The organism is Thalassotalea sp. LPB0316 (assembly GCF_014898095.1).
GTDB lineage: Bacteria > Pseudomonadota > Gammaproteobacteria > Enterobacterales > Alteromonadaceae > Thalassotalea_G.
Genome location: NZ_CP062946.1, coordinates 2,537,541 through 2,652,883 on the forward strand (window position 1 = coordinate 2,537,541; position 115,343 = coordinate 2,652,883).

Annotated in this window: 106 protein-coding genes, 4 tRNA genes and 1 pseudogene (2 of these 111 cut by a window edge); 58 read left to right on the forward strand and 53 right to left on the reverse strand. The window is 40.7% G+C overall.

Annotated elements, in window-relative coordinates; genetic code table 11:
• A protein-coding gene (locus LP316_RS11310) for an NADP-dependent isocitrate dehydrogenase (protein WP_193021270.1) crosses the window boundary here: on the reverse strand, nucleotides 1-434 show its 5' portion. The gene continues 1,801 nt to the left of window position 1, outside the view; only the first 434 of its 2,235 coding nucleotides appear in the window; its start codon is at nucleotides 432-434; the stop codon falls past the left edge of the window.
• A 175-nt stretch (nucleotides 435-609) separates the two neighbouring features.
• Between LP316_RS11310 and LP316_RS11315 the strand changes: the two genes are divergently transcribed.
• From LP316_RS11315 to LP316_RS11350, 8 genes are all read left to right on the forward strand, one after another.
• Nucleotides 610-1,251, forward strand: a complete 642-nt coding sequence (locus LP316_RS11315; RefSeq protein ID WP_193021271.1) for a pseudouridine synthase — start codon at nucleotides 610-612, stop codon at nucleotides 1,249-1,251.
• A gap of 8 nt (nucleotides 1,252-1,259) precedes the next feature.
• On the forward strand, nucleotides 1,260-1,736 hold the full coding sequence (locus LP316_RS11320) for an NUDIX hydrolase (protein WP_193021272.1): 477 nt from the start codon (nucleotides 1,260-1,262) through the stop codon (nucleotides 1,734-1,736).
• Nucleotides 1,737-1,800: 64 nt separating this feature from the next.
• The gene (gene mnmA / locus LP316_RS11325; protein WP_193021273.1) at nucleotides 1,801-2,940 is read left to right on the forward strand and encodes a tRNA 2-thiouridine(34) synthase MnmA; all 1,140 of its coding nucleotides are present in this window, start codon (nucleotides 1,801-1,803) and stop codon (nucleotides 2,938-2,940) included.
• 9 nt (nucleotides 2,941-2,949) lie between these two features.
• Nucleotides 2,950-3,573 carry a high frequency lysogenization protein HflD gene (hflD, locus tag LP316_RS11330; protein WP_193021274.1) on the forward strand — a complete coding sequence of 208 codons (624 nt, stop codon included), beginning with the start codon at nucleotides 2,950-2,952 and terminating at the stop codon, nucleotides 3,571-3,573.
• Nucleotides 3,574-3,596: 23 nt separating this feature from the next.
• Complete coding sequence (gene purB / locus LP316_RS11335; protein ID WP_193021275.1) at nucleotides 3,597-4,967, forward strand: adenylosuccinate lyase; 1,371 nt, start codon at nucleotides 3,597-3,599, stop codon at nucleotides 4,965-4,967.
• A 114-nt stretch (nucleotides 4,968-5,081) separates the two neighbouring features.
• Complete coding sequence (locus tag LP316_RS11340; protein WP_193021276.1) at nucleotides 5,082-6,242, forward strand: cupin domain-containing protein; 1,161 nt, start codon at nucleotides 5,082-5,084, stop codon at nucleotides 6,240-6,242.
• Complete coding sequence (locus LP316_RS11345) at nucleotides 6,232-6,693, forward strand: GNAT family N-acetyltransferase (RefSeq protein ID WP_193021277.1); 462 nt, start codon at nucleotides 6,232-6,234, stop codon at nucleotides 6,691-6,693. Before LP316_RS11340 ends, LP316_RS11345 begins: the two co-directional genes overlap by 11 nt.
• A gap of 199 nt (nucleotides 6,694-6,892) precedes the next feature.
• On the forward strand, nucleotides 6,893-7,927 hold the full coding sequence (locus LP316_RS11350; RefSeq protein WP_193021278.1) for a Leu/Phe/Val dehydrogenase: 1,035 nt from the start codon (nucleotides 6,893-6,895) through the stop codon (nucleotides 7,925-7,927).
• Between the two features lie 133 nt (nucleotides 7,928-8,060).
• On the opposite strand, the gene ppsA is transcribed toward LP316_RS11350, so the two are convergent.
• Nucleotides 8,061-10,436, reverse strand: a complete 2,376-nt coding sequence (gene ppsA, locus LP316_RS11355; RefSeq protein WP_193021279.1) for a phosphoenolpyruvate synthase — start codon at nucleotides 10,434-10,436, stop codon at nucleotides 8,061-8,063.
• A 197-nt stretch (nucleotides 10,437-10,633) separates the two neighbouring features.
• Here ppsA and LP316_RS11360 point away from each other — a divergent pair, with 197 nt between their 5' ends.
• Both LP316_RS11360 and LP316_RS11365 read left to right on the forward strand, forming a co-directional pair.
• Nucleotides 10,634-11,443 (forward strand): pyruvate, water dikinase regulatory protein, encoded by an 810-nt coding sequence (locus LP316_RS11360; protein WP_193021280.1) that lies wholly within the window; start codon nucleotides 10,634-10,636, stop codon nucleotides 11,441-11,443.
• A 150-nt stretch (nucleotides 11,444-11,593) separates the two neighbouring features.
• On the forward strand, nucleotides 11,594-12,634 hold the full coding sequence (locus LP316_RS11365) for a 3-deoxy-7-phosphoheptulonate synthase (RefSeq protein ID WP_193021281.1): 1,041 nt from the start codon (nucleotides 11,594-11,596) through the stop codon (nucleotides 12,632-12,634).
• Between the two features lie 64 nt (nucleotides 12,635-12,698).
• Here LP316_RS11365 and LP316_RS11370 read toward each other — a convergent pair whose 3' ends face one another.
• Complete coding sequence (locus tag LP316_RS11370) at nucleotides 12,699-13,133, reverse strand: YeeE/YedE family protein (protein WP_226960734.1); 435 nt, start codon at nucleotides 13,131-13,133, stop codon at nucleotides 12,699-12,701.
• A 19-nt stretch (nucleotides 13,134-13,152) separates the two neighbouring features.
• A complete protein-coding gene (locus LP316_RS11375) occupies nucleotides 13,153-13,566 on the reverse strand; it encodes a YeeE/YedE family protein (protein ID WP_193021282.1) in 414 nt (137 codons plus the stop codon).
• 158 nt (nucleotides 13,567-13,724) lie between these two features.
• On the opposite strand from LP316_RS11375, the gene LP316_RS11380 reads away from it, so the two are divergent.
• Both LP316_RS11380 and LP316_RS11385 read left to right on the forward strand, forming a co-directional pair.
• Complete coding sequence (locus LP316_RS11380) at nucleotides 13,725-15,374, forward strand: FAD-dependent oxidoreductase (RefSeq protein ID WP_193021283.1); 1,650 nt, start codon at nucleotides 13,725-13,727, stop codon at nucleotides 15,372-15,374.
• Between the two features lie 200 nt (nucleotides 15,375-15,574).
• On the forward strand, nucleotides 15,575-18,109 hold the full coding sequence (locus LP316_RS11385; RefSeq protein ID WP_193021284.1) for an EAL domain-containing protein: 2,535 nt from the start codon (nucleotides 15,575-15,577) through the stop codon (nucleotides 18,107-18,109).
• 427 nt (nucleotides 18,110-18,536) lie between these two features.
• Here LP316_RS11385 and aroG read toward each other — a convergent pair whose 3' ends face one another.
• Nucleotides 18,537-19,592, reverse strand: a complete 1,056-nt coding sequence (gene aroG, locus LP316_RS11390; RefSeq protein WP_193021285.1) for a 3-deoxy-7-phosphoheptulonate synthase AroG — start codon at nucleotides 19,590-19,592, stop codon at nucleotides 18,537-18,539.
• A gap of 162 nt (nucleotides 19,593-19,754) precedes the next feature.
• On the opposite strand from aroG, the gene add reads away from it, so the two are divergent.
• The 3 genes from add (at nucleotide 19,755) to deoD (ending at nucleotide 21,767) form a co-directional block, all read left to right on the forward strand.
• A complete protein-coding gene (add, locus tag LP316_RS11395; RefSeq protein WP_193021286.1) occupies nucleotides 19,755-20,759 on the forward strand; it encodes an adenosine deaminase in 1,005 nt (334 codons plus the stop codon).
• A 21-nt stretch (nucleotides 20,760-20,780) separates the two neighbouring features.
• On the forward strand, nucleotides 20,781-20,951 hold the full coding sequence (locus LP316_RS11400) for a XapX domain-containing protein (RefSeq protein WP_193021287.1): 171 nt from the start codon (nucleotides 20,781-20,783) through the stop codon (nucleotides 20,949-20,951).
• 111 nt (nucleotides 20,952-21,062) lie between these two features.
• On the forward strand, nucleotides 21,063-21,767 hold the full coding sequence (gene deoD / locus LP316_RS11405) for a purine-nucleoside phosphorylase (protein WP_193021288.1): 705 nt from the start codon (nucleotides 21,063-21,065) through the stop codon (nucleotides 21,765-21,767).
• A 78-nt stretch (nucleotides 21,768-21,845) separates the two neighbouring features.
• Here deoD and LP316_RS11410 read toward each other — a convergent pair whose 3' ends face one another.
• The 3 genes from LP316_RS11410 to LP316_RS11420 form a co-directional block, all read right to left on the reverse strand.
• Complete coding sequence (locus tag LP316_RS11410; RefSeq protein WP_193021289.1) at nucleotides 21,846-22,433, reverse strand: outer membrane beta-barrel protein; 588 nt, start codon at nucleotides 22,431-22,433, stop codon at nucleotides 21,846-21,848.
• A 171-nt stretch (nucleotides 22,434-22,604) separates the two neighbouring features.
• Nucleotides 22,605-24,887, reverse strand: coding sequence for a TonB-dependent receptor (locus tag LP316_RS11415; RefSeq protein WP_193021290.1), 2,283 nt, complete (start codon nucleotides 24,885-24,887; stop codon nucleotides 22,605-22,607).
• 154 nt (nucleotides 24,888-25,041) lie between these two features.
• Complete coding sequence (locus LP316_RS11420) at nucleotides 25,042-26,247, reverse strand: phosphopentomutase (protein WP_193021291.1); 1,206 nt, start codon at nucleotides 26,245-26,247, stop codon at nucleotides 25,042-25,044.
• Between the two features lie 207 nt (nucleotides 26,248-26,454).
• Between LP316_RS11420 and udk the strand changes: the two genes are divergently transcribed.
• From udk to LP316_RS11440, 4 genes are read left to right on the forward strand one after another with little or no spacing between them, the layout of a single operon-like run.
• On the forward strand, nucleotides 26,455-27,096 hold the full coding sequence (udk, locus tag LP316_RS11425; protein WP_193021292.1) for a uridine kinase: 642 nt from the start codon (nucleotides 26,455-26,457) through the stop codon (nucleotides 27,094-27,096).
• Between the two features lie 18 nt (nucleotides 27,097-27,114).
• Complete coding sequence (locus LP316_RS11430) at nucleotides 27,115-28,416, forward strand: NupC/NupG family nucleoside CNT transporter (RefSeq protein WP_193021293.1); 1,302 nt, start codon at nucleotides 27,115-27,117, stop codon at nucleotides 28,414-28,416.
• A 9-nt stretch (nucleotides 28,417-28,425) separates the two neighbouring features.
• Nucleotides 28,426-29,199, forward strand: a complete 774-nt coding sequence (deoC, locus tag LP316_RS11435; RefSeq protein WP_193021294.1) for a deoxyribose-phosphate aldolase — start codon at nucleotides 28,426-28,428, stop codon at nucleotides 29,197-29,199.
• Nucleotides 29,200-29,256: 57 nt separating this feature from the next.
• Complete coding sequence (locus tag LP316_RS11440) at nucleotides 29,257-29,844, forward strand: thymidine kinase (RefSeq protein WP_193021295.1); 588 nt, start codon at nucleotides 29,257-29,259, stop codon at nucleotides 29,842-29,844.
• Between the two features lie 508 nt (nucleotides 29,845-30,352).
• Here the strand turns inward: LP316_RS11440 and LP316_RS11445 are convergent.
• On the reverse strand, nucleotides 30,353-30,940 hold the full coding sequence (locus LP316_RS11445) for a hypothetical protein (RefSeq protein WP_193021296.1): 588 nt from the start codon (nucleotides 30,938-30,940) through the stop codon (nucleotides 30,353-30,355).
• Here LP316_RS11445 and LP316_RS11450 point away from each other — a divergent pair.
• Nucleotides 30,867-31,049: pseudogene (locus LP316_RS11450) on the forward strand (IS256 family transposase); the annotation flags it as partial. The gene LP316_RS11445 and the pseudogene LP316_RS11450 sit on opposite strands and share 74 nt — an antisense overlap.
• A gap of 85 nt (nucleotides 31,050-31,134) precedes the next feature.
• Here LP316_RS11450 and LP316_RS11455 read toward each other — a convergent pair.
• The 3 genes from LP316_RS11455 to LP316_RS11465 all read right to left on the reverse strand — a co-directional run bounded on the left by LP316_RS11455 (nucleotide 31,135) and on the right by LP316_RS11465 (nucleotide 33,608).
• The gene (locus tag LP316_RS11455; protein ID WP_193021297.1) at nucleotides 31,135-31,827 is read right to left on the reverse strand and encodes a hypothetical protein; all 693 of its coding nucleotides are present in this window, start codon (nucleotides 31,825-31,827) and stop codon (nucleotides 31,135-31,137) included.
• A gap of 19 nt (nucleotides 31,828-31,846) precedes the next feature.
• On the reverse strand, nucleotides 31,847-32,536 hold the full coding sequence (locus LP316_RS11460; RefSeq protein WP_193021298.1) for a hypothetical protein: 690 nt from the start codon (nucleotides 32,534-32,536) through the stop codon (nucleotides 31,847-31,849).
• A 460-nt stretch (nucleotides 32,537-32,996) separates the two neighbouring features.
• Entirely contained in the window at nucleotides 32,997-33,608 is a 612-nt protein-coding gene (locus tag LP316_RS11465; RefSeq protein WP_193021299.1) for a tyrosine-type recombinase/integrase, read from the reverse strand.
• 89 nt (nucleotides 33,609-33,697) lie between these two features.
• Here LP316_RS11465 and LP316_RS11470 point away from each other — a divergent pair, with 89 nt between their 5' ends.
• From LP316_RS11470 to LP316_RS11485, 4 genes are all read left to right on the forward strand, one after another.
• Nucleotides 33,698-34,030, forward strand: coding sequence for a type II toxin-antitoxin system RelE/ParE family toxin (locus tag LP316_RS11470; protein WP_193021300.1), 333 nt, complete (start codon nucleotides 33,698-33,700; stop codon nucleotides 34,028-34,030).
• Nucleotides 34,017-34,331, forward strand: coding sequence for a helix-turn-helix domain-containing protein (locus LP316_RS11475; RefSeq protein WP_193021301.1), 315 nt, complete (start codon nucleotides 34,017-34,019; stop codon nucleotides 34,329-34,331). Before LP316_RS11470 ends, LP316_RS11475 begins: the two co-directional genes overlap by 14 nt.
• Before the next feature lie 281 nt (nucleotides 34,332-34,612).
• Nucleotides 34,613-34,867, forward strand: coding sequence for a type II toxin-antitoxin system Phd/YefM family antitoxin (locus LP316_RS11480; protein ID WP_193021302.1), 255 nt, complete (start codon nucleotides 34,613-34,615; stop codon nucleotides 34,865-34,867).
• Nucleotides 34,860-35,123, forward strand: coding sequence for a Txe/YoeB family addiction module toxin (locus LP316_RS11485; protein ID WP_193021303.1), 264 nt, complete (start codon nucleotides 34,860-34,862; stop codon nucleotides 35,121-35,123). Before LP316_RS11480 ends, LP316_RS11485 begins: the two co-directional genes overlap by 8 nt.
• Before the next feature lie 205 nt (nucleotides 35,124-35,328).
• Here the strand turns inward: LP316_RS11485 and deoA are convergent, their stop codons facing one another.
• The 6 genes from deoA to rlmKL all read right to left on the reverse strand — a co-directional run bounded on the left by deoA (nucleotide 35,329) and on the right by rlmKL (nucleotide 43,340).
• Complete coding sequence (deoA, locus tag LP316_RS11490) at nucleotides 35,329-36,645, reverse strand: thymidine phosphorylase (RefSeq protein ID WP_193021304.1); 1,317 nt, start codon at nucleotides 36,643-36,645, stop codon at nucleotides 35,329-35,331.
• A gap of 9 nt (nucleotides 36,646-36,654) precedes the next feature.
• On the reverse strand, nucleotides 36,655-37,050 hold the full coding sequence (locus LP316_RS11495; RefSeq protein WP_193021305.1) for a cytidine deaminase: 396 nt from the start codon (nucleotides 37,048-37,050) through the stop codon (nucleotides 36,655-36,657).
• Between the two features lie 233 nt (nucleotides 37,051-37,283).
• Complete coding sequence (locus LP316_RS11500) at nucleotides 37,284-39,029, reverse strand: DUF3466 family protein (RefSeq protein ID WP_193021306.1); 1,746 nt, start codon at nucleotides 39,027-39,029, stop codon at nucleotides 37,284-37,286.
• Nucleotides 39,030-39,047: 18 nt separating this feature from the next.
• Complete coding sequence (locus tag LP316_RS11505) at nucleotides 39,048-40,949, reverse strand: ABC transporter ATP-binding protein (RefSeq protein ID WP_193021307.1); 1,902 nt, start codon at nucleotides 40,947-40,949, stop codon at nucleotides 39,048-39,050.
• Nucleotides 40,949-41,209, reverse strand: coding sequence for a glutaredoxin family protein (locus tag LP316_RS11510; protein WP_193021308.1), 261 nt, complete (start codon nucleotides 41,207-41,209; stop codon nucleotides 40,949-40,951). The genes LP316_RS11505 and LP316_RS11510 overlap by 1 nt, the downstream gene beginning before the upstream one ends.
• A 1-nt stretch (nucleotide 41,210) precedes the next feature.
• The gene (gene rlmKL, locus LP316_RS11515) at nucleotides 41,211-43,340 is read right to left on the reverse strand and encodes a bifunctional 23S rRNA (guanine(2069)-N(7))-methyltransferase RlmK/23S rRNA (guanine(2445)-N(2))-methyltransferase RlmL (RefSeq protein WP_193021309.1); all 2,130 of its coding nucleotides are present in this window, start codon (nucleotides 43,338-43,340) and stop codon (nucleotides 41,211-41,213) included.
• Between the two features lie 156 nt (nucleotides 43,341-43,496).
• Between rlmKL and LP316_RS11520 the strand changes: the two genes are divergently transcribed.
• The 4 genes from LP316_RS11520 to LP316_RS11535 all read left to right on the forward strand — a co-directional run bounded on the left by LP316_RS11520 (nucleotide 43,497) and on the right by LP316_RS11535 (nucleotide 44,300).
• A tRNA-Met gene (locus LP316_RS11520) sits at nucleotides 43,497-43,573 on the forward strand.
• Between the two features lie 167 nt (nucleotides 43,574-43,740).
• Nucleotides 43,741-43,817, forward strand: a tRNA-Met gene (locus LP316_RS11525).
• A gap of 165 nt (nucleotides 43,818-43,982) precedes the next feature.
• Nucleotides 43,983-44,059 (forward strand) — tRNA-Met (locus tag LP316_RS11530).
• A gap of 164 nt (nucleotides 44,060-44,223) precedes the next feature.
• A tRNA-Met gene (locus tag LP316_RS11535) sits at nucleotides 44,224-44,300 on the forward strand.
• 189 nt (nucleotides 44,301-44,489) lie between these two features.
• Here the strand turns inward: LP316_RS11535 and LP316_RS11540 are convergent.
• Complete coding sequence (locus LP316_RS11540; RefSeq protein WP_193021310.1) at nucleotides 44,490-47,639, reverse strand: HD domain-containing phosphohydrolase; 3,150 nt, start codon at nucleotides 47,637-47,639, stop codon at nucleotides 44,490-44,492.
• A 373-nt stretch (nucleotides 47,640-48,012) separates the two neighbouring features.
• On the opposite strand from LP316_RS11540, the gene LP316_RS11545 reads away from it, so the two are divergent.
• The gene (locus LP316_RS11545; protein WP_193021311.1) at nucleotides 48,013-48,231 is read left to right on the forward strand and encodes a DUF1653 domain-containing protein; all 219 of its coding nucleotides are present in this window, start codon (nucleotides 48,013-48,015) and stop codon (nucleotides 48,229-48,231) included.
• Here LP316_RS11545 and LP316_RS11550 read toward each other — a convergent pair.
• Both LP316_RS11550 and LP316_RS11555 read right to left on the reverse strand, forming a co-directional pair.
• On the reverse strand, nucleotides 48,228-49,211 hold the full coding sequence (locus LP316_RS11550) for an NAD(P)H-quinone oxidoreductase (RefSeq protein WP_193021312.1): 984 nt from the start codon (nucleotides 49,209-49,211) through the stop codon (nucleotides 48,228-48,230). The two genes, LP316_RS11545 and LP316_RS11550, sit on opposite strands and share 4 nt — an antisense overlap.
• 1 nt (nucleotide 49,212) lies before the next feature.
• The gene (locus LP316_RS11555; protein ID WP_193021313.1) at nucleotides 49,213-49,482 is read right to left on the reverse strand and encodes an acylphosphatase; all 270 of its coding nucleotides are present in this window, start codon (nucleotides 49,480-49,482) and stop codon (nucleotides 49,213-49,215) included.
• Between the two features lie 91 nt (nucleotides 49,483-49,573).
• Here LP316_RS11555 and LP316_RS11560 point away from each other — a divergent pair, with 91 nt between their 5' ends.
• Complete coding sequence (locus LP316_RS11560) at nucleotides 49,574-50,764, forward strand: class I SAM-dependent rRNA methyltransferase (RefSeq protein WP_193021314.1); 1,191 nt, start codon at nucleotides 49,574-49,576, stop codon at nucleotides 50,762-50,764.
• 81 nt (nucleotides 50,765-50,845) lie between these two features.
• Here the strand turns inward: LP316_RS11560 and LP316_RS11565 are convergent, their stop codons facing one another.
• The 10 genes from LP316_RS11565 to LP316_RS11610 form a co-directional block, all read right to left on the reverse strand.
• Entirely contained in the window at nucleotides 50,846-51,736 is an 891-nt protein-coding gene (locus tag LP316_RS11565; RefSeq protein ID WP_193021315.1) for a dienelactone hydrolase family protein, read from the reverse strand.
• Nucleotides 51,737-51,959: 223 nt separating this feature from the next.
• Complete coding sequence (locus LP316_RS11570; protein WP_193021316.1) at nucleotides 51,960-52,259, reverse strand: PilZ domain-containing protein; 300 nt, start codon at nucleotides 52,257-52,259, stop codon at nucleotides 51,960-51,962.
• A gap of 95 nt (nucleotides 52,260-52,354) precedes the next feature.
• A complete protein-coding gene (gene hrpA / locus LP316_RS11575; protein WP_193021317.1) occupies nucleotides 52,355-56,245 on the reverse strand; it encodes an ATP-dependent RNA helicase HrpA in 3,891 nt (1,296 codons plus the stop codon).
• 119 nt (nucleotides 56,246-56,364) lie between these two features.
• Nucleotides 56,365-56,784: a CBS domain-containing protein gene (locus tag LP316_RS11580; RefSeq protein ID WP_193021318.1), complete on the reverse strand. Its 420-nt coding sequence runs from the start codon at nucleotides 56,782-56,784 to the stop codon at nucleotides 56,365-56,367.
• Between the two features lie 415 nt (nucleotides 56,785-57,199).
• Nucleotides 57,200-58,234: an isoaspartyl peptidase/L-asparaginase family protein gene (locus LP316_RS11585; RefSeq protein WP_193021319.1), complete on the reverse strand. Its 1,035-nt coding sequence runs from the start codon at nucleotides 58,232-58,234 to the stop codon at nucleotides 57,200-57,202.
• 103 nt (nucleotides 58,235-58,337) lie between these two features.
• Nucleotides 58,338-58,850 (reverse strand): DUF3087 family protein, encoded by a 513-nt coding sequence (locus tag LP316_RS11590; protein WP_193021320.1) that lies wholly within the window; start codon nucleotides 58,848-58,850, stop codon nucleotides 58,338-58,340.
• 29 nt (nucleotides 58,851-58,879) lie between these two features.
• Nucleotides 58,880-60,754, reverse strand: coding sequence for an exodeoxyribonuclease V subunit alpha (gene recD, locus LP316_RS11595; RefSeq protein ID WP_193021321.1), 1,875 nt, complete (start codon nucleotides 60,752-60,754; stop codon nucleotides 58,880-58,882).
• Nucleotides 60,747-64,256, reverse strand: coding sequence for an exodeoxyribonuclease V subunit beta (recB, locus tag LP316_RS11600; protein WP_193021322.1), 3,510 nt, complete (start codon nucleotides 64,254-64,256; stop codon nucleotides 60,747-60,749). Before recB ends, recD begins: the two co-directional genes overlap by 8 nt.
• Nucleotides 64,256-67,597 (reverse strand): exodeoxyribonuclease V subunit gamma, encoded by a 3,342-nt coding sequence (recC, locus tag LP316_RS11605; protein ID WP_193021323.1) that lies wholly within the window; start codon nucleotides 67,595-67,597, stop codon nucleotides 64,256-64,258. The genes recB and recC overlap by 1 nt, the downstream gene beginning before the upstream one ends.
• 153 nt (nucleotides 67,598-67,750) lie before the next feature.
• Nucleotides 67,751-68,083 (reverse strand): DUF4870 domain-containing protein, encoded by a 333-nt coding sequence (locus LP316_RS11610; protein ID WP_193021324.1) that lies wholly within the window; start codon nucleotides 68,081-68,083, stop codon nucleotides 67,751-67,753.
• Nucleotides 68,084-68,203: 120 nt separating this feature from the next.
• Here LP316_RS11610 and LP316_RS11615 point away from each other — a divergent pair, with 120 nt between their 5' ends.
• Nucleotides 68,204-68,869, forward strand: coding sequence for a DUF2982 domain-containing protein (locus tag LP316_RS11615; RefSeq protein ID WP_193021325.1), 666 nt, complete (start codon nucleotides 68,204-68,206; stop codon nucleotides 68,867-68,869).
• Here LP316_RS11615 and LP316_RS11620 read toward each other — a convergent pair.
• The 5 genes from LP316_RS11620 to LP316_RS11640 form a co-directional block, all read right to left on the reverse strand.
• Nucleotides 68,866-70,167 (reverse strand): hypothetical protein, encoded by a 1,302-nt coding sequence (locus LP316_RS11620; RefSeq protein ID WP_193021326.1) that lies wholly within the window; start codon nucleotides 70,165-70,167, stop codon nucleotides 68,866-68,868. The two genes, LP316_RS11615 and LP316_RS11620, sit on opposite strands and share 4 nt — an antisense overlap.
• Before the next feature lie 30 nt (nucleotides 70,168-70,197).
• Nucleotides 70,198-70,770: a tRNA-(ms[2]io[6]A)-hydroxylase gene (locus tag LP316_RS11625; RefSeq protein WP_193021327.1), complete on the reverse strand. Its 573-nt coding sequence runs from the start codon at nucleotides 70,768-70,770 to the stop codon at nucleotides 70,198-70,200.
• Nucleotides 70,771-70,851: 81 nt separating this feature from the next.
• Nucleotides 70,852-71,916 (reverse strand): efflux RND transporter periplasmic adaptor subunit, encoded by a 1,065-nt coding sequence (locus LP316_RS11630; protein ID WP_193021328.1) that lies wholly within the window; start codon nucleotides 71,914-71,916, stop codon nucleotides 70,852-70,854.
• A gap of 9 nt (nucleotides 71,917-71,925) precedes the next feature.
• Nucleotides 71,926-75,297, reverse strand: a complete 3,372-nt coding sequence (locus tag LP316_RS11635; RefSeq protein WP_193021329.1) for an efflux RND transporter permease subunit — start codon at nucleotides 75,295-75,297, stop codon at nucleotides 71,926-71,928.
• Nucleotides 75,298-75,299: 2 nt separating this feature from the next.
• Nucleotides 75,300-75,614 carry an ArsR/SmtB family transcription factor gene (locus tag LP316_RS11640; RefSeq protein WP_193021330.1) on the reverse strand — a complete coding sequence of 105 codons (315 nt, stop codon included), beginning with the start codon at nucleotides 75,612-75,614 and terminating at the stop codon, nucleotides 75,300-75,302.
• A 133-nt stretch (nucleotides 75,615-75,747) separates the two neighbouring features.
• Between LP316_RS11640 and LP316_RS11645 the strand changes: the two genes are divergently transcribed.
• Together LP316_RS11645 and LP316_RS11650 are read left to right on the forward strand one after the other, a co-directional pair.
• A complete protein-coding gene (locus tag LP316_RS11645) occupies nucleotides 75,748-75,939 on the forward strand; it encodes a DUF2892 domain-containing protein (RefSeq protein WP_193021331.1) in 192 nt (63 codons plus the stop codon).
• A 5-nt stretch (nucleotides 75,940-75,944) separates the two neighbouring features.
• Nucleotides 75,945-76,295, forward strand: a complete 351-nt coding sequence (locus tag LP316_RS11650; protein WP_193021332.1) for a rhodanese-like domain-containing protein — start codon at nucleotides 75,945-75,947, stop codon at nucleotides 76,293-76,295.
• A gap of 44 nt (nucleotides 76,296-76,339) precedes the next feature.
• Here LP316_RS11650 and LP316_RS11655 read toward each other — a convergent pair whose 3' ends face one another.
• The 3 genes from LP316_RS11655 to LP316_RS11665 all read right to left on the reverse strand — a co-directional run bounded on the left by LP316_RS11655 (nucleotide 76,340) and on the right by LP316_RS11665 (nucleotide 78,618).
• Nucleotides 76,340-76,648, reverse strand: coding sequence for a DUF4282 domain-containing protein (locus tag LP316_RS11655; protein WP_193021333.1), 309 nt, complete (start codon nucleotides 76,646-76,648; stop codon nucleotides 76,340-76,342).
• Between the two features lie 97 nt (nucleotides 76,649-76,745).
• The gene (locus LP316_RS11660) at nucleotides 76,746-77,408 is read right to left on the reverse strand and encodes an outer membrane beta-barrel protein (RefSeq protein ID WP_193021334.1); all 663 of its coding nucleotides are present in this window, start codon (nucleotides 77,406-77,408) and stop codon (nucleotides 76,746-76,748) included.
• Between the two features lie 100 nt (nucleotides 77,409-77,508).
• Nucleotides 77,509-78,618, reverse strand: coding sequence for an OmpA family protein (locus tag LP316_RS11665; protein WP_193021335.1), 1,110 nt, complete (start codon nucleotides 78,616-78,618; stop codon nucleotides 77,509-77,511).
• Nucleotides 78,619-78,771: 153 nt separating this feature from the next.
• Between LP316_RS11665 and LP316_RS11670 the strand changes: the two genes are divergently transcribed.
• Entirely contained in the window at nucleotides 78,772-81,552 is a 2,781-nt protein-coding gene (locus tag LP316_RS11670) for a M16 family metallopeptidase (protein ID WP_193021336.1), read from the forward strand.
• A 46-nt stretch (nucleotides 81,553-81,598) separates the two neighbouring features.
• Here LP316_RS11670 and LP316_RS11675 read toward each other — a convergent pair whose 3' ends face one another.
• Nucleotides 81,599-82,615: an integron integrase gene (locus LP316_RS11675; protein ID WP_193021337.1), complete on the reverse strand. Its 1,017-nt coding sequence runs from the start codon at nucleotides 82,613-82,615 to the stop codon at nucleotides 81,599-81,601.
• Nucleotides 82,616-82,955: 340 nt separating this feature from the next.
• On the opposite strand from LP316_RS11675, the gene LP316_RS11680 reads away from it, so the two are divergent.
• From LP316_RS11680 to LP316_RS11750, 15 genes are all read left to right on the forward strand, one after another.
• Nucleotides 82,956-83,267: a hypothetical protein gene (locus LP316_RS11680; RefSeq protein ID WP_193021338.1), complete on the forward strand. Its 312-nt coding sequence runs from the start codon at nucleotides 82,956-82,958 to the stop codon at nucleotides 83,265-83,267.
• 105 nt (nucleotides 83,268-83,372) lie between these two features.
• Entirely contained in the window at nucleotides 83,373-83,687 is a 315-nt protein-coding gene (locus LP316_RS11685) for a hypothetical protein (protein WP_193021339.1), read from the forward strand.
• Nucleotides 83,688-83,817: 130 nt separating this feature from the next.
• On the forward strand, nucleotides 83,818-84,258 hold the full coding sequence (locus tag LP316_RS11690) for an energy transducer TonB (RefSeq protein WP_193021340.1): 441 nt from the start codon (nucleotides 83,818-83,820) through the stop codon (nucleotides 84,256-84,258).
• Between the two features lie 107 nt (nucleotides 84,259-84,365).
• Nucleotides 84,366-84,749 carry a hypothetical protein gene (locus LP316_RS11695; protein ID WP_193021341.1) on the forward strand — a complete coding sequence of 128 codons (384 nt, stop codon included), beginning with the start codon at nucleotides 84,366-84,368 and terminating at the stop codon, nucleotides 84,747-84,749.
• 133 nt (nucleotides 84,750-84,882) lie between these two features.
• Nucleotides 84,883-85,185: a hypothetical protein gene (locus LP316_RS11700; RefSeq protein ID WP_193021342.1), complete on the forward strand. Its 303-nt coding sequence runs from the start codon at nucleotides 84,883-84,885 to the stop codon at nucleotides 85,183-85,185.
• A 142-nt stretch (nucleotides 85,186-85,327) separates the two neighbouring features.
• Nucleotides 85,328-85,567 (forward strand): zinc ribbon domain-containing protein, encoded by a 240-nt coding sequence (locus tag LP316_RS16185; RefSeq protein ID WP_193021343.1) that lies wholly within the window; start codon nucleotides 85,328-85,330, stop codon nucleotides 85,565-85,567.
• 146 nt (nucleotides 85,568-85,713) lie between these two features.
• Nucleotides 85,714-86,016 carry a hypothetical protein gene (locus LP316_RS11710; RefSeq protein WP_193021342.1) on the forward strand — a complete coding sequence of 101 codons (303 nt, stop codon included), beginning with the start codon at nucleotides 85,714-85,716 and terminating at the stop codon, nucleotides 86,014-86,016.
• A 105-nt stretch (nucleotides 86,017-86,121) separates the two neighbouring features.
• Nucleotides 86,122-86,505, forward strand: coding sequence for a hypothetical protein (locus tag LP316_RS11715; RefSeq protein WP_193021341.1), 384 nt, complete (start codon nucleotides 86,122-86,124; stop codon nucleotides 86,503-86,505).
• A gap of 113 nt (nucleotides 86,506-86,618) precedes the next feature.
• Nucleotides 86,619-87,131 carry an Imm26 family immunity protein gene (locus LP316_RS11720; RefSeq protein ID WP_193021344.1) on the forward strand — a complete coding sequence of 171 codons (513 nt, stop codon included), beginning with the start codon at nucleotides 86,619-86,621 and terminating at the stop codon, nucleotides 87,129-87,131.
• Between the two features lie 119 nt (nucleotides 87,132-87,250).
• The gene (locus LP316_RS11725; protein WP_193021345.1) at nucleotides 87,251-87,460 is read left to right on the forward strand and encodes a hypothetical protein; all 210 of its coding nucleotides are present in this window, start codon (nucleotides 87,251-87,253) and stop codon (nucleotides 87,458-87,460) included.
• A gap of 116 nt (nucleotides 87,461-87,576) precedes the next feature.
• Complete coding sequence (locus LP316_RS11730) at nucleotides 87,577-87,939, forward strand: hypothetical protein (protein ID WP_193021346.1); 363 nt, start codon at nucleotides 87,577-87,579, stop codon at nucleotides 87,937-87,939.
• A 116-nt stretch (nucleotides 87,940-88,055) separates the two neighbouring features.
• Complete coding sequence (locus tag LP316_RS11735; RefSeq protein WP_193021347.1) at nucleotides 88,056-88,274, forward strand: hypothetical protein; 219 nt, start codon at nucleotides 88,056-88,058, stop codon at nucleotides 88,272-88,274.
• A gap of 147 nt (nucleotides 88,275-88,421) precedes the next feature.
• Entirely contained in the window at nucleotides 88,422-88,724 is a 303-nt protein-coding gene (locus LP316_RS11740; protein ID WP_193021348.1) for a hypothetical protein, read from the forward strand.
• A gap of 118 nt (nucleotides 88,725-88,842) precedes the next feature.
• On the forward strand, nucleotides 88,843-89,172 hold the full coding sequence (locus LP316_RS11745; RefSeq protein WP_193021349.1) for a hypothetical protein: 330 nt from the start codon (nucleotides 88,843-88,845) through the stop codon (nucleotides 89,170-89,172).
• 193 nt (nucleotides 89,173-89,365) lie between these two features.
• On the forward strand, nucleotides 89,366-89,554 hold the full coding sequence (locus tag LP316_RS11750) for a hypothetical protein (RefSeq protein WP_193021350.1): 189 nt from the start codon (nucleotides 89,366-89,368) through the stop codon (nucleotides 89,552-89,554).
• 1,094 nt (nucleotides 89,555-90,648) lie between these two features.
• Here LP316_RS11750 and LP316_RS11755 read toward each other — a convergent pair.
• Both LP316_RS11755 and LP316_RS11760 read right to left on the reverse strand, forming a co-directional pair.
• The gene (locus tag LP316_RS11755; RefSeq protein ID WP_193021351.1) at nucleotides 90,649-90,936 is read right to left on the reverse strand and encodes a type II toxin-antitoxin system RelE family toxin; all 288 of its coding nucleotides are present in this window, start codon (nucleotides 90,934-90,936) and stop codon (nucleotides 90,649-90,651) included.
• Complete coding sequence (locus LP316_RS11760; RefSeq protein ID WP_193021352.1) at nucleotides 90,926-91,174, reverse strand: type II toxin-antitoxin system Phd/YefM family antitoxin; 249 nt, start codon at nucleotides 91,172-91,174, stop codon at nucleotides 90,926-90,928. Before LP316_RS11760 ends, LP316_RS11755 begins: the two co-directional genes overlap by 11 nt.
• 168 nt (nucleotides 91,175-91,342) lie before the next feature.
• Here LP316_RS11760 and LP316_RS11765 point away from each other — a divergent pair, with 168 nt between their 5' ends.
• From LP316_RS11765 to LP316_RS11805, 9 genes are all read left to right on the forward strand, one after another.
• Nucleotides 91,343-91,579, forward strand: a complete 237-nt coding sequence (locus LP316_RS11765) for a hypothetical protein (protein WP_193021353.1) — start codon at nucleotides 91,343-91,345, stop codon at nucleotides 91,577-91,579.
• Nucleotides 91,580-91,626: 47 nt separating this feature from the next.
• Nucleotides 91,627-92,124 carry a UPF0158 family protein gene (locus LP316_RS11770; protein ID WP_226960735.1) on the forward strand — a complete coding sequence of 166 codons (498 nt, stop codon included), beginning with the start codon at nucleotides 91,627-91,629 and terminating at the stop codon, nucleotides 92,122-92,124.
• Between the two features lie 113 nt (nucleotides 92,125-92,237).
• Nucleotides 92,238-92,954: a subclass B1 metallo-beta-lactamase gene (gene bla / locus LP316_RS11775; protein ID WP_193021354.1), complete on the forward strand. Its 717-nt coding sequence runs from the start codon at nucleotides 92,238-92,240 to the stop codon at nucleotides 92,952-92,954.
• 181 nt (nucleotides 92,955-93,135) lie between these two features.
• Nucleotides 93,136-93,387, forward strand: a complete 252-nt coding sequence (locus LP316_RS11780; RefSeq protein WP_193021355.1) for a TIGR03643 family protein — start codon at nucleotides 93,136-93,138, stop codon at nucleotides 93,385-93,387.
• A 137-nt stretch (nucleotides 93,388-93,524) separates the two neighbouring features.
• Nucleotides 93,525-93,932 carry a PH domain-containing protein gene (locus LP316_RS11785; protein ID WP_193021356.1) on the forward strand — a complete coding sequence of 136 codons (408 nt, stop codon included), beginning with the start codon at nucleotides 93,525-93,527 and terminating at the stop codon, nucleotides 93,930-93,932.
• Between the two features lie 109 nt (nucleotides 93,933-94,041).
• Nucleotides 94,042-94,758, forward strand: a complete 717-nt coding sequence (locus tag LP316_RS11790; RefSeq protein ID WP_193021357.1) for a CPBP family intramembrane glutamic endopeptidase — start codon at nucleotides 94,042-94,044, stop codon at nucleotides 94,756-94,758.
• A 253-nt stretch (nucleotides 94,759-95,011) separates the two neighbouring features.
• Nucleotides 95,012-95,626 (forward strand): hypothetical protein, encoded by a 615-nt coding sequence (locus tag LP316_RS11795; RefSeq protein WP_193021358.1) that lies wholly within the window; start codon nucleotides 95,012-95,014, stop codon nucleotides 95,624-95,626.
• Between the two features lie 173 nt (nucleotides 95,627-95,799).
• Nucleotides 95,800-96,171, forward strand: a complete 372-nt coding sequence (locus LP316_RS11800) for a hypothetical protein (RefSeq protein ID WP_193021359.1) — start codon at nucleotides 95,800-95,802, stop codon at nucleotides 96,169-96,171.
• Nucleotides 96,172-96,433: 262 nt separating this feature from the next.
• Nucleotides 96,434-96,721: a hypothetical protein gene (locus LP316_RS11805; protein ID WP_193021360.1), complete on the forward strand. Its 288-nt coding sequence runs from the start codon at nucleotides 96,434-96,436 to the stop codon at nucleotides 96,719-96,721.
• A gap of 130 nt (nucleotides 96,722-96,851) precedes the next feature.
• Here LP316_RS11805 and fghA read toward each other — a convergent pair whose 3' ends face one another.
• The 11 genes from fghA to nhaC all read right to left on the reverse strand — a co-directional run.
• Nucleotides 96,852-97,688: an S-formylglutathione hydrolase gene (gene fghA / locus LP316_RS11810; RefSeq protein ID WP_193021361.1), complete on the reverse strand. Its 837-nt coding sequence runs from the start codon at nucleotides 97,686-97,688 to the stop codon at nucleotides 96,852-96,854.
• Between the two features lie 6 nt (nucleotides 97,689-97,694).
• On the reverse strand, nucleotides 97,695-98,843 hold the full coding sequence (locus tag LP316_RS11815) for an S-(hydroxymethyl)glutathione dehydrogenase/class III alcohol dehydrogenase (protein WP_193021362.1): 1,149 nt from the start codon (nucleotides 98,841-98,843) through the stop codon (nucleotides 97,695-97,697).
• A gap of 213 nt (nucleotides 98,844-99,056) precedes the next feature.
• Complete coding sequence (gene pyrD / locus LP316_RS11820; RefSeq protein ID WP_193021363.1) at nucleotides 99,057-100,064, reverse strand: quinone-dependent dihydroorotate dehydrogenase; 1,008 nt, start codon at nucleotides 100,062-100,064, stop codon at nucleotides 99,057-99,059.
• An 89-nt stretch (nucleotides 100,065-100,153) separates the two neighbouring features.
• A complete protein-coding gene (locus LP316_RS11825; protein WP_193021364.1) occupies nucleotides 100,154-104,998 on the reverse strand; it encodes an NAD-glutamate dehydrogenase in 4,845 nt (1,614 codons plus the stop codon).
• A 262-nt stretch (nucleotides 104,999-105,260) separates the two neighbouring features.
• Nucleotides 105,261-107,582, reverse strand: coding sequence for an efflux RND transporter permease subunit (locus LP316_RS11830; protein WP_193021365.1), 2,322 nt, complete (start codon nucleotides 107,580-107,582; stop codon nucleotides 105,261-105,263).
• 4 nt (nucleotides 107,583-107,586) lie between these two features.
• Nucleotides 107,587-108,594 (reverse strand): WD40/YVTN/BNR-like repeat-containing protein, encoded by a 1,008-nt coding sequence (locus tag LP316_RS11835; protein WP_193021366.1) that lies wholly within the window; start codon nucleotides 108,592-108,594, stop codon nucleotides 107,587-107,589.
• Between the two features lie 73 nt (nucleotides 108,595-108,667).
• Nucleotides 108,668-110,032: a DUF1329 domain-containing protein gene (locus LP316_RS11840; protein ID WP_193021367.1), complete on the reverse strand. Its 1,365-nt coding sequence runs from the start codon at nucleotides 110,030-110,032 to the stop codon at nucleotides 108,668-108,670.
• Between the two features lie 10 nt (nucleotides 110,033-110,042).
• Complete coding sequence (locus tag LP316_RS11845) at nucleotides 110,043-112,091, reverse strand: DUF1302 domain-containing protein (RefSeq protein WP_193021368.1); 2,049 nt, start codon at nucleotides 112,089-112,091, stop codon at nucleotides 110,043-110,045.
• Between the two features lie 323 nt (nucleotides 112,092-112,414).
• Nucleotides 112,415-112,636 (reverse strand): DUF2835 domain-containing protein, encoded by a 222-nt coding sequence (locus tag LP316_RS11850; RefSeq protein ID WP_193021369.1) that lies wholly within the window; start codon nucleotides 112,634-112,636, stop codon nucleotides 112,415-112,417.
• Between the two features lie 19 nt (nucleotides 112,637-112,655).
• Nucleotides 112,656-115,214 (reverse strand): aminopeptidase N, encoded by a 2,559-nt coding sequence (pepN, locus tag LP316_RS11855; protein ID WP_193021370.1) that lies wholly within the window; start codon nucleotides 115,212-115,214, stop codon nucleotides 112,656-112,658.
• Nucleotides 115,215-115,318: 104 nt separating this feature from the next.
• On the reverse strand, nucleotides 115,319-115,343 hold the 3' portion of the coding sequence (gene nhaC / locus LP316_RS11860) for a Na+/H+ antiporter NhaC (protein ID WP_193021371.1). 1,427 nt of this gene lie beyond the right edge of the window; only the last 25 of its 1,452 coding nucleotides appear in the window; its start codon lies off the right edge, out of view — the gene reads right to left on this strand; its stop codon occupies nucleotides 115,319-115,321.

Genomic DNA, 115,343 nt, shown 5'->3' on the forward strand with positions numbered 1-115,343 from the left:
GAGTTACCTTCACGTAATACAGGGTTTACTGCTGAACCTAATACTTTTGCATAAGTAAGTTTAATCGATTGCTCAGCTTCGTTTTGTGGCTCTGCTGGGTAATCAGGTAAGTTGTAGCCGCGAGCTTGCAATTCTTTAATTGTTGCCTGTAATTGCGGAATTGATGCACTGATATTTGGTAACTTAATGATGTTTGCTTCAGGAGTTTTAGCAAGCTCACCTAAAAGTGTTAAATCATCATTGATGCGTTGCTCTTCGGTTAAGTACTTAGGGAAGTTAGCAATAATACGACCTGCTAAAGAAATATCTTTGGTTTCTACATTGATATTTGCTGAAGAAGTAAACGCTTGGACAATTGGTAATAATGATTGCGTTGCGAGTGCCGGCGCTTCATCCGTAATCGTATAAATAATGTTTGATTTATTCGTTGTCATTGATAATCCCGTTGAAAGTTACAGCTCTGTATTTGTACACTAGAGCCACTTTAATAATTCATCTAGTTTATCCGCTAGATGCTCTAAATTTATTTTTGTGCGCGCATAGTATAGGAATTCATTGCACATTAAAATAGCTCGACAAAAGTCGTATAAGAAAATTAGGCAACAATTAATGACAAATTCTTATAACAACCGCAGACAAGATAAGCAAAGGCGCGGTTTGGGCAATCACAAAGCCAATAAACATCGTACCAGTGAAAAAAAGCACTATAAGGGCGAGCGAAAAATTGTCCTGTTCAATAAACCGTTTGATGTGCTGAGCCAATTTACCGATGACGACAAACGCAAAACATTGAAAGATTTTATCGATGTGCCGCATGTATATGCCGCAGGCAGGTTAGATAAAGACAGCGAAGGCCTGTTACTATTGACCAACGACGGTAAACTTCAACACCAACTAGCAAACCCCAAACAAAAAACGCAAAAAACTTATTGGGTGCAAGTAGAAGGTCAGCCAAGTGAAAATGATTTGCAAAAACTGCGTGATGGTGTCGAGTTAAAAGATGGGCCAACACTGCCAGCACAGGTAAGTATTATTAACGAACCCAATATTTGGCCACGCAACCCACCGATCCGTGAACGGGCAAATATTCCAACGACTTGGCTTGAAATTAAAATAATTGAAGGTCGAAACCGCCAAGTTAGACGTATGACAGCTAATATCGGCTTTCCAACCTTGCGGTTAATTCGATATGCCATAGGCGCGTACAACATAAACGACATTAACAACGGCGATTATAAAATCGTTAAATAAATCAAGATATGACAAACCATACGACAGAGCAGTTTAAACCCAACACCACAGTAGCAGCGGTTATTTGCTATCAGGACAAATTTCTTTTAGTAGAAGAAGTTGATAACGGGGTTACCGTATTCAACCAGCCAGCCGGGCACGTAGAAGCTAATGAGAACCTTATCGGCGCTGTTAAAAGAGAAGTATACGAAGAAACAGGTTTAATCATAGAGCCAAGCTATGTTTCAGGCATCTATTACTTTCATCGCCCATTTAACCACAACAATATCGATTTATATTTTCTGCGGTTTTGTTTTGTTGTTGAATTAGACCACTTACCGCTAACCAAGCCCATTGATGATGATATTGTTGACTGTCATTGGCTGACACTTGACCAAATCAAAGCACGTGAGAGCCAGCTTAGAAGCCCCATGGTACTTGAGTGTATTGAAGATTATTTATCGGGTAACAAAATAGCATTAAACACCCTAAAAAGTAATATTTAGCCTATTACATCAATAATTTCACTATGCTATAATGCGCGCCTTTTAAAATGCTGTGTGATTATTAATGACCGAATCTTCTTTATATCGTGCACCTCAAACACTTGATCATGTACCGAGCGAAACTAAGGTTATCGTGGGTATGTCAGGTGGTGTTGACTCATCTGTATCGGCTTACCTGTTAAAAGAGCAAGGCTATCAAGTCGAAGGTCTTTTCATGAAAAACTGGGAAGAAGACGACACCGATGAATACTGTGCGGCAGCTGAAGATTTAAAAGATGCACAAAAAGTTTGTGACAAACTTGGCATTAAATTACACACCATCAACTTTGCTACCGAATACTGGGATAACGTGTTTGAATACTTCCTTGAAGAATACAAGGCTGGCCGCACGCCAAATCCAGATATTATGTGTAACAAAGAAATCAAATTTAAAGCCTTTCTCGAGTTTGCTTGTGAAGATTTAGGCGCTGACTACATCGCTACCGGTCATTATGTCCAGCGTGAGATGAGAGATGGTCAATGGGCGATGATACGTGGCTTAGACAGCAACAAAGATCAGAGCTACTTCTTATATACATTAAGCGACAAGCAAGTCGGTCAAACGTTATTTCCTGTTGGCCACATCGAAAAGCCAGAAGTGCGTGCAATCGCTGAAAAAGCGGATTTGATCACCCATAACAAAAAAGACTCTACCGGTATTTGTTTTATTGGCGAGCGCAAGTTTAAAGACTTCTTAGCTAAATACCTACCAGCCCAGCCTGGGGTTATTGAATCAGCCGAAGGAGATGTTATTGGTGAGCACGACGGTTTGATGTATCACACGCTTGGTCAGCGCAAAGGTTTGCGTATTGGTGGCCTTGCTAATGCCGGTGACGAGCCTTGGTATGTGGTAGAAAAAGATTTAAAACGCAATGTCTTAATTGTTGGCCAAGGACACAATCACCCTCGCCTGTTTTCTAAAGGGTTAATTGCCAATCAATTACACTGGGTTGATCGCAAAGACGTGCTAGCACCATTTAAATGCACGGTCAAAACACGTTATCGCCAACAAGACGTTGCATGCACCGTAACACCGCTAGATAACGGCGAGTATGAAATTCTCTTTGATCAACAACAAAGTTCAGTGACGCCAGGCCAGTCAGTGGTTTTCTACCAAGATGAAGTGTGTCTTGGTGGCGGTATTATCAATAGCTTAATTCGATAGCGAGGATCTATGGCGTCACTTGAAGAACAAACGTTTACCTTTGCTGCTATTTGTCAAATCTCAAATGCAGTGCAGCGGATTGCTCGCTTTGGTGTGATTGATGATCATCAGTTACACCTATTACTAAATACCGTAATGGAAACCTCACCGGAAAACACCTTAGCCGTGTTCGGTGGTGATTTAGCAAATTTACGTCCGGGCTTTAATGTCATGCTCGATCAACTGGGCAATCAAAACAAACAAAAAGATGCGGAAATAACGCGCTACCTTGTTAGCTTGTTAGCACTGGAGCGAAAATTAGCAAAATCAAAATTAGCGCTCAATCAGCTTGGCCAACACATCGAAGACACTCGCCGTCAACTACAGCACTTTGAATTAACCAGCGAAACGATTGTCAGCTCATTAGCGGCAACTTATGCCGATGTGATCAGTCCTCTTGGCACTAAAATTCAAATTGCCGGTGAGCCAGAAATCCTTAAAAACCCGGTTAACCAAGCAAAAATTCGCGCCTTGTTATTAGCGGGAATACGCTGTGCAGTATTATGGCGCCAAGTTGGTGGCAAAAGAAGACACATATTATTTGCCCGTTCTAAATACTTAGAATGTGCACAAGCATTAATTAACAAAATTTAATCTTATATATTGGGACCTCAATTATGGAACTTTCAGCATTAAGTGCTATTTCACCAGTCGATGGCCGTTACGGTAGTAAAACTAAAGCCTTACGCCCTATTTTCAGTGAGTTTGGTTTAATTAAATACCGCGTAACAGTAGAAGTACGTTGGTTACAAAAATTAGCCGCTCAAGCCGATATCGCTGAAGTTCCAGCGTTTTCAGATGAGGCAAATGCTGTCTTAGACGCTATTGTGGCAAACTTCAGCGAACAAGACGCACTGCGCGTTAAAGAGATTGAAGCAACAACAAACCACGACGTAAAAGCGGTTGAGTACTTCTTAAAAGAAAAAATTGCTGACAATACTGAATTAAATGCAGTCACTGAATTCATCCACTTTGCCTGTACTTCAGAAGACATCAATAACTTATCTCATGGTTTAATGCTAACCGAAGCACGTGATCAAGTGGTATTACCGATCATTGATGAAATTCTTGCTGAAATTAAAAACTTAGCGGTTGAATACCAAACCATTCCAATGATGGCGCGTACCCACGGCCAACCAGCTTCACCTACCACCATGGGTAAAGAAATGGCTAACGTTTACATGCGTCTCAAGCGTCAACGTGATCAAATTGCTGCCGTTGAAATGTTAGGTAAAATAAATGGTGCAGTTGGTAACTACAACGCGCATTTATCGGCATACCCAAATGTTGACTGGCATACGTTTTCAAACGAATTTGTCACTAGCCTTGGTTTAACATGGAATGCGTTTACTACCCAGATTGAACCACACGATTACATTGCTGAATTATTTGATGCTGTTGCGCGTTTCAACACGATCTTAATCGATTTTGACCGCGACGTATGGGGTTACATTGCTTTGGGTCACTTCAAGCAAAAAACAATTGCTGGTGAAATTGGCTCATCAACTATGCCTCACAAAGTTAACCCAATTGATTTTGAAAACTCAGAAGGTAACTTAGGCATCGCCAATGCTTTATTTGCCCACTTAGCACAAAAATTACCTGTATCTCGTTGGCAGCGTGACTTAACTGACTCTACCGTTTTACGTAACTTAGGTGTGGGTTTTGGTCATTCACTTATTGCCTACGCAGCAACTTTGAAAGGCATTAGCAAGTTACAAGTTAACGAACAATCGTTACTAGATGAATTAGACAGCAACTGGGAACTACTTGCTGAACCAATTCAAACAGTAATGCGTCGTTACGGTATCGAAAAGCCATACGAAAAATTAAAAGAGTTAACCCGTGGTAAGCGTGTTAATGCACAGATTATGGCTGAGTTTATCGATAACCTAGCATTACCCGCAGAAGCTAAAACGGAATTGAAAGCGATGACGCCAGCATCATATATTGGCCGTGCAATCGCGTTTATTGCGGAATTAGACTAAATAGTAGGTTAGGATTTATTTAAAACCTAATAGCACATACTTTGTTTAAAAAGGGATCTTAATTGACAAGATCCCTTTTTTATTGGAATTGACATGCATCCAAAGGAACAACAAATGAATCAGTTAGACTGGGGTGACTTAACGCCCGAGCGCTTTTTAAAAGAATACTGGCAAAAAAAACCACTATTAATCAAAGGTGGCTTTAAAAACTTCATCGATCCGGTTTCGCCCGAAGAACTGGCCGGTTTTGCCATGGAAGATGAAATTGAATCGCGTATCGTAGCTAAAGGTGATGATCATATGTGGTCAGTGGAACACGGCCCATTTGAGCGTTTTGAAGATTATGGTGAAAAAGATTGGACGCTCCTAGTTCAAGCGACTAACAATTGGTCAGCAGCTACACACGCACTACTCGAGCCTTTCCGCTTCATGCCTAATTGGCGATTAGACGATGTAATGGTTTCTTTTTCGACACCAAATGGTGGTGTTGGCCCTCACCTTGATCAATATGACGTTTTTATCATTCAAGGGATGGGGAAACGCCATTGGAAAGTCGGTTTACCTGATGATTCACTAGAAACATTGGTACCGCATGAAGACTTAAAACAAGTTAGCGCATTTACACCGATTATTGACGTGATAACAGAGCCTGGTGATATTTTGTATATTCCGCCAAATCACCCACATGACGGCATTGCCACTGAAAATGCGTTGAACTATTCAGTTGGCTTTCAAGCGCCAAGCTCACAAGAATTGATTTCAACGTTTGCTGATTTGATGATTGATCGCGAGTTAGGTACAACCCGTTTTGCAGATCCGAAGCGCAAGCCAACAAATAGCCCTGAAGAACTAAGCCACAGTGATATAGCTAGTTTGCAAAGTTTTATGGTTGAGGCAATCAAAGATAGAAAATTGTTTAACAATTTTATTGGTGGTTACTTAACGCATAACCATCATACGTTGGAAATCATTGAACCAGAGGAAGAAATTTCTCATGAAGAATTTGAAGCGTTGATTGCCAATGGCGATATTATATTAAGACCAGTGCTTGGCATCAAAGCGCTGTACAACTGTGATAATGCGAGCCTTTTTGTCAATGGTAACAAGTTTGTTTTAGGAGACGACGGCGTGCCTTTAGCAAAACTAATAGCTCGCGGTGCTCCTTTGACTACACAGGAGTTAGAAAGTTCCCTATCATCTTTGAATAATGTTAATTTGTTAACTACGCTTATCAATATGGGTTATTGGTATATTGATCAAAGTGATGAGTTATAGTGTTTGTCGAGTTGATTGGCAGCAAGCAGAACCGCTATTAAAAGATGTCAGAGAAAAGGTATTCGTCTGTGAATGGCGAATACCCAAGCGCATAGAGTTTGACAGGCACGACAAAAGCTCTTATCACATCCTCGTTTGCGATGATAAATCACAAGAACCTATTGCCACAGGCAGAATTAAACCCAGTGGTGAAATCAGCCGAATCGCCGTATTAATTAATTATCGTCACTTAGATATAGATACCGTGGTTATTCAAGGTTTACTTCAAGTCGCCCAAGAGCTAGAACTTAAAGAAATTTTTATTAATGCACCACTTCACGATGTCACTCGGTTTCAGCAACGGTACTTTACACCGCAAGGTGGCGTATACATGGAAGCAGGGATCCCCTTTCAAAAAATGGCCTGTAAAGTCAAAAACCTCAGTGCTAAGGCTCACTTTTTGAGCCATTAGCCCATTTCATCTGCATTTTTGTTAAGATGTACTTTTTACTTAACACTTTCACCAAAACTTTATCATAGCAGTTACTAGCTCCTCTCAATGTTCAGTGATATTGTGCGCAACAATTATTACACCAGCTGTTTAGCCTATAAGAAAATAGCCTCAAGGGCGTGATACAACACTAAATGGCACAATAATCGGAGAGAATGCGGTGGCATTATTTGATTTAAAAGACTTTGATAACCATGAACAAGTGGTATTTTGTAGCGATGATGCATCAGGCTTAAAAGCGATCATTGCCGTTCACTCAACTAAATTAGGCCCTGCGGTTGGCGGCTGCCGCATGTGGGATTACGCCAACGATGAAGAAGCTATTACCGATGTGCTTCGCCTATCTAAAGGTATGACGTATAAAAATGCTATGGCTGGTTTAACCATGGGTGGCGGTAAGTCTGTGATCATCGGTGATGCTAAAAGTATTAAATCTGAAGCATTATTCAAAGCATTTGGCCGCGCATTAAACGGTTTAGGTGGCCGATATGTCAGTGCTGAAGATGTAAATATCACGACTGGCGACATTGCTATCGTTAATACTGAAACTGACTTTGTTACAGGTACTGAAGGTAAAAGTGGCAACCCTGCACCATTTACTGCATTAGGTACTTTCCTAGGTATTAAAGCCGCAGTAAAGCACAAGCTAAACACAGATGATTTAACTGGCTTACGTGTCGCTATTCAAGGTTTAGGTAGCGTTGGTTTATACCTTTGTGAGCATCTACACAATGCCGGTGCGAAACTTGTGGTTACCGACTTAAACCAAGAAGCACTCGATAAAGTAGCAACAAAATATGGTGCTGAAATTGTTGGATTGAACGATATTTACGATCAAGAAGTAGATATCTACGCGCCATGTGCTTTAGGCGCAACGATTAACGACAGTACAATTGACCGCATAAAAGCTAAAATTGTTGCCGGTTGTGCCAATAACCAGTTAGCTGAACCACGTCATGACCAAGCATTAGTTGACCGTGGTATTTTATACGCACCAGACTATGTGATTAATGCTGGTGGTATTATTAACGTATCGTTCGAAGAAGATTATTGTGTTGATAAAGCAACGCGTAAAGTGGAAGAAATTTACGATACCCTACTCGACGTTTTCCAAAAAGCGGATAGCTTAAACAAGCCAACGGGTGAAGTAGCTGACGAAATCGCTCGTCAAATTATTGCTAATGGCGGTAAATAATACTAACAACTAACCAAGACGACAAAAGCCAATACAATGTATTGGCTTTTTTAATGCCTTTTAACAAAGATTTTTATAGTCATTAATAAAAAAAACCAGCCAAAGTGGCTGGTTTTTTTATCGCACAAAGTAGTTACTTGTTGTACTGATCAGCTAAGTATAACCAGGTTGGTAATACGGTATCAGGGTTAAGTGAAACACTCTCAATGCCCTGCTCTACTAACCAATGAGCAAAATCAGGATGATCTGATGGACCTTGACCACAAATACCTACGTACTTACCGCGCTCTTTACACGCTTTAATCGCCATAGATAGTAATACTTTAATCGCAGGGTTGCGCTCATCAAATAAGTGAGCGATTAAACCTGAGTCGCGATCTAAACCTAACGTAAGCTGCGTTAGGTCATTTGAACCGATTGAGAAACCATCGAAGTGATCCAAGAATTGGTCAGCTAACAAAGCATTTGATGGTAATTCACACATCATTATAATGCGTAAGCCATTTTCACCGCGTTTTAAACCGTTTTCCGCTAAAATCTCAATCACTTGCTCAGCTTCTTCAAGTGTGCGAACAAATGGGATCATGATTTCTACGTTAGTTAGCCCCATATCATTGCGAACGCGCTTAATTGCTTCGCACTCTAGTGCAAAACACTCGCGGAAATCTTCAGAGATGTAACGCGATGCACCGCGGTAACCAATCATTGGGTTTTCTTCGTCTGGCTCATAAACATCACCACCAACAAGGTTAGCGTATTCATTTGATTTAAAATCAGACATACGAACAATCACTTTTTCAGGTGCATAAGCACAAGCAAGTGTCGAAATACCTTCAGTTAATTTAGCAATATAAAACTCTACAGGGCTTTCGTAACCCGCGATAATGTCGCTAATCTCGTCTTTTAAGCTATCTTCCTGCGCGTCAAAGTTAAGTAAAGCTTTTGGGTGAATGCCGATCATCTTGTTAATGATGAACTCTAAACGCGCTAAACCCACACCTGCATGAGGCAATTTAGCAAAAGCAAAGGCTCTGTCAGGGTTACCAACATTCATCATAATTTTAAGCGGTAAATCTGGCATGTGATCAACTTCAGATGTTGTCACGCTAAATTCCAACTTACCTTTGTAGATAAAGCCAGTGTCGCCTTCAGCACAAGATACGGTAACTTCGTCACCATTGGCAATTTTCGACGTTGCATCACCACAACCAACTACCGCAGGAATACCCATTTCACGCGCAATAATCGCGGCGTGACAAGTACGGCCACCACGGTTGGTAACAATTGCCGAAGCGCGCTTCATGATAGGTTCCCAATCAGGATCTGTCATATCTGTGACTAATACATCACCTGGTTGGATTTTGTCCATCTCATCTAACGACGATAAAACTTTGGCTTTACCCGCACCTATTTTGTGACCAATTGAGCGGCCTTCACAAATAACATCGGCACTACCTTGTAATTGGAATTGTTCCATTACATTGGCATTTTCACGGCTTCGAACCGTTTCAGGGCGTGCTTGAACAATATATAACTTACCATCTAAGCCATCTTTAGCCCATTCGATATCCATTGGACGTTGGTAGTGCTTTTCAATGATGACAGCTTGTTTAGCAAGCTCCTGAACTTCAGCATCAGTTAATGAAAACTGGTTTGATTGCGCTTCGTCAATATCAACAATTTCTACTTGCTTACCGTGCTCTTGGGTGTCAGCGTAAACCATTTTTATCGCTTTAGAGCCAAGGTTACGACGAACTACCGCTGGGTTACCATTTGCTAATGTTGGCTTGTGAACGTAAAACTCATCTGGGTTAACTGCACCTTGCACAACCATTTCACCTAAACCATAGCTTGACGTAACGAAAACAACGTCTTCAAAGCCTGATTCAGTATCTATTGAGAACATGACACCTGATGATGCGATGTCTGAGCGAACCATACGCTGAATACCTGCCGATAACGCTACGCCGCGATGGTCGTAACCTTGGTGAACACGGTATGAAATGGCACGATCGTTAAATAATGACGCAAATACGTGTTTAATTGCCGTCATTACCGCATCTAAACCACGAACATTAAGGAAAGTTTCTTGTTGGCCAGCAAATGATGCGTCAGGCATATCTTCCGCAGTTGCAGAAGAACGAACAGCAAAAGAAGCGTCGTCAGAAAAATTACCGGCAAGTTTTGCGTAAGCTGCTTCAATATCAGCCTGCATTTGCGGTAGGAAAGGCGTATCGATAATCCACTGCCGAATCGTGCTGCCGCACTGAGCAAGTGCGTTAACGTCACTTACATCCAAGGTATCGAGTAATTGATAAATTTTATCGTTTAAACCACTTTGCTCTAAGAACTCATTAAAAGCAAAAGCCGTTGTAGCAAAGCCACCTGGTACTTGAACACCAACATTGGCAAGGTTTGAAATCATCTCACCTAACGATGCATTCTTACCACCTACGCGGTCAACATCCTGCATCCCCAAATCTTCATACCAAAGTACGTTTTCTTGCACAGCAATCTCTCCATAAGGAATTGAATTTAAATTTATTCGAATAATTTTATAGCTGACCTATTTATGCCAGATCAAAGTTATTCGAATAAATTCAAAAACTGCGCTTTATTTCAAATCGGCAACATTCTACACTGCAAACAACACAAACTAAAAGAATATTTGTAAGTTTTCACACTAGATTACAAAAAGGAACATTAATGCGTACAGCTTTCTATATTTCCGATGGTACCGCGATCACCTCTGAAGTCTTTGGTCACGCACTGCTTTCATTATTTCCCATGGAGTTTGAACACCATACAATATCATTTATTGAAAATCTTGAAAAAGCAGAACAAGCAAAGCAAAAAATTAACAACGCATACAAAAAAACAGGTGAAAAACCACTCGTCTTTCATACCTTTGTCAATCCTGAAATTAGAGCCATGATTGATAGTTGTGATGGGATTATCTATAACTTTTTAGAACATTTTGTAAAGCCATTAGAACAACAGTTGGGGATAGAAGCAAAACCAAAAGCCCATCGAACACATAGCATTCATCAACACAGCTACGAACACAGGATAGACGCCGTTAACTATGCGTTGGCCAATGACGACGGCTCGAACGTTAGCAATTATGCCCATGCTGATATCATCTTAGTTGGTGTCTCTCGTTCAGGCAAAACACCAACCTCACTTTATCTTGCACTGCAATACGGAATAAAGGCAGCAAACTACCCATTTACCGATGACGATATGGACGAGTTGCGCATTCCTGACTTTTTAAAGCCTCATAAGAAAAAGATGTTTGGGCTAACAATAGACGCAGAACGTTTAATGGATATTCGCGATAACCGTCGAGCAAATTCTAAATATGCTTCTGCGCGCCAATGTCGCATGGAACTCAGGGAAGTAGAGAAGCTCTATAAAAAGGAGAAAATTCCCTATATTAATAGTACTAAATTTAGTGTTGAAGAAATCTCAGCAAAGATTTTGTCTATTACCGGATTACAGCGTCACAAATACTAAAGCGAATAGCGAGCGAAGCAGGTTTTCTCGCCTGCTTTTACTCAATAACCAAGCAAAGCCAGATAAATACTAGCTTTATAGCAGTAAATTCGCTATGTTATCGGCCATATTTTCTGATAATTATTAGCCCATTATGTGGCTTTTTTCTCCATGACCATCAAAACCGACGAATTAAGAACCAGTTTAATTGAAAATTTGGTTTCACCAGCACAATTAGCACAAGACATTCCACTCGATCAAACAACCGCTGACTTTATCCTCGAAAGCCGCGAAGTTGTTGAAAACATCATTACCGGCAAAGATAGTCGATTACTTGTGGTGGTTGGCCCTTGCTCTATTCATGACACAAAAGCTGCTATAGATTACGCCCACCAAATCAAAGCCTTGAGTGAAAAATATAAAGATCACTTGTACATTGTGATGCGAGTTTATTTTGAAAAACCTCGTACAACCGTTGGCTGGAAAGGTTTAATTAGCGATCCAGACCTTGATAAATCCTTCAATGTTGCCAAAGGCTTGCGCTTAGCACGTAACTTACTCATGGATATTAATAAGATGGGTTTACCTGCAGGCACTGAATTTTTAGATATGGTCACTGGTCAGTATATTTCTGACTTGATCAGTTGGGGAGCGATTGGCGCAAGAACAACGGAAAGCCAAGTTCACAGAGAGCTAGCATCAGCATTGAGTTGCCCTGTTGGGTTTAAAAATGGCACCGACGGCAATGTTAAAATTGCAATGGATGCAATCAAAGCATCTAGTGTACCTCACGTTTTATACTCGCCTAACAAAACTGGCCAAATGTGTATTTACCGCACTCATGGTAACCCTTACGCGCATATTATTTTACGCGGTGGTAAATCACCAAACTATCACCAACACGACATTGATGATGCCCACAAAAAGCTTAAAGAAGCTAAATTAAATCATAAGCTTATGGTTGACTGCAGCCATGGCAATAGCAACAAAGATCACACGCAACAGATAGTGGTTGCAAAAGATCTAGCTACGCAGCTATCGCAAGGGGCTGATAATATTTTTGGGGTGATGATCGAGAGCTTTATCGAAGCAGGCAATCAAGCGGTGGTTCCTGGCAAGCCGCTAACATACGGGCAAAGTATTACTGATGCTTGTGTCGATTTAGCGCAAACGGATGAAATATTATCAATTCTGGCAAACGCCAAAAAGTAGATGTTTCAATGATAAAATGGCGAGTTCGCAAGATAGACTCGCCACTTTTAAAATTTTTTGTCAGTTATTGAACTTCGCATACTTCGTAAGCGGGTGATTTTGATTCTAGTAAAGAAACTAGACTAAATCCGATGATCATTGCGAAGATAAACCAGAATACATCGCTATTACCTAAAAACATTGACGAAAACACAGGTCCAGGACAGACACCGAGGATTCCCCAACCAATACCAAAGATAATTGAGCCAAAAATCAGTTTTTCATCGACTTGGGTTTTAGAAGTGACGCAAAACGATTCAGCTAAAATCGGACGCTCTAGCGACTTAATACCCAAATTGTAAATTGGTAAAAAGACTAATAATGCGCCGCCAATAACGAACATCAGACTTGGGTTCCAGTCGTTAAAAATACTCAGAAAACCATGGACATTGCTCGGCACTGTCATGCCCGACACCATCATACCAACACCAAACTGAATACCAGCTATTAAAATTAACAAGTAATACACCACAGCTCTCCTAGATTACATAAAGTAAGTTGTAAGTAATGATCGCACTGAGCATAAATATCCCAGTAGCAACCATTGAACGCTTAGACAGTCGCCCAATACCAACAATGCCGTGGCCACTGGTACAGCCATTTGCCAACTTAGTACCTATACCTACGAGTAATCCAGCTAAAAGTACAACGTAGGTATTCTCACTGTACATTTCAGGGGTATCGATATGGTGGAATGTAGCGCCAATAACACCACCAATTGCCATACCTAGCACGAATAACACACGCCAAAGAATATCGCCTACTCTTGGTGGTATAAGTCCTGAAACAATACCACTGATACCTGCCGTCTTCCCGTTGAACAACATCAATACCGTCGCAGATATTCCCAACATAATTCCACCGACAAGCGCATCAACAAAGTCAAATGCCATTGTTTTTCTCCTAAATTTATATGCTGACATTGTTAATCATCTAATCCGAATATTCTGTAAAGCAATTGTAAAAACCCCGATTAAAATGTAGCTAGCTATTTAATGAGAAAACATCAAGCGCTAGACTTAGCACTATCTAATAACGATTGGAGTTTACAATGAAGATACTAATTATTGGCGGTGTTGCAGGTGGTGCATCGGCAGCAGCACGCGCTAGAAGACTCAGTGAAGACGCGCAAATTATTATGTTTGAGCGCGGACCCTATGTATCTTTTGCCAATTGTGGTTTGCCCTATCACATTGGTGGCGAGATAATCGAGCGCGACAATTTAATTTTACAATCGCCAGAAAGCTTCCTTGCTCGTTTTAACGTTGATGTCAGAGTGCACAATGAAGTGATTGGGATCAATGGCGTTGAACAAACGGTTGCTGTTAAAAACCTCAACACGGGGCAAACTTACCTTGAAAGCTACGATAAATTAATTCTCAGTCCTGGCGCCTCTCCGGTTGTACCACCAATACCAGGGATTGATAATCCGCTAACCTACTCATTGAGAAACATCCCCGATATGGACAAAATTATTGAGGTGATCGGGGATAATAATATCAAACACGCGACTGTTATTGGTGGTGGGTTTATTGGTTTAGAAATGATGGAAGCCTTCCACCACTTAAACATAGCAACGTCACTGATCGAAATGGCAGATCAGGTAATGACGCCGGTAGATCGCGAAATGGCAGGTTTTGTCCATCAGGAAATCAGAAGTCAAGGTGTCGACTTAAAACTTGGCGTTGCACTGCAAAAAATAGACTATCAAGCAAATAATCAGTCTTTGTTGCTATCGCTTTCTGACGGCAGTCACATAGAGACTGAGCTATTGATTATGGCAATTGGTGTTCGCCCAGAGACAAGTTTAGCGAAAGAGGCTGGGCTCGAAATTGGCGAATTAGGCGGTATTAAAACCAACACCGCAATGCAAACCTCAGATCCTAACATTTATGCGGTTGGTGATGCTGTTGAGGTTGAAGATTTTATGACAAAAAGCCCAACCATTATTCCGTTAGCTGGCCCGGCTAACCGTCAAGGTCGCATGGCCGCTGACAACATTATGGGTCGCAATGAACACTATCAAGGTACTCAAGGTACTGCGATATGCAAAGTCTTTGATTTAGCAGTTGCCTCAACCGGTCGAAATGAAAAGCAATTACAAAAAGACAACATTAACTATGAGAAGGTTTATGTCCACGGTGCTAGCCATGCTAGTTATTACCCCGGCGCTGAAACCGTCTCGCTTAAACTACTATTTAACCGAGACAACGGTCTTATTTTAGGAGCTCAAGCAATCGGTAAAGAAGGTGTAGATAAACGCATTGATGTCATGGCTGTCGCTATCAGAGCAAACATGACCATTGAACAACTACAGCACCTAGAATTAACTTATGCGCCGCCATATGGCTCAGCAAAAGACGTGATCAACCAAGCTGCTTTTGTTGCCCATAATGTGCTAATAGGTGATGTTAAGCCGATACATTTTACCCAGATCGACGCGTTAACGAGTGATCAGCTCCTAGTTGATGTGCGTAACCCTACTGAACTCGAAAAACTTGGAAAAATAGGCAACGCCATTAACATCCCTGTAGATCAACTACGTAGCCGAATTAATGAGTTACCAAAAGACAAAGAAATTGTCGTTTATTGTCAAGTAGGCTTGCGTGGCAATGTCGCTTATCGCCAATTAGCTAATCATGGTTATCGAGCGAGAAACCTTCTAGGCGGTTTTAAAACGTACATAAGCGCGACAAAATAAAGTGCGCGGTGAAGGTAAAGCCAATTTTTCCCTAGCTTTACCTTCGTTAGTATAAAGGTTTACCGTTCTCATTTGGTGCGCCTGCGTGGTTTTATTAATTGATCATGCAAGATAACGATAAATGTGTTATTTTAAAACAAGGAGATCAATAAGTTACTCCTTCTTAGAGTAAACATTTCGCCGACAGGAAAACGGGCAACATGATAAACAACTCTCGCCTTACTAGATATAGTAAGCCAGCCTTTATTGCGATATTCCTACTATTGACAATCTTTGTCTTACAAAGCGCAATCTCGTTTTTACATCAATACACCCAAAAAACCGTTGTCGTTCAAGATAACATTGATACTAGCTATCGATACTTTATCGATCGAAAACAGACAGCGTCGCCACAAACTATCATGTCGATGTCGTCACAGTTTATTCTTGAAGATGCCGATAAAATTCCCTATGACTTAGCTGACCAAACCTATTGGATTATCGGAAATTATACAAACAATAGTAACCAAAATAACAACATGGTTTTACACATTGATAATGCCATGCTCGACACGCTCGAAATTTATCAAGTCGATCAGTTTATGAATGTTAACTTGGTCTATTCGCTGGCAAACTACCAAGCCGATAACCTGATGCAAACATTCCCGCATTTTCAATTCCAACTTGGTGGTTATCAAGACATAACATTACTAATTAAATTGAAAACTTACGGGCCACCAGAAATTCCGTTGAAGCTATACAAAGGTAACGGCTTTAGCCTCAATGTTACCGCAAGTATAGGATTATATGGCGCTTTTGTCGGTTGTATCATATTGATGGCACTTTATAACATCGTATTATATTTTGCGATCAAAGATAAGGTGTATCTGGCATACCTCGCATACCTTGCGAGCACCTTTTTAACGGTTACCAGTTTAAACGGCTTTGGCTATTTGTTATTCAGCTACGATCTCCAGCAATGGTTTCAGTCACATATCATCCAAATAAACATTATTATCATTACCAGTTTATTGTTGTTTACTTGTTACTTTCTTCAATACGACCAAGAAAAATCTTCGATTTATCGCATTAGTGTGTTTTTATCTATCATGCTAATCATCTTGGGTATTTTTTTACAGTTTACTGATTTAATTACCCAAGCAAAGGCGTTTTTTGCTATTCAGCCATTTTTCTATTTGTACGCCATTGCAATTATCGTCAATAAGCTCACCACGACGTTTACTTGGGCGCGTTTCTATTTTATTTCTTGGCTACCCTTGTTAACGGGCGCAGCAATTCAACCCTTAGCGCTTCTCAATATCATCGACTCATCATTTTGGACTAATCACGCATTTTTAATTGGTGTCATGTTCGAAACGATATTTATGGCTTTTGCGCTTGGTGAACGCATGCGAATGAGTGAGCAACAAAAAGTTGCAACACTGACCTATCATCAAGAAACCAAAATATTAAAAAGCTTAAATTTAGCCAACCGTATAAAACAATTAAAAGCACAAGGTGAAAAGCGGTTTACCGTGCTAGCAATAGAACCAGAAAAAATATCAACTGTATCACTTTATATTGAAAATCATGAAGTTAACAATCTTTATAAATCTATTGAGCGCGGGCTGAACTCATTGTTTTTATACAATGATAAGGTTGAAACCTTATTTAACGATCAACAAAAAGTATGCATTGATGAAACCGGTATTATTTTCGTTTTATTTAAAGAACAGCAAGATGAGGAACTCTCGGTTTTTATCGAATCTATCTTGCGAAAGTTTAAAGAAATCTATTGCGTTAAACAGGTAAATTTTCCGCTCGGTGCAACGGTTGGTGTAGCTATTAACCATAGCAATGACATTAAAACTGAAGCACTGATGCAACAGGCAAAATTAGCCATAGAACAAGCAAAAAGCGCTCATTTACCCTGGCAGGTATATCAAGAAGATAGCCACAAAAAAGATGCTTACCTACTCGATTTAGCTGCCGAAATGATCACAGCTTTTAATAACGGTGAATTTGAGTTACTTCATCAACCGCAAGTTGACTTAAAAACACTCAAGGTATGTGGTAGTGAAGTCTTGATTCGCTGGACGAAAAGTGACGGGACAATTGTGCCAAACAGCGTGCTTATTCCCCTAGCTACAGATATTGGCCTGATCAAATCAATCAGCCGTTGGGTTTTTAAACAAGCCTTGAAGCAACAAAAAGAAATCATCGACACAGGTTACCAAAGCCACTTGATTAGCATCAATATGACTAATCACGATTTGGCCGATCAAGACTTTTATCCATTTGTTGCCCAAACGATCAAGGAAAACAACATTCCAACGGAAAATATTGCCATCGAACTGACTGAGCCAGGCACGCTAATTAACAACTCGCGAATTGTAGAAAACATGAAGCGGTTAAATACCTTAGGCTTCATCTTGAGTGTTGACGATTTTGGTGAAGGTGACTCAAATATTTCACACATCAGTAAGCTACCATGCCAGGAAGTAAAATTAGACAATCAATTTATTGAAAGCCTACTTAGCCTGCCAAAACAGCGTCAAATTATTGCTGGCACCATTGAAATTGCAAAATCACTGAACATTGAGGTAGTTGCAGAAGGTATAAATAACCAAGAACAAGAACTCCAACTACGAGAACTAGGATGTGACATAGGCCAAGGTTACTTTTACTCAGAACCACTCGTGCTCTCGGAATACTTAAAGTGGTTAGAAAAGAATCGCTTAGGGTTAAATAGATAATACCAATTGAAATAAATATTTGACCGACTCAGAGCTACGTCAGGGAAGTTAGAATAAAAGAAATTTATGCAGATGTAGTGATTCTACATCAAGTAAATTTGTGAAATTATCACTTTTCTGACGAGCTCCCAAGGGCGAGTTTAAAAGACTTTTATACTTCGTTACTGATTTTGATTAGGTTCCTACATGGACGTAGGGTATTAGAACAACGCAGGACGCAGTTGTCGAGAATGACCATTATCGGCAATCAAAGCGTTGCCTACATGGATGTAGGTACTTAGGTTGTGTCTGGAACTTACAACCTGTGTCTAAAAGCCTTTTAAATCTCGCTGAGTGATCAAATATTTGATTCACTTGGTATAAAACACAAAAAGAGCCTAAACTTAACAAGTTAGGCTCTTTTTCTAATGCTATCTAAAGTAATGGCTTATCGTGCTTTACGCTTGGCAACCGCATCGTTTAACTGAGCCAGAAGTGTTTCTGTATCACCCCAGCCGATACATGCATCAGTAATACTTTGGCCATAGGTTAATGGTTCACCTTCTACCAGATCCTGACGTCCTTCAACCAAATGACTCTCAACCATCACACCAAAGATGTCTTGGTTACCCGCGGCAATTTGATTAGCAACATCCTCAGATACCAACATTTGATTTTGGAACTTTTTCTGGCTGTTGGCATGTGAAAAATCGATCATCACTTTAGTGTTCAACTGAGCATTGCTCAGCTGGCTAGTCACCTGCTCTACGCTATCTTTATCAAAGTTGGGCAGTTTGCCACCGCGCAAAATAATGTGACAATCGGGATTACCAGTAGTTTCAACAATTGCTGAATGACCAAATTTGGTCACCGATAAAAAGTGATGTGAAGCACTTGCCGCACCAATGGCATCAATGGCGATTTTAATCGTGCCATCGGTACCATTTTTAAAACCAACGGGACAAGATAAGCCAGAGGCTAGCTCGCGATGTACTTGAGATTCCGTTGTTCGAGCACCAATTGCCCCCCAACACATAAAATCTGCCATGTACTGTGGTGTTATCATATCAAGGAACTCACCTGCTGTAGGCATACCTGAATCATTCAAATCTGCGAGTAATTTACGCCCAAGTTTCAAACCATCATTGAGTTTAAAGCTATTGTCGAGATAAGGGTCATTAATTAGCCCTTTCCAACCAACAGTTGTACGGGGCTTTTCAAAGTATACCCGCATAACAATTTCAAGGTTATCAGCATATTGCTTGCGTAATACGTTGAGTTTTTCACCGTATTCAAGTGCCGCTTGCGGATCGTGAATCGAACAAGGCCCTATGACAACAAGTAAACGGTCATCATTACCATTTAGAATACTTTGGATTGCTTTACGGCCCTGAAACACAACTTCGCTTGCCTTTTCTGAAGCGGGAAATTTTTCTAATAGTGCTACTGGGGGTAATAGTTCTTTGATTTTACTGATATGGACATCATCAGTTTGATAATACATTGCGAGCTCTCTTTCAATTTTTTACTTTTATATACGTCTAGACACCTAAAATATCTGTCCCAACGACAATCTATCAATCAATCAGTAATAAAGCCATTAAAATTACGTTATAATTTGTAGATCACCTAAATTTCATCCGTTTTCTTCTTGTTTAGGAGTTTCATGTATAACAAAACTTTACCTTTAATCGATTTACACCGCCATTTAGATGGCAACATCCGGCCACAAACTATTTGGGAGCTCAGCCAACAAAATGGTACTGAACTGCCAGGCGCCACCTTGGATGACTTTACTACCTTTGCTACGATCCAAGATAAAGCGAATAATCTCGTCGAATTCCTTACCAAGTTAGATTATGGCGTACAAGTTTTAAAAAGTTTAGACGATGTTAAACGGATAGCGTTTGAAAATGTCGAAGATCTTGTCAAGGCAAATATCGATTATGCGGAATTGCGTTTTTCACCGTTTTATATGGCGATGTTTAACCAGTTACCGGTAGAAGGCGTTGTTGAAGCAGTAATTGATGGTATTAACCAAGGCAGAAAAGCATTTAGCGAAAAAACCAAAGTAAACCTGATTGGTATTTTAAGCCGAAGTTATGGTCAAGCAAATTGCACAACAGAGTTAAATGCCCTACTTCAATATAGATCAGCGCTTGTAGGTATGGATTTAGCAGGTGACGAAAAAGGCTTTGCTGGTGAATTATTTGAGCAACACTTTAGTCGCATTCACCAAGCCGGACTACCTGTTACGATTCACGCCGGTGAAGCATGCGGTGCAGAAAGCGTTTGGCACGCGGTCAAGCACCTTGGCGCAATTCGTATTGGTCACGGTGTTAATAGCATCCAAGATAATAAATTAATTGACTATTTAGCCAAACACAATATCGTGATTGAATCATGCCTAACATCTAACTATCAAACGGGAACGGTTAACGATCTCGCTCAACATCCTATTAAACAATTTTTAGCTAATGATGTGAAGGTTTGCCTAAATACTGATGATCCAGCGGTTGAAAGTACAGAGCTTATCGATGAATTTAACATAGCTGCCGACATTGTGAAGCTTTCATCTGAACAGATTAGCCAACTGCAACTTAATGCGATTGACGCTTGCTTTCTTTCCGATCAGGAAAAACAACAGTTGCGAACATTGAAAACACGTTGATTTAATTAATAGGAAGGTTTTATGACAGAAGTTTTATTAGCACTTTTAACGGGGATTATCGTTGGCATTATTTTTACTGCATTAAAACTCCCTATACCAGCACCGCCCGTATTATCAGGAATCGTTGGTATTTTTGGTGTATACTTGGGCAGCGTTGGTTATAACTGGATTGTTGAACGCTTTTTCAGTTAAAATTGCCATCCATTTCAGTAAAACATCCTTGATAGCAGTTCCATCTGGCTTGAAACTTACTGGCTTTTATTTTCTACAACATTTGTTTTAATTAACTTATAGGTATATTTAATGGCTACTCCTCATATCTCAGCACAACCCAATGACTTTGCGAAAACCGTATTAATGCCGGGTGATCCGCTACGCGCAAAATTCATCGCTGAAAACTTCTTAGAAAATGTCAAAGAAGTAACTTCTGTTCGCAATATGTTTGGTTACACGGGTACATACAAGGGTAAAGAAGTTTCTGTTATGGGCTCGGGCATGGGCGTGCCATCAATTTCTATTTACGCTACTGAACTCTATACTCAATATGGCGTAGAGAGCATTATTCGAATTGGCTCTTGTGGTGCAATTCGCGATGACATCAAGGTTCGCGACATTATCGTTGGAATGTCAGCTAGTACGGATTCAAACGTAAATCGTCAGCGATTAAACGGTTGTGATTTTGCACCATGTGCAGACTTTGGCTTACTGCGCAAAGTAGCAGACACTGCCGATAAAATGGGTATCAAAATCAACGTTGGTAATATCTTTACCGCTGATCTTTTCTATACACCACAACCAGAAATGTTTGCCCAAATGGAAAAGAACAGTATTTTAGCTGTCGAAATGGAAGCTGCAGGCTTATATGGCGTTGCTGCTGAATGTGGCAAAAAAGCGTTGACGGTATTAACAGTAAGTGATCATATTAAAACCGGTGAGCAAACCACTGCTGAAGAACGTCAAAACACGTTTAAAGAAATGATGGAGCTAACGCTAGAAAGCGTGCTTTAATTTACTAGTTATAAGACTTATAACTCGATCAAAAATGGCCGCAATTGCGGCCATTTTACGCTAAAGTGTTTATCCAGCTTAGAAGCTGTAACGAGCACTTAATGCGTACTGCTTAACGTCAGCCATATACTCAAAACCTAAAGTCGCTGAGAAGTTCTCAGTGAATTGGTAATTAGCGCTAACACCAGCAACATAATCTGTACCTTCAAGGTGTAATAAACCGAAAGTACCCGCTAATTCTAAATTTTCACCGAACATTGAGCGAAGACCAAAGTCAACCGCAAAACCGTCGTCATCCATACCTTCATCAGCAGCACTAACGTCAGCAATTTCGTATGAAATCGCAGTAAAGAAGTCAGTAGTATCGTTTACTTGTGAGCGGTAACCAACACCTAAGTTGTATTGATCTAACTCTACGTTGATGTCTGATGCTAAACCAACATCAATGTCGTCTTGTGTTCTAGCAAATGAACCAAAAACATATACTTGCTCGGTTACAAGCTTAGAAATGTTAACTGCGTAACCATCTAAGGTTAAACCGTCAAATTTTACTTTTTTGTAGCCTAACTCAGCAAAATCCCAAGAAACAGGCGTGTTATTTTCAGCTAAAACGTTTGCTGAAAAAGCTAACGCCATAGCACTTGCAATAACAGATAATTTTTTCATAATTCCAAAATTCCTTTAAAAAACAGATGAATGATTTCCATTCGCGCGCAACTATACAATGTTAATAAATAGTTAACAACCAATAAATGATGAAAATAAGATAAAAAAATGGGGTCAGCGTAAACTTACCCTGACCCCACCTTGTTTAGTGGTTAAATAGCTTAACTATTTTTAGTAGAAAGATACTTTAAACTCAACGCCCCAGAAGGCTTCTTCGTTGATGATTGCCGTATTGTTTGAGAAATCTACAGCACCAATGGCTTGTTGTTGATCGGTAATGTTGCGGCCAAACACAGAAACGTCGTAAGAGTTTTCACCCTCATCCCACGTGTAACCAGCACTTACGCCGCCCTCAAGTAGCGCTTTACCAGTGAACTCTTCTGATTCATATAAGAAGAAGTTAATTTCACTGCGGTATGACCAATCCGTGTAGAAGTACATTTCACCTGCACCAACATCCATTGCGTAACGCGCTGTTACCACACCAATCCACTCTGGCGCGTGTGGTAAAGAATTACCATTGATAAGCGCACGACCATCTTCAACTGGGTCTGTTACTGTACATAATGCACAAACTGGAACCGAAATGTTTGCATCCTTTAATTCAGTATTGTTATAGCTGACACTTGCAGTAACGGCTAAGTTTTCAGTAACCATAAATTCTGAATCAACTTCAAAACCGTAGCCCGTTGTCTTATCAGCATTTAATAAGCGCGCTGTGTTGCTATCACCACCAACAGACGTTAACTGCTGATCGTTCATATTAAAGTAGAATACAGAAGCGTTAATACGACCTGCACCGTCTAGTACGTCTGACTTAACACCCGTTTCAAAAGACAAGATTGTTTCAGAGTCGGCGACTGAAATACCGTCATCCCACGCAAATAGTGAGCGACCTTGAATTGAAGGGGCGCGGAAAGAATCAGCAACACGTGCGTAAACGTTTACATCAGCATTTACTTTATGAGTAACACTTACATCCCAAGAAACATGGCTATCACTTGGGTTAACTTCACCGTATGCTTCGTTCGGCTGACCACAACAACCGTTTAATGGGCCTTGGAAACGCTCTGTAGAGTAATCTTTGTCATCGTCAGAATAACGCAAACCTAACGTTACTTGCGTTGCATCTGAGATGTTGTAATCAAATGAGCCGAAAATCGCCCAAGCAGTTGTATCTTGCTTTTGCACAACATAACCCGTTTGCGGGCCACCTGCGCCGAATAACGCATCGTAAGCAAAACTTTCAATCGTTAAGTCTTCGCTAAAGTAAAACACACCCGCTTGATAGTTGAAATCGCCAGTAAAGTTAGAGGTTAAGCGAAACTCCTGAGTGATTTGATCGTGATCGGGAATACCGTCTGCTGTTTCAGAGCTGATCGTAATTACACCTGGCCCCATAATTGGTGCAAATGGCGCACCGTAACCACCATCTACATCGGCACGAGAATAAATTTCAGCACTTTCCCAACCTGTAATTGACGTAAATGTGTAATCACCTAAGTCAAAATCAAGTGTTAAGCTTGCGCCTTGAGTTTCTACTTGCTGTGTGGCACGGTCTGCAGAATCGTGCTCGACAACGTCACGTTTAAAACCTTCACGTAAACTATTTGAACCTGGCTTGAATGCGTTTGCATAGAAAGTTACAGGCTTGCCGTCTAGATCACGCGCGTGGTAATTAAACAAAGCGTTAAAATCATCACCTTCGTATAAGAATTGGACGCGTAACGCTTGATCGGTATAACCACCTAAAACGTTTTTACGTTGAAAGTCTTCACCAAAAATGTCTGGCGCTTCGTTATCGATGTAGTTATCGCGATCTTGACGTAAATATGAAACGCGAGTCGATAGGTTATCAGTTAAACCACCACCCATTGCGGTACGAAAATCAGTTGTGTTTTTGGTACCGTACGATAATGAAGCAAAACCTTCAAATTCTTGCGACGGCTTTACTGAGTCAAACTTTACCAGACCAGCCGGTGTATTACGACCGAACAACGTACCTTGTGGGCCGCGTAACACTTCAATACGCTCAACATCAAATACAGGGAAACCTTTTAAAATTGGGTTTTCTTGTACAACGTTATCAACAACTAACGAAACAGGTTGTGAGGCGTTTAAATCAAAGTCAGAGTTACCTAAACCACGCATATAAAAACGCGGGAAAGTACGACCAAAAGAAGACTCTACAGATAAGCTTGGTACGCGAGCATTCATGAATCGAATGTCCATCGCAGCTGAGCTGTATGCATCAAGGTTATCGCCCTGTAAGGCTGATACAGCAACTGGAACCTCTTGAACATTCTCAACACGCTTACGCGCTGTTACTTCAATAACTTCCAATTTGCCCGCTTGTGCTTCTTCAGCTAAAGCCGGCATCGCCATACCAACAGTTGTCGATAAAATGGCAGCATTAATACTCAAAGCAAGAGACGATTGCTTTAGTAAACCCATGTTATATTCTCCCAGGATAGTGCTTATAAGTACATTGTGTACTCAATACTAAGTGTTTAAATTTTAAACAAAATTGAGGTTTGATTTATTTATTATAGCGCCTCAATAATCCTGACCAATTATACTAGTTTATTTACACTTTGTACTAACTTTTTTACAAATTGCTATAAAACGACGTCCCGTAGCGCATTTTTTCGAGCTTAAACATTTCCGCAAGGGTTTGCCCTAAATCAGCAAAAGTTGACCGTTCGCCCAAGCTTACTGAATTTATCTGGTTGTGGAAGGCCAGTAGAGGAACATATTCACGGGTATGATTTGAGCCCTGCCATGTTGGATCACAACCGTGATCTGCGATCAGAAATAATGTGTCGTCATCGTTTAGTTGGCAAAGTAATTTGGCTAGTTGGCTATCAAAGGCTTCTAATGCTAAGCCGAAACCTACCGGATCGCGGCGATGACCAAAATCTTGATCGAAGTTAACCAAGTTGGTAAAGATAATACTGTTCGATGGTGCGGTTGCCATGTGTGCCATTGTTGCATCAACAAGCGCTTCAATACCCGTCGCTTTAGTTTTTTGTGTGATACCCTGTTGGGCAAAAATGTCGGCTATTTTACCAACACTAATTACCTCCCCTCCTGCAGCTTTTAATTTATCTAGTATGGTTGGCTCAGGTGGTAAAATTGAAAAATCACGGCGATTGCCAGTTCGCTCAAAATCACTGGCATCATTGCCAATAAATGGCCTTGCAATAACACGACCTATATTCATCGGGCCGACGATTGCCTGCACAGTTTCACAGTATTTATAGAGATTTTCTAACCCAAAGTGTTCCTCATGAGCGGCCACTTGAAATACGCTATCTGCTGAGGTGTAGCAGATCGGCAAGCCCGATTTAATATGCTCCTCACCCAGCTGTGCGATAATCGTTGTCCCCGATGCGTGGCAGTTACCTAGCATGCCTTGAATACCAGTTGCCTGGAATATCTGTTGCTGTAAGTCATTTGGGAAACTATGTTGCTTATCAGTGAAGTAACCCCAATCAAACAATACTGGGACACCAGCCATTTCCCAATGACCACTTGGCGTATCCTTGCCAGTGCTAATTTCTGCACAGTAGCCAAAGGCGCCTTTAGTTGCAGGTATAGGTTCAACATGAATTTCAGCACCGCTAGCTGCTTTACAAGCTTCCACTAACCCCATTTGACTTAACGTAGGTAAAACTAAGTTACGCGACTGTGATTGGTGAAAGTGTTTAGATAAGTTAGCAAAAGTGTTGGCACCGATATCGCCAAATTTATCTGCATCCGGTGCATGGCCGATACCAAAACCGTCTATCACCATCACTATTGCACGAGTCATAACAATCACCTTAAAATAAAAAAACAACAAAAAACATGACCATCAGGTCAAGATGTGTTAGCTTAGCACTATTACAATTTTGAAAAAAGTAATTAACGAAAGCTTAGTACTAAATATCAATTCAAGAGGTATTTTTAGTCGTGCTAGTACCCTTTTTATCGCAATCAGCTAAAATATCAGATTTTCAAGGCCTTCAATTTAGCGCTTATGACTCACGAAATTAACAACAAGCCAACAATTATCGCAGTCGTTGGCGCTTCTGCTTCAGGTAAAACTTTATTTGCTCGCACTATTCACGATGAGCTTTTGGATGAATTAGGGCCTGAAAATATCACGATTATCAAAGAAGACTCCTACTACCGTTGTCAAAATCACTTGCCAATGGAAGAGCGAATAAAAACCAATTACGATCACCCTCAAGCATTTGAACACGACTTACTATTAGCCCATTTAAATAGCTTATTACTTGGTGACACGATTGAGACACCCGTATATTGTTACAATACGCACACAAGAACATCTAACACCGTCAAGGTCGCTTCATCAAAAATCATCTTAGTTGAAGGTATACTGCTATTATCGGAGCCTAGTTTACGAGAAATTTTTGATATTAAAGTGTATATGGACACCCCACTAGACATTTGTTTAATTCGCCGAATTAAGCGAGATATGGTCGAGCGTGAGCGCAGTTTAACTTCGATCACAGATCAGTATGTTGAAACGGTTCGGCCGATGTATCATCAGTTTGTTGAACCATCGAAGGCATTTGCTGATATCGTGGTAACTCGAGGTGGTAAAAACAGAATGGCTATCGAAGTGCTTAAAGCACAACTTCGACAGCTTACATAAAAAAATAACGAGGTTTAAATGGAACTAGGTTTTATCAGGGGCCTTATAGGTATTGCTGCGCTATTTGCATTTGCAGTACTTATCAGTAGTAACAAAAAGGCGATCAACTGGCGTACCGTTGGTTTTGCCTTTGGCTTGCAGATTTTACTCGGCGCTTTCGTCTTGTACGTTCCTCAAGGCAAGGATATGCTCGCTGGTTTTTCAAGTGGCGTTCAACAAGTCATTGATAGTGCAAAAGCGGGTATCGACTTCTTATTCGGTGGATTAGGCACCGATACGATGTTTGCCAATGGCGTAGGCTTTGTCTTCGCCGTTCGCGTGTTACCGGTTATTATTTTCTTTTCTTCATTAATCGCTGTGCTCTACTACACTGGCATTATGCAGTGGGTAATCAATATTATTGGTGGCGGTTTACATAAACTGCTTGGCACGAGTAAACCTGAGTCACTCTCGGCAACAGCAAATATTTTTGTCGGTCAAACTGAAGCACCTTTAGTCGTAAAGCCTTATATCGCAGGCATGACCCGTTCAGAATTGTTTGCCGTTATGGTTGGCGGTTTAGCCTCTGTTGCCGGTTCAGTGTTAGCTGGCTACGCAGGTTTAGGTGTTGAATTAAAATACCTAGTTGCGGCCTCCTTTATGGCTGCTCCTGGTGGCTTGTTAATGGCAAAACTACTGATGCCTGAGTTAGACGATGATAAGGTCAGCGCTCAAGATGAAAAAGAGGTTATTTTTGGTGAAGAAGATGCTAAACCAACTAATGTCATCGACGCTGCTGCACAAGGGGCATCATCAGGATTAATGTTGGCCGCCAACGTTGGTGCGATGCTACTAGCCTTCATCGCGCTAGTGACACTGCTCAATACGATAATTGTCGGTATCACGACAACAGAATTAGGTGGTGTGAGTTTAACCTCAATAGCCAATAGTATTTTTAGCTCAAACCTAACAGAAATTTCACTAAAAGAAATTTTCGGCCTGATCTTTGCGCCAGTGGCCTATATTATCGGTGTACCTTATGAAGAAATGATGACTGCCGGTAATTTTATTGGGCAAAAAATCGTGGTTAATGAATTTTTCGCCTATGCAAATTTCGTTGAAATTAAAGATTCACTAACGCCAAATACTCAAGCGATCATTACGTTTGCCCTGTGTGGTTTTGCTAACTTGTCCTCGATAGGTATCTTACTTGGTGGTATTGGTGCTATGGCGCCGAGCCGTCGTAAAGACATCGCTCAGTTAGGTATGAAAGCGGTATTAGCAGCGACACTTGCTAATTTAATGAGTGCAGCAATTGCTGGTACGTTCTTATCTCTTTAAGGAAACTCAATGACTGATTTAACTGTCTATGCACAACAAGCGCTATCAATGATGGATTTAACAACCTTAACCGATAGCGAAACATCACAAGACATTATTACCCTGTGTCAGCAGGCGAAGTCGGCTAAAGGTAATACTGCAGCTATTTGTATCTACCCGCGTTTTATTCCTGTTGCGAAAAAGCAACTTGCTAGCCAAGGTACACCAGAGATCAAGATCGCGACAGTGACTAACTTTCCTCACGGCGGTGATGATATTGACATTGCGGTTACAGAAACTAAGGCCGCGGTAGCATACGGCGCTGATGAGGTTGATGTTGTTTTCCCGTATCGCGCGCTAATCAGTGGTGACGAGCAAATAGGTTTTGATTTAGTAAAAGCCTGTAAAGCAGCGTGCGGTAGCGGTGTACAACTAAAAGTGATCATTGAAACCGGTGAATTAAAAACTGACGCCTTAATTCAACTTGCAAGTGAAATTTCAATTGCTGCGGGTGCCGACTTCATTAAAACTTCTACTGGTAAAGTTGCCGTTAATGCAACGCCTGAAGCAGCAAAGATTATGATGCAGGTTATCAAGGATAAGAACCCCAAAGTTGGCTTTAAGCCCGCCGGCGGCGTGCGAACAGCGCAAGACGCTAAAATCTATTTAGATATGGCGAAAGATATTCTTGGTGAGGCTTGGTTAACGCCAGAGCGCTTTAGATTTGGTGCAAGTAGCTTGCTCAATAATTTGCTCGTTACCCTTGGTGCCGAAGCAGATAACACCAACAAAAGTAGCTATTAGTGAGCTACTTTTTTTATTCTATTAAGATATTGTCAACGTTAAAACACCCCAAAAAAGATGTCTAAACTCTATTTTTACTACTCGTCGATGAATGCTGGTAAATCAACTCACTTGCTGCAATCATCATACAATTACCAAGAGCGTGGTATGAACACCATAGTTTACACTGCCAAAATTGATGATCGGTTTTCAGAAGGTCAAGTTTCATCGCGTTTAGGTATTCATGCTGATGCTAAGCTGTTTGATAGTCAAACCAATATTTACCAAGAAGTAAGCCAGAGTGCCACAGAGCAGCAATGTCATTGTATTTTGATTGATGAAGCTCAATTCTTAACCAAAGCGCAAGTCAGACAATTAACCGATATTGTTGACTCACTAGGCATCCCAGTGCTCGCCTACGGCATCAGAACTGACTTTTTAGGTGAAACTTTTACTGGTAGTGCTGCCCTATTAGCTTGGGCAGACAAGCTCGTTGAGTTGAAAACAATTTGTCACTGTGGAAAAAAAGCGGGATTTGTTACCAGACTCGACGCCCAAGGTAACGCCGCTATTGATGGCGAGCAAATTGAAATTGGAGGCAATGAAAGGTACGAAGCCTTATGTCGAAAACACTTTAAAGCGTTAGTTTGGCAGCAACAACAGTAAACTCACAGGTATTAGCTCATAGATACACTAACATTTCAGATTTAAACTCAAAGACAGCTAAGAGCGATTAACCGACATTCACGCTTTCAAATTTGACAAAATTAGCTTAGCTAAAGTAGAAAGTCATAACCTGCTATCGAGAGTTATATTCTGCTTGATTTTGGCTTAGTTAGCTGGTTGATGACCGATAGAAATAGCAAATCAGACTTCCATTTATTACTGTGTAGTTCATTTCAGCAGGAATAAAGAAAAGTCAGGTACATCAATTAGTGTACCTGACTCCATTCATTAAATTTTTTCCTTGCGAATATAATTATTTACTTTTAAAAAGCACGCGCCCTGAAAGCGAATAATATATAAACATAACACCTATAGGGAACATGCTAACGAAGAAAATCCAGCTAAATAAATAAGAGGCAGTAAAGTATTTATAAACCTCTCCAAAAGTCATTAAAACCCCTAAAATACCAGCAAGCACTCTGAAAATAATATTTCGCATAAAAGCCCCTTATTCATATATGTATGTACATGCTAAATCAGCACCAAAAACATAGCCAGCTGCTCCCATACCAGCAACGAGCATAAAATTTGATAAACCACCTAAAGTTTTACTCATTTTGATAATACGTTTACCTTTATAATATTCAGAATATGAATAGTTGAGATTTGATGTACCGATAGTTTTCGCTGTTCTTCTAATATCTTCATATAGAGCAGAAAGGGCTAAACTCGCAAGACTAAAAGGAGATATAGATTTAGCATCTTCATAAGATTTACCATAATATTTAGCAATACAGAGGTATATTGCTAGTTCGGTATCAAACTCCTCCACCTTTTCTATATACGCAATCCTGTAATCATCAGAAACTCGCACCCTCAAGAAATCCGCGTTAACTCCTATTCCCAGCCCACATGCACCCACAGAGCAGACAACATTCTCATACCATCGACATTCGTCTTGGGTCATATCTATAGAACAATAAGGGCTTGGACTCTCACCACCAAAGGCTCCTTTCCTTCCATTTCGGAAGCTCACCCAAACCAAAGGAGCACTCCCGAATGAAAATAGCTTGATGAAATTGTTGTATGCGGGCATATTGAACGCCTCAAAGAAATGGACAATGCCAATCCACAGCTGGAATCTGACATTGTCGCAATTAGCCATCCACTTCGAAGGTAGGTTAGATGGCGTGCTAGATATTTAGCAATTTAGGCTGACACAGAATTCTGAACGCCCTCAAACGTACCGAGATCCGACTTGATCTCGGTACGTGAACATATATGTTCTTTTTACCTTTCTATTAAAGTGTTAAGTATATTTAACTCTTCTGTTCGATTTGTTTCTTCAAAAAATTCTCGTAATGAATTCAAACGTTCTTTATATTTTCGAGTAAAGTGCTCAACAGCAGATTGTCTTCTCTTCAAATCCTCTATCTTTTGAAGCTCCGTTATCATTTTTTCATGATATGAAGTTAGTTTATAATATCTTGAAATAGGGTGTTTTATATATTTATCGATAGTCAGATACTTTTTGTATGTAAATAATTCACTTTCTACGTAAGGATATAGTTCTTCAGCAAGCTTTTCATTATTGGCATTAAGCTCCTGAAATAATAAAACTGAATCTTCGCCTTCTTGGCTCAAGCTATTTATCGTGAAGATAGCTAATAAAAGATTTTTAGCGCAACTATCAGATGTTGCACTTCTAACTTCTGTAGTAAGCTTATGCTTAAAATTTAGTAATTCATTTTGTGCTGGTTGGTAAGATTTACTTAAATTCACCCAAAGCCACAATCCTCTATTTATTTCAGAAATATCTTCTCTATCGTAGAACCTATTCCCCTCATAATAAGTACTTAGTTCATCTAGAGCTTTTGAATATTCTTTTCTTTCGACAAAATCTTCCGCTTTAGTAATCTCTGCATCAGCAGAAAAAGAAAGAATCAAACAAAATAAAAAAACTTTGGTTGTATACTGATTCATAGATATACCTTTTCAATTATTAATGACATTGTTCCGCAGGGCTATGCTTTATCCAACATGCCTTACTCTCTTCAATTTTAAATATCTTGTCATTAAGAAAACACATTGCCGCCTTAGAAGCCTCTTTAGCCTCTCCACTTGGCTTTAAATCAGATCTAGGTGGAGCTTGTAATACTATATCGTTACTCGGAAATCCTCCCATGCAATCAATGTATACTCCATTAGCTCTAGACGGTACTTCTGAATTTAAACAGTGTAGAAGTTCGGTTTCTTTTCTTTCAAGGCACTCGCTAATTAATTCAAAATTAGGATCTACAGCATTTGATGCTGCAATAAAAATTTCTAAATAAGTAAGGTCATCTATATATTTATCACACATTGGTGACTTTTCTTCTGAAAAACATATATATTTAGCAGTAGTATTGCCTTTACCAAATCTATCATCACACCATTTCTGAGCGCGGTCTCTATCTGAGAAATTTGGCTGACAATACCAAAATCCCGCATCTTTCAACGTATTGAAGCCAAAGGGGTCATTCCAACTATTAAAACCACCATAACCATAAGGGTTGTTCCAGTTGTTGAAACTACCAAAGCCACCATACCCGATAACGTTAGCGGAGAGGTTTTGTCCTAAGAGAGGGTCACTTACTCGCCCAAAGCAGACATTAACGTTGGCATCAGTGACTAAGTTACTGCTATTTCGCATACATCCTTCCTTTGCTTTAATGATTATGTTTGTCGTTGCCTTGTTACAGCTTTTGTGAGCAACGATTTAGGCGAGGTGGTTCAATGCCCTAACCCGTTAAGGTTAATCTATCCTGTTATTTCCAACTAAAAATAAGCTTGCAAAACAGTGGATTAACCTTGATATATTTTTATAGCAGGTTATTGACGCAAACAATGTAAAGACATGTTAAGAAATGGGTTTAGCGTAATGATAGGCTAGGAGCATCAAGGTTTTGATTGATTATGAGGTGTTGATAAACTGTTTTGGTAACGCTATTTGCAGGCAATTAAAGAATGAAACATGCATGACACCTTGCTATTGAAGTAAGGCAATAAGCGAGGCAAACATGTTGTACACTGTTGTCTTTACTATGTGCTTTGCTTGGCAAACGGTGCTTGATCGCTTTTAACACAGGGGCAGAAAAACTGCCCCTGTTAATTCAAACTTCGATAGATTCGGAGATATCCAAAGCATCATCCACTTCGATACCTAAATATCTAACAGTGCTTTCAAGCTTTTTATGTCCAAGTAAAAGCTGCACAACGCGAAGGTTTTTCGTTTTTTGGTAAATCATATAAGCCTTCGTTCGCCTCATTGAGTGGGTACTGTAAAGTGACTGATCAAGGCCTAATGTTTCAATCCACTGCTTGAAGATCCGGTTATATTGCCGCGTGGTAATATGTTCGGATTTATGAATACGAGATTTAAAAAGAAAATCTGTCGACTTAAGATTTGCCTTGTTTATCCATTGCTGAACCGACTCTCTTGTGCCTTTTGTAATTTCAAACTGTACGGGCGTATTGGTTTTCTGCTGTATGACATGTGCTCTGGGCATAACACGTTGACCATAAGCGATATCAGAGACGCGAAGTTTTACTAAATCACAACCTCTCAATTTACTGTCTAAAGCTAAGTTGAATAACGCTAAATCTCGCGTATTATTCTCTAATTCCAGCCTAATTCTAATCCCCCAGACATGTGATACTTTAAGCGGTTTTCGCTGCCCAATGATTTTGCCTTTATTCCAAGGCGTGATGGTAGATTTATGCATAATAACTCCTCCTGTTGAAGGACTATTGATTATGACCTATATTCATACACAAATTGAAAAGTGTACGCTATTAACGTATAGTTTTGGTCATGGAAGCCATATTTATAGAATCAAGTATTTTTGAAAAACATAGACAAAGTTATATGTCTGATGATGAGTATCGTGCTTTTCAGCAGGAATTGCTTATCAACCCGTTACAGGGAGATGTTATTCAAGGTACTGGTGGGTTAAGGAAAATTCGAGTAGCCGCAAAAGGTAAAGGCAAACGAGGAGGGGCAAGAATTATTTATTATTACTTCGTTCAATACCGCCGATTTTATTTACTTACCGTATACGCCAAAAATGAAATGGCGGATTTAACAGCAAGCCAAAAGGCGCAGTTAAAAGACTTTATGGAGGTCTGGAAAAATGAGCAATCGTGATTTATTTTCTGAGTTAACAACTGCCTTGAATGAAGCAAAAGCTCATAGTGAAGGCAAGTTAACGTTAAAAACACATGAGGTAAAAGAAGCGAGTAATTTGGAGATTAGCCCCCAAGAGATAGTGTCGATAAGAGAGCAATACAATATGTCTAGAGGGGTCTTCGCTCGATATCTTCATACGTCTGCACGCACCTTAGAAAACTGGGAACAAGGTCGAAGTGCCCCCAATGGTCAAGCAGTCACGTTACTCAAACTTGTGCAGACTCACCCTGAAACCCTTTCTCATATTGCATCGCTTTAGGTGCTGAGGCTTTATCTAGTTCAAACAAAAACGGGAAGCAAACTTTAAGGCTTCCCGTTTTTATATTTAAGGCAATAAAAGCGTCCGCTTTTTCTGACGTATATTACATTCAAAATAGGTGCTGAAAGCCCGAAAACGTACAAACTCTGACGATGATTCGATTGAGAGTGAATGTCAGCAATTGGCGCATTCTTCCCGCTATAGCGACATGTTCAACTTAGCGCACATATTATAGCGTGCAAGTTATACTTGTCCTATAAAATGTACAACTAGAGGTTGTTATGAGAATAGTATCGTTCACAGAAGCAAGAAATAGTTTAAAAGCAGTGCTAGATGGTATCGTTAATGACGCTGACACAACAGCGATCACGCGTAGAGACTCTGAAGATGCAATTGTTATGTCATTAGACTATTACAACAGTCTGATGGAAACCGTGCACCTGCTCCGTTCACCAGCAAATACTGAACACTTGAATCGTTCGATATCACAATATAAGTCAGGTAAGGTAAATCACAGAGACTTAATTGATGACTAATCGTTTACTTTCTTGGACGGACGAGGCTTGGGATCCTTATCTATATTGGCAAACACAAGATAATAAAACGCTGAAGCGTATCAATAAACTGGTTACTGATGTTAAGCGTTCACCTTTTGAAGGCATTGGTAAACTAGAGCCTTTAAAAGAAAATTTAACTAGCTTTTGGTCTAGCCGAATAGATGATACCAATCGTTTAGTTAATGCCGTTGATGATCATGCGATAACAATAATTTCGTGTCATTATCATTACTAAATAACTCAGTAACTTAGTAACTCAGTAACTCAGTAACTCAGTAACTCAAAGCTATCCGCTGCTAGCTACCAAATCAACGAGGGTAAAAATTAAAACCACGTTTTTCGTGAATTTATGGCTTATCGTTTTCAGCCCGCGTTGAGGTGTAAGTTAAAGTCTGTAATTTAACCAACTAACTTACAAAAGTTTTGGTTGTTTTATCATGCTATTCGTTGATCACCTGATAAATCACCGGGTTTTCATCCGCTTTGTGCTCACCAATGGATAATGCTGATAAATATTGCGCCATTGCTTTATTGGCCGAAGCTTCATCGGTCGCATGAATTTGAGCAACCACATCACCTTTGCTCACTTTAGTACCGACCGGCATAACATGATCAAAGCCAACACTGTGATCAACGTTATCGGTATTAGATATACGACCACCACCAAGCTCTACGACTGACAAACCAATATCCCGAGTTTGCATGTGATTAATATAACCTGACTGCCCTACTTTAATGTCTTTAACAATCTTTGCTTTGGGCATATATGCCCAAGGTTGGCTAAGGTAGTCATTCGGCCCGCCAAGTGCGGCTATCATTTTCTCAAACTGTTCAGCCGCCTGACCATTAGCTAACACAGCATTGATGCGCTGATTAGCATCAATTTCACTTGTTGCTATTTGACTATTTATCAACATCAACTCAGCAAGTTTAATGACCACAGCATGGAGTCTTGGGTCGCGATATTCACCCGTTAAGTATTGAACTGTTTCAAACATTTCAATCGCATTGCCCGCACTGCGACCTAGCACCTGATTCATATCAGTGATCACGGTTTGCGTAACAACACCAGCTTGATTACTTACCCGATTAATACTTTTGGCGAGCGCTATTGCGTCATCAAGGTTATTCATCATAGCGCCATTGCCCACTTTTACATCCATCACTAAGCCATCAAGACCAGCAGCGAGCTTTTTAGACAAAATGGAAGCGGTGATCAGGGGAATTGACTCAACACAAGCCGTGACATCACGAATACCGTACAAGCGCTTATCTGCTGGTGCCAAATCAGTTGTTTGCGAAATAATCGCAAGGCGGTCGCGCTTAACGATTTTTTTGAATGCTTCAATTGACGGCGTAACATTAAAACCCTTGATACTTTCTAACTTATCAGCCGTGCCACCGGTATGACCAAGACCTCGCCCAGAAATCATCGGCACGTAAGCGCCGCATGCAGCAACAATAGCGGCTAACATAAAGCTAACCTTATCACCGACGCCACCAGTTGAATGTTTATCTACCACAGCGCCATCAATATCAGGCCAACGCAGTACTTGCCCTGAATTCATCATAGCTAACGTCAGGGCTGTGATCTCATCAGTATTCATGCCTTGTTGAAAAATCGCCATCGCCATCGCGCCAGCTTGGGCGTCATTGAAGCTATTATTGACTAAACCATCAACAAACTGCGCGATTTGCGCCTGTGTCAACACTTTGCCATCGCGTTTTAGCCGAATAATTTCTTGTGGTAAAAGCATAAAATATCCCTATTTATTGAGGTAATCAGGGGTAAAGGCGTCTGGCAACAAATCTGACACCGACCACTGCTTAACATTGCCTAAGTGATTAACGGCATATACGTTGGCATCTTGCGCCATAAACTCAACAATCACTTGACGACATGCTCCACATGGTGGTGTGAGGTTTTCTTCTTCTGTATAAACAACCAACTCACTAAAACGCTGCTGCCCATTAATAACCCCTTGTGCAATACAGTTACGCTCCGCACAAACGGTTAAGCCATAGGAGGCATTTTCAACGTTACAGCCTTTGATGATACTATTATCGAGTGTTAGTGCTGCTGCACCTACACGAAATTTACTATAGGGCGCGTAAGCCTTTGCATAGGCTGATTTAGCTGCAATTACAAGTTGCTCAAACACGACTGACTCCTTACATCCTGACCAAACGGTTAAGATTGGTTACATTAAGATAATAAAATGCCGAATGCAACAAGTTTATAACCAATGGATTAAGAATAGATAAAATACACGAGCGATAAACGCTCAGATGTATATAGTAAATCAATTAAGCGTTGGGAACTTAACAAGCGTGTTAAGATTTGGTGAAACACCAGCGCGAATGCACTGGTGTTTATTAGGCAGGAATGCGTATTTTATTTGCGACGGCGGAATAACACTAGGCCGATTAACAGTGAAAGTAGACTGGTTGAACCAAAGGCCGCGCCTTGGCGCACTACTTTACCTTCTTCTTCTGCAGTACATTCGTCGATTTCACCGTTCACTGGGTCTAAGCGAATATGACGAACAACATCTTCATACAAAGTATTGCCGTTTTCATCGACAACCAACTCGCCTTTAGCATCTTTGCGCGGCACTTTGAGTACAGCGGTTGCCATAATTTGATTAGCGTCGTTAATGTGGCGAGCTTCAAGAATATCATATGGGCTATCACATGCCGTTAAGACATTCACGTCAGTAAATGTTTCAGCTGCAATATCATAAATAAACCCGTGATTTCGGCGCGGCTGTGATGAGTTATCGTTGCGATTTTCATATTCGGCATAGCCAACAATTAAACCGTTTTCATTAATCGAACGTGCCGAACTTGCTGAGCCGGTGAAGAAACCTTTTGGTTTTACCATCGTTGGGTTTTCTTCGTTGGTATCTACATAATAAAACGAAGTTCGTTGAACACCTTCAATGTACTCATTAACATGACCAACGGCGATACCTGCATCGTTAATATCAAACGCGCGCGAGTCAAACTCAAGGCCGTGATCTTCAGTAAAGTCGTACACTTCGCCATCTTTATAAATCACAGCGTAAAATGAACGTCTTTCACCCGAGCTTGGGTTAGTTTGATTTTCATTGATCCAACCGTGTGAGTAACCAACCGCAACGCCTGAAGCGTTAACTGCCTGAACGAAACCTGCAAATACACGGCCATCTTCTTCATTTGGTGTCACTAGCCAATCTAACTGTGTGCTTTCAACCACATCACCATTGCTATCTAACGTCCAGATAAATGGATGAATGTCGTATAGATTAGCGCGTAAGTTTTGAATACAAGCTTCTTTAGGTTGATTATCAAGAATATCTGGATCGCTACAACCTCCGTCGGTATCTCGCTCAATAATGTCGATTAAATCTTGATCAACACCTGTACTTGCAAAACCAACCGCTGTATTACCCTCGATATCAAGAATACCAGACTCACCGCCATAACGCGCTTCTGGTGCGGTAATCGTTTTTATTGTTGTGCCGTAATCAGTTGTTAAAAACGCCTGGCGATTCGAGTCGTTTAAGTAAAACGTAAGTTCATCACCATCAGATTGAGTGAATTCGAGCGGTAAAAATGGCTTGGTCGCAACCCCGTATATCCAGCCATTATCGGTAATACCGGTAACAATGTCGTTGGTTGAGCGTGATAAGGTGTCAGTACCTTCAAATACCTGATCGAAAACCACCAATTCTTCTGGGCCATTACCTCGATCAAAATAGCTCACTGAATCAACAACTTTTTGATAGTTGTTATTATTAATACTGGCTAAGTAGCGAACGGCCCATGCTAAGTCATTCGCGGTAGGTGTACCAGCTCGCAATGCATCAGGATCTTCTATGTCGTTTAAACCAAAGGCTAATTCGTGTTCACGCTCAGCCTTAGTTTCAATGGCAATAAAATCATTTTCATCTAAATACTGAAATAAAACAGGAAAGTTATATGATCCATTACCAGCTGAAACTTGCTCATTTAGGGCGTTTTGACCGATACCATAACTAAATTCTTGTGCGGGTAATTCCCCTAAATCGACAACAACATACTTGGCTGCCTGTGCGCTAGTTACTGCTAATACGCTACCTACAGAGGCGGCTAAAAGTGTTTTCACAAATTTGTTCATTTAACTACTGTGCTCTTTTTATAATTCATCGAGTTCTTGCCACCGTTCAAAGGCAGCTTCCAGCTCAGACTCTAATTCTTGCAGCTGGTTCAAAATTTTCTGTGTGATCTCTACCTCTTGGGCAAAAAAATCACTGTCATTAACCTGTTCTTGTAAAGCAGAAATTTGTTGCTCAAGATTATCTATACGTTCCGGCAAAGCTTCAAGCTCTCTGGCATCTTTATACGATAATTTTTTCTTCTGATTGGCAGGTTTTTCTTTTGCTGCTTGTTTTTGCTTTACTTCTTTATCAATAGCTTTCGCTTGTGCGGTTTTGTTAGCCTTATAGCTCAAATACTCTTGTAAATCGTCATAGCCACCGACAACTTGCTCAATATGACCAGAGCCGTCGAAATATAAACAACTATCTACGCAATTATTTACAAAGTCGCGATCATGGCTTACTAAGATAACCGTCCCGGCGTAATTTGCAACGACTACTTCCAATAATTCTAAAGTTTCTATATCTAGATCATTAGTTGGTTCATCAAGTATCAATAAATTTGATGGTTTTAAGAACAAACGCGCTAGTAGTAATCGGTTCTTTTCACCACCAGAAAGCGCCCGCACGGGTGTACGAGCACGCTTAGGGCTAAATAAAAACTCTTGCAAGTAACCTAACACGTGGCGAGTGCGACCATTGACTGTAATCTCTTGTTTACCATCGGCTACTGAGTCTTGTACCGTTTGATTCACATCGAGTTGTTCGCGGTGTTGATCAAAATAGGCCGTGTCCAAGTTGACGCCAAGTTGAACTTTGCCACTATTAGCTTGTAATTTTCCCATTATCACTTTGATCAAAGTCGACTTACCGGTACCGTTGGCACCAATAAACGCGATACGGTCTTTTCGTGAAATCAATAAATCGAGTTGATTAATAATGGTTTTGTCGTCAAAACTGACGGTTAAATCTTGGCACTCAAAGACTCTTTTACCCGAACGTTCACCATGGCTAATGTTAATATCACCTTGGTGTTTTAATTCGCGCCTTGCTTTTCGCTCTAATCTCAATTTTTCAAGGTTTCGAACGCGGCCTTCGTTGCGCGTGCGGCGCGCTTTAATACCTTGTCTTATCCATGCCTCTTCTTCGGCAAGCTTCTTATCAAACAAAGCATTTTGGGTTTCTTCGACTTCTAAGTCGTGTGCTTTTTTCTCTAGGTAGAGATCATAGTCACCAGGATAAGAAGTCAATTTACCGCGATCTAAATCGACTATGCGAGTTGCCATACTGCGAATAAACGCTCTATCGTGCGAAATAAATACGATAGTACCCGTAAAAGATTTTAAAAAGTTTTCTAACCAAAGTACGCTTTCAATATCAAGGTGGTTTGTCGGTTCATCGAGCAACAAGACATCAGGGTTAGTCACTAACGCTTTGGCTAATGCTAATTTACGTAACCAACCACCTGATAAATTTGCAATATTCTCGTCGGCATTTAACGCAAGTTTAGACAATACTTGCTCTATGCGTTGTTCGTCTTGCCACGCATCAGCTTGATCTAGGCTAGCTTGAATATCGGCAAGCTTTGCCATATTTGCCTCACTAGGATCACTTTCTATCGCGTGAAGCTGCTGATGGTAAACTTTGAGCAATTTAGCATTGGCAGCAATACCTTGGGCGACATAATCAAAGACTGATAAGTCACAGCTTTGCGGTGGATCCTGCTCTAACATCGCAATACGCGCGTTATTGGCAATCACCACTTGGCCATCATCAAGTAGCTGTTTGCCTGCTAAGATCTTTAATAGCGATGATTTACCTGCACCATTGCGACCAACTAAACAAACCCGCTCGCCTTTATTTACTCGAAAGTCGGTTTGATACAAAATATGTGCTTCGCCATAAGCAAGCTCAGCATCAGTAATTCTAATTAATTCCATTAAGCTAAAAACTCTTGTAACGCTAGTTCGTCAAATGGCCAAAATAATTCACGATCATTAGCAAGGCACTTAAGAACGGGAATACTGACACCGTATTTATCGTATAACGAGCCTTTTTGCTCTGGCTCTTTGTCGTCATCATCTAAAATATCGACCACGCGAATTTGTCCACTCGATAACTGAGTTAAACACAATTGAAGTGCTTGTTCGCACAAATGACAGCCTACGCTGCTGTATAAATAATATTGTTCTTGCTGCATATTACTTTCGTTTGATTGACCAACTATTGTGAATATGAATATTGCGCTTAAAGTCCATATCGCGTGTTTGCTCTGAGGTGTTTTTTGCTATTAATCCCAAACTCTCAATTTGCTGCGCATCAATTTTAAAATTGCGCTTATTATTGGTGAAGATAATCTCACCATCCTCGCTCAAGCAAGCCAGCGCATCTTTAATAATATCAATATGATCGCGTTGAACATCAAAGGTGCTGTCCATGCGTTTAGAGTTTGAAAACGTAGGTGGGTCGATAAAAATCACATCAAACATTTGTCTGTTGTGTTTTAACCACTGTAAACAATCAGCTTGAATAAATTGATATTGCTCGCCAACAAGATTATTAATCGCAAAGTTTTCTTGTGCCCAATTTAAATAAGTATTCGACATATCAACAGTGGTTATCGCTTTAGCGCCATGCAGTGCGGCTTGGACAGATACAGACCCAGTATACGAGAATAAATTAAGGAGCTTTTTACCCGTAGACTTTTCGGCGACTATTTGGCGAGTCTTGCGATGATCTAAAAACAAGCCAGTATCGAGATAATCCCAGATATTAACGATTAATTTTGCGCCGTGTTCATTGACTACCATAGTTCGCTTTTCTTGAGCAACGCGTTGGTACTGATTAGCACCTTTTTGCTTGCGACGCATCTTAAGCGAAACTTTGTTTGGTTCAACTTCTAATACTTTAGGTGCCCAATAAATGACTTCTTGAATGCGTTTAGCAACCTTATCTTCAGGGATGTTTGCTGGTGCTGCATATTCTTGTATGACAATGTGATCGCCGTAAACGTCGATGGCCGCATTGTATTCAGGAATATCAGCATCGTAAACGCGGTAACAATCAATGTCTTGTTTCTTGAGCCACTTTTTCAATTGTTTAATGTTTTTGCTAAGGCGATTAGCAAAAGCAGATTCTTGTTGAGCAAAGCTTTCGTCTTGGCTACTAGCACCTTTTGCTAACTGCTTTTCATCAAGGTTATACAAAGCTAGTTGGCAATCTAATGGGCCATTTTTGAGCTTATAGCGTTTAAACGATGCGAGTTTTAACATGCTAAGTAATTCGATATTGGCGGTAAAAATCCCTACTCGCCAATCGGCAAATTGTTGTTTAAATAGCTGTCCTAAACTAGCAAACGCGTCAACCAATTCAGGTAAATCACCAATTCGTTCACCGTATGGAGGGTTGAATAAAATCGTACCTGGTTGTTGATAGCGGTTTGTCATTTTTGCCGCATCGGTACATTGAAAATCGATGTAATGAGCAAAGTTTGCCAGACGCGCATTTTGCTGCGCTGTTTTAAGTACGCGAGAATCAAGATCAAGCCCGTAAACTTTAATCTCATGTTCTGGCTTAAAGGTCGCTGATGCTTGTTTTGCTGCCTGCAAAACCGCTTGATATTCATCCTCTTCATGACCTAACCAACAACTAAAGCCCCATTTGTTCTTATTTAGCGAAGGTGCTTGTTTTAACGCCATTGAAACTGCTTCAATAAGCAAGGTGCCAGAACCGCACATAGGGTCAACCAATGGTTTTGAGGTATCTTCAAGCCAACCTGAACGCGTGATCAATGCTGCGGCTAAATTTTCTTTTAATGGCGCAGCACCAGAGTCTTTGCGATAACCGCGCCTAAATAGTGAACGACCAGAGAAATCTAAATAAAAGCTCACTCGCCCTTTTAATAGCCGAGCTTGAAAGGTAATGTCAGTATCAACTTTATCAACGGTCGGTCTCACTAAACCGTTATCTCTAAAATGATCAACAATCGCATCTTTAACTGTTAAGCCACCAAATTGACTGTTGCGAATCTCTCTACTTTTACCAACAAAATCAATTGTAAAACTATTGCGGCTTGCAAAATGCTCAGACCAAGCGATAGCCATAGCGCTGTTATACAGCTCATCTTTATTACCACAAGGCCCTTCACCTAGCTTCAATAAAATACGACTTGCTAAACGGCTCCAAAGACAAATTTGATAACCTAACGAAAGATCACCTTGAAAGTAAACGCCTTCAGGCTTTTGGATAATACTGGTTGCACCTAAATTTGAGAGTTCATCGGCAAGTAAAGGTTCGATGCCCACAGAAGTCAGGGCTAAAAATTGATACATAGCTATATTCCAAGCAAAAACTTGGCGCTGATTATAAACAAACTGGGTTAATTTGTCCCAATGTAAAATTTTTTTATAAAACGGCTTGCATTCTATCAAATGTATCACTAAGATACGCATCCGTTTTCAGGGACAAGTGCTTTGAAAATATGTGATTGCGGGATGGAGCAGTCTGGTAGCTCGTCGGGCTCATAACCCGAAGGTCGTTGGTTCAAATCCGGCTCCCGCATCCAATTCTCTTATTAGTTTGAGAAGCAAATAAATAACTAAGTTGGGGTAAACGACCTTAGGTCGTTGGTTCGCTCTTCATAAAACAAGGGCTCCCGCATCCAATTTCTTTTAGAATGAAATAAAACTTCTAAGACTTTGTTTTATATTTCTTTATAAAACACATCTCGAATGCGGGATGGAGCAGTCTGGTAGCTCGTCGGGCTCATAACCCGAAGGTCGTTGGTTCAAATCCGGCTCCCGCATCCAATTTCTTGTTAAGTTAGAGAATTAAAATAAATAGCTTTCGGATAGTCGACCTTAGGTCGTTGGTTCGCTCTTCATAAAACAGGGGCTCCCGCATCCAATTTCTTTTAGAATGAAATAAAACTTCTAAGACTTTGTTTTATATTTCTTTATAAAACACATCTCGAATGCGGGATGGAGCAGTCTGGTAGCTCGTCGGGCTCATAACCCGAAGGTCGTTGGTTCAAATCCGGCTCCCGCATCCAATTCTTAATAACAGAATTAAAATGTTATTGGCTTATTTAGGATTCACCTAAATTATCTCAAATGCGGGATGGAGCAGTCTGGTAGAATTGTCGCTGGGCTCGCTAATACCGTAAAGGCCGAAGGTCGTTCCAACGACCACATATTCAGCCTTAAAAAATGTGATTGCGGGATGGAGCAGTCTGGTAGCTCGTCGGGCTCATAACCCGAAGGTCGTTGGTTCAAATCCGGCTCCCGCATCCAATTCTTTATCAATTAGATTTTAATATAAGTCGTTGGTTCGCTCTTCATAAAATAATGGCTCCAGCATCCAATTCTTTCTCAATTAGATTTTTCGTATAAGCCGCTAGTTCGCTCTTCATAAACCACGTATAGATGCTTAAATATCTTTGATTTTTTGACATAGCTTGGTCTAGCTTTGGTTTTATAGCTTTAAGCAACATCTTTACTGAAGTATTTATCGATATCCACATGGTCAACTTGCCACTCTGGCAGATAACGTTTCGCATATTCTAGGTGCGTGCCTGAGACTAAAAATAGTTTAAAAACCTCGATATCAACATGATCGTCTAAACACATTTTATGCAGTATATCGATGGCGACACTCAACGGTTTTGCTTTCTTATAGGGGCGATCAGATGCCGTGAGTGCTTCAAAAATATCGGCCAGCACCAGTATTCTCTCCGGGATGCTTAAATCATCGCCTGTGAGTTTTCTAGGGTAGCCTGTTCCTTTTAGTGTTTCGTGATGAGTTGAAGCGTATCTTGGTACCATAGATAACTCTTCAGGAAATGGCATCGAATCTAGCATTTTTATCGTACCTATCATGTGCTCATTTATAATAAACCTATCTTCTGGTGTTAATGTTCCACGGCCAATTTTTAGGTTGTAAAGCTCACCTAAGTTTGCTTTTAACTCAGGTACTTCAATATTTATCCCTAGGTGCGGCGGATATTCTACTAGCGCATCTCTTTCAACAATATGCGTGGGTTTGTCTGCCAGTAGGGTTTCTTGCACAGGTAATGACTCATCTAGGTTACCTATTTTAAGTTCTTCGAGGGGGGATAAGCCAACCTTGTCGCTAAAGTGCCGCGTCCACTGCCTAGCACCTATTGTCTCAAGCCGTTTAATACGACTTTCCTCCATAAACTCGCCACCTTGGTTGCACTTGGCAATAAAATCAAACTCTTCGATAAGTTCATGTTGTTGGCGCTCTTTAACGGCCAATAGTGTTTCTTTATCATCAGGTGATATCGCTAATGCTTTTAGATAAGCTATCTCAGTGTCGCGCCATAAGACTTCAAACCTCATCCGCACTTCATGTATGCGATTGTAGATACACTCTAACTTAGAACCTTTATCAACGATGTGTTCCGGTGTGATAATTTTACCGCAGTCATGCAGCCACGCCGCTAATCGAAATTCGCGTTGCTTATCTTCGGTATCTAGTTCAAAACTGCTAAAATAGTCAGTCTTATCCTTGCTTGCGACATTGGCAAGCATCAAACCCAGCTCAGGAACGCGGTTACAATGCCCTGCTGTATACGGTGATTTATCGTCGATCGCTTGAGCTATGAGTTTAACAAATGAATCTAGTAACTCTTTATGCCTTTTCTCATATGCTTGAATGGAGTCAGACATATCAATAAGTGACTTAAATACATCATCAATTTCGACGATGAAGCTAGTCTGTGGCTGTAACTCACTGTATTTGCGTTCTTTAATTTTCTCATTTTCGACCGTTAGGTCTTTGATTGCTCTAACTATAGGACTAGCCACTAACCAAGTAATCGGAATTAGGAAACTTAATATCGCTAAGGTAATCAGAATTGATTTTGTTACGTACTGCAAGCCTTCTGCGTATATATCCTTTGTTGGCAGCATTAATGCCAGAAAATTTGTATCGTAGGCACCCAGTTCAGTCTCGGTGACATAAACAAGATAGTCAGTGCCATTAATGTTTTCAATTTGTAAGTTGCCAAGTAAATCGGCGCTCTTTGAAATCGTTAACAATCGCTCGTAAGGCACTTGACTAGATTCATTCACCTGAAACCTACCTGTAGTATTTAGCCACTTGTTAGCGATGGTTTTTATCTCAGCTGCCGTTAAACTATCAATCGCAAGATTAAACAAATCGATTACGTCTTTATTTTTACTGACTAGCCTTAGTCTGCTATCGAAGTTGTCAGATATATTTTCAAAATCTGAATGGTAAATTAGCCCATCAATAAAAAACATTCGGCTTGTATAATCGTGAATGGCTAAGCTATCCAATGCACCATAGACCTTTCCCTCCTTAACTGCTCTTAGTGCATCTACAGAATTATCTACGGGATAAATTTCTATATTGGGATACTCTGCTTTAACGATCTCATAAAAAGACCACCCGCTTGGTATAGCAAGTTTTTTATTAGCTAGATCACTCAGCGATTTTACCTCTGGTTTATCAGGTGTAGTGGCTATCGCCAGTGGTAAATCTAATATTGGCTTTGAATAGTATCCCCAATCAGCGTTTTCTTCAGTACGCCTTACGGGCTGTAAAACATCAATCTCATTATTTTGGTATGACGCAACGAGTTCAAGCCAGGAATACCCGTTAACAAAATCTATTTGCATCCCTAACTTTTTAACAAGTACATTAATTATTTCAGGGGAGTAACCTTTAGGCTCACCTGCAACAGCAAAATCTATCGGTGCCCAGTCAGTTTCATTAGAAATTGTAATATTACCTATGGCGTTAACCATTGATTTTTGTCGCTCGTTAAGATCAAGGGGGGCAATTGATATTTTTTCATTATTAGCGCGCTGATTAGAAATAAGTAATTCGCCATTCTCGCCAAACACATAGGCTTTATTCGTGTTGTTTTGATTATTAATTTGAAGCAGTTGGCTCAGTTGTTCAGCAATGGTTTCTAGGGTCATATCAACCGCAAATACATGGTTTGTGCCGTCGACTAATCGAGAGTATGTGGTACCCGTCGCGTTTAGGTGCTGAAACAGATAAGGTTTGCTCTTGTGTACTGCACTCGATCCAGCATCTTTAAACCAATGCCTTGTTGTCGCGTAATAATCAGAACTCTCAACACGGGTTAATCGAGCTTTGAGGTTAGCGTCCAAGTAATCTGTGCGCTTGATTCGACCTTGGTCACTATCAAAAATCCAAATTCTAACGTATCTATCTTGATACGACGCGCCTAACTGATCTCTAACACTTTCATTGGTCTCAAGATTGATAATCTCGTAGAAATCACCGTTCTCAAAGCCATAATACATCGCGTAAAAGTTGTTATTGTTATTGAGAATATCGACTAATACCGAATCAGCCTTATCCTTAACAGCGTTACCTTCAACTAAAAGCGTTGAATACTTAGCTACGACTGACACAACGTTAGATGCATTATCATCCATCGTTTTGACAGATGTTTCAATTTGTTGCGTGATCTGTTTGGTTAGCACTTGGCTAGCATCAATGGCAAGTTGTTTTGAAAAGTAATACTGCAACCCCAACGCCGCTATTGTGGTCACACTTGCTATCATTGTACATAAACCAACAAGCGTAATTCTAAAGGTGATCTTTTTCATATCTGAGTCCCATTGTATTTCGGGGTTATAATCCTTTACTCATGAATACATCCGATTTGGAACACGAGATATTAACGTCAATCTATAAGTTACTTTAATGTAATAATTAACGATCATAAAAATTTTTGTTTTAATTTTTAAACAAAGTGAGTTAATCCATGTAATTATATTGCATTGGTCCATGTCTCGCTTGTTAAAGAAAAATGGGAATACATAAGCCGCAAGAAGACGCTGTAACACGATTATTTAAACCTGTTTAGGTTAATATTCCATACAAACTCCCCATTCCTCTCCACTTAATAATCAATTAACATATCACCAAACTTATTAGCAAAACAGCTATCTAACTACATATTAACGAAGGGTTTCAACCGTGATTAAATTAGGGCGTTACCAACATTTTAAAGGTAATTATTATCAAGTTTTGCATATTGCTAAACACAGTGAAACGCAAGAGAGTCATGTCGTGTATCAGCCTTTATATGGTGAGCGAGATATTTGGATAAGGCCGTTATCGATGTTTGATGAAACCATTGAACGCGATGGCAAAACAATAAAGCGCTTTGCCTACATAGATCAGGGAGAAACCTAAGCTTCTCCGGCTATTTTTAGGATGACTTTACCCGTTGTTAAATTATCAGCTAACAATTGATGTGCCTGCTCCGCGTTATGCCAAGGGAATACTTTGCTAATAAACGGTGTTAACTCTGAATTTTGGTCCGCCAGTTTACTGCCAAATTGCTGATAAAATCGCGAAACTAATTCGGCTTTATAATCATCTGAGCGATTGCGTAAAGTCGAAGCGTGAATTGACACCCGTTTTTGCAGTAGCTTGGCAATATCAATAGACTCAGCATAACGGCCACCTAACATCGATAAAATGACAATTTTGCCATCAAGGTTCATGAGCTGTATGTTTCGATTAAGATAATCACCGGCAACCACATCAACAACTACATCAAAAAAGAGCTTTTTGTTTTTACAAACCTCAACAAAATCTTCTTTTTTATAATTGATCGCAAGGTCAGCGCCGATTATTTTGCAGTTGTTGCATTTTTTGGCCGTTGAAGCGGTGGCCACAACGCTACAGTTTAACGCTTTAGCTAATGCTATTACCGCCGTGCCAACGCCGCTTGCCCCTGCATGTACTAATACGGTTTGGCCTGAGGTTAATTGCCCAATGTCAACTAGCGCTTGATAGGCGGTTACGAACGTTTCCATAAAACCAGCGCCCTGCTCAATGCTAAAAACCTTAGGCAGCGGTAAAACGTGCCTCGCATCAACGTTAACATACTCGGCATAGCCACCACCTGACAGCAACGCCATCACTTTATCACCTACTTTCAGGTTATCGACTTTACCGCCAATACTAACGACCTCGCCACATGCCTCTAAACCAAGAATATTACTAGCACCTTTAGGTGGTGGATACTTACCTTGTTTTTGCAGTAAATCAGCGCGATTTACGCCAAATGCGCTAACTTTTATTAAGCATTCATGCGCTGCATATGCCGGTGTTGAACACTCAGCAAAACTAAGTGACTGATCTGGGTTTACTTGTAAATAACGCACACTAACCTATTGAAAAGTGATTAAAGTCTTGCCATTCTACCTCTTTCACTTCAACATTTTCTACCTCAGCGTGTTCAGAGCCTTGTGCTAGCCATTGTGTTAGTTTGTCGACATTTTCTCTCTCACCACATGCGAGCACCTCAACTGAGCCATCTGAAAGGTTTTTTGCATAGCCACTTATCGATAAATCAATCGCTTGTTCTTGGGTTGACGCTCTAAAATATACCCCTTGTACTTTTCCAGTGACCTTAGCCAAACAGCATACTCTCATTCATCTATCTCCTTTTATCCTTTCAAAGATTGCGCCATCACCTCGCAATACATTAAAATTACTTCATTGTCATTTCACTAAGTATAGGCTGATGTCAGCAAAAATTTATTTAAATATTGGGCGTGAAAAATCGCTTAAGCGCAAACACCCATGGGTTTTCTCGAAAGCGATTAACAAAGTCAAAGGTAAGCCCTTATCAGGGGAAACCGTTGATGTGCTTGACGCAAAAGGCAATTGGCTGGCTTGCGGTGCTTACTCTGAGCAATCACAAATTCGCGTTAGAATTTGGAGTTTCGATCAAAATCAAACCATCGATCGTAATTTTTTCTTACAAAAACTCAAAGATGCTCAACTACGACGCGACTATTTTATCGCGCAAGGGCAATTAACCGGCTATCGCTTAATTGCTGGTGAATCTGACTTCCTACCCGGTGTTACTATCGATATTTACGACAATATTATTGTCTGCCAATTACTAAGCGCGGGTGCCGACTATCAACGCTATGTGCTAGTTGATTGCTTAAAGGAGTTATATCCAGATCATTACATTTATGAGCGCAGCGATGTAGACGTGCGCAAAAAAGAAGGTTTAGCACTAGTCACTGGTTGGTTAACTGAGCCTGCACCATCACCTGAAGTGGTGATTAACGAACACGGCATTAAAATTTTGGTCAATGTTGAAACTGGCCATAAAACCGGCTTTTATCTCGACCAACGCATCGCCAGATTAACGGCTGGTAGCTACGCAAAAAACAAAGACGTGCTTAACTGTTTCTCTTACACCGGTACATTCTCACTACACTGCGCAGCAAACGGAGCCAAGTCAGTGACTAACGTTGATGTATCGCAAACGGCGCTGACCCTATCAGAGCAAAATTTAGCCCTTAACGGTTTGCAAGATGCTAACGTAAGTCATGTAAAAGAAGATGTCTTCAAACTATTGCGCCAATACAAAGAACAAGGCAAGCGCTTCGATATGATCATTTTAGATCCGCCGAAATTTGTTGATTCAAAAGCAGCGTTAACGCGCGCTTGTCGCGGCTACAAAGATATTAATATGATTGCAATGGAGCTGCTCAACCCTGGCGGTTTACTGTTGACTTTTTCTTGTTCAGGTTTGCTTGATGCAGGACTATTTCAAAAAGTGGTTGCCGATGCCGCGCTCGATGCCAATAAAACCTGTCATATTGTTGAGCGTACTCAACAAGCGCACGACCACCCTATTTCTTCTAATTATCCTGAGGGCTTTTACTTGAAGGGGTTAGTCTGTCAAATTTCGTAGTTGCCAAATAGCTAGAAAGAAACGCCTGTTGTTAGGTGTTATAAACGACTAACAACAGGGTTTTAATATCCAAAACTAGTTTTAACCGAGTAACTTATCATTGAAAAACGAAATCGTACGCTGCCACGCTAATTCCGCATTAGCTTTGTCGTATCGCGCGGTTGAATCATTGTGAAAACCATGTTTGGCCATGCTGTACATATGCATCACATAGTCCACCTGATTCGCTTTAAGATCGGCCTCATAGTCAGGCCATGATTTATTTACCCGCTCATCTAGCTCACCTAACTGGATCATCAAAGGTGCTTTGATGTTCGCTCTAAGCTCTTTAGCCGCCGGCGTTCCGTAAAATGGCACACCGGCTGACAATAAATCGCTTTCAACTGCCGCTAAATAATTAACGATATAACCGCCGAAACAAAAACCGACAGCGCCAAGTTTGCCATTACTTAGCTGATGTTTTTTTAGATAATGCGCAGCGGCTAAAAAATCGTGTTGGATCTTTTGTCTATCTAACGCACGTTGCATAGCACGACCTTCGTCATCGTTACCTGGGTAACCGCCAACGGGAAACAATGCATCAGGCGCAAAAGCGACAAAACCAGCCTTGGCGAGCCGCCTTGCAACATCTTTAACATAAGGATTCAGCCCTCGGTTTTCATGAATAACTAAAACCACGGGAAAATTCGCTTTCTCGATCGTCGGTTTGACCAAGTAACCTCGCCCTTTGCCATGCCCTAACGGCGAGTCGAATTCCTCAAAACTCGCTACTATATCAGGATCATTAAACGATACTTGCTCAGCCAAGGCGTAATTAGGCAACAAGGCTGAGGTTAATACCGCCATTGAGTAGCCAACAGCAACTAAAGTACCGAGTTTTTTCATAAAGGTACGCCTGTCCATACCACCATGGGCATATTCATCGTACCAATCGAAAGCTTCTTGCGGAATTTGGGATGATTTATCTGTCATCTTTAAACCTTGTTATTGTTGTATGTTTCAACACAGTTTAGGAATAAATTGAGATAAATTCTACGGATTAGAAAACTAAGTTACCCAAAACTCAAAGTATTGACCGCAATATAATATTGCGATTTTAAATGACAGAAAAATACAAATATCAGCTGACACGCATTAACATTGTGTAACTGCGTAAAAAATTTAACCGATATAACTAAGAAATCAAAAGCGCGTGTTAATCCATTTCGGTAATTTCAATACCAATGAGGTAGCAATCAGGGCTTTCTTCCGTTACACGCACCACTTTGCCTTTTGCATCAAAGGCATGAACGCCATCAGAAGACGAATCAACACCAACTTTTACAAGTGTGCCAATTTCCATTGGGCTAGATAATTCAATTGCCATTCCCGTAGCGCTTAAATCACGACAGGCAGCTAATACGACTTGGTTTACTTCATCGTCAACCACAGTGACGTTCACCATACTATTTACCATCATGCGATAAAAGCCACGCTTATCATCAAAGTTGATCATTGCTACTCCATAAAAGATGATTCAAATTTGTCCATTCTTTTATAGCGATTTGCTTATTAACTGTCAATTAAACTAATTTTTACACTAAGTAATCGTTAGCTGAGCGACTTCAAATGATTGATAATTCGCTTTACGGAAATCGGATAAGCGGTGCGCAAATTCTGGGCAAACAAGCTCACTCTTAACTCTTCTATCATCCAACGCGTTTCCAGTAAATCTTTTGGTTTGGGCAAGTCTTTCCTCTGCTTAGCGAGTAACTGCTGATAGGCGTTTTCAGCTTTTTCAACGTCGAGCATTTTTAAGCGATCTTGATTCGGATCGATTGGCAGTTTTTCTAGTCGACGGCCTATTGCATTCAAATAGCGAATCATATCGTCTAGTCGGTTAATACCTGATGCGGTAACAAAACCTTTAAACACCATACGCTCAAGCTGATCTTTAATATCGCCATGCGCTTGGATCATATTCAAGCCAACATTGCCTTTGAGCTTTTTGCGTATTTCATGGCTAAGGGCTAACACTTGCTCAACTTTAATTGCCGCGCTCAGTACTGTATCAGCAATTTCTGCTCGCACGTGATCTTTAGCTTGCTCAAAGCTTTTCTTGTCATTTGGTAAAGCAGGTAAATCGAGCAATAATGCCTGGCAAGCGGCGAGAATACAGTCATCAAGTAACTGGCCAATTGAGCCAAAGGGGTTAAAGTACATGCCTAATTTTGTTTTATTTGGCAGTTTTTCTTGCAGGTATTTAATCGGCGACGGCGTGTTGAGTAAAATTAATCGACTCATACCTTTGATCATTTCTTGCTCGGCAAGCGATTCTTGCTCCATCAGCTCGATGGCGACCGAAGTTTTATGATCAACCAAGACAGGAAACGCTTTTATCGACATATTGGCGATTTTCTTCTCGTAAGATTTTGGCAGTGACGCAAAATCCCACTCAGTAATATCTTTGCGCTCAATCCCCTTATCGGCCACTTTTTTAATAGAGGCTTTTACCTTGCCTTGAAGCTTTGCTTGTAACTTAGCCAAGTTACGTCCTTGATCTAGTACTTTGCCCTGCTCGTTTAGCACTTTATAGTTCATCTTTAAATGAATAGGCAGCTCGACGTGATCAAAACAATCTTCTGGTAAGCGAATGCCACTCATTCTCAATAAGTGTTTAGCGACCGCAGCATTCATTGATAACTCGCCCGGCGCAATGGCATCAAAGCAAGCTTGGGCGTAATTTGGCGCAGGCACAAAGTTCTTTCTCAGTGTTTTTGGCAAGCCTTTGATCATTGCGGTGATCAATTCAAGGCGCAATGCTGGGATCAGCCAATCAAAGCCGTGATCTTCAACCTGATTTAAAATGCCAACCGGAATATTAACACTGATACCATCATCGACATCACCGGGGCTAAAGTGATAGGTAAGCGGTAAGCTCAAGTTATTTTGTTGCCAAATATTTGGATATTGCTCCTTGGTGACTACACTTTCGTCTTCATTTAACAAAAATGCTTTAGTGAAATGTAAGAGCTTAGGTTGCTTTTTACTCTCTTTTTTCCACCACGACAAAAAGCTGCGCTGGCAAATCACCTGCTTGGGCAGTCGCTGTTCAAAAAACTGTGCTAATTGATATTCTTCAATTAAAAAGTTTTTACGCCGTGCTTTTTGCTCGAGCGCTTCAATATCAGCAACGAGTTTTTTATTGTGCTTAACAAAATCAGCTTGAATTGTTGAGTCACCATTGACCAATGCTTCATTGATAAAAATTTCACGACAGGTTGCTGGTTCTATTTGATTAAACACCACTTTACGTTTCGGCACGATAATCAAGCCATATAAGCTGACTTGCTCATAAGCCATCACACAACCGCGCTTTTTCTCCCAATGGGGCTCGCTATAACTTTTCTTAAGTAGGTGTTTTGCCAGCGGCTCTAGCCATAATGGGTCAATTTTACTGACCATACGAGCGAATAATCGACTGGTTTCAACTAGCTCTGCCGCCATTAGCCATTTCGGCGGTTTTTTCGCTAACGCCGAGCCGGGGAAAACATAGAATTTTGATCCTCGGGCACCTTTAAATTCTTTATTTTCATCGAGCTGACCAATGTGGCTCAATAAGCCCGATAATATCGATTGATGAATTAACGCCAGTTTACTTTCGTCTTCAATATCAGCAAAGCTGTAGGGTTGATGGATTTCTTTTAAGCTGAGCTTTAACTGGGCGACAATATCTTGCCATTCTCGAATCCGAATGTAAGACAAATATTCTTTTTGGCAAAGCTTGCGAAATTGATTGTTCGATAAGGCCTTTTGCTGCTCGCCAATATAACGCCATAAATTGAGCAAGCTAACAAAATCTGATTGCTTGTCTTTAAAACGCGCGTGCTTTTCATCAGCCGCTTGCTGCTTTTCATGTGGGCGCTCACGCGGATCTTGAATGCTCAAGGCACTAACAATGGTTACCACATCGCCACTACAACCAAGCTCGGTTGCGGTTAACACCATTTTGGCTAATCGTGGATCAATGGGAAACTTCGATAATAACCGGCCTGTTTGAGTAAGTTGAGTAACGCCTTTATCGCTTGAGATCGCCGCCAGCTCTTCAAGCAGACGTATACCATCATTAATGTTTCGGTTATCTGGCGCTTGAACAAATGGGAAATCACTAATGTTACCTAAATCTAACGCTAGCATTTGTAGAATAACCGTTGCTAGGTTAGTACGTAGAATTTCAGGATCGGTAAACTCTGGTCGACCTAAATAGTCCTCTTCACTGTAAAGGCGAATACAAACACCTTCTGAAACACGACCACAACGCCCTGCTCGCTGATTAGCACTTGCTTGTGAAATTGGCTCAATGGGTAAACGCTGAACTTTGGTGCGATAGCTATAACGTGAAATCCGCGCAGTGCCAGGATCTATGACATATTTGATGCCAGGCACGGTTAAACTGGTTTCGGCAACATTGGTTGCTAGTACGATATTTCGCCCCGTATGAGGCGCAAATATTCGGTTTTGCTCTTGCACGGTTAGCCGCGAATACAATGGCAAAATATAAGTGTCACGCAGGTTCTCTTTCGTTAACGCGGCGGCGGTATCGCGAATTTCTCGCTCGCCATTTAAAAACACTAAGATATCGCCCTGGCCTAGCGACGAAAGTTCATCTACCGCGTTAATAATGCCAGAAATCACATCACTATCGTCACTCTCGCTAAGTGGCCGATAGTGAATGTCTACGGGATATGTACGACCTGAAACTTCAATGATCGGCGCGTTGTTAAAATGTTTAGAAAAACGCTCGGGATCTATCGTTGCCGAAGTAATAATGATCTTGAGATCTGGACGTTTTGGCAGAATTTGGCGCAAATAACCCAAGATAAAATCGATATTTAAGCTTCTTTCATGGGCTTCATCGATAATGATGGTGTCGTATTGGCGCAGCAAACGATCTTTTTGCATCTCAGCGAGTAAAATACCGTCGGTCATTAGCTTAATGTACGAATTGTCACTAACCTGATCGTTAAACCGCACTTTATAGCCAACTTTATCGCCAAGTGTACTGCCTAGCTCTTCGGCAATGCGATTAGCAACGGTGCGTGCGGCAATTCGCCGTGGCTGGGTGTGACCGATAAGCCCTTCTACGCCGCGCCCCAAGTCTAAACAAATTTTGGGGATTTGAGTCGTCTTACCCGAGCCAGTTTCACCAGCAATGATCACCACTTGGTTTTGTTCAATGGCTTGGCTAATTTGTTCAACCGATTGAGAAACCGGCAAGCCATCGGGGTATTTAACCTTTGGCTTATTGGCTAGCTTAAATGCTTTATTTTGAATCGAGCGAGAAATGTCGTCAGCAATTTTGGCTAGAGTTTTTACTTGTTTATCGTTATTTTTTATTTTTTTGACGCCATTAAGCCTGCTTCTTAACAAGCCATAATCGGATGCTTTAACGTCTTTTAAAGTTTGGAAAAGTTGTTTGGTAATATCTGCAGGCGAAGACATGAAAAATGCAAAAGAAGGTTAACATAAGTGGTTGAATACTAGCATTTCATTACATAAATTGCAGTAAAAAAGGGGCTTAAACGCCCCTCTTTTCAGTTAAATATGCAAGTTGTGATTAATTAAGCACCCACTTTAAAGCTCTCACGCATGTGTAAATCAATCGCCCTTAACACGTCATTGCGTGAAATCGTGCCTTTGAGGTTACCGTCGTCATCAACGACCGGATACACTTTAGGTTTATTCGCTACCATGCCTTGGCCTAATTCGACAATCGAATCATAGGTTTTTACTGCAAGTACATCGGTGCGCATGATATCACCCACGTTAGCAATGTGCGCATTGTGATAAATAGATTTAAGCATTTTTTCGAGTACGTCGCTTTCCGATAAAAAGCCAACTAAACGGTAGTTGCGATCAATTACCGGACCACCTATTTGCTTAGTTTTTAAAAACCTCAATGACGCCTCCTCAACACTCATTTCCGGTGTAAAGGTTACTGGGTATTGATTCATGTATTCTTTAACTTGAACAGATTCCATACTCTATCTCTTTTTATGCTTATACCAATTGAAATAAATATTTGACCGACTCAGAGCTACGTCAGGGAAGTTAGAATAAAGAAAATTTATGCAGGTGTAGTCATTCTACATCAAGTAAATTTGCGAAATTATCACTTTTCTGACGAGCTCCCAAGGGCGAGTTTAAAATGCTTTTATACTTCGTTACTGATTTTGATAAGGGAATAACCATTATCGGCAATCAAAGCCTTGTCTAAAAGCCTTTTAAATCTCGCTGAGTGATCAAATATTTGATTCACTTGGTATTTAATTTTACTCACCTCACTTTTACTGTAGACACAAACCATTCATATTTCACGACATTTTTTACATATTTTGAAAAAAAATTTTTGCTCTATCGCCAGGGTGTAAACTTTATTACACCCTAGCACAGGCATTATTTATTTTTGTCTTTAAAAATCGCAACATACGGCGCTTGCCCTGCACTGCGACTGGCGCGATACATACCGGCCGAATTAAACGGCATACTAATATTGCCTTGTGAGTCGATCGCTATAACGCCACCATTACCGCCGGCTTCAACTAACACATCGTTAACCACTTTATTCGCGGCAGCGTTGAGTGAAATACCTTGATATTGCATACGCGCACAAATATCGGCCGCTACGTGATAACGGATAAAGTACTCGCCGTGACCTGTTGCAGAAACGGCACAACTTGCATTATTGGCATAAGTACCTGCACCAATAATTGGTGCATCGCCAACGCGGCCCCAGCGTTTGGCAGTCATACCGCCGGTTGATGTGCCTGCGGTTAGGTTACCTGATTTATCAAGGGCGACTGCGCCAACCGTGCCGTATTTGTAATTGTTGGGTAATGTTTCATGAGCCGCCTGAAAATCTTTTAATTCACGCTCTTTTTCTGCAAGTTTTTTCTTAGCGCGTTGCAGGGCTTTATAACGCGCTTCGGTATTAAAATAGCTGTTATCAACGAGGGCTAAACCTTTTTCTTTAGCAAACTGTTCAGCGCCTTCACCACTTAACATAACGTGTACCGATTCTTCCATCACTTTTTCAGCAAGCGCAATCGGGCTTTTTACGGTTTTTACCCCTGAAACAGCACCGGCATTTAAGGTCCGACCATCCATGATGGAGGCATCGAGTTCATGATGACCATCAAAGGTATAAACAGCGCCTTTGCCTGCGTTAAATAATGGTGACTCTTCTAGGATTTGGATTGCCGCGATAACAGCTTCTTGGCTAGTTTTACCCTGCTCTAGTAACGCGTAACCTGTATTAACCGCTTTGAGTAGTGTTTGTTCGTATTTTTTTTGCTTTGCTGGCGTCATGTTCTTTTTCAAGATAGTGCCAGCACCACCGTGGATGGCAATGGCAAATTCTTCTTTCGCCATTAGCGGTGTACTTAAGGTCAAACTGCCAAGTATGGCAGACAATACAAGTGTTTTTTTCATCGTTATTATTAAACCTGTTGTCAAAATGTACCGGTGTTAATTCATTCATCGTGTCGACATTAAACTCATAACAGAGGTCTGCACGATACCGTTACTGCATATGCTAAAACTTTGATAAAACGGCCTTATCAAAACGCGTTTGTTCAAGGTTAATGTGGTATTCCTGAGCTTTATCTTTAATAATTTGATGATTTTTAACAAGTTCATTCATCGTCAAAGTATTGTTATCTAGCTCATAAACTTGCGCTAAACTGCGATAGTAAAAATCCATCACCTGTAGCGCATCAATATCACCTGCTAGCGCTTTAGGTTTAATTTTAGCCACTTTGCGATAAATCGCGTTTTGTAATTGTTTCAACTGCCACACGTAATAGATCTCTTTGAAATACTCATGTTTACGCATATGGCTAAGCACAAAGCTAGAGATGGCTAAGCCAATTACCACACCAATCAGGTTAAAGCGAAAATGACTTTCCCCTTCGATACCCGATGAAAACTGACTAATTAGCAATTGGCCAAAAAGGAGCGACAAAAGAGCAAAACCGAGCACAAAACTGACAATGACGACATTTAAGTGTTTGCGATACGTTGCTTTGTCTATATCAATAAGAATCATTATTTACCTGTTTAATTATTTACTTGGAGTTAAAGTGTTAATTGAGAATATCTGACGACTTTAGCTTGCACACCTTGTTGCCAAACGTCAAAGTCGCCAACTATCGACAGCTGTTTTTTCGCACGGGTAATACCGGTATATAACAGCTCACGTGTGAGCAGTTTATTGTTAGTGTTCTCTGGTAGTGCCATTAATACATGCGTAAACTCACTACCTTGCGTTTTATGTATGGTCATTGCGTAAACCAATTCATAGCTTGGTAAGCGCGATGGAATGACCGTTTTAAAACCATCGACTTGCTCAAAAATGGCAACTAACTGCTCACCTTGTTGCCAAATTAAACCAATATCACCATTGTACAACCCCAATTTGTGATGGTTTTCGGTGATCATGATCGGCATACCATGATACAACGGCGATTTTTTATAGGCTTGACCGGCATCAATGAGTTGCTGTTCTACTAAATGTTTAACCACGAGTTCATTGATATTTTCAACACCAAGTTGGCCCTTTCGCATCGCCACTAAAATCCTAAATTGGCTCAATTGGGCAAAAGCTTGTGAAATATCCGTCATGGTTAACAAGGGCTGATAATATTGCTGAATGTGTTGATCTAGCCAGCTCATATTGGCTTGGGTAATCAAACCTACTTGGCCAGATTGATCATCAACTAATCGTTGCCAACTGGCTTTGGCCTCGCCGTTAATCACATGTTTTGCCACCACACCAATACCACCTTGACCATCAAAGCGCCGGCTGTGCTGTAATATGGTTAGATGATCACTTGTCCTACTAGGATCTTTTGCTGTAAGTGACGTAACATCTTGCGCTAATACAGTACTCAGAAATGCACTATTTTGCGGGCTAAAGCCGCGATGTGGCCTTGGCGCGATATCAGCTAAAACGCTGCCACTAGCAACTGACGGCAGTTGATCGGCATCACCTAATAAAATAACTTTTGTGTGATTTGGTAAGGCGCGAAAGATCCGAGTCATCAATGCTAAATCAATCATCGACGCTTCATCGACTAAGAGCACATCAATCGGTAATAAGTTATCTTGATGATATTTGAAATTGACACTATTTGGCCGAACGCCTAATAAACGATGAATGGTTTGAGCTTGGCTTGGGATTTCGTCTAATACCGCTTGGTCAATTTGCCCTGTAAAGCCTTTGATTGCGGCCAAAATAGATTCAGATAAGCGCTGAGCCGCCTTACCCGTTGGCGCGGTTAACGCGATATTGAGCCGAGCATTTGCCTCGGTTTGCTGATGCAGCATAATCAAAGCGGCCAGTAGTTTAGTTACCGTATAGGTTTTACCCGTGCCAGGCCCACCGGCAATAACAACAAAATCTTTATTTAACGCATTAGCAACCGCGACTTTTTGCCAATCTATTGCTTGTTCAGCTGATTCAGTAAACAACTGATTAACTACCGATTTAATTTGTTCAGTACTAATATTGTTGTGATTGTTGAGTTTTGCCGTTAAATACTGGCGAAGTTGCTGTTCAAACAAATAGTATCGGCGCAAATACAAATGTTGATTATCGAGCACTAGCATCGCCGTATGTTCAAGTAATTCGGGAAATTGCCCTAATACAGAGGTCAATTCTGCTAGTGAGCCAAAGCTAAATCCGGCTTTTTCATTTTCTAGCGCCTCACTATCTTTTATCTGCCACATAGTACGCTCAGCAACCACGGATAATGGCAGGCAACTGTGCCCCTGTTGTAGCGATTGATGAGTGGCAATTGCCAGGTGGAAAACCAAGGCATTCGTTGTAGCCAGTGTTTGGCAAACGTGCTCGGCAAAAAAATAGTCGATTGGCTGTAAATCAGCAAGCATGTTACTTGCTTGTTGGAAACTGCTATACGGCATTGCTACCGCATCGATTGCACTAATCATCCGTTGCACCTACTACAGTGTTTGTTGCGCTAGCGAAGATCTTATCTAACTGCGTCAACTCATTCTCCGAAATATCGCGATAGTATACACCGGTATTTTCCTCGCTAGTTGGGCTCATGCCACGCAAGTATAAATAATAAATACCACCAAAGTGCTCGGCCACCTTGTAATCAGGCAGCTGGGTCGATAAATAGCGATGCAATGCCAAGCAGTATATTAAGTACTGCAGATCGTAATGGTGCTCTTCAACGTGATGAGCAATTACTTGGCTACGGTAATCTTTGAGCTGTTCACCTAAATGGCTCGACTTATAATCACAAACATAATATTTGCCATTATGCTCGAACACTAAATCGATAAAACCGTGCATCATGCCCTTTAATTGTTTGATAAACGGTAAATAGACACGCTTATTATAAGCTGATGTCCGATATGGGTTCGTTTGTCGATGCTTAGTTAGCAGCTCGATCAAAGCCGATAACTTGGCTTGTTCCATTGGGAAATAGAACTCACATTCGCGAATGGTTTTATTATCATCGATATCTGCCAAACAAAACGCGTTCGTTTCTTGTAATTGCTGGGCAAGTGGCGTGGTTACAATTTCATCTAGCCAACTTGCCATCGCAGGGATTTGCGCTTGCGATAAGATATCTTGGTATCTGTGTTGATTTTTTACCAAGCCATCGTGCCAATTTGGCGCATCAAAGCGATTATACTCAAGCATTTCATGGAGTAAGTTACCGGCTTGGGCACCTTTAGTTAAGGTAAAGCGCAAGGATAAGTCAGTATTTTGGCCTACTTGCTCAACATCGACTTCGTCGCGATCGGGTGCGGATATTCCTTGATGACGCATATTGCGACTTAACGCCGTAAATGAGCTGAGCCACCAATCGCGTTCTATTTTGCCGATAAACTCAGCCACCTTAACAGCGCTAACTTGTTGTTCTTGAGTTTCAATTGGCTTAATGGGTGCTGATTCAACATCGATAAAATCAATCGCTTGATAGCCAATATCGCTTTGACTATTCGCCAAGTCAATCAGTGTTTGTGATAAATTATCACTGGCCTTTACCCCTAACGTTAACCCCAGTGGAGAATAGGCAGCCTGTTCAAAATTACTAGCTAATAAATAACAACGCTGCTCTGCTCGGGTAATAGCGACATAGAGTAAACGTACCGCTTCAGCATGAGCTTCGTTGAGCATCGCTTGTTTTTGCTCGTCGTTGCCACCTAAACTAGTAGCCTTATCACCATTGGCTTCGTGATATTCAATTAAACTGACGTTGCGCGAGCCAATGCGTAGCGGATTTTTATAACGCGTGGCAAATGGCACAAAAACCACGGGATATTCCAAACCTTTTGAGCCGTGCTGCGTAACGATTTTGATTAAATTCGCATCTGACTCTAACCGAAGTTCAGCCTCATTAGCGCTAGTGTTGGCATTGAGCTGTTGTTCAAACCAAAACAACAATTCTTGTGGTAACCTGTGGGTGCTGCTCGCCTCCTGCAAAATTTCGAACAAATGCAACACATTGGTCAACAGCCGATCTTTTTGCTCGCTCGATAACCTAAAGTAGTCGTGTAAAAAGGTTAACGCCATTGGCATAAACCCTTGACTGAGCCAAACATCACGTAAGGTTTCAAAGGTTTGGCGTTGCGCTTGCCAGGCCATTTCATCTTGTTGCAGGGCTAAATAAGCATCGGCGTGATAACCAAGAAATTGGGTAGTTAATGCCGCGCTGTAATATTGCTCATTTTCAAGCTCGATGACGCCGCGCAGTAAGGTATAGAGTTGCCTAGCTTCATTTGAGTCAAACAGGTTTTCACGATTACTCAAAAACACTGAGGCTAAACCAAGATCATCGAGCGCCTTTTTAATTTGCCTCGCCTCACCGCCATCACGCACTAAGATGGCAAAATCTTTAGCGCTAAGACTATTCTCTTCGTTAAGTAAGCGATTAATTTCATTGGCGCACCACATTGCCATATCTACGCGTTTCGTTTGTTTAACCACCGCATCACTAACAAAATCAATAATTTGCAATGGCTTATATTGCTGCTGACATACCAATTCTGGTTTAGCTTTAGGCGAGGCATTGACCGGCTGATAGGCAATATTGTATTTAAAAACATCATTTGGCGCTTGATCGATAACATTACCGTAAAACAGCCGGTTATAGGCGTTGATCATGCCTTGACTCGAGCGCCAGTTAGTATCCATTACCCAGTGAAATTGACACTGCTGCCGCGCCTGCAAATAGGCAAAGACATCACCGCCCCTAAACCCGTAAATCGCCTGTTTAGGATCGCCAATCATAAAGACACAAGCGTCATCTTGTTGGCCGTAAATCTCGTTGATAATGGTGTATTGTGCGCTATCGGTATCTTGAAATTCATCGACCAAAGCAACGGGATAATCGTTAAATAGTTGCTCGGCTAACGCGTTATCTGATTTTACGCACTGGGCAAGTTTTTCAACCAAATCATCAAAGCCTAACACGTTTTGCTGTGACTTTTCTGCACAGATCAATTGCTTGATCTGCGAAATACCCGTGCTTGCAATCACATAGGCCTGTGCTTTGGCTAAATCTTGCGCCAAACTACCCTGCATTTTTTTAACGTCAGTTAGCTTACTAAACACCTCAACCAACTCGGCTTTATGAGGGGAGCGAGAAAATCGCCTGCCATCGGCAAAAGCAATCGGTATATCGGTTTGGCTGTGATCAAAGTTGTCTAAACAGCTTGTAAGCCACAGTTTTAGTTGCTCGAGCTCACTAATGCGGGTGTCGCGATCTTTGCCCTTTTTGCTGTCAATGAGGACTTGATAGAGCAAATCGTTGGCGCTTTCAATATCGTCCAATGCTTGTTTAACCACGGTTAAAAAGCCTTGTTTGATCGCGTGGCTATCAATTAATTTGATTGGGATATTTTGCAAAATCGCTTTCGCAAAACTTTCAATAAACTTTTCTGGTGTTTGCCAAAAGCTGGTCAGCTCGATAAAAGCCTGTTCATCTTGACTTGCTAACTGGCGATACCAATCTTGCACCGCTTGCAGCATTGGCGTTTGCATATCGGGGCTAAGTGTGGCATCAAGCGATATTTGAGCATTAAACGCATATTGGTTTAATACCCGTTGGCAAAAACCGTGTATGGTAAAAATAGCCGCTTCATCAATAAACAGTAATGCACGCTTTAACAATAGCTTTGCTTCTTGCTCTGATATTTGTTGACCAAGCACTTGATAGAATGGATCGTCAATGATCAAGCTTGACCAATTTTGCAATGCATCTCGGATGGTATCGTCAATCCGCCCTTTTAACTCTTGCGTGGCATCTTTGGTAAACGTCATCACCAAAATTTGCTCAACCGTTAACTTTTGCTCGATTAATAAACGCAAATACAATCTGGTGATATTATACGTTTTGCCAGTGCCAGCACTGGCTTCAATTAAATGTAAACCTTTAAGCGGGATGGATTCGGCTTGTAGTAACTGCTCTGCCATTACTTTTTACCTCGCGCTTTTCGCTGTTTAGCCGCCAGAGATAAGCAGTCACAGACCAACTGGATCTGCTCTGGAATCGCTTCAATTAACGGCGTTTCTGGCCAAACGTATTGCATATACTCATCTTCACTAAACGGTTTAAACAAGTTGCTATCACACCAAAACTCTTCAAAGACTTGTTGGGTGAACTCTTTCGCTTTATTGATCCTCTCAGCCAATGCTAAATTGACTAACAACGCTTGTTGTTGACCTAATAAAAAGATCTCAATAAGGCCATCTAGCAATGCGTTTGGCTCAGGAATATGCTGGCAATCAAAACTATCAATACGTTGAGATTTAGTATTAAAGTAAATCCCTTTAGTCGTCACCTCACCAATATTACAGAGTTCACCATGGTGACTTGTTTGCCCTGCTTGGAGTAATAATTGGCTGAGCACCATCAATAGCATATCTTTAGCTTTTGGCTCACTTTGGCGATAAACCACACATAACTTGTCAATAACTTGTGCTGTACCCGTTAATTGTACCGAGATAGTCTGGCCATCTTGGAGGGTGATTTGCGTTTGATATTCAAGCGCAAGATCACTTGCCTGATCAATGCCTAACGATTGCAGCATTTGATAGAAATCATCGACATCTTGTTGCCATTGATTCACTTCTAAGCGCGTTGTCGGTAGATCTGGCAAACGACCACTGAGTTTTTGCTGTTGATATAACTGTTGTGCAACCGCATCGGTATCTACCGCTTCGCCACTTAAGTAGGCATCGAGCAACAACTCGCGATATTGGTACGCGTCTAATCGGCTTACGGCAAACGGTTCAACATCATCAAGTACCGTATTATTATCAGTTAAATATAAATTCAGGTGATGACGAGCAAAGTATTTTGCAGGATGATCAAAAAACCTGACCAGCTCGGTAATATCTAGGCTCAGGGTATCAGTAGATATTGGCAAGTTTTGAGCTTTTGAATCTTGTGCTTTTGGCTGTTCCATGCCTAATGCCAACCAATTTTTATCAAAGCTAGCAAACTCCCCCTGATAGTTCTCGACAGAAAATGGCTGCATAGGCAGTTTGCGAATATCATCGGCGCTGTCGAATACATCCCAACCATAACCATGGGCGAGATAATCCATCAGTTCTTTCAACACAATCGAAGGCTGCTGCACTGCATTGTTTTTCAAACTATTGCCTTGATAACTTAAATACAGCGCTTGCCGGGCAGAAACGAGGGCTTCTAGAAACATGTATCTATCATCTCCTCGCCTTGATCTATCGCCTAACATAAACGGGGTTTGCGCCATTAAATCATAACTTAACGGCTGACGCTGACGTGGAAACTGACCATCATTTAAGCCAAGCACAGCAATGATTTTAAAAGGTATTGAACGCATCGGCACCATAGAGCAAAACGTCACTTGACCAATCATAAATTGGCGGCCGGGATCAGGCACACTAAAGTGATTATTTAAAAAGTGCTGAACAACACCAAGGCTGATCAAAGCATCATAACCCGCCGCGTCGGTGTAATCGGCAAATAGATTAATTGCATCTTTTAAGATCAGCAGTTTCTGACTATCTTGCTCAAGGAAAAAATCATCAACAAATTGATGCAGATAACTGACCCATAGTTGTGCAGGTTTTGCTTGTGATAATTGCTTGGTATGCTGCTCGAGCAAAGAGACAATCAACATCAGTTTGCCCAATAACAGTGCTTCACTGCCTTCAACATTGCTCAGTAATAATTGTTCATGCCAAATAACATCTTCATCTTGATAGGCGAAACCGCGAACAAGTCTTGCTAATCCTTGTTGCCATGTAAAACTTTCGCTTGCTTGAGTAAGGTTTAATACATCAGCTTTGTGTTGGCTGTCTCGCCCCCAATGAACACAAGCTATTTCTAACCACTGGGCGATTTTTTCTAGGTCGTCGTCGTCAAGTTCAAATTTTGTTTTAACCTGCTCGACTCGCAAAAATCCAAGAATTTGGCTGACCTGGAAACGGCTGTCGGGCAGCCTTAATAAATCGATAAACGCGGCAACAACTGGCTCGGCATTTTTTGAAACCCGATCCGCTATTGAACACGGTAGCGGTGGCACATCGTCTGAGAGTTCTTGCCAACCTCGGGCAAACACCGCATTAACGTATGGCGCGTAATGCTCAACTTCTGGGCACATGACCAAGACATCTTTTGGCGTTAAGCTGGGATCTTGATTAAATTGGTGTAGTAACCAGTCATGCAAGCCTTGAATTTCACGCATTGCACTATGAGCTCGGGTAATGGTTATCGAATGATCTTTAACGGTTTGTTGTTGCTGACGGGCATCTGTTAACGTCAAAATATCGCGTTGAATAAGCGATAGCACACTTTGCTCAGCAATATCTTTCGTTTCTTCAACGTCATCAAACGCGTCGATATTGATGGTCGAATAATTTTGCAACAAACTCAAAAACTCTTTGCCCTGCTGACCTAAGTTAGCGAGCAGCGGATTAGTGGATAACGCCGATAGCTCATCTTGCGATAGCCATTGGTCAATATGTTTAAACGCGTGCTTTTCGGTTTGAATGTCGCCCCAATAATCGGCACAGGGATTGAGGTGGAAAAAGTGAACTTGGCAATGTTCACTAATCGCATTAATAAAATCTAACCACATTGGCGCCATGGCATTAATGCCAAAAAAGGCGATGCGCTTGGGTAATTTATCGCTATTTTGGCCAAGATTAGCGATAGCGTGTTTAATAATAACTTGCGGATCGTAGGTAACTTCACGCGTTAATAACCGCCAGAGTTTTGCTTGCCAACGCATTAACTGTTGGTTGGCATCAGTCAAGCTGATTTGCTCATCTTGCTGACAACTTAAATCGCCTTTATTCCAAGCAGCAATCCACTTTGGTCGATAGATTAAATATTGCTCGAATAAATCGGCTAATTGACAAGCCAACTGGTAGCATCGTTGTTGCTGTAATCGTTCAACATTTTCACCGCGCCAAAACTGAGTGACTTGGTCAAAATCTTCATCATTAATCACCTCATCACTCATTAAAAGCGCTAAGATACGCCAGCTTAACACCTCTCGAGAGAATAAGGTTTCATCTGGCACATTCTCTTCGCCAGCTACCGTTCTAGCTAGCTTCCATAAAAACTGAGCTGGTAACGCGTAACTAAAATTAAAGCTTATTTTACGTGAGTTGGCCAGTGACATACTCAGCCAATGCTGCATGCCAGCATTTTGAACAACGAGGGTTTCTTTTTCAAAAATAGGTAATGGTTCGAGCTGTTGGATTTTAAGATAAAGCTGCAACAAATGCTCCATTTTGTTGGCAGGATAGAGATAAATCACACAGTCCCCTTGTCTTATTTTTCTTGTATTATTTTTCGGTAATGGCGATCAAGTTAGCTGTAAAAATATCAACTAAAGACAAGGAGAATTTAATCACACAGCCATGACAATGACTAGCGCTTTTTATCGTCTACACAACTAAACGAATTAATGTTAATCAATAAAATCAAAATAGCGCTGAAAGCGATCGCCAACATAAGGCAATGGTGTTTTATTTTGGTTGTATGCATGACAAACCGCGATACACCAAAAGACAAATAAGACGACAGTCGCCAACCAACCAACAAGCGGCACAACACTAAAAACAGCGAACAGTAAAATCAACCCTAGCGATTGCCTCAGGTGAAAGCGCAGCAATGGACAACGGTTCTTACCGTAACAAAACAAGCTGATTAACCAACCAATAATCGTAAAGTAACTGAGAACAGCGAGTAACCTTGCCGTATCTGCAGCAATTTCATCAGTTGAAGACGAATAATGTGCCATATTACACTCCTTAGAGATGACAAGTTGAGGCTTATTTGCGATAAATAAGACCTAATGTTAAGTATAGTGATAGGACTCAAAATCACTAAATTCAGTTTAGTGATAACCAATGAACTATTTATGACAACTGAGATTAAAATTTTTCCCACATCAACGCGTCACAGCTTATTTCTCAGTGCTTTAGGTGCTGTTTTGTTGTTAATCTGCCTATTGCTGATTAATGCCTATTGGCAACAAGCAAAGCTAGTACTTATGTTTTTAACCTTAGCATCTGCTGTTGTACTTATTACTGGGTTAAGTAAACACATAGAGCCTAAATGTAGCTTTAATATCACGCCAGATGGTTTAACATATTTACATCGCTGTGGCCGTTGGCAACTGTCTTGGCACGCGATCAAATATATCGCGCCACTTCGTTCGACTAGGGGCGTCGAGCAACAATCGCTCCCCTATGTTGGCATTGTTTTAACGCAGCTCATCGATATCAGCACGGCTATCACGCCGCGTTTAGCCAACAAGCTATTACATGAACAAAAACCATTACTGATCCTTGCCGTTCAGCATGACTTATTAAAAGTCGAAGATATTACCTTGCGGTTTAGCCCGTATAAATCAGCAGCAGGCACTATTACGGGGCCGGTTGGTGAGTTTTTGCATCAATGCGAGAGTTTACACAAGGCATTCGGGTTTCACCTGTATATTCCGTCAACGGCACTTGATCGCAGTGTAGAAGACTTTAGCGCGCTGCTAAATCAGTGTAAAACCGCATCAAAAAATTATGGCTAGAATGGCGCTTGCTCGATAGCTTGGCGCAATGGCAAGTCATCAAAGCCCTGTCGCTTGATACTGTGAATAAATTTAAGGGTTTTGAAGGCATCAAACCAATCATTGATTTGCTTGACGAGCTGGGCTTGATTGCCTGAATAACGATTGACTTGACCAATAATAAAGTCAGTAAAGCCGATTTCGTGTAAGGCATGCTTTGAATATTTCGAAAGCGTTGAAGTGATTTGATTAAGTACTGCATTTAGGGTTTGTTCATCACCTTTACTCACTAACAGTTCGTTCATTACATCGCTTTGACTAAACCGGCCAAGTAGTAGCTGCGCCTGCCTCAGCTCAACAAAACACTGAAAATGATAATAACAATACGGTTGATTTTTTTCTTGTAGGTCAATAATTGATTTAACTGCCGGCCCCGTGCCAAAAGGAACACGCTCAGATAGCCGAGGCGTTAAGGTGATCGGTTGACCATTTAGCAACTGAACACTACCGAGTTTTGCGAGTTTGTTTAGTGTGTAAAAATCTTCACCCGCTGACTTTTTAACAAAACCGCGCACGTCTACATAGGCCAATGGCGATAAGGCCAAAATACTGCCAATCGTATAAAAAGCATAATGTGAGCCCGCATAACGCAAACCGTTAACATAATAGCGCATTGCTTGTTGATAAGCTTGAGTTGCATTTTCGATCTGCTGCTCGCTTACGGTGAGTTTGTCTTTAATAAAGCGATGTTCAAATGGATAACACAAGGCGGCATCTTCAGCGATATTAGCCTGCGCCATTTCGCTAAAGTAATCGTCAGGTAAATAAGCATCGGCATCACTTGAACCAATAAAACACGGTTTAATAATACCGGCATGTTGCAATGCGATGACCAGATCACAGCCTACTTTACGAGCTAAGCCGACGCCCTGATGATCGGGCATGGGCTGCGTAAAACAATCCACTAAAATTAACAAAGAATGGCTATTTGCGAGCGATATCACGGTGATATTTTGTTGCTCAGTGATTAACTCTCCGAGTTGACAAGCCTGATGATAGAGCGCTTGCTGACCACTTAAATCTTGTTGTGATTGCGGTTGATTAATGACCAGAACAAAGCAAGCAGACTGCTGAGCTAATGGCGCTTCTGTAAGACGCTGAATAAAGTCAGACGTTTCTTGATAGGCTGGAATAACTAGCGCGTTGGCTAAGTGGTAATCACTTAGCCGTGTTGCAAGTAACCCGACATCTTGAACAATAGGCTCGGCGTACTGTTTAAGATACTTGTCGCGTTTTTTTACTTGCTGTGCTGTGAGCATATATTGGCTTAGCAATAAATCGCGAACAAGCTAGTGAAGCGCAGCGCGATGTGGCAAGCTAGCACAAAGCTCGGCTTCAAATTCGAGAATTTCCTCTAAGCGCTGGTCTACTTCAGCTTTATCAAAATATTCGTAAGCGAGCTCAACAAATAAATTTTTGTGTTTTTCTTCGGATTTAGCGATAGCAACATAGAAGTCTTTCTCTTTGCCTGCTGGTAGCGCCTCGGCTACTAAAGCAAAACGCTCATGGCCACGCGCTTCGATAACCCCAGCGACGAGTAACCTATCTAAAAAGAAAACGTCTTTACCGTTGCGAAATAAACTGCGGATCTTTTTGATGTAGATGTCCTTTTCATCATTGGCCATGATGATATCTCTCGCCTGCATCAGCTTGAGCACTTGTTTAAAGTGGATCAACTCTTCAATCGCTAAATCGGTCATAGCGCGAACGAGTTTTTTGCGATCAGGGTAATGAGAAAGCATTGAAACCGCCATGCCTGAGGCTTTTTTTTCTGCCGCGGCATGGTCTTGAAGGAAACTTGGGAAATCGGCAAGCACCGCCTCAGTCCATGAAAACGGTGTTTGGTACTTCAATTCAAACATAGTGATTAATACTTTATGGCTAAAAATTGCTGGCTATTCTACCTAGCTTAAAAATTAGGATAAAGCGTTAATCACCGATATTTAGCTTTTTAAGGGCTTAACAATAACCTCTTGATCGTTGATACCTGAAATTACTTCTACCTGATCTTGCTCATCAACATGGCCCAATTTTACAAAGCGACGTGAAACGACACCGTCTTTTTTAACCAAGACAATATCTAATTGGCCGAGTTTACTGACATAACTCATCGGCACTTTGATCACGTTCTCTTCTTCTGTGTTTAGCAACACTGTAGCGTACATGCCAGGCTTTAACTCTATCGCCGTATTGATATTGGCTTTGATCAGAAAACTGCGAGCACCAATATTAGCCGAAGGAACAATTTCAGCAATGGTAGCAGTGGTCGTCAACTCAAGGCTTGGGATCACTATTTGTAGCGCTTCATCAATCGTTAAGCCAATGGCTAATTGCTCGCGAACATAAGCTTCAACTTGCAAGGTACTTGGGTTGTAAATCGTTAGCAATGGCGTGCCGGGTTGAGCCGTATTACCGGGCTCTGCCAAGCGCTCAATCACTACGCCATCAATTGGCGCCGTTAATTTAGCAAAAGACAAGTTAGTTTTGGCTTGATTCAAGCCCTCTTGCGCCGCCATTTCTTCAGCTTTTAACGCATCAAAGTTTGCTTGAGATTTATCTAACTCTTGGGTTGATAGCAAGTTTTGCTGATGTAACTGCTGTGCTCGTGCCAATAACTTATTCGCTTCCGACAACCGCGCAGACACAGCATTCTTTTGCTGCTCTAACTGTTTGACCCGTGCAATCAGCTCAGACTGCTCAAGGGTTACCAATAATTGGCCTCGTTCAACACGTTGCCCGGCTCTGACGTGAATTGTTGAAATCCGCGCCATTATACGCGCTGAAATAACGGTGTCTTCCATTGGGCTTATCGTCGCTGAAATGGTTTCTTGGCGAACAATTGGCATCGAGCTAACTGTCCATTTTTCGCCGCCCGATAACGAGTGTGGTGCTTTGCTCGAAGGTGCCATTTTGTCATTAAAAAAGCCAGCTAACCAAGCGATACTCACCGCTAAAAAGACAAAGGCAATAATGGGTTTAATAAAAGGAACATTTGCTAAGTTTTTCACGTTCAGCTCCTATGCTTGTGTTAACGGTTGAGGTGAGTTTGTGTTGTCTAGATTACTTTGCTCTTCTTCTGGTGTGACAAACACCAAGTAGTAAACAATAGGCACCACAATTAAGGTGAATAATGTTGAGGCAATAATGCCAAAAATGATCGCTATCGCTAGCCCACTAAACACTGGATCTAACGTGATGACAATATTGCCGAGCAATGTGGTGCCCGCGGTGAGTAATACAGGACGCATTCTCACTGCGCCAGCTTGTAGTACACTTTCTTTGATGGTTAAGCCTTCACTGCGCGCCTGAGTAATAAACTCAACTAAAATCAGAGAATTACGTACGACAATACCAGCTAAGGCAATCATGCCGATCATCGCGGTTGCGGTAAATAATACGGGCTCAGGCGCACCAGCTATTTCTCTCACACCAAATTGATTTAGTAACCAAAAGCCCGGCATAATACCGATGATAGTCAAAGGTATTGACGACATAATGATCAATGACAGCGCCATTGATTGGGTTTGAATCCGCAGAACGAAATAAATACCAACCAAAGCAAACATAAACGCTAGCCCCATATCGCGAAATACGCTGATGGTAATATCCCACTCGCCTTCACCAGAAAATACGACATTAATATGCTCAGGTACCGACCAATAATCACCACCACCTGAGGTGAAGAAGGTTCTAGCTTGCCAATCTAGGTTTGGCTCACCTTGCTTTGGCTCAAGCGCTTTATCAGCTGAAACATCGGCGATGATCTCCGGTGGTGTTCTACCAGAAATTTCAGCATTAACATAGACCACCGGCTTGAGGTTCTTGTGGAAAATAGTGCCTTGTTGAGGCAACTGGTTAAATTCACCAATTTCAGCTATTGAAACCACAGCTTGCGGGCTATCGCTAAAACCGAGTTCACTTTGCGCGGCAACAATACCTGGCCGCCCTTTAACTAAAAAGCGCTCGATATCAGATAATTGTGCTCGCTCACTTTGCGCCATTTTTAACACCAGAGGGATTTCAGCAGCTTCATCTTCCTGCTGAAAAACGCCAACAGCCATTCCTTGCGTAGCGACATTGATGGTTTGGTTGACATCTGCCGTGGCAACGCCCGATAGCGCGGCTTTAGCTTTATCGACAACAAAGCGATATTTTTCGACCGGTGCAATTTCATTGGTATCCACTTCAACCACATGGGGCTCACGACTTAAGCGCGTAGCTACTGTGCGAGCGGCAGATTGAAGCTCGTGATACTGGGTGTATTGATCGCCATAAACTTCCGCGACTAAAGTACTCAGCACAGGAGGCCCTGGCGGAACTTCAACCACTTTAATATGCGTGTCTTTTGCTTGCAGTGGCGCTAACAACTCGCGTAAACGCAGTAATATGTCATGCGAATAATGGACACGTTCAGTTTTATCGATCAAAAGTAGTCGTAAGTCGGCCTGATACGGCTGGTTGCGCATATAATACTGGCGAACCATGCCATTAAAATCGATTGGTGAGCTAATGCCAACATAGCTAGCAACACCTTTAATTTCCGGCACAGTTTTTACAATATTCATGACATCGCGCGCCATTGCTCGGGTTTGCTCGAGTGATGCACTCTCTGGCATCTCGATTAAAATTTGCAATTCGTTCTTGTTGTCAAACGGCAGCAGTTTGAGTGGCACTAGGCGCAAGGTTGGTAGCATAGCGGCAATAATAAACAAACCAAAAACCAACCACAGTGCTCGCTTGCCGTTTGCTTTATTATCGATAAAGCGGCTCATAAAGCGATAATAAGCTTGTTCAAATCGACTGGGTTGATTTGCGCTAGTATCAGCATCAGCCGCTGGTTCCGGGTTATGCTTTAACAAGGCTTGGGCAAGCCATGGCGTTATCAAAAAGGCAACGAGTGTTGATAAAATTACGCTTACCGGGACGTTAAACGCCATCGGCGCCATATAAGGTCCCATCATGCCAGTAATAAACGCCAACGGGATAAACGCTAAAATAATGGTTAACGTTGACAGTAGTAATGGGGTTTTGATCTCTTCGATTGCACCAATAATGTTGTCAAAAAGTGAACGCTGCGGATATTTCTTCATATAGCGTGAAATATTATCGACCCCAGTAATAGGATCATCGACTAATAAACCGAGTGATAAAATTAACGCGAATAAGGTGACACGATTAATGGTATAACCAAATGCGAAGTCGAAAGCTAAGGTAAAGCCGTAACAAACAGGGACAGCTAAACCGACAACCAAGGCGGCACGCCAGCCCAAAAATACGCCAATAAAAATCACCACTGTAATCACGGCAAACACTAAAGAGCTCGTTAAATTATTGACCTTTTCATTAGCCGTTTGACCATAATCGCGCAGCGTTTCGACATGTACATGATCGGGTAAAATATTATCTTTGATCTGATCGACAAGCTCATGTACCTGATTAGCGACAGTCACCGCATTTGTGCCAGGCTGTTTAGCGACTGAAATAGTGACTAACGGGTGATCTGACACGCCATCACCAAATTGTTCATGGCTCGGCGTAAAATCGATAGTGCTGTAATGGTCAGCTTCTTGCGGGCCATCAGTGATTATGGCGACATCTTGTAATTGGACGATAGCACCGTTAATCACCTTGATTGGCGTTTGTTTAATGTCCGCCAAAGAGCGAAATACATCGCCACTTTCAATAACAATCGATTGATTATTCAACCGCACGATACCGTGATCTTGCAGTTGATTAGAAACGCGCAAGCCATCGATAATTTCTTGTACTGAAATTTGGCGTGCTGCTAATTGCTCAGGATCTAAGAATATTTCGACTTGTCGACTACGGCCACCAATGACATTAACTTCACTGGTATTTTCCAATGACTTAAGAGCAATGGAAACTTCTTGCGCTAAGCGTTTGAGTTGATAGTCGTCGGTTAACTCGGGATTTTCACTCCACAAGCCAAGCATGACAATGGCAATATCATCAACTTCATTTGGACTGACCATCCAATTGCTGACCACTGACGGTATTTTGTCTTGGTTAGAGTAAAGCTTGTTATAGGTGTTAAACAGCGAAGTTTGCCGTGATTCGCCAACAAAAAAACGCAGTGTCACTATCGCCTGGTTATTACTCGTTGCGCTATAAACATGCTCAACCCCTTGAATTTGCGACAATAGCTTTTCGAGCGGCGTGGTCACTAAGCGCTCTACTTGACGAGCATCTAACCCTTGCGCCTGCACCATAACATCAATCATGGGGACAACAATTTGCGGCTCTTCTTCGCGCGGTGTGACGTTTAACGCCGCCAACCCTAATAACAAGGAAGTGATCAATAAATACAAAGGGATTTTACTATTGAGCATGGTACTCAATAGCTTTCTGACAAAGCTCGCTTTAGCCATGGCTACTCTCCCTGCCCTAGCTGACAGTAATTATCGTACAGCACGTTCATGACCTTGATCAGTTTAGGATCGGATAATCGGTAGTAAATCGTTTGCGAATCACGACGGGTGCTAACTAATTTTGCTTCGCGCAATTTAGCTAAATGTTGAGACAGCGCAGATTGAGACAAGTTAACACGCTCGTTGATCTCGCTCACAGACAATTCTTCTGATGATATCGCACACAAGATCATTAAACGATTGACGTTCGCCATTTGTTTTAAGATGCCAGCAACATGTGCTGCATTGTCAACTAAAAGGGTGGAATCAAATTTCATGTCTTACTCACTTGATTAATTTTAAATTAAGTATATTATATTTAACTAAATTAGCAAATGCTAATATTTTATTTTTAGTTAACCTGAGTACAGGTTAAGTTAATCTGTGTTTAAAAATATGAGGATTAAGCATATGACAGTCGACGAAGGTTTGCGATTAATTGCTGGGACATTTATTCTGATTTCAGTGGCATTGGCGTTTTATGTATCACCACAGTGGTTGTGGTTTATTGGGTTTATTGGCTTAAACCTGTTGCAAAGTGCGTTTACTAAATGGTGCCCAATGATGGTTATCTTAAAAAAATTAGGTTTTAAACAGGGGTAAGTCAGATGCTAAAAACAGTTGCAGATTTAGTGAAAATTGCGCGTGAAAACCTGCGTGTTATTGACGCCAAAACAGCCAAACAAGAGCTTGAAAGTAATCAAGGCTTACTTATCGATGTCAGAGAAACACCCGAATATCAAAATGCCCCCGTAAATGGCGCAATACATATTCCTCGAGGGATTTTAGAGCCAACGATGTTAGCTAAGTACGCCAACCCACAATTGCCTATTTATTTGCATTGCGCATCGGGCGCGCGCGCAACATTTGCTGGCGAACAATTACAAAAACTAGGCTATGAACACGTTAATGTTATCAGTTGTAAAAGCGATGATATTAAGGCCGCTTTTGCGAGTTAAGCTGAGCTCGGTTTAGTTATTTGATTGAACAAGAGATTAACGAATTACTCGCTAACCTCTTGTTTTTGATTCTCGTTGTTTGACTGAACGGGTGATTGCGTTGAAGATGTTTTTGCGCTTTCTGCAAGTTGATGTAAATTCTCGTGTATTTTAAATAGCACAATCATTAACTCACACCAAATTCTTCCGCCAATAGCCCCTGCTAATGCAATGCCCAAACCAGAAAAAACATTACCGTGCATGCGAGTCATCTCGCTAATCCCTGATACAAGTGACACGAGCAATATCAACCAATAAACCGCAGTAATAATTTTGGGTGTTAGCATAGTGTCAAAAAAGAAAATCGATTTCATTGTTTATACCTTGTTGTCTGTCATTAATATTAAGTTTTCACTATATTCAACGCCTTCGGAATTCAACGCCTTCGGAGTGTTACTTAACTTGCCATAATTAAAAACTACGGCCAATCTCGAACTTGTAGACTGACATATCACTCGTTTTCGCGTGGTCTAAATCCACCCAAATTTGACTGTAACTCGCACGTATAAAGGTTGTATTGTCGAGATTATAACGAGCACCAACACTTGCACTATAGCTAAACTCACTTTTGCTATAGGTAGCACTAAATCCTTCACAAATATAACCAAACCATGGATCCCACCAACAAATATTAATTGGCGGCCCAGAAATAATATTTGAATCAATGTAGCTAAATCCTGCGCCACCTTGCAGATAAAATGAAAAGTTTTCCGGGCTAAAATAGTAAGTACCATGAAGCTGGGCATGCGTAATACTCGCCGTGTGATCGACGGTATCGACAACCTCGCCTTCGTCATCGACTAAGTTTGACAGATAGTCTTGCCGACCCGTTAACCAATCAAACTCAACAGCAAATTGGCTACTGTAGTTATAAATAATATTAAAGCCAATACTGTAATCGCTATCGAAATCAACTGACGAGCCTTGCTGACCATCTATCGTAAAGCTGTCGTTAAAGCCGATGATGAAACTTGCTTCCGTTGTTTGCTCTCGCTGTTTAGCCTGACCTTGCGTGGCAACGAGTATTAATGAGACAGAACTCATTACAGTGATAAGTTTTAAGATAGCTTTCATGCTCCCCCCTTAATTCACTTGGTATTAGTTTAAGTACAAGGCGAAAAAAAAGCTAACGCGATAGGTTAGCTTTTCTCTTTAACAACCAAATGATATTGGTTTAGCGTTTAACCGCTTCTTTTACTTGCGTTTCAACAACCGCTTGAATACGACGATTGGTTTGATGTGCTTGTGATGTATCACTTGTATCAAGTAAACGCTCTTCACCATAACCGACAGCAGTTAAGCGCGCTGGATCAATGCCAAACTCGTTAACTAACTTAGCAACTACTGCGTCAGCGCGCTTTTGCGATAACTTTTTGTTGTATGCAGCAGCACCTTGCGAAGACGTATGACCTTCGATCACTAGGTTTACATGTGGGTATGTTTTTAAGAACTGTGCTGCGCGTTCAATCTCTGGCAAATACTCATCTTTAACAACCGCTTTGTTGTTATCAAAATTCACCATTAATTCCATTTTCGCTGTTTTCTCGGTGAAAATAGTACAACCTTCAGCGTCAACTTTATCTGTCATTGGGGTATTTGCACATAAATCTAGTGAGTCAACAACACCGTCGTTATCACTGTCTTTTACTTCAGGTTTTGGTGCAACCGCTGCTGCCGCTACTGGCGCAGCTTCTTGCACAGGCGCTGCTGATTTAGCAGGCTTTTTACTCTCGACACCAAAGAAGTAAATTAAACCTAGCTTGGCACTTACATCCTTCATGTTGGCGTCAAACTGGTAATGACCTGAGCCCTCAACGTAACCGGCAAAGCGCTCGCTAAAGTAATGACGGTAACCAGCACCTAAATTTACTGATAAATCTTCGCTTTCTAAATCGATAATATCGAAACCACCTTTACCGTAAAAGCTTTGTGCATTTGGAAAGTAAAGCATGTCAAACGACGTTAATGAGCCGTTGTCGGCATCAAATGCATCTGACTTAGTGCCAACATCACTAAAATTTGTATAAGCAATACGACCTTCCCATTTAGGCGTAAAGCGATAACCTAATTCCAAACCCAAGCCAACCGCTTCATCTAAGGTTGAGTTGATATCTGGAGTTGCTTTTCGATCGTCGTCAGCTTTTAAATAACCACCGTGTAAACCACCGTAATAATGACCCACTAGATCATCGGCATTTGGTGTGTTTTCAGCATATACATTGGCAGTAAAAGCTGCTGCTACAATAAGCGCAGCACTACTTTTAACAAACTTTTGATTTTTCATTTTTCATTTCCCTGTGTATAGTTTTGCTCATATTGTACAAGATATTGTTACAAATACACATTTTATTAACACGAATATTACACTTTTATATTTGTTAACTTTTTATTAACATTACAACTAAATTCATACATGCAGGTACCTCAAAGGATGAAAATGGACAAGATAAAAATAAGCGGGATTTCACTAGCCGTTGCGCTAGCACTGGGTTTAACAGGCTGTAACAGCACCAATAACCAAACAGCAGCAACGCCAACTGCCGTTGAGCAACAAGTTCAGCATGAACTGACCTTTGTTCGAAACGTTGAAGGCATCAATGAATACACCATGAGCAACGGCCTAAAAGTGTTGCTTTTTAAAGACGATGCGCAACCCAAAACCTTAGTTAACATTACTTACCGCGTAGGCTCGGTACATGAAAACTATGGCGAAACAGGTATGGCCCATTTGCTTGAACACATGCTATTTAAAGGCTCAACTAACTATCAAGAAATTGACAAAGAGTTTACCAAGCGCGGTATGGCGACAAATGCGACAACTTGGCTAGATCGCACTAACTATTTTGAAGTGTTTGAGTCAAACGAAGAAAACTTAGCTTGGTCTATTGGCATGGAAGCGGATCGCATGATCAATGCAACCTTCACGGAAGATGAGCTAAAAAGTGAAATGACGGTTGTTCGCAACGAAATGGAGCGCGGTGAAAACAACCCTATTCGCATTCTTATTTCTCGTATGTCATCAATGGCTCACTTATGGCACAACTATGGTAACTCAACCATTGGCGCACGCTCAGACGTAGAAAATTTCCCATTTTCAAAACTTCGCGCATTTTATAATAAACACTATCGCCCAGATAATGCGGTTTTAACCATTGCCGGTCGCTTCGACGAAGAAAAAACCATTGCGTTAATCAATCAGCACTTTGGTAAAATTAAACAGCCAGAAACACCGGTAGAAGCGCTATACACGCAAGAGCCGACTCAAGATGGTGAACGTGTAGTCAACCTTCGCCGTACAGGTGATTTACCGTATATTGGCTTAATGTATCACGCCCCTTCTGGCTTGCATCAAGATGCAGCCGCACTTGAAGTGTTGATGGAAATTTTGTCTGACGACAAACGTGGCCGCTTACAAAAACAACTCGTTGAAACAGGTATTTCAAGCAGTGCCTTTGCTTTCTCTTTTATGCTCAAAGACAGCTCACAAATGATCTTTTTAGCCCAAGGGGAAAAAGGCGAAGACACCACCGAACTGGAGCAATCACTATTAAAGATTGCTGAAAATATTGAAGAGCAACCGATCACTGAAGCAGAATTAAAAGCGGCAAAAGCTAAATTTGCTAAGCAAGCAGAGCAAGCCATGCGCAATGTTACGGGTATTGGCATGAATTTATCTGAATACATCGCTAAAGGTGATTACCGCCACGCCTTCTACTTTAGAGACCAAGTCGCCGAAGTGAAATTAGAAGATGTGCAACGCGTTGCTGAAACTTACTTGATTTCAAGTAACCGTACACTTGGTCGCTTTATTCCAACCGACAACCCTGAGCGCGCTGAAATCCCAGAAGCACCAGATATGGATGAATTATTAAAGGATTATAAAGGCAAAGCGCAAATTGTTGCCGGTGAAAACTACGACAACACGGTGGCAAACATTAAAGCACGTTTAGTAGAGAAAACATGGCCGCAAGGTACAGAGTTTATGTTCTATCCTAAGCAATTGCGCGGCGATGAAGTATTAATAAAAATGGAATTCCCTACGGGTACACCAGAAACTTTGCACGGAAAAGCAGCAGAAATTGAAGTGCTTGCTCAAATGTTGCAACTTGGCACAACAACCATGGACAAGGCCGAGATTGCCGGCAAATTAGATGAGCTCAAATCATCAGTGCGTTTTTCAGCGTCGAGTTCAGGTTTAGGTGTAAATATCAAAACCGATAAAAACAATATGAATGCGACACTCGACTTGGTTAAAGAAATGCTTACCAATTCAACATTTTCGCAAACTGAGCTTGATATATTAAAGCCAACCTTGATCGCCGGTTATGAGTCTGAGCGCAAAGATCCGTCGTCAATTGCGAATAACAGCTTTAGAGCAACACTCAATAGCTACCCTAAAGGTCACCCACGTGCTCATCGCTCTATTGACGAAAGTATTGAGCAATTGCAAGCCTTGACTAGTGACAGCATTAAATCAGTATTTACTCAACACATGAATATTTCGAACGGTTATATTGCTGCTGTCGGTAATGTTGATGGCAAAGCACTTGAGGCAAAACTGCAAGACACGGTTGGCCACTTAGTGACTGACACCCCATATGAATACATGCCAGCTGCATACAAAGATGTGCATGGTTTAACGGTTAGTCACAACACACCAGACAAAGCTAATGCCCAACTTTACGTGATCAATCCAACCCAATTAACAACCCAAGACGAAGATTACCTAGCTACACAAATTGCCGCGGAAATCTTTGGCGGCAGTACCTTTACCTCTCGCTTAGGTAAACGTATTCGCGTAACTGAAGGCTATAGTTATTCAGTTGGTGGTAACATCAGCGTAAGTGATCGCAATGAGCCAGGTATTGTTTGGGGTTACGCAATATCAGCACCTGAAAACATGGACAATGTGATTGCCGCATACAAAGAAGAAATTGCCAAAGTTGTTAAAGATGGCTTTACCGAAGAAGAGTTTGAAACCGCAAAATCAAACTTTATTAATTCGCGTAAACGCCGTTGGGCAAGTGATAGTGCGATTTTAAGTATGTTGATCGATAACAAAGAAATTGATCGCGATATCGCCTACTACCCGATGCTTGATGAGAAGCTTAACACGCTTACCCTAGAAGATGTTAAAGCAGCCTTTATTAAGTACATGGCAACTAATGAAATTAACGTATTTAAAGCCGGTGATTTCGAAAAAGTAGCTGAACAATAATCGCGCTAAACGCAGGACGAAAATACCGGCTTTTGCCGGTATTTTTTTATTCCGATTTTGATGGCGCCTGGTAAATACTCCACGACTTGGTTATCGCAGCTTTATCCCGATCAATTGGGCTCATGGTGCCCGAAGAATGACTGCCAATAACATGGGTATATATTTGCGTGGTTTTTAAATCTTTATGACCAAGTAACTCTTGCACGGTTCTTATATCCGCACCATTTTTGAGTAGCTGGGTAGCAAAAGTATGGCGAAATGTATGTGCCGTGACATGTTTAGTAATACCGCTTGTTTTAACTGCCTCTCTCAACGCTTTTGTTAGCGCGGTCCAATGCAGATGGTGCCGACAAAAGTAGCCATCGCTTGGATGCTTAGAACGATTTCTTGAAGGAAAAACATACTGCCATTTAAAATCAGTTATTGCATATGGGTACTTTCTTGCAAGCCCACTAGGTAAGCTTGTTTTGCCCTCTCCTTCTGCAAGATCCTTTTGGTGAATTTGACTGACACGGACAATTTGATCTTTTAATTCAGGGACAAGTGATTGCGGTAACATCGTCACCCTATCCTTTTTCCCCTTGCCTCGAAAAACAAAAATTGATTGGTTTTCAAAATCAATATCTTTCACTCTTAGGCGAAGTAATTCAGCTTTGCGAAGGCCTGCACCATATAACATCGAAAACATGAGTTTATATGGCGGGTTAAGTAGCTCGATTAAACACAACGCTTCTTGGTTTGACAGCACAACAGGCACTCGTGTTGGCGCTTTTGCCCGAACCGTACCTTCGAGTAACGTGAGTTTGCGATCAAACATATGCTTATACATAAAAACAATCGCACAAAGCGCTAAATTTTGTGTTGACGAAGTAACGCCCCGATTCACCGCTAAATAAGACAAAAAATTACTGACTTCCTGCTCAGCCATATCAGCAGGATGACGCTTATTGTTATAAAGAATAAAGCGTTTGATCCAAGTTAAATAAGCTTTCTCTGTTTGAATACTGTAATGCTTTGTTCGCAACACCTGGCGAACACTTTCTAAGAACGGCGACTGGCCCATAACATCAAATCCATATGACTGTATATACAAACAGTATTATTACTAATTTAACTTTTAGCAAATTTTATTTGTTAAATAATTACGCTGAATTCTCAGTAATATCCTTAAGCAACCAACCTCCAAACATTAACGTATTAATTTAATTGATTTTTATCAGAAGATTACAGACCAGAATTACTGAGAATTCTCAGTAATATCCCACCTCCGAGTAAAATCGACTGCAAACACAATGATAAGTTGTTGAATTAACGGTAGGTTCTGGTAGTTTAGAAAGGAAAGAAGTAGACGGACATTACTAAGACGTCTACATAATATACTGTTAGGTGTTTATCAGGGGCAGATGAAAAAATTAATATTGGTTTTCTTACTCTTAAGCTTTAATGCTTTTTCTATCGTTCCAAATGCAAAGTATTTCGAGGGTGAAGAGGCACGCATTTTAACTTTGAAAGCTCAATTAAATAATTTATCCCAATCTGAAGAAACTCCAGAGTTATTGAAATTAAAATCAAATATAAAAAGTGAAATTGAATTAATCGAAGAACGATTGGCGTTATATAAAAAACTAGAAGCAGAACATTTGATTATGTACGCTAATCCAAATGGTGTAGATGTAAAAACACCTAACAAGAGAATAAATAGTGATTCACAGTAGTTTGTCATTTTTAGTTGCAAACAGCGCAATAAAATTGCCAAACTAAGCTCACACATTATTCAGGCGTTATATGCACTTGAGATTTATTCTGCCAAAAGGAATTAAATGAAACTTTATCCATATTCGAAAATTGAAACATCTAACTTAAAGTCTTTATTACTTGCCGCAAGACTGTTAGGAATGTTCAGCTATATCTTAATTGTAATTGCAATAGTCATTACAATCGCGGGATTCTCAACCGCTTTTTTTCAACCCTTTGACTTGGGTAGAGGTATGACAGCGACAATGTCTAACTTAGCAGGAGGCTCTATTGTTATCGGCTTGTGGCTTATAGTCCCTTCATTGTTTTTATTAGCGTTTAGTGGAATATGCGCGGCAATTGTATCGTGTGAAAATAAATTTACTTCAAAAGTTAGTTAACTATGCATATAACAAGAGAATAAATAGTGATTCACAGTAGTTTGTCATTTTTAGTTGCAAACAACGCAATAAAATTGCCAAACTAGGCTCACACATTATTCAGGCGTTAGGTGAACTAAGGAAGGTTTAGATGAAATCTCAAGTATTAAAGTTAATATCAATTTTGCCAATCGTAATTGTAACTAGTGCGAATGCAAATCACGCTGATGTAAAGCTCACTCATATCACCCCTGAAAAGTCAGACGCTCGTTGGATTAGAACTAAACAATTCACACCTCGATACCCTGTCGAGCTAGCAATGAAAGGTATTACAGGCTGCGGTGTATTTAAAGTTACTGTAGATGAAAACGGTAAAACAGATAATGTTGAATTAGTTAGTTCAATACCAAAGAAAGTCATTTATAAACCAGCAAAAAAGGTTATAAAAAGTTGGGCGTGGAAAAATATTTCTGGTGAGCCTAACCTAGTTGAAGAAAAACTTATTCGCTTAGACTTTTGTATGGGCGGTAAAACAGAAGCTGAAGCAAAAGCTAGGTGTGCTGAGCAAGCTAAATTAGAGTGTAGTGCGTAAGTTCACCTAACAAAGTACTCAAAAGGACGCAAAATGCTTGGCTTGCGCTCCTTCGTAGCGATTTTAGCCAAGTATTTTCCGCCTCTTAGTAAGGCGTTAGCTGTTTCATGAACAAAGCGAAATATTTAGGCCTAGTTTTTTTATTACCAGTAATCCTGTATCCGCTGAAAATAGATCACTTTCAAGATATTTGGATTTGGTATTACCTTCCTTTTGCGTTTTGTTATTCCGTTTATGTTTGGTTTAAACCCACTGAAAATATTTCGAAATACATAATTTTTACACCGATAGCATTTTTAATTTTCTTTATTTCTGGCTTTACAATTCAAATAGCAATTTCAGAAGGTGTAAATTCAGCGTTGGAGTTTTTACCAATAATGCTTATTTTCGCAATACCGTTCAGCTTTGTTACTGGGCTTATTTATGTTTTACTAGCCTTATTAATTCTTAAAGCATTTGAGTCTTTAGGTTACGGTTTAAAAAACAGCTAACAAGAGAATAAATAGTGATTCACAGTAGTTTGTCACTTTTAGTTGCAAACAACGCAATAAAATTGCCAAACTAGGCTCACACATTATTCAGGCGTTATATACCAATAGTTGCATTTAACCAAGGAAGAAGAAAATGAAGAAATTGACTATGTTAACAGGCATAATTACTCTATCAATTACAGCGGCCAGTGCTATGGCTGATTCATCAACAAAGTCGGTTTATGAGTGCAAACCCAACGGCTGTGTACTAGAGATACTATCTCTGGATAGAAAAGTTATAGTGCATCAAAATGACATTTCTTCAATCACCATTAATCACATTACAGATTCAGCCGTAGAAGTTACGTACATTCAAAACAAGCAGGTTAAGTATGTAACAACAAGCCTTTTAAGCTCTAATATTCATGTTAGTAATGGTCAGAAACTTGGTATATAACAAGAGAATAAATAGTGATTCACAGTAGTTTGTCACTTTTAGTTGCAAACAACGCAATAAAATTGCCAAACTAAGCTCACACATTATTCAGGCGTTAGTTTGCAATGGATAAGCTGTAACTTATAAATTTAAGGAAATTCAAATGTTTGTTCTTTTATGGGTATTATTTACTTTATTGATTATCGTTTGGGCTAAAAGGTGGAATCACTCAGTTATTTTATGGGGGATAACCTCTCTAATTATTAGCCCTTTAATAACGGGGGTTATTCTTTTAATCGTAGGTTCAGCCCACCCAAAGTGCCCTTCATGCAAAGAGGTTGTTAAATCTGGCTCTCGTATTTGTAAGCACTGTGGTCAAAAGTTTAAAGAAAGCACGACTTAAAATTGCAAACTAACAAGAGAATAAATAGTGATTCACAGTAGTTTGTCACTTTTAGTTGCAAACAGCGCAATAAAATTGCCAAACTAAGTTCACACATTATTCAGGCGTTATATACCAATAGTTGCATTTAACCAAGGAAGAAGAAAATGAAGAAATTGACTATGTTAACAGGCATAATTACTCTATCAATTACAGCGGCCAGTGCTATGGCTGATTCATCAACAAAGTCGGTTTATGAGTGCAAACCCAACGGCTGTGTACTAGAGATACTATCTCTGGATAGAAAAGTTATAGTGCATCAAAATGACATTTCTTCAATCACCATTAATCACATTACAGATTCAGCCGTAGAAGTTACGTACATTCAAAACAAGCAGGTTAAGTATGTAACAACAAGCCTTTTAAGCTCTAATATTCATGTTAGTAATGGTCAGAAACTTGGTATATAACAAGAGAATAAATAGTGATTCACAGTAGTTTGTCACTTTTAGTTGCAAACAACGCAATAAAATTGCCAAACTAAGCTCACACATTATTCAGGCGTTAGCTGTTTCATGAACAAAGCGAAATATTTAGGCCTAGTTTTTTTATTACCAGTAATCCTGTATCCGCTGAAAATAGATCACTTTCAAGATATTTGGATTTGGTATTACCTTCCTTTTGCGTTTTGTTATTCCGTTTATGTTTGGTTTAAACCCACTGAAAATATTTCGAAATACATAATTTTTACACCGATAGCATTTTTAATTTTCTTTATTTCTGGCTTTACAATTCAAATAGCAATTTCAGAAGGTGTAAATTCAGCGTTGGAGTTTTTACCAATAATGCTTATTTTCGCAATACCGTTCAGCTTTGTTACTGGGCTTATTTATGTTTTACTAGCCTTATTAATTCTTAAAGCATTTGAGTCTTTAGGTTACGGTTTAAAAAACAGCTAACAAGAGAATAAATAGTGATTCACAGTAGTTTGTCACTTTTAGTTGCAAACAACGCAATAAAATTGCCAAACTAGGCTCACACATTATTCAGGCGTTAGGTACTTATCGAAGTTATGAGTTTTAAACGAGTGCGATGGGAACAAGGAAGCGTTTATGCAATTCCTCTGAAAGACGGAAGTTTCGGTGTTTGCCAAGCCATCGACTTAATGATGCCCAATGTTGTGTATATCGCAGTATTTTCCTATCGGTTCAAAGAGCTTCCTGAAACTATTCCGCCTTTAAGTAGAAATGACGTTTTGTCTCTCGGCGCAACATGGAAGCAAGAATTAAATAACGGAACATGGGCATCATTAGGCAAACGCGAACCTGTTGTACTTAAATCAGACTTCCCTAATGAAGAATTTGCAGAAGACGGCTATATTGGTGCAGTTACATCGGATGCAGGCTTATTTTCGAATTTCTTAGCAGCATGTTTTGGTTTAACTCCGTGGAATACCATGTTCGATCCTGAATATTGGGATGAATACTTAAATTCAGGAAATTCTCGCCCGAGTTCAGTTAAAATCTTGAGTGAAGAAGCACGTAATAAATATCGTAGCGAAGAATTGGGTATAAAAAGTACCTAACAAGCGCATAAAGTGATTGGGACTGCTAACGCTTGGCTCGGTTCCGCTTCGCTGCACAAGTTTAGCCAAGCATTATCAGCCCCTTATTGGGGCGTTAGGTGCACAAGGAGCCTCGTCAAATGGAATCAGACTTATCTTTCGCAATATTCTTAGCTTGGTTACCCGCTCTTCTAGTATTTTTAATTTGGTTAACACCGTTAGTTTTGATTGGTCGTTCAGATAAAGTAGTTCCAAAGGAGAAAGCAGCTTGGATTGTTGCTACTATTTTTATTAGCTGGTTTTCATGGATTCTGTTCATGCTTCTAGCTCCAATCAAAGATAAAGAATAGAGTTCACCTAACAAGAGAATAAATAGTGATTCACAGTAGTTTGTCACTTTTAGTTGCAAACAACGCAATAAAATTGCCAAACTAGGCTCACACATTATTCAGGCGTTAGGTGTTTCATGAAGCTTTGGTCAATTATTTTACTTGCAGGCTCTTTACTTTCTAATTCTTCTATTGCCGCAGAATGCCCTGTGGAAAGCGATACAGAGCATATGTATTCCATCTTTTTTCGTACCGCTTATAAGCCAAATCCTGAAGAGCCGGGAACATATATCTATCAAATTCCAGATAAAACCAAAGGTAACATTGCTTGGGCCTGTCTGGAAAAAGCGGCAAGCTTAAATAGTTGTCCAGCAATTCGATCAATGGAAATGTATTATAAACACGGCGTAGGGCTCAAAACTTTTGGAATTGCAGCTAACCCTAAAAAAGCTGAATTTTACGCTAATAAGCGGATAAAGTACTGTAATAACAACACCTAACAAGCCAATAAAGCATGGGACTGCTAAAGCTTGGCTCGGTTCCGCTTCGCTTCACAATTATAGCCAAGCTTTATCAGCCTCTTATTAGGGGCGTTATGTGTCTAGGAGATTATGGAGTGATCATCAAGTTTAATGTGTTTGGTAAGCCTATGTCTGTTCTTAAAAAGGAGCATGAATGGCAGTTGTTTAATGAATCAGATACAGGTATTCGCTCTAGAGTTTATGACGTAGTAATACCATCCGATATGGACGCCTCTGAACTGGCATCTTACCTTGATGATATTTACCATGAATATTCGTCAGAAAAACACCCAAAGGTAATTAAATTAGGTTAGCGTAATAGCCACATAACAAGCAGTTAAAGGATTGGACGTCTAAAGCTTGGCTGATGTTCGTTCCTCACAAAAGTATAGCCAAGCTTTAGCCGCCCCTTAACGTGGGCGTTATATACCAATAGTTGCATTTAACCAAGGAAGAAGAAAATGAAGAAATTGACTATGTTAACAGGCATAATTACTCTATCAATTACAGCGGCCAGTGCTATGGCTGATTCATCAACAAAGTCGGTTTATGAGTGCAAACCCAACGGCTGTGTACTAGAGATACTATCTCTGGATAGAAAAGTTATAGTGCATCAAAATGACATTTCTTCAATCACCATTAATCACATTACAGATTCAGCCGTAGAAGTTACATACATTCAAAACAAGCAGGTTATGTATGTAACAACAAGCCTTTTAAGCTCTAATATTCATGTTAGTAATGGTCAGAAGCTTGGTATATAACAAGAGAATAAATAGTGATTCACCATAGTTTGTCATTTTTAGTTGCAAACAACGCAATAAAATTGCCAAACTAGGCTCACACATTATTCAGGCGTTATATTTCCATACGGATAGTGAGATGAATTCTCAAGATATTGAAAAACTAAACGAGAAGAAAGCTTTGGAAGAATCCCTCAAAGGCTTGGAAGCTTTCGATGAAGAAAGGTTAAAAAACAAGCGAACAAAGTTTCTAGCTTTGGGAGCTTTATTGTTTTTAATATCTTTCGCTACACTTATTAATCTTAATCTACCTTTTGAAGCATTTCTTGTCGGCGCGGGTATTGCTATAAGTATTGTATTTACCCACTTTGCTACCTTTGTTGGCAAAACAACTTTTTACGCTAAGTATACCAATAGCTATGTGGATATTAAGGCAATGCGTAAAAGGCTAGATGAATTGGAAATATAACAAGCCAATAAAGCATGGGACTGCTAAAGCTTGGCTCGGTTCCGCTTCGCTTCACAATTATAGCCAAGCTTTATCAGCCTCTTATTAGGGGCGTTAGGTTACTTAGAGGGTACATTCTGTGCAGAACAAGGAATCAGTTACAAACTCCGGCTCAATAATGAACGATCTTATATGGTTAGGCGTTCCAATTATCATGTTCGTTCAGAGTGGTAGCAAAGTTGCCTTAGTAATTTTAGCTTTTGCACTGCTAGCGGTAATATCTGGTCGTATCAAAGTAAAGATACCTGAGTCTGTTTGGCTAGAGAAAGTAGAAAAAGCTGCAACTTGGGCTATGTATGGTTCTTACTTATCGTGGCTGGCGAAAATAATAATACAACCGTAACCTAACAAGCAACTAAAGTGGGACTGCTAATACTTGGCTCAGTTCCGCTTGGCTCCACAAGTTTAGCCAAGTATTATCAGCCCCGTAGTGTGGGCGTTAGTTGTAATGAAAGTTTGGATGTAAATTGTTAATCAGGATGATACATATTGGATTGTGTAAGTCAGTAATGCACTGGAATGATCAATCCAAAAATGAATACTGCGCAAAAATTCTGATCGTAATCGGATTGAGTTTTTATCTCTGGTCAGTCTCAACTCTACTTCTGAGTCACTTTGAAATTCAAATTTCTATTGAATCAAATCTAAGGCTTATAGAGCCTTTTGTATATTTGTGTTTAGCCTCGCTGATAACCATTTATTCAGTGGATAATAAAGAAAAATATGAACAATCATTGGAGTTGTATAACAAACTACCTAAATTCGTGGCATATGTAATAAATGCAATGTCTGTTATTTTTGTTTTTTCAGGCTCTATAGTTCACACAAGCTTACTTTAAGGTTAAGTTACAACTAACAAGAGAATAAATGGTGATTCACAGTAGTTTGTCACTTTTAGTTGCAAACAACGCAATAAAATTGCCAAACTAAGCTCACACATTATTCAGGCGTTATGTTTTTTCGAGAGATTAGATGGGTAATTGGGATAATGCACTTATAAGAAGCATTATATTTGTTGGCCTTGGTTCGACACTTTATCTATTGGTGATGGCTTTTATTGATAACTATGAGCCACATGAGTTCATGTTAATTTTAGTTTTATACGGTCTAGGGTATTTGTTAATTTCGTTTGTTGGCTGGGTATAAATCGGCATACCAACCCACTATGTAATCTCAAAATATACAAATGCAGCTTACCTATATTACATTACCGTCATTGTTGTATTAACCCTAATCTATTGGTTCTTTGAAAATAAAGGCGACGCCTTGTTTTTTGGTTTTTTTGCAGCAGCACAAGCATTAATATTTCGATACTATGCGTATAAAAAACATAACAAGGCAGTAAATAGTGATTCACAGTAGTTTGTCACTTTTAGTTGCAAACAACGCAATAAAATTGCCAAACCAAGCTCACACATTATTCAGGCGTTATGTTTCTCAATCATTGCGTTTCATCGCAACTTTATAGACTTTTCCTTTGTCTCGCTTACCTACAGAGATTACGGTTACTGTAATTATTTCATCGTTTACTTCATAAACTAGTCGGTAACCAGCTTGTCGTAGCTTTATTTTATAGAGTTCATTGGCGCCAGATAACTTTGCACTTGGTATGTGTGGATTAACTAAAATTTCTGCTAACTTCTTTTTAAACTGAGTTTGAATAGTGGCGCCAAGTTTTTTCCACTCTTTCAGAGCTGACTTTTTAAATTCCAGTTCATAACTCATCTAGGCTAACCTTAATGCTTTCTTCATTTTTTCTGCTTTCGGCAATTTGCATTAGCTCTAAATCTTCTAAATGATCCATTAAAAATTCATACGTTTCTGCAGGTATGCAATAGAACGCTGGCTCATTTCTATTTAATATAGCGATCGGTTCGCCATTTGCGCTTAAAGCAACTTTCATGGGGTTAGCTTTTAATTCACTAATACTTGCTGCTGTTTCTGTTAAAATCCTAGTAGTCATACAAACCTCGGCACATTTAATAGGTCTTTAATTAGGTCTCATTGTAATCCTCAAAATATAACAAGGCAATTAATCGGACAAAAATCTATTGGCTGTTCTCACTTCGTTCGTTATTCTAGCCAAAAGTTTTTAGCCGTTTATTCAGGCGTTGGTTTACAAGGAAAGATTATGAATCCTCCATGGAATGGTGAGAAAGTTAATTTATTTATCCGCTTATTAGCAATTACTTTTATTGTGTGTGCTTTATTCGCGTTTAACGCACTTATCGAAAAGGGTAATCTCACAACAGTCGGCGGGGACTGGCGAGATTATATTGCTATTGCTTTTACGCCATACTGTTTTATTCTATTTTTAAAAGTTGCTATTACTGGTCATGCTCCCAAAACGTGGCTACCTTGGAAGTAATGTAAACATACAAGCAGTTAAAGGTTTGGACGCCTTAAGCTTGGCTGGTGTTCATTCCTCACAAATTACAGAAAAGCAACACCTTAACGGCAGTGTTACCGCAAAGAGAAACTAAGCTAGATAAACGTATGACGATAAAATTCAGTGATGTGTTAGATCTATTTGAATTGGTGAATTTTGGTTCTCCATACGATCATGAAGGATACATCTGTAAGTCGTCCGGCAAAACTTACTTTTATTCAGCGTTCGGAGATAACGAAGAAGAGCTTCCTGACGATATTAATGAAGAAAAATATTTGATGATCCCTCATAAAAGTGAGTTAAATCTTGGCAGAGATCTGGTCTTTGATTTTGCACTGGAATATTTACCATCAGAATATGAAAATATCCGTTCGATTTTCCGCTCTAAAGGCGCTTACGCTAGGTTTAAGTCACTGCTAGAGGCTTCAGGAAAAGTTGAGCAGTGGTATAAATATGAAACAGAGCGCACGGAAAAAGCGTTACGCGATTGGTGCTCAATACAAGATGTTGAAATTAGCGGCTAACAAGCGGTGAGTAGAGTGAATGCCTAAAATTTAGCTGATGTTCGATCCTCACACAGTACCCCAAGTATTATCAACCACTCATATAGCGATTTAGAGGCCAATCGGAGGCTAGTTTGAAGTTTTACGTATTATTACTTTTACTTTTTTGTGTAAGCAGCGCAAAAGCTAATGATTCAAAATTCAATGTAACGCCTATAGCTGAAAACGTATATCAACATATTTCCTTTCTTGAAATAGAACCTTGGGGCCTTATAGGGGCTTCTGGACTTGTATTGGTTGAAGGCGAAGATGCATACCTCATCGATACACCATGGACTAACCAAGATACTCAAAAACTCATAGCATGGGTAAAATCTAAAGGGTTAAATATTAAAGGTGCGATTGTGACTCATTTCCATCAGGATGCTAGCGGTGGATTGCTCGCACTGAATAATGCCAAGATAAAAACATATGCAACGTCGTTAACAAATAAACTACTTCGTGAACAGGGACGTGAAATTGCTAACAATGAGATAAATTCAGTCACATTTGAGTTTGCTGAAAGCGCTTTAGAGACTTTTTATCCCGGTGCAGGCCACAGTCGCGACAATATCGTAATCTGGCTCCCAAAACAAAGCATACTATTTGGCGGCTGCTTCGTGAAAAGTCTAACAAGTAAAAGTTTAGGTAATATTGCAGATGCATCAGTCAACGAGTGGCCCAATTCAATACACAAAATTTTAAATAAGTACCCGACTATTCAATGGGTGGTGCCTGGCCATGGCAAAGTCGGCGGGGTTGAGTTGTTAGAGCACACCGAGCAGCTTGTCATTGATAAAATTGGCCGCTAGTAATTGTGGTCCTGGCTTTTAGGTTAAACCACGATAATACTCACTAGCTTTGTTGGCGTGAGTTAATCTCTTTATATTTTTCTAATAATTGTTGTAACACATACCTTGCAAGTGATTTTCATTTGAACCAAGTCGCTAATTTCATCGTAATAAGCGTATTTAAAAAAAGAGGTTGTGAAGCATGGAACTGACGTCGGAAATAGAGTCAAGGATCATAGAAATGGCATGGGAAGACCGCACGCCATTTGAGGCGATAGAATTACAATTTGGTTTGAATGAGCCCAACGTTATTCAGTTTATGCGCAGACGACTAAAACCAAGTAGTTTTAAATTGTGGCGCACACGAGTGTCGGGTCGTAAAACAAAGCACAAGCGACTGCGAAGTTCAGCTATAACCCGAGGTTATTGTCCAACCCAGTATAAGCGACGTTAGCTGATACCAGTTAACAACGTATTTCAGTGCAGCTTGCTCCCTCGTTGTTTTTTCCAAAAAGGTGTTATAGTTTGGTGATGCCGTCGTATTGCTGGCACCTCAGAACGACCCGATTGTTACATACATGGAAAGCTATAATGACAATTTTTAAATCAAAACAAGATGCATGGTTAATCGCCGTAGTTTATACAAGCAGTTTTATTTGCTTTATCGCCAGTGGCTATGTGTTAGCGCAAGGCCTGTCTATTACAAATATTATCATTGCCGCTGTTACCGCGCTTGTTGGCGGCGTATTCCCGATTTGGCTCATTGTATCGCTGAAATATGTAGTTGATGAAAAATTGCTAAAGATTATTTGCGGCCCATTTAAATGGCATATTGAACTATCTGCAATTAATTCGGTAGTGCCTTCGTCTGACTTAGTTTCCAGCCCCGCCCTATCTCTAGATAGGCTATTAATTAACTATGGCTTTGGCAAAACAGTGCTAGTTTCGCCAAAAGATAAAAAAGGCTTTATTGGCGCAATAGGTTTAAATAAAGTATAAGTGATTGAACTGCTAGCGATTGGCTTAGCTCAGCCCTACTTTGCTAGCCAGTTAAGTCAAACTTTTTCAGCCTTTTAACAAGGGCGTAACGGCCGAAGGGATTGCACGGATGAACTCACCTACAAAGCTTATTACACCAGAAAACGCGATACATAAGCCGTCTCCTCTTGCATTTTTGTTAGACTTAGTTATCTATATTTCGATAATGTTTCTCGTCAGGGAGATATACTTTTCACAGTTTAACTTTATCACCAATGGCCTTTTTTGGTCCTTTGTTATGTTGCTTACGGCAACGATTTTAATGCGCTTGCGAAATGTTTCTTGGAAAGAAATAGGTTTATTCAAGCCGAGCAATGTAAAAAAATCATTATTGGCAACTATTTTTATTTTTGCCTTCACAATTATTTCAATATTAATTTTTCAAACCTTAAAAGATCAATTAGGCCTGCAACTTTCTCCTGATATGTCGAATGAAACAGCAGTATCTAAATTTGGTGATTTGTCAGGGAATTGGAAATTATTTTTCACCATAATGCCATTTATTTGGTTGCAGTCTGCACTAGAAGAAATACTAGATAGAGGGTTTCTGATCAACTGGATTGAAAAAGCACTCTCTAGCACTTGGTTTGCAACAATTTTTGCTGTTTTGGCTCAGGCCCTAATTTTTGGGTTTAGGCATTCTTATGATATATCAGAACGCTCAATAACTGTTGCAATTATTGGTCTCGCTATGGGCATAGGTTATGTCGCGTTTGGCAGGAACTTATGGCCACTTATTTTTGTCCATTGCCTACTTAATACAATGTCTATGTTAGACCGAGTTTAAGCAAGACAGCTAAAAACCAATGACATTGCTTCGAAATGTTACGCTTCTTTAGTGTCGTGTAATTGTAGGTATGATCTGCTCATTGTCTATTATATGCTTGCTATTTCAAATCGTAATTTTAGCGAGTTGTTGGTTATTTTATAAAATGAACGCCCGCATAAGTGGCTTAAAGGTTGGTGGTACATTGTCAATTAATGGCAGGCATCGATTACCAATTAAAAGTTAATAAATAACAACATGACATGGAGTTAACGTGGTATTTAACAAATCATTCTTATCTGGGGTAGTTTTTGGTTTTATAATTGCAACATGCTTACGGCTCACTCTGCAATGCACTGCTAGCAGCGATGATGAACAATCACGTTTAGGTGACACAGTCTCAGTTCAGCGCGATGATATTGATTTGCAACATAGCTACGTTAATAAAGATATTGCTCCTCCCTCCTTCGAACGAGAAACAGCAACTAACAAGCCTGAAAATCAATTAAATCAAACACACGAAAGCGCAATAGCTGTAGATCACCCAAAGCAATTAGCAAATCAGGGATTTACCCCAATAGATGAACAAGTTGTCGATGATGAGTGGGCGCCAGCGTTCACCAACCAATTACTTGATACTTTTCAATTGTCTGATGAATTATATGCTTTGGGGATAGTCACAGCTATTGAATGTAAAACAACCTTATGTGAAATCGAATTTGACCTAAACACTCATGAGGACGAAAATGTGGTTTTCAAAATTAGAGAGGCATTTAGCCAAACAGCGCTGAAACAGCACGGCTTAGTTTTTGAATTTTTAGCGAGTGAGAATAGCGTTAAAATTTTAGTCGGCAGACATAACGATAGCTTTGAAGGCATCTACCAATAAGGCATAGCAAGCACTAAGTCACACATTGTAAATTAAAGGCTTTATTAATCAGATTATCTGATAGCCAATTAAAACGCCTAGTACATATTGCACTTATCATTATTAAAAACAATTTTTGTGTCTATAATTTAGACGAACATTGTTTTAAATAAAAATGGAGTTAATAAACGCGTATGGATACACAAGTTAAAATAATTGAAGCCCTTGCTAATGGTGTTAATCCACTAACTGGCGAAATACTACCCAATGAGTCGCTTTACAATAGTCCTGATGTTATCAGAGCGCTATTCACCGCTTTAGAGCACGTAAAAAAACCAGCGAAACGACGACCGCGAACAAAAAAGTCAATTGAGGATAAACAAGCAGAAAATCAATCGCTTGGCCTGCCAAAAAACGCTGGTTTACCGTGGTCTGAACAGCAGAGAAACGAGTTGGCAGAGCAGTTTAAAGGTGGTGAGAATGTTTCTGAACTAGCTAGTGTGTTTGAACGCACAAACGGCGCCATTACCGCGGAGTTAAAGAAGCAAGGCCTCATTGACTACTAGTTTTACCATCAGATAAAAAAGCAAAACTAGGTAACCCCTTTGTTTATCAATGGTTACTTGGTTTTCGCTCTTAAGCTGTTATTAAAGTGAGGTATTGATGAGATGTTGAGTAATCTTCAATTCGATTAGGCCTCAGTAGTCGTCTTGTTTTTAATGTTACATTGGTTGATATTCCCTTTTAGTATCAAAGGGTAATGCAATGTTCCATCACAATGTCGGTTATGTTAGATTTAAGTCGTTGTTAGCGGTATCAAGGAAAGAGATGAAACTTTATATTGCATTAGTCATTGTCGCAGCATTACTCAATGGCTGTGTCGTCGCCCCGATAACCGACAAAGCCCACAGCAGTAAGTGCATGATTTCAACCGATAGAAAGGTGTTGAAGATCATTGATGTTGCCAAAGAGTCCAATACCTTTTATTCGATCAGTGGGCTTATTATCTCCCCTATTCTGGTACCAACAACCGCGATCATCTCAGGAACGTACGTTTTAGTAAACAATACATACCGTCTTGGTGAAGAAACCATTAAATGTCGCAGTGAAGCCTAAATAAAGGTCAAAGACAAGGCTTAGGTAAGTAACACTATAACTGCGCTAGCTTGCATGAGATCCCCTGCAATAACATCAGGGGATGACACGTATTTTACGTCAAGTGCAGGGTGACAGTTACTAACTTAAACTATCGCGCTAAGTTTTGAGCGTGAAAGCGCAGATGATCTTCAATAAAGCTCGAAATAAAGTAATAACTGTGATCATAGCCAGGTTGCATTCTTATTTGCATGGCTAGATCAAATTGTTGAGCCAATGATACAATCGTCGGCGTTTGTAGCTGCTCAGTAAGAAACTGATCGGCATCGCCTTGATCAATCAAAGTAGGCACAATCCGTTTATTTGCTTTGAGCAATTCACAGCTATCATATTGTCGCCAATCTTGCTCATGTTCACCTAAATAAGCGGTAAACGCTTTTCTGCCCCAAGGGCAGTTTTCCGGGTTTACGATAGGGCTAAACGCCGAAATAGACTGATAAGCGTCGCTATTTCGCAAACCAATCATCAGTGCACCATGGCCACCCATACTATGGCCTGAGATTGATTTTTTCTGGGTTACCGGAAAGTGTTGCTCAATAATTGAAGGTAGCTCTTGGGTAATGTAATCGTACATCTGAAAGTGCTCGGCCCATGGCGCTTGTGTCGCATTAACATAAAAGCCCGCACCTTGCCCCAAATCGTAATTATCATCATCTGGTACGCCCTCACCTCGTGGGCTAGTGTCAGGCGCAACAATTGCGATACCAAGCTCTGCTGCAACGCGAAATGCCCCGGCTTTTTGCATGAAGTTTTCATCGCTGCAGGTTAAACCTGATAACCAGTATAAAACGGGCACTTTTTCACCTGCCAAAGCTTTCGGCGGTAAGTAGATAGCAAAACGCATCTGGCATTTATTACTAGCTGATTGATGGCGATATTGCTGATGTATGCCACCAAATGCTTTATTTTCACTTAATTTTTCTAACATTTTCTTTTACTTGTTCATGTGAATAACACTGCGGATACTCTTACCTTCATGCATTAAATCGAAGGCTTGATTGATTTCATCTAGTGCCATGGTATGGGTAATGAATTCTTGTAAACCAAATTCACCGGCTAAGTATTGTTCAACAATTGCGGGGAGCTCTGAGCGCCCTTTTACACCGCCAAATGCAGTGCCGCGCCATACCCGCCCAGTTACCAACTGAAATGGCCTGGTCGATATTTCCTGACCAGCACCTGCAACACCAATGATCACAGATTCGCCCCAACCTTTGTGGCAACACTCGAGCGCTTGCCTCATCACATTAACGTTACCGATACATTCAAATGAGTAATCAACACCACCGTCGGTAATATCAACAATGTGCTCTTGAATAGGTTTTTCTACTTTTTGTGGGTTAATCACATCGGTTGCGCCTAATTGCTTGGCTAAATCAAATTTAGCTTCATTGATATCGATACCGATAATTCGGCCAGCGCCCGCCATTCGCGCACCAATAATTGCCGATAACCCGATCCCGCCAAGACCAAAAATTGCAACGGTATCGCCCTTTTGCACTTTCGCGGTATTGAGCACTGCGCCCATGCCTGTTGTTACACCACAACCGAGCAAACAAACTTCCTCTAATGGTGCCTGCTTATTCACTTTAGCTAACGATATTTCGGGCAGCACGGTATATTCAGAAAAGGTTGAGCAGCCCATATAGTGATAAATCGTTTCACCATTGATTGAAAACCTTGATGTGCCATCAGGCATTAAACCTTTGCCTTGTGTTTCTCGAACCGCTTGACACAAATTGGTTTTGCCCGATTTGCAGAATTTACATTCGCCACACTCTGCGGTGTATAACGGGATAACGTGATCACCAACAGCGACACTTGTTACACCTTCGCCAACCATTTCAACGATACCGCCACCTTCGTGGCCCAATATCGATGGGAAAATCCCTTCAGGATCTTCACCTGATAGCGTGAATGCATCAGTGTGACAAACCCCTGTAGCGATAATGCGAATGAGCACCTCACCTTTTTTGGGCAGCTCTACGTCAACTTCTTCTACTTTTAATGGCTCACCAGCAGCCCATGCGACTGCGGCTTTCGATTTGATATATTTTTGTCCAGGGTTTAATTGAAGTGTCATGTTTGTTTCGTCTTATGGATTTGTAATTTATTGATTATACGAGAAGTTTACATTTTCGTATCACAATAATGTAGGGGAAATTTTTTAATAAGTTAAGACGAATAAGCAGGATAAGGCAAGCAGGTTGCGAAAGTAGATGTTATTTAACCAAAGCACTGGTTACATAGTAAGAAAAGATGGGCGCTGATGAATATCAACACCCAACAAATAGGATTATAAGCTTTTGACGATGTTGCGGATTAAATCAGGCCCTTCGTAAATAAAACCGGTATATAACTGCACTAATGAAGCGCCGGCTTCAATTTTTGCTTTAGCGTCTTCAACACTGTGAATACCACCAACACCAATAATTGGCATTTTACCATCAAGTGCTTTCGCTAACACGCGGATGACTTCGGTACTTTTTTCGGTTACTGGCTTACCGCTCAGGCCGCCAGCCTCATTACCATGAGCTAAGTGTTCAACCTTATCTCTATCTAGCGTGGTATTGGTTGCGATCACACCGTCAATGTTATTAGCAAGCAAACATTGCGCAATCGATTCAATTTCTTCTACGGTTAAATCTGGCGCAATTTTTACCGCAACAGGTACATATTTACCGTACTGCTCTGCCAGTTTCGCCTGCTCAGCTTTAATTTCAGCTAATAATTCATTTAACGCATCACCATATTGCAGTGAACGCAAGCCCGGCGTGTTTGGCGATGAAATATTAATCGCGATGTAGCTAGCAACATCGTATACCTTGCGCATACAAAAGATGTAATCGTCTTTAGCATTTTCCTCTGGCGTCACTTTGTTTTTACCAATGTTAATGCCGACAACACCATCAAAGTTGGCTTTGCGAACTTGTTCAACGAGGTAATCCACGCCTTTGTTGTTAAAGCCCATGCGATTAATAATAGCATTGGCTTCTGGCAAGCGGAAAATACGGAGTTTTTCGTTACCCGGTTGAGGTTTTGGTGTCACTGTACCAACTTCAACAAAGCCAAAGCCCATACCTGTAAACGCGTTAATACACTCGCCGTTTTTATCTAAACCCGCTGCTAAACCGACAGGGTTAGGAAATTTAATACCCATTACTTCAACTTCTTTGTTCGGCACGCGTGACTTATACAACCAACTTAGTGGCGCTTGCCCCATATGTTTTAACGAGCCAATGGTGAAATCGTGAATTTTTTCAGGATCAAATTGAAAAAGAACTTTGCGAATTAATGGATACAAGGTCAACTCCGGCTTTTACAGTCAATTTTTACAGTTAATGGTGAAAAGGATAAAAAAATCCCCGCGTTTTACGGCGGGGATAATAACATTTATTTGCTAGGATCGCAGTGTAAACTTAGTAACATTAATTCCCTTAATGCGACCGAGAATTTAGCAAATTCGTGGGTCTGACTCGTTCTGAAGTCAGATAAAATGTGCTGCCAGCGCTCAAGTGGCTGTTGAGATTGCTCAAACCATAAATCTAACATTTTGTCAGTAGATTGTTCTGATTTGTAATTTTTCAATACCACAGAGGTCAATGAGCGTTGCTGCCAGTCGAGCTCTTCTCTAAATGACGCTCTTGCTAACGCTTGCCAATGGTTAGTGACGGGCTGACGGGTGATCTGATCTAAGAACCAGTGTAACGACAATCTATCACCTAATTGGAAGTATAGTTGTGCTACTTGATCAACGTCACAGCTTTCCATTTGCGAAATTTCAGCAATATCCATCACTGAGAAGATCGTGCTTAGCTGAGAAATACGCTTGGCGATTTCTTTTGGCGCGCCGGCATTCGCTAAATCAGTTTCAACTTTTGTTAAGCCGGCTAATTCGTCACTCGCCAAATACTTATCTAAGTTTTGCGTCATTATCGCAAACGTAGGTTTGAAGAACGCAATGGTTTGCTCAATTGACAACGACTTGTTGCGATGACGCAAGAACCAGCGGGTGGCACGGCGAACATTACGACGCAATTGGAATAACATTTCCGTTTGAACTGCCGTAGTAAGCTTATTATCTAAGTCTGAAATCGCTTGCCAGGTTTGTGGCATTTCAAAAATTTCACTTGCTATTGCATAACTGATTGCCACTTCTGCAACTGTTGCACCGGTCTCTTCCATCATGCGGTTAACGAAGTTAAAGCCCATGTCATTGCCAATATTATTAGCTAAACGCGTTGCAATAATTTCTGCACGTAGCGGGTGATCTTGCATTTGCGCGGCGTACTTCTTCTGCAGTTGCTCAGGGAAAGCTTCAATTAATAAGCTTTGGAAGTACGGGTTGTCGGTGATTTCATTGCAAACCAACTGCTCTTTTAACACCATCTTGTTATAAGCAAGTAACACTGATAATTCTGGACGTGTTAAGCCTTTGTTTTGCGCTAAACGCTCAGCAATTTCATCGTCACTTGGGATGAATTCTAGCGCTCTGTCGAGCTTACCTGTGCGCTCCATTTCTTGAATAAAGCGGGTTTGCTCTTTCAACTGGCTTGCACCGCGCAACTCAGTAATTGAAATTGAATGAGTTTGACGGTAACAGTCGTGTAATACGATGTCTGATACTTCATCGGTCATATCGTACAATAGCTTATTGCGCTGCTTCACGGTTAAATCGCCGTTTTGTACTAAGCCGTTAAGTAAAATCTTGATGTTTACTTCGTTGTCAGAACAATCTACACCACCTACGTTATCAACCGAGTCGGTGTTCATGCGGCCGCCCTTCAAGGTGTATTCAATACGACCTAATTGGGTTAAACCCAAGTTACCACCTTCACCAACGATTTTCGCACGTAATTCTTTACCATTGATACGCAATGAGTCATTGGCTCTGTCACCAACTTCTAAATGACTTTCTTTAGAGCCTTTAACGTAAGTACCGATACCGCCGTTCCAAATTAAATCAACTTTGGTCTTTAACAACTCTTTAATCAGTTCATTTGGCGCTAATGATTGCTTTTGCGTGCCTAACATTTTCTTGATTTGCGGTGTCAATTTAATTGATTTCGCCGCACGAGAGAAAATACCACCACCCTCAGAAATGAGGTCTTTGTTGTAATCTTCCCATGAGCAACCCGGTAGATTAAACAAACGCTCGCGCTCTTTCCACGATGAAGCGGCATCAGGATTCGGATCAATAAAAATGTGTAAGTGGTTAAACGCCGCCTGCAAGCGAATGTGTTTTGATAACAACATACCGTTACCAAATACATCACCTGCCATATCACCGATACCTATACAGGTGAAATCTGTCGTTTGACAATCAATATCCATTTCGCGGAAATGACGTTTAACAGATTCCCAAGCACCTTTAGCCGTAATACCCATGCCTTTGTGGTCGTAACCGACTGAGCCACCTGAGGCAAACGCATCGCCCATCCAGAAATTGTATTCTTCTGAAATACCATTAGCGATGTCAGAGAATGTTGCTGTACCTTTGTCGGCTGCAACAACTAAGTACGGATCATCTTCGTCGTGGCGCACGACATTTTGTGGTGGTACTAATTCACCGGCAACAATGTTATCTGTGATATCTAATAAACCGCGGATAAATGTACGGTAGCATTCTTTACCCGCCTCAAAGATTTCTTCACGGGTACCGTGCTCAGGTAATTGTTTACACACAAAGCCACCTTTAGCACCAACCGGCACGATTACCGTATTCTTAACTTGTTGTGCTTTTACTAGGCCTAAAACTTCAGTACGGAAATCTTCACGACGATCTGACCAACGCAGGCCACCACGAGCAACTTTACCACCGCGCAAGTGAACACCTTCAACTTGAGGTGAGTAAACAAAGATTTCAAAGGCAGGAATCGGCTGCGGCATCTCGGTAATGCGTTTTGGTACGATTTTAAATGAAATATACGGCTTAAACGCTTCTACCTCACCTTTTTGGAAGTAGTTGGTACGAATGGTCGCATTAATCATTTCGGCAAATCGGCGAATAATACGATCATCGTCAAGGTTAGCGACTTTATCTAACGACTCTTCAATTTCTGCTTCAACTTTGGCAATCGTTTTTTCCGACTGCTTGCCTTTCGGATCGAAGCGCAAGTTAAATAATTTAATTAATAACTCAGCTAAATTCGGGTAACGTGAAAAGGTATCTTCAATGTAGTTTTGGCTGAAAGTACCACCAATTTGACGCTCGTACTTAGCATAAGCACGTAAAATGGATACTTCACGACCTTCAAGACCAGCACCTAGAATTAAACGATTAAAGCCGTCATCTTCTAACACACCGCGCCATACTTTAGCGAAGGCATCTTGGAATAACTGCTGTACCTTAGCTAGGCTAAATGTGCCCTCGCCCGTTAAGATCATTGAGAAATCTAAGATCCAGTACATTTCACCTTTTGCCGAACGAACTGCATAAGGACTTTCGCCAATAACGCGCAAACCAAAGTTTTCTAACATAGGTAAGACGTCTGATAAATGCAGTGGCTCACCGGTGTGGAATAGTTTTAATTTAACGAAACGGCTACCCGCTTTTTCTTCTTGCGGTTGGTAAAACAGCATTTCAAGCTGATTGTCTTCTGATATCGCTTCAAGTTTGGCGATATCAACAATCGCAGAACCTGGTAGTACTTCGTCTTTGTAGGCTTGTGGAAAACTTGCATATTTCGCCATCAAACTTTTCGCTTTTGATTCACCTTGGTTAGACGTTAATGCATCAGCTAATTTGTCGTCCCAACTTCTCGCGGCTTGGTTTAGGTTTTTTTCTATTTCTTTCACATTAATATCTGCTTTAGTTGAGTCAACACGAACAATGTAATGAGTACGGGCTTGAACGGATTCAGAGAAGTAAGTGTTGAACTCGACTTCTTTGGTACTACCAAAAGCTTCTTGTAAAAGCTTTTGCGTTTCGATACGCAATTTCGTGTTATAGCGCTCACGCGGCACATAAACCATACAAGAGTAGAAACGGTCAAAGGCATCACGACGAACAAATAAACCAGAATAGTCGCGTTCTTGCATCCGCAAAATACCCAAGACATTATTGAGTAATTCTTCAGTGCGAGATTGAAGGATCTCATCGCGAGGGTAAGTTTCTAAGATATTAATTAGGGTTTTAAACGAGTGTGAACCTGGCGCAAAACCTGAAGCTTTACAAACGCTGTTCACTTTGTCTGAAATTAACGGTAAATCTACGGCGCTACTCGTATAGTAGGCAGAGCCAAATAGGCCGATAAAACGCTCTTCACCAACCACTTTGCCGTTTTTGTCAAAGCGTTTGATCCCGATGTAATCAAGGTGTGCTGGACGATGCACACGAGAGCGAGAATTGGTTTTGGTTAAAATTAGTGCGTTATCGCCTAAGGCAATTTCTCGCGCCGTCGCACTTAATGTCGACAGTAATCGCTTATCTGTGCCTTTTGAGTTTTTCATTAAACCTAAGCTAGATTTAACATTGGCGGTCAGTGCTAAATCACCTTTTAAAGTTTCAACATCGTATGAGCGGTAGCCCATTAAGGTGAAATTATTATTGGCAATCCACTTTAAAAATTTGAGCGCTTCTTCTTTGTTACTCTTATCACCTGGTACATTTGACTTACCAAAGTCTTCAATCACTTCGTTTAAACGCGTGAGCATTGGCTGCCAGTCGTTTACGGTTAACGAAATATCGCTAACAACCGACTCTAGTTCCGCTTTTAGTGAAGCGAGTTTCTTTTCACTGGTGATGCGGTCAATCTCAATAAAGAATACCGTTTCATTGACGGCGCCTTTGGCGTTGTTTTCACTGGCATTGGCGATTTGAGTTACATTATTACTTTTATCTCTAACCACCTGAATTGGGCAGTTAAGCATTAAATGTGGACTTAACCCTTGTCGATTTAACGCGATGCGCACTGAATCAACAAGAAATGGCATATCATCGACAATCACTTCAATAATGGTGTGGCTTGATTTCCAACCATTTTGTGAAACTTCTGGATTAAAAACCTTGATCAGCGCATTGCCGTGTTTAAATTCATTCAATGAATTCCACAAACTTAAGGTTGCGCCGTACATATCGCTTTCGTTGCGATTGGTAAGGTCTGATGATGAGATATTGCCGTAAAGAATTTCTGCAAACTTTTCGACTAGTGGGGCCGTTTCTTTAGAAACTTTTTGTTGTATTAATTGTGATACGTTTTTCAGTATTACTGATGGTAGACCGTCTACTAACGCCATGCCGTTTTCCTTATGTGAAAAAACGATTATTTATTATTTGATACTGACTTTTAATCAAAGCAGTTGAACTGTCTATTAGGATAGACTATTTCCGAGATTTTATTAGCTATTTTAAGGTTTTGCGAGTGTTTTTTTATAGATTAGACCACTGATATTAGCGGCTGTAACAAGATTTTGTGAATATATTCATTAGTTATAAATAGAAAATGGCCTTTCGGCCATTTTCTTGATTAATTATTCAATAATACGTTACCAAATAATTTTATTTGTGGTGCTTATCTTCTCGCCATAATACTGAAGCGAGTGCTGGTAACACCACAATCGCCGCTAGCATGTTAACCAAGAACATAAAGGTCATTAAAATCCCCATATCGACTTGGAATTTCAGATCAGAGAAGAACCAAGTTGAAACCCCGATAGCCAGTGTAATACCTGTAATAAGTACAGCACTACCGCGCTCTGTTAAGGCAGCTAAATAAGCTTGGTAAACCGTATCACCACTGCGCAAGCGCGCTGCCATGGTTGATAAAATATAAATACCGTAATCGACACCGATACCAACACCTAGCGCAATAACTGGTAGGGTTGATACCGTTAGGCCAATATTTAATTCGGTCATTAACCATTGTGCTAGTGTTGAAACCACATATAACGGCAAGACCACCGAAATTGTCGCTCGCAAGCTTCTAAAGCTAATTAAACAAAGCACAATTACCGCGGCATAAACATATAACATCATAGGTAATTGAGCGGCTTCGACGGCTTCATTAGTTGCCGCCATTACACCAACAGGGCCTGAGGCTAACTTAAACTGCAATTGCTCATTATTGAGCTCACTCGCGTAAAGTTTAACTTTATCAACCACGCGGTTAATGGTTTCAGCCTTGTGATCTTCTAAGAATAAAATCACTGGCATTACGCTACAGTTTCTATCGAGTAAACCACTTGAGGTTGGCACGCGAGAAATTGATTGCACCAACGACTGTTGGTTGCGTGATAAACTGCGCCATTTCGGATTACCTTCGTTGTAGCCCGCATTTACGATTTTCGCAACACTTGCCAAGCTAATCGCTGAATCTACGCCCGGTACATTTTCCATCTTCCATTGGAATTCATCCATTACCGCAAGTGTTTCGTGTGAGGTACATGCATCTGGATAGGCTTCAACAATCACCGAAATGTAGTCAACGGTAATGGCGTATTTGTCGGTGATCAAAAAAGTATCTTGGTTATAGCGAGAATCTTCATGAAGCGCCGGTGCACCCGCGTGCAGTTCGCCAATTTTCATTTGTTGTGAGAAATGCAAGCCAACAACAAACAACAAGGCCGTCACGGCTAAAATAATTCGCGCTGCTTTTGGCGTGGCAAAAACAGCTAACTTTTGCCAGATTTCGTTATTATTCGTTTTCGCAATTTGTTCATCGCTGTCTTTGTGTAACTTCATGTATGAAATCAACACAGGTAACAAAATCAGGTTGGTTAAAATAATCATAGCCACGCCCAATGATGCGGTAATAGCAAGCTCTCGGATCACACCGATATCGATAGCTAACAGTGTTAAGAAACCCACGGTATCTGATAGCAACGCCACCATCCCCGGTACGAGCAATGTTCTAAAACTAAACTGCGCTGACTCTTTGGCACTGTAGCCTTGGTTAACGAGTTTCTTCACTGAGTTGATCATCTGTACCGCATGGCTCACACCAATCGCGAAGACCAAGAATGGTACCAAAATCGACATCGGATCTAAGCCAAAACCAATCACCGTTAACATGCCCATTTGCCATACAACAGTGACCAATGAACAGAATATCGGTAAAATCGTTAGCTTGAATGATTTACAAAAGAAAAACACCATTAGCGCGGTGATTGCAATAGCGACACCAAAGAAAGCGACCACCCCTTTTGCACCAAGTGCAACGTCGCCGACCATTTTGGCAAAGCCAATAATATGGATACTAATATTGCCCTGCTCATACTTACCGCGAATTTGCTCTTCTAACTGGTTGGCTAAGTTGATGGTATCAAGTTTTTCGCCGGTATTAGGGTCAATATCTAGCAATGAAGTTTGTACCATTGCACAGGTGTAGTCATCTGATACCGTGCGTCCAACAATACCTGCTTTTTCAATATTCGCTTTAACGATCGCTAAACCGTTGGCATCAGGTTTAAAGTTTGCTGGGATCACTGGCCCACCGGCAAAACCATCTTCAACCACTTCGACAAATCGCGTACTTGGTGAATATAAAGACTTCACTTGAATGCGATCGACACCAGGTATGAAGAACAATTGGTCGTGAACACCTTTAAGTGAACTGAAGAACTCTTCAGTAAAAATATCACCCTCTGTATTACATACTGAAATCAACACGTTATTTGCGCCACCAAAATTTTCTTGGTGTTTCAAATACGTTTTCATATAGCTGTGATTTAACGGAATATTTTTGATAAATGACGCATCAAGGCGGATTTGACTTGCTTGATACGCTAAAAAGACGGTTGACACCAAAAACAGAAATAACACCGTTAAGCGGTGTCGGAAAATGCCAACTTCTATACGATTAATAAAAGACTCAGAATTCATAAGACTACTTCAACGTTGTAATTGTTTTAATACCAACATCAGAGACGACAATAAGTTTTCCTTGGAAAACTGCACCAGCGATCAATGCCTTGCCGTCTGCTTGGGGATATTGGGTGAATGTTTGGCCATCGTCATCGCTAGCCAATAACATGCCTGCGTTACCAAGCACATAAAGAAGATTGGTGTCTGTTAAGACAATTGAATTAAGTAAGGCTTTTGTGCCTGTATCAGCGCGCTCCCAAGGCGTGCCGTTGCGCAGGCTTCTAAACGCATTACCGCGCAAGCCAACCACCAGTAAATTGCCTTTGCGAGTGCGTGCTAAATCAAAAAACGAGCCTTGATAAATATCGTCGAATTGCTCCCATGACTCACCAAAATCATTACTTTTGGCAATAAGGCCTATTTCACCCACCATATACAACGTGCGACCATCGCGAGTAACGCGATTAAAGTGCGGCAATATACTGCTGCGCTCATCTAAATATGCTTCTTCATCGTCTTTTTTAAGTTCATTGAGGTAATCAATGTCATCTTGGAATAAGAAGCTTTCATGAAATTGATTTTGCCATGTCTCACCACCATCACTGGTTCGATAAAACATGCCATAAGCCCCTATCGCGATACCATTTTTATCGTCTTTAAATACAACATCTAATAAAGGTTTTTCTAACTCAGGCAAGTATTGTTGGATAGACCATGTGCTACCACCATCACTTGAATGTAAGATTGTCGCATCGTGACCAACGGCCCAGCCTTTCATACTGTTAACAAAAAACACGGCAGTTAATGTCGAGGTTACTGGCACACTGGCCTGTTGCCATTGCTGACCATCACTAGACACTAAGATATGACCGTACTCACCAACAGCAACTAATCGTTCGTTATTTACTGAGGTGATATCGAGTAATAGGGATTTATTTGCCAAAGGCGCTTGCCATGAAGGAGAAGGAGTTTGGTCGGCAAGAACAACGAAACTCAACACACTAAAAACTAAAGCCAACAATTGCTTCATTGGTAATACTCTCAAATTAATACAAAAAACGGCTGTTTATACAGCCGTTTTTAACTAACGATAACAGCCGTGCTTAACGACGTCCCTCACGACGCAATGCCGCAGGTGTAAATGATTTTTCATCTAAAGTAGCTGAGAAATCATACATCTTAGCTTGGTTATCTAAACCAATGGCAATATAACGACGTGATTGAAGATCATGGAATACTTCAAGCGTAGACCATTGCGCCGGTAATTCATAATAGTTCAAGCCATGGGCAACACCAACACGGTATAATTGATCACGGTTATCGTAAATATCGGTTACCGCAATTTGCCAGCTATCTTCATCGATAAAGAATACGCGCTTCTTGTAGATATGACGGGTATCGCCTTTTAGGTTAGCTTCAACAACCCAAACACGGTGTTTTTCATAACGAACATGCTCAGGGTTGATATGACCTGGCTTAATAATGTCGCTATAAGCTAACTTGTCGCTGTGTAAACGGTAATCGTTATATGGAATTAATAACTCTTGTTTACCTTTTAATGTCCAGTTGTAGCGATCTGGTGCGCCGTTATACATATCAAAGTCATCAGTGGTTCTCAAACCATCTGACGCTGTACCTGGTGCATCATAAGCAACATTTGGCGCACGACGAACGCGACGTTGACCTGTGTTGTATGTCCACGCTTGACGAGGCGTTTTAATTTGGTCCATTGTTTCATGAACTAGTAGTGCAGTACCCGCTAAACGCGCTGGTTCAGACACTTTTTGCTTGAACTTAAACAAGATATTTGACTCTTGTAATTGCTCAGGCTCCGCGCCTTTAACGTTATATGGCAAAATGAGTTCTTCTTCAAAACCAATGTATGTGAAGTCACCTCTTGCTGTTGGTGCCGCTTGACCACCTTGACGTGTAACACTCTCACCGCGATAACGCAAAATGTGGTTCCAGATTGCTTCTAAACCCGTTTGTGGTACCGGGAATGGCACACCAACTGCAGCTTGAGTAATACCATTACCACCTTCAATTAACTCTGAACGCGTTGCATTTTTGATGGTTGCGTCATACACGTGCTGTGGAAATGATGCACTACGACGCGTTTGATATACGTTCATTTTGAATGTATCAGGATACGTTTCAAATAATTTAATTTGACCTGGTGTTAAGAAGTCACGGTACTCTGACATATTTTGCGCTGTCACCGTGTACTGTACTTTGTCATCAGCAAAAGGGTCGATATGGTGTTGACCTGGGGTGTAACCAGCAGGTGCTGAAGTAATACCACCTGTCCACGCAGGGATCGAACCATCAGCGTTGGCCCCCTGAACAGCGCCCATTGGAGTGAGGCTTTTACCTAGCTTTGCCGCTTCATCTGCAGAAACTTTTGCCATTGCGCCTGTTGTAGCCAATGCACATGATACTGCTAACGACAATAATGTAATCTTTTTCATGTTAATTGCCTTAGATTGAATACTTGATGTTGAAAGAAACGTAATCGCGATCTTCCAGTTTGTTTGTTGTACCTACGCCATCAAAGAACGTATTGTAGGTAATGTCAGCAGCCCAGCGGCTTTGATAATCAAATGACACACCTAAAGATACCGATTTACGCTTCTCGATGAATAAGAACAATGGATCTGGTGTAATACCATCAACATCGTGTGAGAAAACAATGCGCGGTGACATGTTAATGCCAGCAAAGACATTGTTATAATCTAGCTTACCTAATAAACGGTAACCCCATGCAAAATCTGTTGGGAATGGGTTGGTTTCAACGCCATCTTGAATCGCAAGCTCTAAACCTTCTTTACCTTCAATACCACCGTTACGGGCAGTACCTGGGCCATTTAAACGAAGTTCGCTTTGCGCTGGCATATCGTTAATGTTAATACCACCAACCTCAAGTAAACCCGTTACTTGGCTAGCACCAAACATTGGGCCAAACAAGTGTGTAAAGGTCATTTGCGCTTGAATCGTGTCTGACAAAATATAACCGTCTGCACGTTCACCTTGACCGAACACAGGCATTTGTGAAATACCGTCTAAATCAGGGCGTAAACCAGCATTGGCTAATTGTTGCGGCATTGCAGCAAATAACAACTCAACGTCATCAATCTGTAGCGGCTCGTCTTGACGGAATGACACTTCACCAGCAACAGCCGTTGTACCTGCTGTTGTGTTAAAGCTCAATGCGTATAACTTGATATCTTCTACATAATCTAATTCTACTTTAGAGAACGATCTTAACATGTGATAGCTATCTTCAGTCACTGGACCGGCAGCTAGCATACCTAAGTCATGCTGAATTGCACCATCAGAAAAGTCAGCCGTAACACCAGAGAACACTGGACGACGACTGTGGTAATTCATGTAATACAAGCTTAATTCTGTATCGTTTAATTCCGGTAAGAACCAAGATAAACGCAAACCGTACTGGCCGCCGTCATCTGGTTCAACTTCGGCCAAGCTTCCAGGCGCTTTTAACGTTAACTTCGTTGGGTAAGCTAAGTACATAGCACCTGCTTGAGCTGGCGAAATTTGACCACTTCTCAATGCGCTACCTAAACCGTTCAAGCTCGCCATTAAGAAGTCTAGATCCATGTCTGGGTTACCAGAGAAGCCGAGTTGCACATTGTTATAATGACCACCGTCACCAGCGAAATCATTTGTTGAGAAATAAGTACCCGGTGCTGGTAGCACTGTTTTTTCCCAACGGTATTGATAGAAAGCTTCAATGTTGAAGTTTTCAGTTACACCTAATGATGCCCAAACCGCACCAAATGGAATAAACGCTTCTTTAAGTTCTGCACCTGGCGCGCGAAGACGAGCAATATCAACTGGGTTCAACTCACTAATACCGTGAGAAATTAAGGCACTTTCACCCCAGCTAATGACTTGGTCACCAATGCGAACAGACAGTGGCATTTCGCCAACATCAAGGTCGGCATAGAAGAAAGCATCTAACAAGCGAATATCTCGACAGACTTGGTCTTTTGCTTCGTCGTCTCGACAAACGTCGTTATTTTGTTGTGATGTTGGATTAACCCAAGGGCGCTCACTATCCATTAACTCGAAATCGTAGAAATACATGCCACGAGCAAAGAAACCAAAGTTGTCGTAACGAATATCTAATTCATGTGAGCCTTTGAATACAGAAGAAAATGCTTCGCCCGCGTCATAATTAAGGTTACCGTTGTCGCCGTTGTTTGAGTAGCCACCGGCACCTCGCCAGATATCGGCATTAATGGGTGTAGGGTTTGTTGCCGCGTTGTAATTACTAAAGTCAAAACCGTTGTGTAAATTGTTTGACTTACCAATGTTGTCGTTCCAGTTTCTGTTTTCAACACGCCAACTTTGACCGTAACTGAATGTTGAATCGAAACTGATATCAAAATTCCCTACTTGGAAATTTGCCGCTAAAGCATTATTAGCAGATAAAGCTAACATAGCTGCTGCTATGCCAAGCGCTACCGGCTTTTTATAAAACTTTGCGTGAGGGCTATGTTTCATTAATTCTCTCCCCAAATGCGAAACAATTTTTATTTTTTTATTTCCACGAGGTTGTGGATGAAACAATAATTACATCATTTTAACGAACTAGCAAGCGTTAAAATCAACGCTAAAGCCCACTATTTACAATGACTTTAGCTAGAGATCAAACCAGAAACAAGGCAGTGTTTAAAACACCTGTTTCAAACATAAGTTACTAAGATGTGAATTTTTCGACAAGCTATGCTTTAACTCTGTGGTTAGCGATTGTTGGTAGCAAATAACACAGTGTAACAGATTACTCACAAGATGGTCTGACCACTGTTTAAAGCAATAGCTCTAATCTATTTAATACGCGTTAAAGAAACAAACTTGCCATGCTCGGTTTTTAGGCAAAAAAAGCCGCGTACGCCGAGCGAGTCGACGTACTTGCGTAAACGCATAGCGGGAAATTCGACACGAATGCCGGTAGTAGTCGTTACAACCAAGCTTTGTACCCTACCCTGATAGTAGGGTAAAAAGTCTTGTGTTGACATGTTAAGTGAAAAGTAAAAGGTCTGGCTCATAAAAAACCATACAAGCTAACTAATCTAATGCAGCGTTAATTTTCTCGGTTAAATCTTTTGACAGATTATCTAAGCCTCTGACTTTAACTAATTGTGCTTTCATCATTGCTTGACGCTGCGGTTCAAACTGCTTGAACGCCAGCAGTGGCGTAATCAAACGGCTTGCGACTTGTGGGTTAATGGTATTAAGCTCAATTAATTGAGTCGTCAAGAACTCGTAGCCGCGACCCGATGCGCAATGAAAGTATTTAGGATTGTTCATCGAAAATGCGCCGAGTAATGAGCGTGCGCGATTAGGGTTAGTTAAACTAAAATCGCTGCGTTTAAGTAAATCAGCTAAATTTTCAAAGACCTGATCACCCTGTTGCATCGCTTGCAGTGAATACCACTTATCCATCACTAGGGTTGTATCAAACCATTTTTGTTCGAAATCAGACATCAGTTGACTTCGACAAGCCAGATCTTGATGGGTCACCGCATTAAGTGCCGCTAAATGTTCGGTCATATTCTGACCATCGTAATAATGCGCTTCAACGAGCGGTTGCGCTTGTGAGTGCAGCGCTAAATAACTTAAACATGTGCTGGCTAGTGCCCGCGTCTGCGCTGTTCTTGGCTCGGCTTGCTGACAACGTTGGTAACAAGTCGTTAAAGCTTCGTGTAATCCTGATGCCAAAAACTGTTTTAATATTTTTAACGCTGCAAGGATTTTTTCTGGCTCAATCACACTCATGTTATCAGCAACTTCACCAAAGCTCGGTAAAGTTAACTGCTCAGCTTTAAGTGCATCATCTAATTGCGGATTGTCTAATACCGCTTCGAACGTGTTAATCAGCTGTTCAGGCAATTGGTAATTCGGTGTTTCAATTAACCTAAAGATATAGCGCATAAATAACTTTTGTCCGGCATCCCACTGACAAAAGGTATTGTTAGCTTGCTTCATTATGGCAATCAATTCATCATCAGATTGGTCAAAAGTTACTTTTACCGGCGCACTAAAATCACCTAAAAAGGCCATTACCGGCTTAGTGGTAAAACCGTTAAATGTCCAAGACTGACTTTCCTGTGTTAACTCAAGCAAATGTGTTTGAGTTTTCCCTGTGTCGGTATCTAGCAACTCGATTTTTATTGGAATATGTAGGGCGAGTTTCTCCGGCTGCTGCTTGGTTGGCTCAGTTTTTTGTGCGACCTCGATAACATACTGTTGAGAACTTGCATCATAGCTTTCCTTAACCGTTAACATCGGTGTGCCTGATTGTGAGTACCAGCGCTTAAACAAGCTGAGATCTTTATTTGACGCGTCAGCCATGGCATTAACAAAGTCATCACAGGTAACGGCCATACCATCAAAACGCTCAAAGTAGAGATCCATACCTTTGCGAAAATTGTCTTGCCCTAACAAGGTGTGGATCATGCGAATGACTTCTGCGCCTTTTTCATACACAGTTAAGGTATAAAAGTTATTCATTTCCATCACTTTTTCAGGGCGAATAGGATGTGCCATTGGGCTTGCATCTTCAGCAAATTGATGGGCGCGTAATACCCGAACATTTTGAATTCGCGTTACTGCACCGCTGTGCATATCAGCACTAAATTGTTGATCGCGAAATACCGTTAAACCTTCTTTTAAACTCAGTTGAAACCAGTCGCGACATGTTACGCGATTACCCGTCCAGTTGTGGAAGTATTCATGAGCGATCACCGCTTCTACATTAAAGTAATCGGTATCGGTTGCCGTTTCTTCATTTGCCAGCACGTATTTCGAGTTAAAGACATTTAAGCCTTTGTTTTCCATCGCGCCCATATTAAAGAAATCGACAGCAACAATCATGTAAATATCGAGATCATAAGCAAGGCCAAACACTTCTTCATCCCACTGCATTGACTTTTTCAATGAATTCATCGCGTGGTGTGCTTTCGACAAGTTCCCCTTATCAACAAAAATCTCTAATGCAACATCTCGCCCCTGAATCGTTGTGTAACTGTCTCTAAGTAGATCAAAATCACCGGCAACTAAGGCAAATAAATAAGCGGGTTTGGGATAGGGATCATGCCAAGTAACGAAATGCTTACCGTTTGCTAATGTGCCTGATTCAATTTTATTGCCATTGGCCAGTAATTGTGGGTAAGTTGCTTGATCGGCGATTACCTTGGTAGTAAAAGTTGCCATCACGTCTGGTCTATCAAGGTAGTAGGTGATCCGTCTAAAGCCTTCAGCTTCACACTGAGTACAAAAAGCACCACCTGACTTGAACAAACCTTCAAGCGCTGTGTTATTAATCGGATCAATTTGAGTTTCAATTAATAACCGACTTTCTTTTTCGACAAGCGATAAAGTTAATGTACTGTCAGTGAGTTGGTATTGCGATGGGCTGAGTTGTTCCCCGTTTAGCTCCACCCGAATCAAGGTGAGATGTTCACCATCTAACACCAATTTAGTTTCACCTGATAACCGAGTGATCTGCATTTCATTAACCACACGGGTTTCGCTGTCTTCAAGCTCAAAGCTTAAATTAACGGTACTAATGTTAAATTGTGGTGCTTGATAATCTGATAAATAGCGCGTTGTTGAGTCAGTCATAGAAGTTCCGCTGAGCAAATAAAAGCCTGCATCACACAGGCTTGAATTTTTGAGAGTTTTAGCCAATAAAACGTAGCTAATGAATAATTATTTATTTAGCAGTTTTATTGAGTTTTTACTAATTTTTTA

Coding starts and splice junctions, on each gene's coding strand:
- LP316_RS11315 (WP_193021271.1), top strand. CDS start 610: ATGACAAATTCTTATAACAACCGCAGACAAGATAAGCAAAGGCGCGGT.
- LP316_RS11320 (WP_193021272.1), top strand. CDS start 1,260: ATGACAAACCATACGACAGAGCAGTTTAAACCCAACACCACAGTAGCA.
- mnmA (WP_193021273.1), top strand. CDS start 1,801: ATGACCGAATCTTCTTTATATCGTGCACCTCAAACACTTGATCATGTA.
- hflD (WP_193021274.1), top strand. CDS start 2,950: ATGGCGTCACTTGAAGAACAAACGTTTACCTTTGCTGCTATTTGTCAA.
- purB (WP_193021275.1), top strand. CDS start 3,597: ATGGAACTTTCAGCATTAAGTGCTATTTCACCAGTCGATGGCCGTTAC.
- LP316_RS11340 (WP_193021276.1), top strand. CDS start 5,082: ATGAATCAGTTAGACTGGGGTGACTTAACGCCCGAGCGCTTTTTAAAA.
- LP316_RS11345 (WP_193021277.1), top strand. CDS start 6,232: ATGAGTTATAGTGTTTGTCGAGTTGATTGGCAGCAAGCAGAACCGCTA.
- LP316_RS11360 (WP_193021280.1), top strand. CDS start 10,634: ATGCGTACAGCTTTCTATATTTCCGATGGTACCGCGATCACCTCTGAA.
- LP316_RS11365 (WP_193021281.1), top strand. CDS start 11,594: ATGACCATCAAAACCGACGAATTAAGAACCAGTTTAATTGAAAATTTG.
- LP316_RS11375 (WP_193021282.1), bottom strand. CDS start 13,566: ATGGCATTTGACTTTGTTGATGCGCTTGTCGGTGGAATTATGTTGGGA.
- LP316_RS11380 (WP_193021283.1), top strand. CDS start 13,725: ATGAAGATACTAATTATTGGCGGTGTTGCAGGTGGTGCATCGGCAGCA.
- LP316_RS11385 (WP_193021284.1), top strand. CDS start 15,575: ATGATAAACAACTCTCGCCTTACTAGATATAGTAAGCCAGCCTTTATT.
- aroG (WP_193021285.1), bottom strand. CDS start 19,592: ATGTATTATCAAACTGATGATGTCCATATCAGTAAAATCAAAGAACTA.
- add (WP_193021286.1), top strand. CDS start 19,755: ATGTATAACAAAACTTTACCTTTAATCGATTTACACCGCCATTTAGAT.
- LP316_RS11400 (WP_193021287.1), top strand. CDS start 20,781: ATGACAGAAGTTTTATTAGCACTTTTAACGGGGATTATCGTTGGCATT.
- deoD (WP_193021288.1), top strand. CDS start 21,063: ATGGCTACTCCTCATATCTCAGCACAACCCAATGACTTTGCGAAAACC.
- LP316_RS11410 (WP_193021289.1), bottom strand. CDS start 22,433: ATGAAAAAATTATCTGTTATTGCAAGTGCTATGGCGTTAGCTTTTTCA.
- LP316_RS11415 (WP_193021290.1), bottom strand. CDS start 24,887: ATGGGTTTACTAAAGCAATCGTCTCTTGCTTTGAGTATTAATGCTGCC.
- LP316_RS11420 (WP_193021291.1), bottom strand. CDS start 26,247: ATGACTCGTGCAATAGTGATGGTGATAGACGGTTTTGGTATCGGCCAT.
- udk (WP_193021292.1), top strand. CDS start 26,455: ATGACTCACGAAATTAACAACAAGCCAACAATTATCGCAGTCGTTGGC.
- LP316_RS11430 (WP_193021293.1), top strand. CDS start 27,115: ATGGAACTAGGTTTTATCAGGGGCCTTATAGGTATTGCTGCGCTATTT.
- deoC (WP_193021294.1), top strand. CDS start 28,426: ATGACTGATTTAACTGTCTATGCACAACAAGCGCTATCAATGATGGAT.
- LP316_RS11440 (WP_193021295.1), top strand. CDS start 29,257: ATGTCTAAACTCTATTTTTACTACTCGTCGATGAATGCTGGTAAATCA.
- LP316_RS11445 (WP_193021296.1), bottom strand. CDS start 30,940: ATGCCCGCATACAACAATTTCATCAAGCTATTTTCATTCGGGAGTGCT.
- LP316_RS11455 (WP_193021297.1), bottom strand. CDS start 31,827: ATGAATCAGTATACAACCAAAGTTTTTTTATTTTGTTTGATTCTTTCT.
- LP316_RS11460 (WP_193021298.1), bottom strand. CDS start 32,536: ATGCGAAATAGCAGTAACTTAGTCACTGATGCCAACGTTAATGTCTGC.
- LP316_RS11465 (WP_193021299.1), bottom strand. CDS start 33,608: ATGCATAAATCTACCATCACGCCTTGGAATAAAGGCAAAATCATTGGG.
- LP316_RS11470 (WP_193021300.1), top strand. CDS start 33,698: ATGGAAGCCATATTTATAGAATCAAGTATTTTTGAAAAACATAGACAA.
- LP316_RS11475 (WP_193021301.1), top strand. CDS start 34,017: ATGAGCAATCGTGATTTATTTTCTGAGTTAACAACTGCCTTGAATGAA.
- LP316_RS11480 (WP_193021302.1), top strand. CDS start 34,613: ATGAGAATAGTATCGTTCACAGAAGCAAGAAATAGTTTAAAAGCAGTG.
- LP316_RS11485 (WP_193021303.1), top strand. CDS start 34,860: ATGACTAATCGTTTACTTTCTTGGACGGACGAGGCTTGGGATCCTTAT.
- deoA (WP_193021304.1), bottom strand. CDS start 36,645: ATGCTTTTACCACAAGAAATTATTCGGCTAAAACGCGATGGCAAAGTG.
- LP316_RS11500 (WP_193021306.1), bottom strand. CDS start 39,029: ATGAACAAATTTGTGAAAACACTTTTAGCCGCCTCTGTAGGTAGCGTA.
- LP316_RS11505 (WP_193021307.1), bottom strand. CDS start 40,949: ATGGAATTAATTAGAATTACTGATGCTGAGCTTGCTTATGGCGAAGCA.
- LP316_RS11510 (WP_193021308.1), bottom strand. CDS start 41,209: ATGCAGCAAGAACAATATTATTTATACAGCAGCGTAGGCTGTCATTTG.
- rlmKL (WP_193021309.1), bottom strand. CDS start 43,340: ATGTATCAATTTTTAGCCCTGACTTCTGTGGGCATCGAACCTTTACTT.
- LP316_RS11540 (WP_193021310.1), bottom strand. CDS start 47,639: ATGAAAAAGATCACCTTTAGAATTACGCTTGTTGGTTTATGTACAATG.
- LP316_RS11555 (WP_193021313.1), bottom strand. CDS start 49,482: ATGAGAGTATGCTGTTTGGCTAAGGTCACTGGAAAAGTACAAGGGGTA.
- LP316_RS11560 (WP_193021314.1), top strand. CDS start 49,574: ATGTCAGCAAAAATTTATTTAAATATTGGGCGTGAAAAATCGCTTAAG.
- LP316_RS11565 (WP_193021315.1), bottom strand. CDS start 51,736: ATGACAGATAAATCATCCCAAATTCCGCAAGAAGCTTTCGATTGGTAC.
- LP316_RS11570 (WP_193021316.1), bottom strand. CDS start 52,259: ATGATCAACTTTGATGATAAGCGTGGCTTTTATCGCATGATGGTAAAT.
- hrpA (WP_193021317.1), bottom strand. CDS start 56,245: ATGTCTTCGCCTGCAGATATTACCAAACAACTTTTCCAAACTTTAAAA.
- LP316_RS11580 (WP_193021318.1), bottom strand. CDS start 56,784: ATGGAATCTGTTCAAGTTAAAGAATACATGAATCAATACCCAGTAACC.
- LP316_RS11585 (WP_193021319.1), bottom strand. CDS start 58,234: ATGAAAAAAACACTTGTATTGTCTGCCATACTTGGCAGTTTGACCTTA.
- LP316_RS11590 (WP_193021320.1), bottom strand. CDS start 58,850: ATGATTCTTATTGATATAGACAAAGCAACGTATCGCAAACACTTAAAT.
- recD (WP_193021321.1), bottom strand. CDS start 60,754: ATGATTAGTGCAATCGATGCGGTAGCAATGCCGTATAGCAGTTTCCAA.
- recB (WP_193021322.1), bottom strand. CDS start 64,256: ATGGCAGAGCAGTTACTACAAGCCGAATCCATCCCGCTTAAAGGTTTA.
- LP316_RS11610 (WP_193021324.1), bottom strand. CDS start 68,083: ATGGCACATTATTCGTCTTCAACTGATGAAATTGCTGCAGATACGGCA.
- LP316_RS11615 (WP_193021325.1), top strand. CDS start 68,204: ATGACAACTGAGATTAAAATTTTTCCCACATCAACGCGTCACAGCTTA.
- LP316_RS11620 (WP_193021326.1), bottom strand. CDS start 70,167: ATGCTCACAGCACAGCAAGTAAAAAAACGCGACAAGTATCTTAAACAG.
- LP316_RS11625 (WP_193021327.1), bottom strand. CDS start 70,770: ATGTTTGAATTGAAGTACCAAACACCGTTTTCATGGACTGAGGCGGTG.
- LP316_RS11635 (WP_193021329.1), bottom strand. CDS start 75,297: ATGGCTAAAGCGAGCTTTGTCAGAAAGCTATTGAGTACCATGCTCAAT.
- LP316_RS11640 (WP_193021330.1), bottom strand. CDS start 75,614: ATGAAATTTGATTCCACCCTTTTAGTTGACAATGCAGCACATGTTGCT.
- LP316_RS11645 (WP_193021331.1), top strand. CDS start 75,748: ATGACAGTCGACGAAGGTTTGCGATTAATTGCTGGGACATTTATTCTG.
- LP316_RS11650 (WP_193021332.1), top strand. CDS start 75,945: ATGCTAAAAACAGTTGCAGATTTAGTGAAAATTGCGCGTGAAAACCTG.
- LP316_RS11655 (WP_193021333.1), bottom strand. CDS start 76,648: ATGAAATCGATTTTCTTTTTTGACACTATGCTAACACCCAAAATTATT.
- LP316_RS11660 (WP_193021334.1), bottom strand. CDS start 77,408: ATGAAAGCTATCTTAAAACTTATCACTGTAATGAGTTCTGTCTCATTA.
- LP316_RS11665 (WP_193021335.1), bottom strand. CDS start 78,618: ATGAAAAATCAAAAGTTTGTTAAAAGTAGTGCTGCGCTTATTGTAGCA.
- LP316_RS11670 (WP_193021336.1), top strand. CDS start 78,772: ATGGACAAGATAAAAATAAGCGGGATTTCACTAGCCGTTGCGCTAGCA.
- LP316_RS11675 (WP_193021337.1), bottom strand. CDS start 82,615: ATGGGCCAGTCGCCGTTCTTAGAAAGTGTTCGCCAGGTGTTGCGAACA.
- LP316_RS11680 (WP_193021338.1), top strand. CDS start 82,956: ATGAAAAAATTAATATTGGTTTTCTTACTCTTAAGCTTTAATGCTTTT.
- LP316_RS11685 (WP_193021339.1), top strand. CDS start 83,373: ATGAAACTTTATCCATATTCGAAAATTGAAACATCTAACTTAAAGTCT.
- LP316_RS11690 (WP_193021340.1), top strand. CDS start 83,818: ATGAAATCTCAAGTATTAAAGTTAATATCAATTTTGCCAATCGTAATT.
- LP316_RS11695 (WP_193021341.1), top strand. CDS start 84,366: ATGAACAAAGCGAAATATTTAGGCCTAGTTTTTTTATTACCAGTAATC.
- LP316_RS11700 (WP_193021342.1), top strand. CDS start 84,883: ATGAAGAAATTGACTATGTTAACAGGCATAATTACTCTATCAATTACA.
- LP316_RS16185 (WP_193021343.1), top strand. CDS start 85,328: ATGTTTGTTCTTTTATGGGTATTATTTACTTTATTGATTATCGTTTGG.
- LP316_RS11710 (WP_193021342.1), top strand. CDS start 85,714: ATGAAGAAATTGACTATGTTAACAGGCATAATTACTCTATCAATTACA.
- LP316_RS11715 (WP_193021341.1), top strand. CDS start 86,122: ATGAACAAAGCGAAATATTTAGGCCTAGTTTTTTTATTACCAGTAATC.
- LP316_RS11720 (WP_193021344.1), top strand. CDS start 86,619: ATGAGTTTTAAACGAGTGCGATGGGAACAAGGAAGCGTTTATGCAATT.
- LP316_RS11725 (WP_193021345.1), top strand. CDS start 87,251: ATGGAATCAGACTTATCTTTCGCAATATTCTTAGCTTGGTTACCCGCT.
- LP316_RS11730 (WP_193021346.1), top strand. CDS start 87,577: ATGAAGCTTTGGTCAATTATTTTACTTGCAGGCTCTTTACTTTCTAAT.
- LP316_RS11740 (WP_193021348.1), top strand. CDS start 88,422: ATGAAGAAATTGACTATGTTAACAGGCATAATTACTCTATCAATTACA.
- LP316_RS11745 (WP_193021349.1), top strand. CDS start 88,843: ATGAATTCTCAAGATATTGAAAAACTAAACGAGAAGAAAGCTTTGGAA.
- LP316_RS11750 (WP_193021350.1), top strand. CDS start 89,366: ATGTTCGTTCAGAGTGGTAGCAAAGTTGCCTTAGTAATTTTAGCTTTT.
- LP316_RS11755 (WP_193021351.1), bottom strand. CDS start 90,936: ATGAGTTATGAACTGGAATTTAAAAAGTCAGCTCTGAAAGAGTGGAAA.
- LP316_RS11760 (WP_193021352.1), bottom strand. CDS start 91,174: ATGACTACTAGGATTTTAACAGAAACAGCAGCAAGTATTAGTGAATTA.
- LP316_RS11765 (WP_193021353.1), top strand. CDS start 91,343: ATGAATCCTCCATGGAATGGTGAGAAAGTTAATTTATTTATCCGCTTA.
- LP316_RS11780 (WP_193021355.1), top strand. CDS start 93,136: ATGGAACTGACGTCGGAAATAGAGTCAAGGATCATAGAAATGGCATGG.
- LP316_RS11785 (WP_193021356.1), top strand. CDS start 93,525: ATGACAATTTTTAAATCAAAACAAGATGCATGGTTAATCGCCGTAGTT.
- LP316_RS11790 (WP_193021357.1), top strand. CDS start 94,042: ATGAACTCACCTACAAAGCTTATTACACCAGAAAACGCGATACATAAG.
- LP316_RS11800 (WP_193021359.1), top strand. CDS start 95,800: ATGGATACACAAGTTAAAATAATTGAAGCCCTTGCTAATGGTGTTAAT.
- LP316_RS11805 (WP_193021360.1), top strand. CDS start 96,434: ATGAAACTTTATATTGCATTAGTCATTGTCGCAGCATTACTCAATGGC.
- fghA (WP_193021361.1), bottom strand. CDS start 97,688: ATGTTAGAAAAATTAAGTGAAAATAAAGCATTTGGTGGCATACATCAG.
- LP316_RS11815 (WP_193021362.1), bottom strand. CDS start 98,843: ATGACACTTCAATTAAACCCTGGACAAAAATATATCAAATCGAAAGCC.
- LP316_RS11825 (WP_193021364.1), bottom strand. CDS start 104,998: ATGGCGTTAGTAGACGGTCTACCATCAGTAATACTGAAAAACGTATCA.
- LP316_RS11830 (WP_193021365.1), bottom strand. CDS start 107,582: ATGAATTCTGAGTCTTTTATTAATCGTATAGAAGTTGGCATTTTCCGA.
- LP316_RS11835 (WP_193021366.1), bottom strand. CDS start 108,594: ATGAAGCAATTGTTGGCTTTAGTTTTTAGTGTGTTGAGTTTCGTTGTT.
- LP316_RS11840 (WP_193021367.1), bottom strand. CDS start 110,032: ATGAAAAAGATTACATTATTGTCGTTAGCAGTATCATGTGCATTGGCT.
- LP316_RS11845 (WP_193021368.1), bottom strand. CDS start 112,091: ATGAAACATAGCCCTCACGCAAAGTTTTATAAAAAGCCGGTAGCGCTT.
- LP316_RS11850 (WP_193021369.1), bottom strand. CDS start 112,636: ATGAGCCAGACCTTTTACTTTTCACTTAACATGTCAACACAAGACTTT.
- pepN (WP_193021370.1), bottom strand. CDS start 115,214: ATGACTGACTCAACAACGCGCTATTTATCAGATTATCAAGCACCACAA.